Raw genomic sequence first — 114,206 nt, 5'->3', positions numbered from 1 at the left:
TCAATAGTGTCATCCACTATTTTTTGATCGGTGATGAGGGTCAATTGCCGCGGCTCCGGAACACCACCAGTTTTTTCAAGCCAGTGCCAATAAAAAGGGCGGTTCATTATCAATTTATCCATATCGATGGTCAGTTGTACGGTCATATGTCCTGCGCTTTCTTCCAGTATGTCGCATTGATTTGCCTGAAAGAAACGGAGAAGAAAGGTATGTATGTCACGCTGCTTCATTGATCAACTCTCCTTTATGAGCCTTGCTGTCTTTTTTCTAAAAGCGGTGTTTTTGCTTCTGTTAAATAGGAAGCAAACTGGGTTAATTTCTTTTTCATGTCTCCATCTGATTCATGATGAAAAAGAATCTGATGCAGTTCTGTTTCGGCATCTTTGATATCGATTCGCGTTAAGATATCATCTAGATCGCCAATGACGTTTTCAAACAACTGAATTTTTTCATATAAAAGCTTTAAGATGTGTTCCTCGACGGTACCGTTAGTTGCCATATTGTAAATGTGGACATCCCGCTCTTGTCCAAGGCGGTGGATACGTCCAATCCGCTGTTCTAGACGCATCGGATTCCACGGAAGATCGTAGTTGATGATCTGATTACAAAACTGAAGGTTGATTCCTTCACCGCCTGCTTCTGTAGCAATTAACACTTGCGCCCGTTCTCTAAATAAATCTTTCATCCAATCCTTTTTGCCCCGCTTAAAGCCGCCCCGAAAAGGAACGGAGCTGATGCCATTTTGCTGAAGAAACCATTGTAAATAAATTTGTGTCGCGCGGTATTCGGTGAAAATAATGACCTTTTCATTTAACTGCTGAATAAGCTTGACGACTTCAAGCGCCTTTGTGTTTTGCTGCACTTGGTTGATTTTCTCCATAATTTGCGCTATAGCAGAGGATCCAAGGATATGTTTTTCATCTTCCTGCATTTTTTTAATTGTCATATAGACCGCCTCACGGCTTGAACAGCATTCTCGTTCCAAGGTCATGATGGAAAACATGTGTTTCGTATAAGATGGGTTCTCTTTCAGCTTGCAGATTTCATCATATAATGCTTGTTCTGTCGGAGAGAAATCAATGGAAATCGTTTTGACATGCCGTTTTGTCCACTCGATGCCTGTGTCTTGTCTTCGGTTACGAATCATCACTTTATTCACAAGCTGTTTTAAACGGTCATGGTCTTCTAGCTGTAAATCCTTTTTGGCAAAGACATCTTTAAACTGATGTTCATTCCCTAGGTGACCTGGCTTCAGAAGAGAAACGAGATTAAATATTTCTCCGATACGGTTTTGGATAGGCGTCGCTGTCAGCAGCAAGCAGAATTTCTTATTTAGATTTCTCACAAATTCATAGTTTTTCGTTTTATTGTTTTTCAGTTTGTGTGCTTCATCGATAATGACCATATCGTAGGCAATGGATAAAATGGTATCTCGATGCGGCTGCCTTTTAGCTGTATCAATGGAGGAAACCACGACGTCACACTGCTCCCACACGTAGCTCTTTTTTTGTTCGACAGCATCAATATAAAATTTCGTGCGCAGCTCCTGTACCCATTGAGATACAAGAGAGGCGGGAACGAGTATGAGAATTTTTTTGGCAAGTCCACGAATCATGTATTCTTTGATAATAAGTCCTGCTTCTACGGTTTTTCCAAGTCCCACTTCATCTGCTAAAATGGCTTTTCCGTTCATCTCTTCTACGACTCTTCTGGCAACTTCAAGCTGATGTTTTAAAGGGGTGAATGCAGGCAGATGGGCAGGAGCTTGCAGTCCTTCAAATGAATCAATGGCTGTGACTTTTTGGACCTGCGTCGCTAAACGGTACATTTCCCAGTTCGCCCATGGTCCGTCTGCTGAAAGCCGCTGCTGAAATTCACTTGCCCATTCCTGATCAAAAACCGTTTGAATCTTCAATGTGATCGCCTGCCTTTCTAGTAGGTTAAGGATAAAATTGTTCTGTATTTAAACGCTTCATTTTTTAAGAGGTCTTGAAAAGACTAGATATTTGAATAAAAGCGAACGATAATGAGTGATTGTTTAAAAAATGTTAATGATTTTTCTGTTGCTCTTCATCCGTTTCTAATGGTAGGATGTTGGTAAGTGATCTAGAAAATAAGTCACCCATTTTGATAGTATGTCCAATAAATGTGAAGAATATGAGCGGATGATGGTATGAGGAGAGACTTGGCGGTTATTTAGCACTGGCAGGCGCCGAAGGAGCAAGCTGAATTGTTTCAGTGAATCTCTCAGGCAAAAGTACTCTTACCGGACGCAACTCTGGAGAGTGTTTGCTCATCGTTTTTTAGCAAACCACCAAAGGGGAAAACGCACAATGATGTTGTGCTGTAAACTTTCAGGTGCAAGGACAGAGACTTCTTTTTGATAAAAGGGAGCGCTCTGTCCTTTTTTGCTGTGATTTTTTTCTGAAAATTCAGCTTGTGATCTGCACTGAAAGAAAAAAGGGGGAAACGATTGATGTTGAAACGAACACCGCTTTTTCATGCGTATGAAACGTTTGGCGCAAAAACCATTGACTTCGGGGGCTGGGAATTACCTGTCCAATTTTCTTCCATTAAAGAAGAGCACGAAGCTGTTCGAACAAAGGCAGGGCTTTTTGATGTGTCTCACATGGGTGAGGTGGAAATCAAAGGTCAAGACGCCCTTCCTTTTTTACAAAGGTTATTAACCAATGATGTGTCGAAGCTGACAAACGGCAAGGCACTATATACAGCCATGTGCTATGAAGATGGCGGGACAGTGGATGATCTGCTCGTCTATCAAAAAGAAAAGAACGATTATTTGCTTGTCATTAATGCATCGAATATCGAAAAAGATGTGGAATGGCTGCTTCAGCATCAAGAGGCGAACGACGTATTGATCCAAAATGTCTCTGATCAAATCGCCTTGCTAGCACTTCAAGGACCTCTTGCCGCTGACATCATGAAAGCTGTAGCGGGTGAAGAAGTGACATCGCTCAAGCCATTTACATTTTTATCAAAAGCTGAGGTTGCTCAAAAAGAGGTGCTTGTTTCAAGAACGGGCTACACAGGGGAAGACGGCTTTGAAATCTACTGCAAGTCAGAAGATGCGGTCCACATTTGGTCGGTTTTATTGAAAGTAGGCGAGCCAAAAGGGTTAATACCGTGCGGGCTCGGTGCGCGTGACACCTTGAGATTTGAAGCAAGACTTCCGCTTTATGGCCAGGAGCTGACAAAGGAGATCTCTCCATTAGAAGGCGGGATTGGCTTTGCGGTCAAAACAGATAAAGAAGCCAATTTTATTGGCAAAGAAGCGCTCAAGAAGCAAAAAGAAGAAGGGCCGAAGCGAAAGCTTGTCGGCATTGAAATGATAGATAAAGGGATTCCGCGCACAGACTATCCAGTCTTCTCAGGAGAAAAGCAGATTGGAGTTGTCACCACAGGCACACAATCCCCAACATTAAAGAAAAATGTCGGGCTTGCTTTAATCGAATCTTCTCAGGCGCAGCTTGGAACAGAGATAGAAGTACAAGTTCGCAAAAAACGTCTAAAAGCAAAAATCGTCGCAACACCATTTTATAAAAGAGCCAAATAACGAGGGGGAATAGAGGATGAAGCACAGGTATTTGCCGCAAACCGAGCAAGATCAAAAAGAAATGCTGGATGTCATCGGCGTTCAGTCGATCGATGAGCTTTTTTCAGATATCCCAGAAAAAGTGAGATTTAAAGGAGCATACAACATTAAAGCAGCCGCATCTGAAACAGAGCTTGTAAGGGAATTATCCCGATTAGCTGCAAAGAACAAAGATACGATTTCCTATGCATCGTTTCTTGGTGCCGGAGTCTATGATCATTATCAGCCTGTCATTGTGGATCATGTCATCTCACGTTCTGAATTTTATACAGCATACACACCTTATCAGCCGGAGATTTCGCAAGGTGAACTACAAGCCATTTTTGAATTTCAAACAATGATTGCTGAGCTGACGGGTATGGATCTTGCTAACTCCTCGATGTATGACGGCGGGACGGCATTAGCTGAAGCGGCGATGCTAGCTGCTGGACATACAAAAAAGAAAAAAGTGGTTGTTTCTGAAACGGTTCACCCTGAATCAAGAGCCGTGCTAAAAACATACGCCAAAGGACAGCACATCGAAGTTGTTGAAGTGCCTGCGAAAAAAGGACAGACGGACCTAGCAGCATTAGAAAAGGCTGTCTGCGACGAGACAGCAGCAGTTCTTGTGCAATATCCAAACTTTTTTGGTGTCGTCGAACCGTTAAAAGACATCGAACCTATTGCGCATAAAGGAAAAAGTCTGTTCGTTGTTTCTAGTAATCCACTTGCACTCGGGTTACTGACACCGCCAGGAAAACTTGGAGCAGATATTGTCGTTGGTGATGCACAGCCGTTTGGCATTCCAGCAGCGTTTGGCGGGCCACATTGCGGATATTTTGCTGTGACGAAAAAGTTGATGCGAAAAGTGCCAGGCCGTTTAGTCGGACAGACAGAAGACGAAAATGGTGTTCGTGGGTTTGTACTAACCCTTCAAGCGCGTGAGCAGCATATTCGGAGAGATAAAGCGACGTCTAATATTTGTTCGAATCAGGCTTTAAATGCATTAGCTGCTTCCGTTGCCATGACAGCGCTCGGAAAAACAGGCATCAAAGACATCGCCTATCAAAACGTGCAAAAAGCCCACTATGCCAAGACGCAGGCAGAAGCACATGGACTGCTTGCCGATGTAGAAGGAGCCCATTTCAATGAATTTGTCATCAAATTACAAGAACCTGTGAAAGAAGCCAATAAACGATTGCTTGAAAAAGGAATCATCGGCGGCTATGACTTAGGGAGGGACTACCCCGAGCTTCAACATCACATGCTCGTCGCCGTGACAGAGCTAAGAACGAAAGAAGAAATTGATACGTTTATCAAGGAATTGGGGGATCGCCATGAATAAACAAGATCAGCCACTTATTTTTGAATTATCCAAAGAAGGAAGAATTGGTTATAGCCTGCCTGATTTAGATGTACCTGAACAGGAGATCCCGTCCTTATTTGATGAGGCGTACATCCGTCATGAGGATGCGGAGCTTCCTGAAGTATCTGAACTTGATATTATGCGTCATTATACAGCATTATCAAGACGTAATCACGGGGTCGATTCCGGATTTTATCCTCTTGGCTCTTGTACGATGAAATATAATCCAAAGATTAATGAAAAGGTTGCACGCTTTGCAGGCTTCGCGCAAGTCCATCCACTACAGGAGGCGGACACTGTGCAGGGAGCATTAGAATTACTGTATGACCTAGGTGATCATCTTGAAGAAATTACGGGGATGGACGCTGTGACATTACAGCCTGCGGCAGGAGCACACGGGGAATGGACAGGACTCATGATGATCCGTGCGTACCATGAAGCAAGAGGAGACCATAAGCGAACAAAAGTCATTGTACCGGATTCTGCTCATGGAACGAACCCTGCATCTGCGACAGTGGCCGGATTTGAAACCATTACCGTCGCATCTGATGAGAATGGACTTGTTGATTTAGAGGACCTGCGCCGTGTTGTCAATGAAGAAACTGCGGCTTTAATGCTGACGAATCCAAATACACTTGGCCTATTCGAAGAAAATATTTTAGAAATGGCTGAAATCGTTCACGGAGCTGGCGGCAAGCTTTATTATGACGGAGCCAACTTGAATGCCGTTTTGAGCAGAGCAAGACCGGGGGATATGGGCTTTGACGTTGTTCACTTAAATCTTCATAAAACCTTTACAGGTCCACATGGAGGCGGAGGCCCTGGTTCAGGTCCTGTAGGCGTCAAAAAGGATTTGATTCCTTACTTGCCAAAGCCGGTGCTTGTGAAGAAAGAAGGCCGCTTTTACTTCGATGATGATCGACCAGAATCAATTGGTCGCGTGAAGCCGTTCTATGGCAACTTCGGCATTAATGTCAGAGCGTATGCGTATATTCGCTCTATGGGTCCAGACGGCTTAAAGGCTGTAACTGATAATGCTGTGTTAAATGCGAACTATATGATGCGCCGTTTAAGTACTCATTTCGATTTGCCATTTGACCGTCACTGTAAGCATGAATTTGTCCTTTCAGGTAAACGTCAGAAAAAATTAGGTGTGCGTACACTGGATATTGCCAAACGATTACTTGATTTTGGCTATCATCCGCCAACGATCTACTTTCCGCTCAATGTAGAGGAATGTATCATGATTGAACCAACTGAAACAGAATCAAAAGAAACTCTTGATGCCTTTATCGAAGCAATGATTCAGATTGCCAAAGAAGCAGAAGAAAATCCAGAAGTGGTACAGGAAGCGCCGCATACAACGGTCGTCAAACGAATGGACGAAACAAAGGCCGCGCGAAATCCAGTTCTCGTTTTTGAAAGATAAAGAAAAAAGACTCAGGGGGATCATGCTCCCAGAGTCTTTTTTGTTAGTTCTTTGTTTTGATGCGGCCGCCCCATTTTTTAAAGCCGCCTTTTAAATTATAAATCTCACGACAACCGTTTTTACGTAAAGTTTGCGCTGCTTTTCCGCTTCTCAAATTGTTTTGGCAATAGAGATAAACAGGCTTGTCAGGACGAATTTCATTTTTGCGCTGTTTTAGCTGGGAAAGGGGGATGTTTCTTGCCCCTAAAATATGTCCGCCATCAAACTCATTTGGCTCTCTCACATCAATGAGTTGAGCTTTGCGGTAACCTTTAATAAATTCTGCTTCCGTCAGCGTTTTCATAATACGCTGCTGATAAATGTAGCTGCCGACAGAATAAAGAACGAAAAGTCCACAAAGTGAGAGGACGATATAGTTGAACATTGACAATACAACTCGACTCCTTCTTGAGCATCAGCACAGTGGCCTGTCTGATGGTACGTTTTAGACAAATACTATTATAGTAAAGCAAAAGAAACTTGTCATCATAAATGGTTAGAATTATTTTCAATTCGTTCCCTATTTGATAGACTGATGAAGAGAGAATATCGGTGGCTGTGACCATCATCTAACTTTGACTACGTAAAAGAGAAGGGATTTTTATATGCAAAAAGAGAAATGGTGTTTCATTGATACAGGAAATCAAGACCCTGCCTTTAACATGGCAATGGATGAAGCCTTGCTTTATTGGCATAGTGAGAAGCTCATCCCGCCTGTGATCCGTTTTTATGGATGGAATCCGGCGACATTGTCTGTTGGGTATTTTCAGCATGTTGAAAAAGAAATCAACATGGAAGCAGTCGAGCGTTATGGCCTTGGGTTTGTCCGCAGACCAACTGGAGGGCGGGGGGTTCTTCATGATCAGGAGCTGACCTACAGCGTGATTGTGTCAGAGGAACACCCAGAAATGCCGGCGACGGTGACAGAGGCATACCGCGTCATTTCAGAAGGCATTTTAGAGGGCTTTAAAGAACTGGGACTCGATGCGTATTTTGCCATTCCTCGAACAGATAAAGAAAAAGAAAGCTTAAAAAATCCAAGATCGTCTGTATGCTTTGATGCCCCTTCCTGGTACGAGCTTGTCGTAGAAGGCAGAAAGGTAGCAGGCAGTGCTCAAACGAGACAAAAAGGAGTGATCCTCCAGCACGGCTCCATCTTAATTGACCTTGATGAGGACAAATTGTTCGATTTATTTCTTTATCCAAACGACCGGGTGAGAGAGCGGATGCAGAGAAGCTTTAAAAACAAAGCGGTCGCCATCAATGAAATCTCAGACCGAACCTGTACAATAGATGATGCGCGTGTGGCGTTTAAACGAGGATTTGAAAAAGGATTAAATATTGAGCTTGTGCCTTATGAGCTGACAGATGAAGAGTTAGCATTTGTCCACCACCTTGCCAAAACGAAATATGCATCAGACGAGTGGAATTACAAGCGTTAAAGACAGTGGACACTCCTTGTTTTTTAATGGGCGATGGTGTAGAATTGTTATGATTATTAAGTAAAGGTGCATTATGGAGGGGTTTTATGACTACACCTAGTATGGAAGATTACATTGAACAAATATATATGCTGATAGAAGAAAAAGGATATGCCAGAGTCTCTGATATTGCAGAAGCACTCGCTGTCCATCCCTCCTCTGTAACAAAAATGGTTCAGAAGCTAGATAAAGATGAATACCTCATTTATGAGAAGTATCGTGGTCTAATTTTAACCCCGAAAGGCAAAAAAATTGGAAAACGTCTCGTATACAGACATGAACTGCTAGAGCAATTTTTAAGAATCATTGGTGTAGATGAAGAGAAAATTTATGATGATGTAGAAGGCATTGAACATCATCTCAGCTGGAACAGCATTGACCGTATCGGCGATCTCGTTCAATTCTTTGAAGAAAACGACGAGCGATCTGTTCAGCTGAAAGCGATTCAAAAGAAGAACGAACAAACAAATCAAGAATCTTAAGAAAAAGGACACCCTCAGCATGGGTGTCCTTTTTGATTAAAGTTCTAATTGAAAGCATATGCTCTTACACTATTAATAGCGTGATATCAAAGGGGGCTCCTCGATGAAGATAGATGGTGTGTTCTCAGGTGGAGGCATTAAAGGGGCAGCACTTGCGGGTGCCTATGAAGCGCTTGAAGCGAGAGGATATCAATTTGTCCGCCTTGCTGGTACAAGTGCTGGAGCGATCATTGCTTCACTCATCGCGGCAGGCTTTACAAGTCAGGAGATTCGGGGGCTTTTAGATGAAATGGATGAACATCAGTTGCTTGATAGGAGATGTCAATTCATCCCGTTTAAAATGCTTAGATGGGTGTCTATTTATTGGCGTCTTGGTCTTTACAAAGGCGACCGGCTGGAAAAATGGCTGACAGATGTGTTGAAACGAAAGGGGGTCACCGTATTTGGGGATCTTAAAAAAGATTCGCTGAAAATTGTTGCCTCTGATTTAACAAATGGAAAAATTCTCGTGCTGCCAGACGACCTTCCTTCATACGGCTTAAATCCAGAGCGTTTTTCTGTTGCAAGGGCAATCCGGATGAGCTGCAGTCTGCCGTATTTTTTCGAGCCTGTCAAACTAAAGTCATCAAAAGGCATTTGTACCATTGTGGATGGAGGCGTGCTTAGTAATTTTCCAATTTGGTTGTTTGCCGAAGAGAAAAAAAGACCGTTCGTCGGTGTCACATTAACCCCAAACGAAAAAGAACGCCCTCAACACTCCATCCGCAATGCGTTTGAACTGTTTGGCGCTCTTTTTGAAACGATGCGTGGTGCTCATGACGAAAGACACATTGCCACAAAACACGAACGTCATGTGATTTTTATTCCTGTAGAACACGTCATTGCCACTGATTTTCAGCTGATGACAGAAAAGAAAAAGGCGCTCGTCGATCTAGGCAGACAGAAGGCCGAGCAATTTTTAAAAAGCTGGACATTTTAAAACAAAGCGCGATTCTTCTTTTTGTTTTTCTTGCCTTCAATCACAGTTAACTGTGTTTGGCTTTTCTTTTTGAGAAGGACGGGCTTAGACTTGTGGTCAGTCGGCACGCTTCGCAAATGAGTGACCCGATTTTTCATCTGGCTTTTCGTTTTTGGTTTAGGCTGCTGGTAGCGACGTTTAGATTGTTTGACTGCTTTACGATAAAGATTGCCCTCTGTTCCAGTTCTTCGATTCATCAGCCATCTAAATAGGAAAAACATAACCGCTCCAATGATCACAACTGATAGCAGCATTGTAAAAAGTCTGCCTGGATTCGTTGTGAGTAAATACACAAATCCCAAAACACCTAAAGCGAAAATAATGGTAAAAGCAGGATGTACTCGGCGATTCATAACTGTCCACCTCCGAAGGAATTTACCGGATTTATAAGTTAGATCACTTGATGAGCAGAATCTGACGCTTGTTTCAGAGATGCTTCCTCTAAACGAAGAAGTTCATTAAAACTTGCAATGGCTACCTCGACTTGATCGTCAGAAGGTTCTTTTGTTGTCAGCAATTGCAGCCAAAGGCCAGGATAGCCAAGCACTTTCAGCACAGGCACTTCTCGGAGTTTGTTCGTAAGCTGAAGCAATTCAAATGAAATGCCGAGAACAACTGGAATGAGCGCCAAGCGATTCAGAATTCTCACCCATAAAGGATCTGTCGGTACGAGTAAATAGACGAACATTCCGACAATGACAGTGAATAAAATAAAGCTGCTACCGCATCGATAATGAAGACGTGATTGTTTTTGGACATTTTCCACTGTGATGTCAAGATTCTGTTCATAGCAGTTTATGACTTTATGTTCTGCGCCATGATATTGAAATACCCTTTTAATTAAAGGGGTCATGGAAATAAAGTAAATATAGCCTAATAACAGGACCAGTTTAAAGAATGTTTCAACTGCGATTTGTGCGAAATTCCCTGAAAAGACGGGCCGCACAAGTTCAGCTAAAAAGACAGGTACTAGGGTAAAGACAAATTTACTAAAGAGGAGAGAGAGAACTCCGATCACAGCAATGCCGAAAATCATAGATAATTTTGAGCTTTGTTGTTCTTTTTCAAGAGTATGATCTTCTGAAGGATCTAAGTCATAGCGCTCGCTGGAGAAGTTCAAGTGCTTACTGCCATTTGCGCTTGCTTCAACAAGTGCAACAACACCCCTGACAAAGGGGATTTTCTTGAGAAAGGCGGTTCGTTTATTGAAGGTCCGGGGAAGCTTTAAAAACTCAATGGACTGATCCTTACGCCGAATCGCTGTCACATAGTTCTTTTTACCTCCGAACATGACACCTTCGACAACTGCCTGCCCTCCATATGCTGGAGGTTTTGTTTGATTGGACATATTTCATCAACCTGCCTGTTTCCTGTAATTTACATGCATTTCCTTATACCTTTATTGTACAGGAAATGTAGGGAAATCACTAGCGCACAGGTCGATTATCTACTAGAATTCTATCTACCTCTTTTTAGCCAGTATACCCTGTTATAAAAATTTTACACTCACGTATGGAAATCCTTTTTTTTATGACATTTTGGACATACTACTTGCTGGAGGTGTTCACAAATGAAACGTGATGAAAAGAAAAACCAAGAAGAGAACAATCAGTCTGTACAAACGTCATCGCTATTGGCAAGAGCAGCTGCGACAGGCTTTGTTGGCGGTGTTTTTTGGGGCTTTATCGGGTTTCTGACCCATATGTTTCATTTCTCAGAGGTGAGTCCCAATATGCTCCTTCAGCCTTTTGTACTCGGAGAGTGGAAAAAGGGCGGACTTGGTACTTTTATCAGTATTGTGCTTTTAGGGGTTTTATCGATCGGAGCAGCCTTTATTTATTATGGGCTTTTGAAACGGATCAAAGGCTATTGGATGGGGCTGATATATGGCGCGCTTTTATGGCTGATCGTTTTTTACGTATTTAACCCGATTTTCCCAGATGTAAAGCAAGTACAAGATTTGCAGCAAAGCACCATCGTCACGACATTTTGCCTATATATTTTATACGGCATGTTTGTCGGGTACAGTATTTCGTTTGAATATAATGAATTAACGAGTCAAAAGCTTGCGAGGGCACTCGGGAAAAAGACAGAATAAAGTGTAAATCACCTATTCATATGATAAAATATTTTTGGAAACGAAAGGTTTCTAAGGAAAAAGAAACAGATCTCGATATAGATTGAATTAGGGTGAAGGAGTGGTTGTATGCCTCATTTTCTTGTGCTGAATGGGCCGAATTTAAATAGGCTTGGCAAAAGAGAGCCGGCTGTTTACGGAAGTAAGACGCTGACAGATTTAGAGACAGATTTGTTCCAGTTTGCAGAAAGAGCCAATATCCAGTTAACGTTCTTTCAATCAAATCACGAAGGAGATTTGATTGATGCGCTCCACGAGGCAGAAGATCAGTACGATGGAGTCGTATTTAACCCAGGGGCTTTTACACATTACAGCTATGCTCTGAGAGATGCCATTGCAAGTATTTCTTTATCCGTCGTTGAAGTACATATCTCAAACGTTCATAAGAGAGAGGAATTCCGCCATCATTCTGTACTTGCTCCAGTATGCCAAGGGCAAATCGTTGGTCTTGGTTTAGAAGGGTATAAATTGGCGATTCGTTATTTAGTGAGTGAAGGGGGAGCAGTATCATGAAACTTGAAAAGTTAAGAACACTTTTATCTGAATTAGAGATCGATGGTCTAGTCATTACGAGCAGCTTTAATTTACAGTATATGACCAGCTTTACTGGTTCAGCCGGTCTCGCCGTTGTTTCAAAGGATCGGGCAGCTTTTATCACGGATTTCCGTTATACAGAGCAAGCGAAGGACCAAGTAAAAGGCTTCGACATTATTGAACATAAAGGAAACATCGCAGAAACCGCAGCTCAAACGGCAAAGGAATTTGGGATCAAACGCCTTGGATTTGAACAAAACCATATGACATTTGCCACGTACCAGCAGTATGCAGAGAAAACAGGTGATATTGAGCTTGTTCCGGTCTCAGAATCAGTTGAAAAGTTGCGCTTGATTAAGTCTAGTGAAGAGATTAAGATATTAGGGGAAGCTGCGAAGATTGCAGATCACGCCTTTGATCATATTCTCACTTACATCAAGCCGGGCTTGACGGAAATTGCTGTCATGAACGAGCTTGAATTTTTCATGAGAAAAGAAGGCGCTGAAGGATCTTCATTCGATATGATTGTCGCCTCAGGTGTTCGTTCAAGCCTGCCGCACGGAAGAGCGAGTGAAAAGGTGATTGAATCTGGTGATTTAGTTACACTCGATTTCGGTGCTTACTATAAAGGGTATTGTTCTGATATGACAAGAACGATTGCTGTTGGCACACCGAGCGATAAGTTAAAGGAAATTTATCATATCGTATTAGAAGCAGAAAACGCTGGTGTGGATAGAATCAAGCCAGGCTTAACAGGAAAAGAAGCTGATCGCATCACACGTGACATCATTGAAAAGTATGGCTATGGTCAATACTTCGGGCATTCAACTGGCCATGGGCTAGGGATGGAAGTACATGAAGCGCCAGGCCTTTCCTCACGATCAGAGGTCGTTTTAGAAGAGGGAATGGTCGTGACAGTTGAACCGGGAATTTACTTGCCGGATGTCGGCGGCGTGAGAATTGAGGATGATATTGTCCTGACAGCTGACGGCAATAAACGATTGACCCACTCACCGAAAGAACTTATCATATTATGATGGTGAAATGTAGGAGGATGACAAAATGATTTCAGTAAACGATTTTCGTACAGGCCTGACAATTGAAGTGGACGGCGGTATTTGGCGTGTAGTGGATTTCCAACACGTAAAGCCAGGGAAAGGCGCAGCGTTTGTTCGTTCGAAACTGCGTAACCTGCGTACTGGTGCTATTCAAGAAAAAACATTCCGTGCAGGCGAAAAAGTAGCGAAAGCTCAAATCGAAACAAAAACAATGCAATATTTATATGCAAATGGCGACCAACATGTCTTCATGGATACAAGTTCTTATGAGCAGCTTGAACTAAGTGAAACACAAATTAAAGATGAGCTGAAATATTTGCTAGAAAATATGTCGGTTCACATTGTGATGTATGGTGCTGAAACACTTGGAGTAGAACTTCCAAACACGGTAGAACTAGAAGTAGTAGAAACAGAGCCTGGTATTAAAGGTGACACGACATCAGGCGGATCAAAACCTGCAAAAACAGAAACTGGTTTAATCGTCAACGTTCCTTTCTTTGTGAACCAAGGAGATAAACTAGTCATTAATACATCAGACGGTTCATACGTGTCAAGAGCGTAATGAACGAAAAAAGACTGTAAACCTCGTGTTTACAGCCTTTTTTTATTGTAAAGCATGTAAGATTCCCCCAAAAGGTACGCCTTCTCTCAATTCTCTCATTCATCTCTTTTCCTTTCCGAAAAACAAGACTACTTCCAGCTAGACAAGCATATAGTGTAAAAAAAGCTGGAGGTTCTAGTATGAAACAATTTCTCCCGGGCATCCATCCATCAGTCGCTGCGATGGCAGGCATGAGGTTTTTATCAGCAGCGATTGAAATGACAGCCGCCATCCTCATTTTAGTCACAAATGATGTCCGTAAAGCGGTTGTCATTAATAGTATATTGGCGATCATTGGGCCGCTCATTTTTATCATCACGATGACGATTGGAATCTATCAAATCGCAGGGCAGCTATCCTATGCCAAGCTCGTCTTTATTTTCATTGGTGTCGTCTTTATTCTTGTTGGGATTTATAAGTAAAACGGCTTGGCATAATTAACGGCTCCCATCATACATTTTAGAGAAGAAAAAAAGGAGGGGAATTCGTTGCGGAGTTTGTTGGATATTCTCCCGCACTCGATTGGACAAGAACTTAGACTGCTAAAAGAAGCAGAATGGGATCAAATAGAAGAAATCCGCATTCGCACGGATCGTCCTATTGAATTAATGCAAAGAGGAAAACCGCGCTTTCTTTCTTATCACACAACAGGAGAAGATGCGTCTCAGCTATTAGGCAGGCTGAGCAATTACAGCATGTACACACTTGAAGAGGAGCTAAAGCAAGGCTACATCACCATTTCAGGCGGGCACCGGGTGGGACTTGCAGGAAAGGTGATCGTTGAAAACGGCATTGTCAAAGGATTAAGAGATATCTCTTCATTTAATATCCGCATCGCAAAAGAAAAAGTCGGGATTGCGCTTCCCTTTCTTCCTTATTTATATGATGAGCACTGGTGCAATACACTGATCATCGGTCCACCGCAAACAGGGAAAACGACATTATTGCGGGATATAGCAAGACTGGCTAGTACGGGCACAAAAGCAATTCCTCCTAAAAAAACTGGCATTATAGATGAGCGATCAGAAATCGCTGGGTGTATAAGAGGGGTGCCGCAGCACCAGTTTGGACACCGGGTGGATGTGCTCGATGCGTGTCCAAAGGCTGAGGGCTTGATGATGATGATTCGGTCTATGAGTCCAGAGATCATGATTGTCGATGAAATCGGCAAACGCGAGGATGTGCAGGCACTTTTAGAAGCGATTCATGCGGGGGTCACCATTATCGTTTCCGTTCATGGCTATTCACTTGAAGATGTATATAAACGTCCATCATTGAAACCGCTATGGGAGCTTCGTGTGTTTGAGCGTTATATTGAATTAAATCGCAAGGACGGTCCCGGCACGATCGGACGAATATATGACCAAAGCGGACAAGAGATGAAATGGAGGCGGGGAGTGGACGTATGTTAAAGCTCATTGGCGCTATCTTGATTGTCGCGGCTACGACTTGGGGAGGGTTCGAGTTTGCCAAACGATATAGCGACCGGCCGAAACAAATTCGACAGCTCCGGTTTGCGCTCCAGTCTCTTGAAGCTGAAATTATGTATGGTCAAACACCTCTAGCGCGTGCAGCAGAGCAAATTGCGTCACAAGTAGGCACTCCTGTGAATCGGTTATTTGAACAATTTGCAGAAAAGCTGAAAGGTGGAACTTTTTCTGCACGGCATGCATGGAATGAGAGCCTTGAGGATGTTTGGAAAAAAACCGTCTTAAAAAAAGGCGAATATGAGGCACTGAAGCACTTTGGAGAAACACTTGGCCAGCATGATGTCACGTCTCAGCAAAAATATATCAAGCTTGCTTTAGGTCATTTGGAATCGGAGGAGAAGGAAGCTGAAATCGCCCAAGCCAAAAATGAAAAAATGGTCAGAAGCCTCGGATTTTTAAGCGGATTACTACTGATTCTTTTATTGATGTGAGAGGAAGGGAGTCGAGAGCATGGGCGTTGATGTAAACGTCATTTTTCAAATTGCGGGAGTAGGCATCGTTGTGGCATTCCTCCATACGATTTTAGATCAAATGGGGAAAAAGGAGTACGCTCAGTGGGTCACGCTGCTTGGTTTTATCTACATTTTGTTTATGGTAGCAACCATTGTAGATGATTTGTTTAAAAAGATTAAAGCCGTATTTCTATTTCAAGGATAGGGGAGGGCTTACAAATCGAAATCATACAAATTGTTGGACTTGGTTTAATCGCTACTTTTTTAGCATTAATCGTCAAAGAACAAAAGCCAACCTTCGCCTTTTTGCTAGTTGTATTTACAGGGTGTGTGATCTTTCTTTATTTAATAGATCAAATCTATGCCATTATCTCGATGATAGAAAAAATTGCGGCAAGTGCCGGTGTCAATATGAAGTATGTTGAAACCATTTTAAAAATTATTGGCATTGCCTATATTGCGGAATTTGGCGCCCAGCTGACAAAAGATGCTGGACAAGGCGCCATTGCATCAAAAATAGAGCTTGGCGGCAAAATTCTCATCTTGGTCATGGCAGTTCCTATTTTAACAGTCATCATTGAGACGATCTTAGGTATGATCCCGTCCATGACTTAATTGAAAAGAGGTGATGACAATGAAACGGGTGACAGCTGTTATGGGACTGATGCTTTTCTTCTGGCTGATCGCTCCGCACGCAGGTGCAGAAGAAAAAGAGCCTTTATCAAATGAAGCACCAGCAGCAGAAGAAGTGGCGGCTGGACAAGCTGATGCACTTGAGCTTCATTCCATTAGTGACTTTTGGGAAACCATATTGGATGAGTATGGCGGCTTTCTGCCAGAAAGCCAAAAAGGAACAGTGAAAGAAATGATTGATGGCGATAAAGAGCTGTCTCCCAAGACATGGCTGAAAGCCTTTGTTCATTATCTTTTTCACGAGGTCATCGCAAACGGAAAGCTCCTTGGGACACTGATTTTACTCACCATCTTTTGTTCGCTTTTACAGCTTTTGCAGAATGCATTTGAACAAAGCACTGTCAGTAAAGTCGCATACGCACTTGTTTATATGGTGCTGATCATTATTGCACTCAACAGCTTTCATGTGGCGATTTCTTATGCAACGGAAGCCATTCAAACGATGACCAGTTTTATTCTTGCTCTTATTCCTCTGTTATTAGCACTTATTGCTTCCTCAGGCGGGCTTGTCTCAGCCGGATTCTTTCATCCGGTTATCTTATTTTTGATGAATACGAGCGGCGTTTTTATTCAATATGTCGTTCTTCCGCTTATTTTTTTATCAGCGATATTAAGCATTGTCAGTACGCTGACTGAACAATACAAGGTTACCCAGCTTGCCCAGCTGTTAAGAAATGTGGCGATAGGCGGGTTAGCCGTTTTTTTAACTGTCTTTCTTGGTGTCATTTCTGTGCAAGGGGCATCTGCTGCGGTTACAGATGGTATCACACTTCGTACAGCCAAATTTATTACCGGAAATTTCATCCCCGTCCTTGGCAGAATGTTTACAGATGCGACGGATACCGTCATCAGTGCCTCTGTATTACTTAAAAATACGGTCGGACTTGTCGGCGTCGCTATTCTCATTTCAATTGCCGCCTTCCCTGCGATCAAAGTGCTCTCGCTAGCTCTTATATATAAGCTTGCCGCAGCCATTCTTCAGCCATTAGGAGGCGGTCCGATTATCAGCTGCCTTGATGTCATTTCAAAAAGTGTGCTCTATATCTTTGCTGCACTTGCTGTCGTATCGCTCATGTTCTTTTTAAGCATTACCGTCATTATCACTGCTGGCAATTTGACCATGATGATGAAGTAAGGAGGGGACACCTTTTGAGTTTTCTCACGGAATGGATCACAAGTATTATTCTCTTTATCTTATTTGCGATTGTCATTGATCTTCTGCTTCCCAATTCAAGCATGCAAAAATATGCCAAAATGGTCGTCAGCCTCCTGTTGATTGTCGTGATGCTCAATCCGATTTTTGCTTTATTTCGGGCAGACCCTGACCAAATCTTCTCAGAATTGATGAAGGGGAAGGAAGAAGCACAGTCAGAAGAAATAAAAAATCAGATGAATTTAGAAAAAAAAGAAATACAAGCCTCTCAGCGTGCATATATTTTAAAGCAAATGGCTGTCCAACTAGAAAAAAGCGCAAAGGAGCCACTGGAGAAGGAGAGCTATGAAATGAAACACGTAGAAGTGCAGGCAGATGAAGAGCACCTGGATCAGAATATGGAGGCGGATCAATTTCGCATCAAAGCAGTTCTTTCCCCGCTCACAGGTGATGCTGTAGAAACGGTGGCAAAGGTGGACATTGATCTCTCCAGGCAAAAGGAGGACAGCGCTGGATCTTCTAGCAAAGAGATCAAGAGGGTGAAAGAGACGCTTGCTGATGTTTGGAATACGAGTCCTGAGCACATTGCGCTGAACATTGAGGGAGGTGACGCAGCAGATCATGAATAACAAGGACTGGAAACAAAAGCTGAAATCATTCTTGCAGCCGCCTGAAAAAGGTGGAGGGAAACCAAAATTAACGAAGCACCATTACTTGCTGCTTGTATTCATCATCGGCGTATCTTTCATGTTAGTCAGTCAGATCTTGTCACCGCCATCAAGCAAAGAACAAGCTGCTGTTCCTGCTTCTAAAAAAACAACCTCACAAGAGCAGGAGGTATTCAAGCCGGCATCGTCAAGTAAATCAAAGAATTCGATTGAGGATGTGGAGCAAGAATACGAAAATCAGCTGAAAGAAATTTTAGAGACCATTATTGGCGTTGAGGATGTATCGATTGTGGTCAATGTAGACGCAACTTCTTTAAAAGTGTTTGAAAAAAACAAATCCAATAAAAGCACAACGACCGAAGAAACAGATAAAGAAGGCGGCGTGCGAAGTGTCACTGATCAAACAAAAGAAGAAGAAATCGTCATCATCAAAAATGGCAATGAAGAAACGCCAGTCGTGGTGCAAACGAAAAAACCAGATATTCGAGGTGTTCTCGTTGTTGCTCAAGGAGTAGACAACGTTCAAATAAAGAAAACCATCATTGAAGCGGTTACACGAGTGCTTGATGTACCGAGCCATAGAGTGGCTGTTGCCCCTAAAAAAATCAAGGAGGATTCGGAATGATGTTAAAAAAACAAACGGTTTGGCTATTAACGATGCTAAGTTTAGTTGTCGTCTTAAGTGTGTACTATATCATGTCTCCACAAGGTGAAAATGCAGTGACAGTAGAAGAGATGAAATCAAAAGGAACGGAAGAGAAAAAGACTGAACCAGAAAAAGGAATGGATAAAGGAACAGAAAAAGGCGCTGATGAGAAGTCCACTGACAAAGAAACAAATGGTAAACAAGAGGATATCGAAACAAGCGGTGAAGAAGGAAAGGCTGTGTCAGAGCAAACAGACGATGAGCTTTTTACAACATACAGATTAGAGCTTGAAGATAAACGAAGCAAGCAGCGCGAAGAGTTCAACGAAATCGTATCCAGTGATGATGCAACAGCACAAGAAAAAAGCGAAGCTTATGACCAAATGACAGCGCTTAGTGAAGCAGAAGGAACGGAGCGTCAACTTGAAACCTTAATTAAAACAAAAGGTTATAAAGATGCGCTAGTGAGTGCAGAGGGAGATAAAGTGAGCATCACAGTTCGTTCTGACAAAAAATCAAAGTCCCAAGCGGCCGATATTATTGATATGGTCACAAAAGAAATGAGAGGTCTTGATAACGTAGCGGTCACTTTTGAGCCCTCTAACGAATAAAAAATGAACAGACGCCCTTTGCCGAAAAGGGCGTTTTTTGATGCGGTTTTGCGCCCTCTTCAAGATGCTCTCGCAAAGCGCTTCGCCACAATAGTAGTTGAATTCATTGAAATCCTCCTGTAAGATGGTTATAGTATGTACTTTTAGTACTAGCCTATAAAGAAAAAGATAAATCCATACATAGGGGTGCAAATCCATGTTAAAAATTGAAGAAATTCATGAACTGATTAAATTAATTGACGAATCTACTATTGATGAATTTACGTACGAAAACGAAGGTGCAAAAATCAAACTGAAGAAAAATAAAGAAGTCGTTCAGCAAGTTGCGGCACAAGCATCAGTGGCTCCTGTCCAAGCAGCTCCAGCTCAACAAGCTCCTAAAGCACAAGCTCCAGCTCAGACCGAAGCCCCTGCACAAGAGGCAGCTGCGTCTGATAATCTGCATAAAATTACATCCCCAATGGTTGGCACATTTTATGCTTCATCTTCACCAGAAGCAGGTCCTTACGTGACAACAGGTTCTAAGGTGAACGAAAACACAGTTGTGTGCATCGTAGAAGCGATGAAACTGTTTAATGAAATCGAAGCAGAAGTAAAAGGTGAAATCGTCGAAGTATTAGCTGAGAACGGTCAGCTTGTAGAATTCGGACAACCCCTCTTTCTAGTGAAAGCAGAGTAAGGAGTACGATCATGATTAAAAAGCTATTAATTGCAAACAGAGGAGAAATCGCAGTTAGAATTATCCGCGCTTGTAAAGAGCTTGGAATTGAAACAGTTGCGGTATTTTCGGAAGCGGATCGCGATGCGCTTCATGTTCAAATGGCTGATGAAGCATATTGCATCGGACCGACTGCTTCAAAAGATAGTTATTTAAATGTCACGAATATTGTTAGTGTTGCTAAATTAACAGGTACTGATGCCATCCATCCAGGATACGGCTTCCTTGCTGAAAATGCAGACTTCGCTGAGCTTTGCGGGGAATGCAATGTCATCTTTGTTGGGCCAACTCCGTCAGCGATTTCCAAAATGGGAACAAAAGATGTCGCGAGGGAAACAATGAAAGATGCTGGCGTTCCGATTGTTCCTGGTTCTCAAGGAATTGTAAAAGATCTTGATGATGCTGTTTCAACAGCAGCAAGTATTGGGTATCCTGTGATTATAAAAGCAACTGCCGGCGGCGGTGGTAAAGGAATCCGTGTAGCTCGTACCGAAGAAGAGCTCATTAACGGTGTCACCATCACGCAGCAGGAAGCAGCGCAAAACTTTGGTAACCCTGGCGTCTATTTAGAAAAGTTCATTGAAGACTTTAGACACGTGGAAATCCAAGTGCTTGCAGATCAGCATGGCAATACCATTCATTTAGGAGAGCGTGATTGCTCAATCCAAAGAAGAATGCAAAAGCTTCTTGAAGAAACGCCATCACCAGCGCTAAATGCAGACATCCGTGAGCAAATGGGTGAAGCAGCCGTAAAAGCTGCAGAAGCTGTTGAATACACTGGTGCTGGAACAGTCGAATTTATTTATGATTATAATGAAGAGAAGTTCTACTTCATGGAAATGAATACCCGTATTCAAGTAGAGCATCCTGTAACAGAAATGGTCACAGGTGTTGACTTGATCAAAGAACAAATTAAAGTGGCATCAGGTGAGAAGCTTTCTCTTACACAAGAGGATGTCGTATTTGAAGGATGGGCAATCGAATGCCGTATTAATGCAGAAAACCCAGAGAAAAACTTCATGCCATCAGCTGGTGAAATTAAAATGTATCTTCCGCCAGGCGGTTTAGGAGTACGCGTGGATTCTGCCGCTTATCCGGGCTATGTGATTCCGCCATATTACGATAGTATGATTGCAAAGGTGATCACATATGGTAAGACGAGAGAAGAAGCGATTGCGAGAATGAAACGTGCGCTTCAAGAATTCGTCATTGAAGGAGTCTACACAACAATTCCATTCCATCTAAGATTGCTTGAGCATGAAACATTTGTGAGCGGTAATTTTAATACGAAGTTTTTAGAAACATACCAAATCATGAAATAATCACAGCTTTCGGAGGTGAATGATCGTGTCAGAAAACAATTTGCTTGAAATGAACCTTGATGAAGATCAATTGGGAAAAGTGCAAATTGCACCAGAAGTGATTGAGGTCATTGCTGGGATCGCCGCTTCAGAAGTCGAAGGCATTGCCGAAATGCGCGGCAATTTCGCTGCTGATGTAGCAGAACGCTTTGGTAAAAAAAATCACCGTAAAGGTGTGAAAGTAGATGTCTCTGATGAAGGCATCACAATCGATGTATATTGTGTGATTGAATTTGGCCTATCCATTCCAAAGGTATCCACTGCTGTACAAGAAAATATCCGTCAAACTCTTTTGAACATGACTGCCTTAACGATTAATGAAATCAATATCCATGTCGTTGGTATTCAATTTGATACAAAATCAGCTGATGCTGAAGTAGATCAAGAAATGTAAAAAAGAGTTCAAGTGAAACCAAGGAGGCATCGCCTCTTTGGTTTTTTAAAGCCCATTTTTGGGTCATTTCCGAATAATGATGATCTCACACGTGGATTGATTCGTTTTTCGTGACAGCTCACATGGATCTTGGTGCGACCACGGTCAAAATATGTTATGATCTCTGTATGGCTTAACGACAAGCGGATAAAGTGGTTAAAGGAGTAAATAATGAAAAGAAGAACTGCAAGAGAAAAGGCGCTACAAACATTATTTCAAATTGATGTGAGCAATATTGATCCGAAAGAGGCCATTACACATGCGCTGGACGAACAAGAATCAGATCCTTTTTTTGAGGAGCTGGTTTTCGGTGTGCTTGAACAAAAGGACAAGCTCGATGACATGATTTCACAGCATTTAGTGAATTGGAAACTCGATCGTATTGCAAACGTAGACAGAGCCGTTTTAAGGCTGTCTGTGTACGAGATGGTGTATCAAGAAGATATCCCGGTTAGTGTCTCAATGAATGAAGCGATTGAACTGGCCAAATTATTCGGTGATGATAAAGCACCGAAATTTGTAAATGGAGTACTTTCAAACATTAAAAACGACCTAAAGCAGCAATAGGAGGATTCGACATGACAGCAACAATCATCGATGGGAAAGAAACAGCAAAAGAAAAGCGTGAGCAATTAGCAAAAGAAGTAGAAGAGCTAAAACAAAAAGGTGTCACACCTGGTCTTGCCGTTATTCTAATCGGTGATGATCCGGCTTCACTTTCTTACGTACGCGGAAAGAAAAAAGCAGCAGAAGCAATGGGGATGCATTTCCAGCTAGATCATTTAGAGGCTTCTTTAACAGAAGAAGAATTGCTTCAGCTGATTGATCAGTACAATGCGAACGATCAATTTCACGGGATTCTTGTTCAGCTTCCACTGCCAAAACATATTTCTGAAAAAGCCGTGATTGAACGTATTTCACCTGAGAAAGATGTTGATGGTTTCCATCCATTGAATATCGGGAAAATGCTGCTTGGGGAAGACACATTCCTTCCATGTACACCAGCAGGCATTGTTGAACTACTAAACAAGACGGGTGTTAGTCTTTCTGGAAAAGAAGTCGTTGTTGTCGGACGCAGCAATATTGTCGGTAAACCAGTAGGGCAATTGCTGTTAAACGAAAACGCAACGGTTACTTATTGCCATTCAAGAACAGTGAATATTTCAGAACATACGTTGAAAGCGGATATTTTAGTTGTTGCCGTCGGTCGAGCAAACTTTATTAAAGCTGACCAAATTAAAGAAGGCGCTATTGTGATCGATGTAGGAGTCAATCGTTTGGATACCGGGAAGCTTGTTGGTGATGTTGATTTTGAAGAGGCAAAAGAAAAAGCTTCTTATATCACACCAGTCCCTGGCGGAGTCGGTCCAATGACGATTACGATGCTTGCACATAATACGGTTAAATCAGCAAAACGTACATTAGCATAAGCTTTATCCATTCATCCACCTGCATACTGCTGGTGGATGAATGTGCGTTTTTGAGGAGGAGGAATACGTCATGAGTGAAAAAGCCTTTGTGACGGTCACAGCCCTTACAAAATACATAAAAAGAAAATTTGATGTTGATCCGCATTTAGAAGATATTTGGATCAAAGGTGAGCTATCCAATGTCAAGATTCATTCAAGGGGACATGTGTACTTCACCTTAAAAGACGAAAACGCCCGCATGCAAGCTGTCATGTTCCAGCGCTCTGCGGCGAAGCTGCCTTTTTCACCTAAGAGTGGGATGAAGGTGTTTGTACGCGGCGGAATTCAAGTCTATGAACCAAGCGGCAACTATCAATTATATGCAAAAGAAATGCAGCCTGATGGTGTTGGTGCTCTTCATCTTGCTTATGAAGAGCTGAAGAAAAAGCTAGCAAGTGAAGGCTTATTTGATGCGCGCTATAAAAAGCCAATCCCTGAATATCCAGAGGTTGTTGGTGTCATTACGTCTCCAACAGGAGCGGCTGTTCGAGATGTCATTACGACGATCAATAGGCGCTATCAGCAGGCGAAAATCATTGTGCTTCCGGCGCTCGTCCAAGGTGAGCATGCGACCCGTTCCATCGTAGAGCGAATCAAGGAAGCGAATGAAAAACAGCTCTGTGATGTCTTGATTGTCGGAAGAGGAGGCGGTTCGATTGAAGAGCTTTGGGCTTTTAATGAAGAAGCTGTCGCAAGGGCCATCTTCGCATCAGACATTCCAATCATATCTGCAGTTGGGCACGAAACAGACTTTACGATCAGTGATTTCACTGCAGATATGAGAGCACCCACACCAACAGGAGCGGCTGAACTTGCTGTTCCAAGCACGACCGATTTAATAGAGCGAATCAAATCAATCGATATACGGCTAACAAGAGCGGTAAAGAATCGAACCTCACAAGCGAAAGACCGTCTTGTGGCGCTGCAATCCTCTTATGCCTTCCGTTTTCCAAAACGATTACAGGAGCAAAAAGAGCAGCAATTCGATTTGGTATTTGACCGTTTTCAAAAACAGCTGACGAGACAAATTGAGCAAAAACGCAGTCAGCTAGACCGCCAGACATACAGACTGAAGCCGCTTCATCCTAAAGAACAGCTGCTTCAAGCGAAAAAACGACACGCCAATGAAACAGAACAGCTCATTCGCAGTATGAATGTGCAAATGAAAACAATTCATTCGCAGTTCCAATCGGTTCTTGGTAAACTAAATGCATTAAATCCACTTCAAGTGATGGAAAGAGGCTACAGCTTAGCCTATAAAGAAGAAGAACTAGTAAAAAGTGTGAACCAAGTAGAGACGAAGGATCAGCTGACTATCACGATGAAGGATGGACGTCTAATTTGTGAGGTTATTGAGAAGGAGGGGCAATCATCATGACAGAATCCAATAAACAAAAAGAAGAACAAATGACATTTGAAGAGGCGATGAAAGGTCTTGAGGAGATTGTGGGAAAGCTCGAAGAAGGAGATGTACCACTTGAGCAGGCCATTCATTATTTTCAAGAAGGCATGACCCTTTCGAAGCTTTGTCATGAAAAATTACAGCATGTTGAAAAGCAAATGGATTTCATTTTAAAAGAGGACGGTGAGCTGGCTCCCTTCTCAGTGAAGGAGGCAGATGCTGGTGACAAGTAATTTAAATGAATTTTTAACAACACGAAAGCAGGCCATTGAAGATTATTTATTTACATATGTTCAGGAATTGACGATTCCAGAAGACCTGAAATCTTCTATGCTCTATTCACTTAAAGCGGGCGGGAAAAGGCTTCGACCTGTTCTCGTTCTTGCTCTTCTAAATGCTTACGGTAAAAACGAAGAAGACGGTATACCTGTTGGCTGTGCGGTTGAGATGATTCATACGTATTCCTTGATACATGACGACCTTCCTTGCATGGACGACGATGACCTTCGCAGAGGAAAACCGACGAATCATAAAGTGTACGGAGAAGCAACAGCGGTTCTCGCAGGTGATGCCCTTTTAACAGAGAGCTTCCGTTTGATTACATCACAGCTGTCAAGCAGCGTCTCTGCTGACAAAAAGATCAGAATTGTAGATGAGCTTGTAAAGTCAGCAGGTGCACTAGGAATGGTTGGCGGTCAGTTTGATGACATGGAAGCAGAGCAAAAACAAGTATCGCTTGCTGAACTAGAATCCATTCACGCCCGTAAAACAGGAAAGCTCCTCACGTTCAGCGTCGCAGCAGGTGGAATGCTGGCAGGAGCATCAGATGACGATATCGAGAAGCTAAGGGAATTCAGCTATCATATTGGCATTGCGTTTCAAATCCGTGATGATATTTTAGATCTCGAAGGAAGCGAAGAAAAAATCGGAAAACGGGTCGGCTCTGATACAGCAAATGAAAAGTCGACATATCCTTCTTTATTAACGCTTTCAGGAGCAAAAGAAAAACTGCATGAGCACATCACCCGTGCAAAAGAAATTGTCTCCAATCTTCAATTAGAGCAGCAATTACTGCATGATTTATGTGATCTAATTGCCTCAAGAGATCATTAAAAACAGCCTAGATTTGAGGGTCCTCGAGCAATTGTGGTAAACTGTAAACAGTTTATTATGATGAGACAACTCTTATTCCCTACTGGTTTTCAAAGGAATAAGGCATTATAGATGTATATAGAAATTTTGTTGAAAGCGAGTTGATCCTAATTGGATCTTTTATCAATAAAAAATCCAACGTTTCTAAAGGGAATGTCAAATGCAGAATTAGAGGAGCTTAGCGCTGACATTCGCATGTTTTTAATTGAGTCCTTAGCTAACTCTGGCGGGCATATCGGTCCGAACCTGGGAGTCGTTGAACTGACTGTTGCGCTTCATAAAGTATTTGACAGCCCAAAAGACAAATTCCTCTGGGATGTTGGACATCAGTCTTACGTTCATAAGCTGTTAACGGGAAGAGGGGCGGAGTTTGATACACTTCGCCAATATAAAGGGCTTTGCGGTTTTCCTAAACGAAATGAAAGCGAGCATGATGTTTGGGAGACAGGTCACAGTTCAACCTCATTATCTGGTGCGATGGGTATGGCGGCAGCGCGTGATATCAAAGGGACAGATGAATATATCCTGCCGATTATTGGAGACGGTGCACTAACTGGAGGTATGGCGCTGGAAGCTTTGAATCATATCGGTGATGAAAAGAAAGATATGATTGTGATCTTAAATGACAATGAAATGAGTATTGCACCAAACGTCGGTGCGATTCACACAATGCTTGGCAGATTACGTACAGCTGGCAAATACCAATGGGTAAAGGACGAACTTGAATATTTATTCAAGCGCATTCCAGCTGTAGGTGGTAAGCTTGCTGCGACAGCAGAGCGTATCAAAGACAGCCTCAAATATTTACTTGTATCTGGCATGTTCTTTGAGGAAATGGGATTTACCTACTTAGGTCCTGTTGACGGACATTCGTATGAAGATCTTTTTGAGAATCTTGAATATGCAAAGAAAACAAAAGGGCCTGTTCTTCTGCATGTCATCACGAAAAAAGGAAAAGGCTATCAGCCGGCAGAATCCGATAAAATTGGCACTTGGCATGGTACGGGTCCATACAAAATTGATACAGGTGATTTTGTAAAACCGGCAGCAGCAGCTCCGTCTTGGAGTGGTCTCGTCAGTGAAACAGTCAGAAAGCTGGCACGGGAAGATGAGCGGATTGTTGCGATCACGCCTGCGATGCCTGTTGGTTCAAAGCTTGAAGGCTTTGCGAAGGAATTTCCAGAGCGGATGTTTGATGTAGGCATTGCCGAGCAGCATGCAGCCACAATGGCAGCTGGTCTTGCGACGCAGGACATGAAGCCATTTTTAGCGATTTATTCAACGTTCCTGCAAAGAGCCTATGACCAAGTGCTCCACGATATTTGCCGCCAGAATCTAAACGTCTTTATTGGCATTGACCGTGCTGGACTTGTCGGTGCAGATGGAGAAACCCATCAAGGTGTGTTTGATATTGCCTTTATGCGTCATATGCCGAATATGGTGCTCATGATGCCAAAAGATGAAAATGAAGGGCAGCACATGGTCAATACAGCTATTCAGTACGATGACGGTCCTATTGCCATGCGCTTCCCGCGCGGTAATGGGTTAGGTGTCAAAATGGATGAACAGCTGAAAACCATTCCGATTGGGTCCTGGGAGGTTCTTCGTCCAGGGAAGGATGCTGTGATTTTAACATTTGGTACGACGATTAAAATGGCGCTTCAAGCAGCAGAAGAACTTCAAAAAGAAGGGAAATCGGTTCGTGTTGTCAATGCTCGTTTTATTAAGCCTCTTGATGAAGCGATGTTAAATGATATTCTTTCTGAAGGTATTCCGATTTTAACGATTGAAGAAGCTGTGCTCCAAGGCGGATTTGGCAGCAGCGTTTTAGAATATATACACGATAAGAAAGCATCTCATATCAAAGTAGAACGTATGGGCATTCCAGATGAATTTATTGAGCATGGAAGTGTTGATGCCCTGCTTGAAGAAATTGGTTTGACGAAAGCACAGGTTGCTGACACTTTACGTGACTTGCTTCCCGCAGCACCAAGAAAAGGAATTGGATCATGACATCAAAGAAAGAACGACTTGACGTTTTATTAGTCGAACAAGGACTAATAGAAACGAGAGAGAAAGCAAAGCGTGCCATTATGGCAGGGATCGTTTACTCAAATGAAAACCGCTTGGATAAACCAGGAGAGAAAATCGCTCGTGATACACCGCTCACTGTGAAAGGGAACCCTCTGAAATATGTGAGCCGCGGCGGATTAAAGCTGGAAAAAGCGCTAAAAGAATTCGACTTAACTGTTGAAGGGAAATTGCTAATTGATATTGGTTCATCAACAGGTGGATTTACAGATTGCGCTCTTCAAAATGGAGCGGTCAAATCATATGCTGTTGATGTTGGCTACAATCAGCTTGCATGGAAATTAAGGCAGGATGACAGGGTAATCGTCATGGAGCGCACCAATTTCCGTCATTCCGTCCCGGCAGATTTTACCGAAGGATTGCCAGAAGTAGCGTCAATTGATGTCTCTTTTATTTCACTTAAACTCATTCTTCCGGCTTTAAAGCACATTCTTGTTCCGGGCGGAGACTGTATTGCACTCGTCAAGCCCCAATTTGAAGCAGGAAGAGAGCTTGTTGGGAAAAAAGGCATCGTGCGAGATCCGTCTGTCCACCTTGGTGTGCTGGAAGAGATGAATCAATTTGCTGCAAAAGAAGGCTATGATGTGAAGGATGTCTCATTTTCGCCTATTACAGGCGGAGACGGGAATATTGAGTTCCTTCTCCATTTAGTGCTTCACCCTGATCAAGAAGAGAATGCGGCACTTCCAGTTTCAGAACTTGAAAAGATCGTCAAGGAAGCCCATTCTGTATTGAAAGAAAAGAAAAACAGTCCTGAGCCGGCTGATACATGAGGTTGAAACAAAAGGAATAATAGCTCGCTATTATTCCTTTTTACATGGTCAAAAGATGAGAATTGGCCGTTTCTCACGTAACGCTTGTTTTTTGAACTGTGGTTCATATAACATAGAACGTAAAGAAAAACTGAGATCAAACGCCTAGGGGGGTCAATAATGAATAAAGGTCAAAGGCATATTAAGATTAGAGAAATCATCGCGAGCCAAGAGATTGAAACACAAGATGAACTAGTCGATATTTTAAAAGCCGATGGATATAACATTACACAAGCGACCGTTTCAAGAGATATTAAAGAATTGCATTTAGTGAAAGTGCCGACGAACAATGGAACATATAAATACAGCCTTCCTGCGGATCAGCGGTTTAATCCGCTGTCTAAACTAAAGCGATCCTTAATGGATGCATTTATTAAAATGGATGCTGCCAGTCATTTAATCGTCCTCAAAACCATGCCAGGTAATGCTCAGGCGATTGGGGCTTTAATGGATAATTTAGATTGGGAAGAAATCATGGGAACCATTTGCGGAGATGATACCATTTTGATCATTTGCCGCACACCAGATGATACGGAAATAGTTTCAAGCAAAATTTTAGAGCTCCTATAAAGAATCAGGTTTACAAAAAGAGGTGGCAAATGAGTGTTAGCAGAACTAACCATTAAAAACTTTGCAATCATTGAAGAGTTAACGGTTTCATTTGAAAAAGGACTCACAGTCCTAACAGGGGAAACAGGTGCAGGGAAATCCATCATGATTGACGCTGTCTCACTTCTTGTGGGAGGTAGAGGGTCGTCTGAATTTGTTCGTTATGGTGAGAAAAAGGCTGAGCTGGAGGGGCTTTTTCTTGTACCAGCAGCTGACCACCCTGTATTTGCTTTATGCGAAGAGCAGGGAATTGACGCAACTGATGAAATGATGATCCTTCGCCGTGATATTAACAATAACGGGAAAAGCATTTGCCGCATCAATGGCAAGCTCGTCACAATCTCACTTTTACGCGAAGTAGGACGCCTTTTGCTCGATATACATGGACAGCACGATAACCAGTTATTGATGGAGGATGAAAATCATCTGCATTTACTCGATCAATTTGGAGCAGAAGAAATTGCACCTGCTTTGTCACAGTATCAAGAAGCATATGAGCAATATACAAAGACAGCCCAAAAGCTAAAACAGCTCTCTGAGAATGAGCAAGAAATGGTGCACCGATTAGATTTATTGCAATTTCAGCTAGAAGAGATTGAAGCGGCACAATTAGAGCCGGGAGAAGATGAGAAGCTTCAAGAAGAGCGCCATCAGATCAGCAACTACGAAAAGATCTTTTCCTCACTCCAAAACGCCTATAATGCCTTGCGCAATGAGCAGGGGGGACTTGATTGGGTTGGCATGTCATCGAGCGAGCTCGAGCAGGTTTCTGAGATTAACGACGATCTAAAAAAGCTTTCCGAACAAGTGTCGAACTCTTACTATTTATTAGAGGATTCGACGTTTCAAATGCGAAGCATGCTGGATCAATTAGAGTTTGACCCAGCACGCCTTGATTTTATTGAGTCTAGGCTGAATGAAATGAAGCAGTTAAAGCGAAAGTACGGGACGACGGTTGAGGAAATTTTGGAGTATGCGGCGAAGATTGAAGAAGAAATCGATCAAATTCAAAATCGGGACAGTCATCTGCAGACACTTAAAAACAAACTGGATGCAATGAGCCGTGACGCCCTGCTTGAAGCACTTAACGTTTCGGAGCTTCGTAAAAAATGGGCCAAAAAGCTAGCGAAGCAAATTCAAACAGAACTAAAGGATTTGTATATGGAGAAGTCAACATTTGATACATCCTTTTCCATTCGGTATGCGCCTTTTAGCAGCACGGATAATCCGCTGCTAGATGGAAAGCCCGTCCAGCTTGGGAAAAACGGAATTGACCAAGCTCAATTTGTGATTTCTACTAATCCTGGCGAACCGATGAAATCTTTATCAAAAGTTGCTTCTGGTGGAGAAATTTCACGTGTTATGCTCGCCGTGAAAAGTATCTTCTCAGCCAAACAAGAGGTCACTTCCATTATTTTCGATGAGGTGGATACAGGCGTAAGCGGCAGAGTTGCACAGGCAATTGCCGAAAAAATTTATAAAGTGGCGGCTGGCTCACAAGTGCTCTGCATTACGCATCTCCCGCAAGTAGCAGCAATGGCTGACACGCATCTCTTCATTTCGAAACGCTCTAAAGCTGGTAGAACACTGACAAACGTCAAACCATTAAGTCATGAAGAAAAAGTGAGTGAAATTGGCAGGATGATTGCGGGTGTCGAAGTCACTGAGCTGACAAAACAGCATGCAAAAGAATTGCTGCATCAAGCAAATGATGTCAAAACAACAGGGTAGCTGAAAAACCAGCTGCCTTTTTTATATTGTGTCAAAATCGCTGTATATACCCGCGAATTCGTCTTTTTCTTTTATCAATTTATCCAATCATTTTCTATAGCTGCTGGTTATAAATCAAAGCGAAGAAGGCAAAAGTAAAGATGTAGCCAAAACATGAGTGTTCTGGTGTGGGTAAGGAGCGAGGAGAGTGAAAAATGAATGCCCGAAAAGATGAGAAAAGCCATTGGTGTGATTCTCCTTGTTTCTTTAATAAGTACAGGGTTTATGAGCATAGTGAAGGAATACATCAGCATTCCAACAAATGTTGCTGTATTTGAAAAACAGAAGCACGCAATTGACACATCAATAGAAGCGTCAGCCAATGCTTCTTCACAAGCCTTTAGTCTTTCAGAGAAAAAGAATCAGCTTGAAGTAACAGGACAAAAGGCAGGAAAAGCCGAAATTGTTTATGATTTTAAAGGATTTCCTATTAAAAAAACAAAAGTCGACGTTCTCCCTGAATTAAAAGTCGTTCCTGGAGGACAATCCATTGGCGTCAAGCTCCACTCTGTAGGAGTTCTCGTTGTAGGTTTTCATCAAATCACAACAGCAGACGGCAAAAAATCACCAGGCGAAGCCGCAGGCATTCAATCAGGGGATATGATCATTGAAATCAATGGTCAAAAGATGGAGAAAATGAATGACCTCACCCCATTTATCCAGAAAGCAGGGAAAACAGGTGAAACGCTTCGTTTACTCATAAAAAGAGACCATAAAACCTTTCAAACAACATTAACACCCGCAAAAGATGCAAGTGAAGGCACCTATCGAATTGGTCTTTACATTCGAGATTCCGCCGCAGGAATCGGCACGATGACCTTCTTTGAACCATCTTCTAAAAAATATGGTGCCCTTGGGCATGTCATTTCTGACATGGATACAAAAAAACCAATTGTTGTCGACAATGGTGAAATTGTTAGATCAACCGTAACATCGATTGAAAAAGGCACAGGAGGCAATCCTGGAGAAAAATTGGCGAGATTCTCTTCCGAACGAAAAACAATAGGAGATATCTCCCGCAACAGTCCATTTGGTATCTTTGGTACGTTAACCGAAAAGCTTGAAAATCATGTATCAGACAAACCGCTTCCAGTTGCTTTATCAAATGAAGTGAAAGAAGGTCCAGCAGAAATTTTAACCGTTGTGGATCATGATAAAGTGGAGAAGTTTGATATTAAAATCGTCAGCACGACTCCGCAGAAATTCCCGGCAACAAAAGGGATGGTATTAAAGGTAACAGATGAGCGTCTTTTAAGTAAAACGGGCGGTATCGTCCAAGGTATGAGCGGAAGCCCCATCATCCAAAACGGAAAAGTCATTGGGGCGGTCACGCACGTTTTCGTCAATGACCCGACAAGCGGCTACGGCGTACACATTGAATGGATGCTGTCAGAAGCAGGCATCGACCTTTATCAAAAAAACAAAAAAGCAAGCTGATCATCAAACTGCCGCGAATCTTCCGGCAGTTTTTTTCTCCCCTTTCTTTCTCTGCCATCATGTTATAAAATAAGGAAAAAGAGATTTTTCGACAAATTGGAAAGTGGTATGTTGTCAAATTGCAATAATCGTCGATTCGTTAAGAAAAACGTAGAAAAAGCTAGATAATGCTCTATTATTCGGAAAATTAAAGTTTTTTAAAGGGGATAGCATGGTTTTGTCGAATTGAACACTCAGAAGAGAAATACAAAAGACTAAAGGAATCGACATTGGGGAGGAAAGAACGTGGAGAAAATTAAAGTGTGTGTAGCTGATGACAATCGAGAGCTTGTTGGCCTTTTGACAGAGTATATTGAGGGACAGGAAGATATGGAAGTACTTGGCGTGGCGTATAATGGTCAGGAATGTCTGACATTATTTAAAGATAAAGAGCCCGACGTTCTCCTCTTAGATATTATCATGCCTCATTTAGATGGCCTTGCTGTACTGGAACGCCTCCGTGAAAACAATGACATGACCAAACAGCCAAGTGTGATTATGCTAACGGCGTTTGGACAAGAAGATGTCACGAAAAAAGCAGTTGATTTGGGGGCATCCTATTTCATCTTAAAGCCATTTGATATGGAAAACCTAGTCGGTCATATTCGTCAAGTCAGTGGAAACGGCACACAAGTCACCCATCGATCTTCATCTATCCAAAACAGTGTCCTTCGAAACAAACCTGAACCGAAACGCAGAAACTTAGATGCGAGCATTACGACGATTATTCATGAGATTGGTGTACCTGCTCATATTAAAGGTTACTTATACTTAAGAGAAGCCATTTCGATGGTGTACAATGACATCGAGCTTCTCGGAAGCATCACAAAAGTGTTGTATCCAGACATCGCGAAGAAATTTAACACGACCGCGAGCAGGGTCGAACGAGCAATTCGTCATGCGATTGAAGTGGCTTGGAGTAGAGGAAACATCGACTCCATTTCCTCACTCTTTGGTTATACAGTCAGCATGTCTAAAGCAAAACCAACCAATTCTGAATTTATCGCAATGGTGGCTGACCGTCTCCGCTTGGAGCATCGAGCTAGCTAGTTCATTTTTATAGAAAAACGTTTCTTCAAAGAGGCGTTTTTTTATTTTGAAAAATATTGTAAAAAATTGGTTGTATTGATACAATCATCTTATTGTTTCATTTGGACAACTCAGCTTGATTTATTTTCAGAATAAAATGAAAAATAAAGCATGAAAGAAATGGGTATGACATAAATTAGTGGTAATCAGCTACGCCAATCAATTGTTTGGTCTTCAAAATAGTAGAAGGAAACGCTCATTCGTAAGAAAAAGGATGAGAGGAAAAGGTCTGATGAATTTGGTAAATAAAGCAAATGAGATCGAAAGTTCTATTGCTATTGACCTGATTGGTTGGCGTTTTAAAGTCACTGGCTTCTTAGAGATTGTGCCATTTGAACTGAATATTCCCATTGTCGAATTTAATAATTTTCACATTCTTTTACTATGCTATAATAATGAAAAGAAGAGGGTGAGGTTATGGGAAAGCTGAAAATCCACTCTGCTGAGGTAGCGAACGAAATTAGCAAGTGGACGAGGGTCATTTCTCAAAATGACCTAGAAAAATCTGCGATCTATAAAGAGAAAATTCAGAATTTGCTAAAAAATACAGATGAAGACCGCGAAGTTCTCCTGTATTATCAGCTTGTTAATGGCAGACATGAAATGTTACTTGGAAATATTGAAAAAGCCAATCACATTATGAAGAGTGTCGGAACGCTTGATGAGAAAGCAGATGACATTATTAATTTTTATTTTTACTTTTACAAAGGTCAATATGCTGCATATGTGAAAAAATATGATGAAGCCATCAGCTTTTACAAAATTGCAGAACAGCGTCTAAAACGTGTGAATGAGGACCTTGAAGTAGGGACTTTTCATCATAAGGTTGCTTCAATTTATTACGAACTGAAACAAAATTTTATATCCATTAATCATATCAAAAAAGCCATCGATACGTTCAAAGCGCATGAAGAATATACAGCGCAGGCGATTGACAGCTTGATTTTACATGCAAGTAATTGTATCGATTTGATCCAATTTGACGAAGCGGAGGAAAAATACCAAGAAGCACTTGAGAAAAGTAAACGTATTAACAATGAAGTGCTGATTGGGAAATGCTATCACAATTTAGCCGTTCTTTATTATGCGAAACATGATTACGAAAACAGCGCACAATATGCCAAAAAAGGGATGGGCATTCAAATGCACCGTGACAATAGCCATTATTACATCCAATCTTTATATGTTCTGGCAAATGCCTCGGTTCATCTAGGAGATCAAGAGGCGAAGGTATATATTAAAGAGGGTATTCAGTATAGTTGCGATATCCAAAATAATGAATATATAGTAAAATTTGAAATTTTGGATTTGATGTGCGAAAATAGTGGAGCAGCAGACTTATTCTCTGAAAAATTAGACTACATAGAAAAAAATAGATTATATGTGGAGCTTGAGGATTTGTCTGAACAAATATCGAAATACTTCAAGGAACGAAATGACTATCAAAATGCCATTCGTTTTCTTGAAAAGAAATTCGATGCACAAATACTTCAAAAGAAAGTGGAGGTTATCTTATGAAAAAGTTGTTGTTAGGTTTAACCGTTGTTACAGCAGTCGCAGTTGTTTCTTCCCTTTTTGCTCTTGACGCAGAGACGACAGAGCAAGCCATCAGAGCGATTACGTGATCGAATTTATACAGAATCTCTTCGTACGAATCAGAAGAGGTTTTTTTATGTGCTCAAACTGGAAAAACGAAAAGAGAGACGTCATAATGAAAGGAAGCATCATACTTAGAGGTGACATATGACGAAAATTTTTGCACACAGAGGTTTTAAAGGCATCTATCCTGAAAATACCATGATAGCCTTTGAGCATGCACTTCATTCTGGGGCTGACGGAATTGAGCTGGATGTTCAGTTGACGAAAGATGGCAGGCTTGCTGTCATTCACGATGAGAAGCTGAATAGAACAACGAATATGAAGGGTTTAGTGAAAGACTATACATATGAAGAGTTAAAAGCAGGAGATGCGAGTCATTCTTTTTATGAAGAAACCGGTGCTGTATCCATTCCCCTTTTAGAGGAAGTATTGGAGCTAGTGACGCAGCAATCATCACTCATCATCAATATTGAACTGAAAAACTCCATTTATCGATATCCTGGTATTGAAGAGAAAGTAAAAGAGCAAATTGAACACTTTCAAATAGAAGATCGTGTACTAGTCTCATCGTTTCATCACGGCAGTTTAGCTCTTTTTCACAAGCTGATGCCGCATGTTGAGCTTGCTGTTCTCACAATGGATGTCATTCATCGGCCAGAGATGTACATAAAAACAGTACCTGCAAGAGGTTATCACCCCAATATAAAGGGTGCAGGGGTAACAAAAGAAGTCGTATCAGCTCTCCATGCTGCCCAGCAAGTGATCAGGCCATTTACAGTAAACAGTGAAAAGCAAATGAAAAACATGTTTTCCTTAGGTGTCGATGGAATTTTCACAGATTTTCCTGATAGAGCCGTCGAAATAAGAGAAGAAATGAAATAAAGACCTGCGATCAACAGCGGGTCTTTTTTCATGTTTATCTCTGTTTAAAGCGGGTGGTCACTTTATTTCGTTTGCGGTCTCTATATAAAATAAAGCCAGCGACTACGTAAAGACCTCCCCCTAAAAAAACCAACCCTGCAATTCCTTGCAGCCATAAAAATGGAAATGGTGAGATGATGATACCGAAAACAGTGTCACGCAGCAGCTTAATTCCAAGTGCAGCAAGCGCGCCAGGTATTAAAATAATCACTAATGCAAGTATTCTCCCCATCAAATGTCCCCTTAAACGTCATTTACTTCCATTGTCTAATTCAAAAAATATTTTGTCAAGAAAGGAAAACGTGGTAATATAAGAGTTGTGCAATTTTTTGCAACGGAAAAATATGGTGTGCAAAATTTTTCATATAAAGGGGTAACGGGATGCAGAGAGTCTTGATTGTCGGTGCAGGACAGGGTGGATCAGCATTGCTTGAAACATTGCTGAAAACAAATATGATTCAAATCGTTGCAATCGCCGACCTTGATCTTGGGGCACCGGGGATGGTAGAAGCGAAAAAAAGTGGAATTGATACGACAACGGATTGGAAAGAATACATAAAAGATGACATTGATATCATCATTGAAACAACGGGCAGTTCAGCTGTCCTTAAAGAACTGATGGAAGAAAAAGCAGAGCAGTCTGTCATTGTTCCAAGTTCGATGGCATACGTCATTTCAGAATTAATGTCAGAAAAGCATCAGCTCATTCAAATATTAAAAGAACAAACCTATAAACATGACCGCATTTTTAATGCAACGAACGATGGCATGATTTTTATTAATATGGATGAAGAAGTTGTTCTGTTTAATCGATCGGCTGCCAAAATGGTTGGACGTTCGCAAAAAGATGCGATTGGGCGGCACATACGTGAAGTGATCCCAAATACAAAACTCCCCGATATTTTAAGGTCGAGGGAGCCAGAATTTCATCAAAAACAATTTCTGAATCAGCAAATACAAATTGTCACAACGCGTTTGCCGATTATTGATGACGCAGGAAGAATGCTAGGCGCTCTATCCATTTTTAAAGATATTACAGATGCAGTGGAACTTGCAGAAGAAGTCACAAATCTCAAAGAAGTGCGCACGATGCTTGAGGCAATCATTCAATCATCAGATGAAGCGATATCCGTCGTAGATGAGCAGGGGAAAGGAATTTTAATTAACCGAGCTTATACGAAAATGACGGGATTAACAGACAAAGAGGTTGTGGGCAAACCTGCGGGTGCGGATATTTCTGAAGGGGAAAGCATGCATTTAAAGGTGCTTGAAACAAGAAGGCCAGTTCGAGGCGTCAGAATGAAAGTCGGACCTAATAAGAAGGATGTAATTGTCAACGTAGCACCAGTGATCGTTGATGGCATTTTAAAAGGCAGTGTCGGCGTCATTCATGACGTATCAGAAATTCAATCACTCACGAATGAATTAAATAAAGCAAGACAGCTCATCCGAACACTTGAGGCAAAGTACACTTTTGAAGACATTATTGGAGAAAGTGAGCAAATGCTTGTGGCGCTTGAGCAGGCAAAGCTAGGTGCTAAAACACCAGCCACCATTTTACTCAGGGGAGAGTCAGGTACTGGAAAAGAGCTATTTGCGCACGCTATACACAATGAAAGTGACCGGAAATATAATCGCTTTGTGAGAGTCAACTGTGCTGCCTTATCAGAAACACTTTTAGAGTCAGAGCTTTTTGGCTACGAGGAAGGTGCATTTTCTGGTGCGAGGCGCGGCGGGAAGAAAGGGCTGTTTGAAGAAGCGAATCACGGCAGTATCTTTTTAGATGAAATTGGTGAAATGACGCCAAGTACACAAGCAAAATTATTACGCGTCATGCAGGAGAAAGAAATTGTGAGAGTAGGCGGAACAAAAGCGATACCAGTTGATGTGCGTGTGATTACCGCAACAAATGTCAACATTGAAAAAGCGATGGCGGAAGGAAAGTTCAGAGAGGACTTATATTATCGGATGAACAGATATCCGATCTCCATTCCCCCTCTAAGGCAGCGCCTTGAAGATATTGACTCATTAAGCAAACGTCTTATTCAGAAAATCAATTTAGACTATGGTCGAAATGTGAGCGGCTTAACAGAAGGTGCGCTCGATAGACTTCGGTCTTACAGCTGGCCTGGAAACGTGAGAGAACTGGAAAATGTCCTTGGACGAGCCATGATTTTTTTGAATCCGCAAGAAGAGTGGATCGATGAAGATCATATTTCCTTCATGGAGTCAGAAGAGCAGGAAGAAAAAGAGCAGCAGGAACTAGCTGTCAGTCAATTTGAGGGAGAGACTCTTTCAGATGCTGTTGAAGCGTTTGAAGCGCAGTTGATTAAACAAACCCTTGAAAAGCATCAATTCAACCGTACGAAAACAGCGAAAACGTTAGGGATTAGCATTCGTAACCTTTACTATAAAATGGATAAATATCAACTTGCAAAAGATAGCATGCAATAAAATGCACGTTACCTGCAAAAAATTGCACGTATCTCATGCAAAATGCCTCATTTCACTGCATTTCAAGCTGGCATAGAACTTGCATATGAAAAACCATGAACCCGAGCATAAGGAAAGGTGGGCATATATGAAGCTTGACGATCTGATTATGAAAGCCGCCCAGTTGCAGAATAAAACTGCTGCTGTGGCTCATGCAGAAGACGAAGAAGTGCTTCATGCCATTAAAATGGCAATTGAACGCAAGGTCGCTCGCTTCCTGCTCGTTGGGAACAAGCGCAACCTGAAGGAGCTGGTGAAACAGCATGAGATCAATGAAGACTGGATAGATATTATTCATTCAGATTCTCCTGAAGAATCAGCCAAGATTGCCGTGCAGGCAGTGAGCGAGAAGCATGCAGATATATTGATGAAGGGGCATGTCACGACAGCCGTTCTTTTAAAAGCGGTGCTGAATAAAGAGTACGGGCTGCGGACGGCGAGTGTTCTATCACATGTCGCGGCATTCGAAGTGCCGGGCTTTGATCGTTTTATTTATGTCACAGATTCTGCGATGAACATAGCGCCGGATTTAAACATGTTCAAAGAGATCACGATCAATGCTGTTCAAGTAGCACAAGCTGTCGGAAACGACATGCCAAAGGTGGCTGTGTTATCTGCGGTAGAGGTCGTGAACCCGGCAATGGATTCCACTTTGACAGCGGCAAGCCTGGCGCAAATGAATAGGCGAGGGCAAATTTCTGGCTGCCTCATTGACGGGCCACTTGCTTTAGACAATGCCATTTCTCAAACAGCAGCTTCTCATAAAAATATTACGAGTGATGTCGCCGGTCATGCAGATATTTTGCTTGTGCCAACGATTGAAGCAGGGAACATTCTTTATAAATCTCTCATCTACTTTGCGCATGCAAAGGTGGGAGCTGTGGTGGCAGGAGCGAAGGCGCCGATTGCTTTAACAAGCCGGTCGGATACAGCTGAAAGTAAGCTTTATTCAATTGCACTTGCCATCTGTACATCAAATTAAGCGAAAGTCATAGGAGGAATAAACAATGGAACTTTTTAAATATATGGAACGATACGATTATGAACAGCTTGTATTTTGTCAGGATGAACAATCTGGCTTAAAAGCGATTATTGCCATTCATGATACAACACTTGGGCCAGCACTAGGCGGGACAAGAATGTGGACGTATGAAAACGAAGAAGCAGCGATTGAAGATGCGCTTCGTCTAGCAAGAGGGATGACTTATAAAAACGCAGCAGCAGGTCTGAATCTTGGCGGCGGTAAAACAGTCATCATCGGTGATCCGAGAAAAGATAAAAATGAAGAAATGTTCCGTGCATTTGGACGCTACATCCAAGGATTAAATGGCCGCTATATCACAGCGGAGGATGTCGGTACAACGGTAGAAGACATGGATCTGATTCATGAAGAAACAGACTTTGTGACAGGTATTTCTCCTGCATTTGGTTCATCCGGAAACCCGTCTCCTGTTACAGCTTACGGTGTATACAAAGGGATGAAAGCTGCTGCCAAAGCGGCATTTGGAACCGATTCATTAGAAGGAAAAACGATTGCAGTCCAAGGTGTTGGGAATGTGGCCTACAATTTGTGTAAACATCTGCACGAGGAAGGCGCACAGCTGATTGTCACAGATATCAACAAAGACTCTGTAAAACGAGCTGTAGAAGACTTTGGCGCAAAAGCAGTAGACCCTGACGATATTTATGATCAAGCATGTGATATTTATGCACCATGTGCACTTGGTGCAACGATCAATGATGTAACGATTCCTAAGCTGAAAGCAAAGGTCATCGCAGGTGCAGCGAATAACCAGCTGAGAGAAACGCATCACGGCGACCTGATTCATGAAATGGGCATTGTGTATGCACCTGATTATGTGATCAATGCAGGCGGTGTGATTAACGTAGCTGATGAGCTTTATGGCTATAATGCAGATCGTGCGATGAAAAAGGTAGAAGGTATTTACCAAAACATTGAACGCGTGATTGAAATTTCAAACCGTGATGCCATTCCAACTTATAAAGCGGCAGACCGATTGGCGGAGGAGCGAATTGAAAGAATGCGTAAATCAAGAAGTCAATTCCTGCAAAATGGTCAACATATTTTAAGTCGTCGCTAATTTGAAGAATGAGTTGAAACGGAGGTTTTGTTTTTGCTGACAAAAGAATGGCGTATTCTCACAATTAATCCTGGCTCTACTTCAACAAAAATCGGTGTGTTTCACAATGAACGATCTATTTTTGAAACGACACTGAGACATACAGATGAGGAATTAAAGACATTCCCTCATATCATTGATCAGTTTTCATTTCGTAAAGAAACAATCCTGAAGACGCTGCATGAACAAGGGATGAACATCTCAAAGTTTGATGCAGTTTGTGCGCGCGGCGGTCTACTTCGTCCGATTGAAGGTGGCACATATGAAGTCAATGAGCAAATGGTGCAAGACCTGAAAGAAGGATATGCCGGCCAGCATGCATCAAATTTGGGGGGTATCATTGCACGAGAAATTGCACTAGGTTTGAACATCCCAGCTTTTATTGTCGATCCAGTTGTGGTGGATGAGCTAAAACCAATTGCTCGTATTTCAGGGCTGCCAACGATTGAAAGAAAAAGCATCTTCCATGCATTAAACCAAAAAGCAGTCGCAAGAAAAACAGCTGCATCCTTTGGGAAGCGCTACGAAGATTTGAATATGATTATTACCCATATGGGCGGCGGCATCACCATTGGTGTCCATGAAAAAGGAAAAGTCATTGATGTCAATAACGGACTCCATGGTGAAGGACCTTTCAGCCCGGAGCGCGCGGGGACACTGCCAACAGGTGACCTCGTCAATCTTTGCTTTTCTGGTGAGTACAGCCAAGAGGAAATGCTGAAACGCATTATTGGTGAAGGTGGTCTTGCGGGCTACCTTGGTACGACAGATGCTGTGAAAGTTGAGCGCATGATTGAAGCAGGCGATGAACGGGCGGCGCTGATTTATGAAGCGATGTGCTATCAAATTGCCAAGGAAATCGGTGCGGCTAGTGCTGTCCTAAAAGGTGCAGTTGACGTTATTGTGTTAACAGGCGGACTTGCGTACAGCAAACAAATTACATCAAGTATTAGAGGTCACATTGACTGGATTTCAGATGTTGTCGTCTATCCAGGCGAAAATGAACTGCAATCCTTAGCAGAAGGTGCACTTCGTATTTTAAAAGAAGAAGAATCTCCGAAAGAATACCCAAATGATCAAGAGATGAAGAAAGGAGTGACAAGTCATGGCAACTGAATATGACCTCGTCATTCTTGGTGGAGGCACAGGCGGCTATGTAGCGGCCATTCGTGCCTCACAGCTTGGATTGAAAACAGCAGTTGTAGAAAAAGAAAAGCTTGGCGGAACATGTCTCCATAAAGGATGCATTCCGTCTAAAGCGCTGCTTAGAAGTGCTGAAGTCTATCAAACCGTCAAACGTGCTGCTGATTTTGGCGTTGAAGCAAACGGCATCGCCTTGCAGTTTGCAAGTGTGCAGAAAAGAAAAGCAGAGATTGTAGAGAAACTAGCAGGCGGCGTCAAACATTTAATGAAACAAGGGAAAATTGATGTCTATGAAGGGATCGGCCGTATCCTTGGTCCATCTATCTTTTCGCCAATGCCAGGAACCATCTCCGTAGAAATGGCAAATGGAGATGAAAATGAAATGCTTATTCCAAAGCAGGTCATCATTGCGACAGGTTCAAGACCGCGTGTGCTGCCTGGACTTGAAGCAGATGGGACGCACATTCTTACATCAGATGATGCACTAGAACTGCCAGAGCTTCCGCAGTCGATGCTCATTGTTGGAGGCGGGGTAATCGGAATCGAGTGGGCTTCTATGCTCAATGATTTTGGTGTGAAGGTGACGGTGATTGAATTTGCAGACCGCATATTGCCAACAGAGGATCATGACATTTCTAAAGAAATGGAAAAGCTTTTATCAAAAAAAGGCATCACCTTTGTGACAAATGCGAAAGTACTGCCAGATACCGTCAAAAAGCAAGAGAATCTCGTGATGATTCAAGCAGAAAAGGATGGAAACATTCAGACGTTTGAAGCGGAAAAACTTCTTCTATCAGTCGGTAGAGTACCAAATATTGAAGGCATTGGTCTTGAAAACACGGACATCCAAACAGAAAAACAAGGCATTGTCGTGAATGAACATTATCAAACGAAAGAATCACATATTTATGCAATAGGAGATGTCATTGGCGGGCTTCAGCTGGCACATGTGGCATCACACGAAGGCATGATTGCTGTGGAGCATATGGCTGGGCAAGATCCAAAGCCGCTCGATGAAACGCTCGTTTCTAAATGTGTTTACTCTCACCCGGAAACTGCTAGTGTTGGACTCACTGAACAAGCGGCAAAAGAGCAAGGCTTCGAAGTCAAAATGGGGAAATTTCCATTCATGGCGATCGGAAAAGCACTTGTATACGGGGAGTCTGATGGATTCGTCAAAATCATTGCTGATCAAAAGACAGATGATATTTTAGGGATTCATATGATTGGTCCTCATGTCACAGATATGATATCTGAAGCTGGATTAGCAAAAGTACTTGATGCAACGCCGTGGGAAGTCGGGCAGACAATTCATCCGCACCCAACCTTATCAGAGGCGATTGGCGAGGCTGCCCTTGCTGTTGACGGGAAAGCGATCCATTTTTAATCAAGGAGGGAAATAAGATGAGTAACATGCGTCATCATGAATTAGGATTATCTGATGAACAAGCAATTGATATATATAGAACAATGCTACTAGCAAGAAAAATTGATGAACGGATGTGGCTTTTAAACCGTTCTGGTAAAATTCCATTCGTCATTTCTTGTCAAGGGCAGGAAGCGCAGCAAGTCGGTGCTGCTTTCGCTCTTAATAGAGAAGAGGATTACGTCTTACCTTACTACCGTGATATGGGGGTTGTCCTCGCATTTGGAATGACAGCAAAAGATTTAATGATGTCAGGTTTCGCAAAACAAGACGATCCAAACTCAGGCGGAAGACAGATGCCAGGGCATTTTGGACAGAAATCAAATCGAATTGTGACGGGATCTTCACCTGTTACAACGCAGGTTCCTCATGCAGTGGGGATCGCACTTGCTGGACGACTAGATCAAAAAAACTTTGTCAGCTTTGTTACGTTTGGAGAGGGCTCTTCAAACCAAGGTGATTTCCACGAAGGTGCTAACTTCGCTGCTGTGCATAAGCTACCTGTTATTTTCATGTGTGAAAACAATAAGTACGCGATTTCCGTACCTTATGACAAACAAGTAGCATGTGAACGCATTTCAGACCGTGCGATTGGGTACGGAATGCCTGGCGTAACCGTTGATGGCAATGATCCGCTTGAAGTATATGCCGCTGTCAAAGAAGCGAGAGACCGTGCGGCAAGAGGCGAAGGACCAACGTTGATTGAAACGATCTCTTACCGTTTAACTGCGCATTCAAGTGATGACGATGATTCAAGCTATCGAGAAAAAGAAGAAGTGCTTGAAGCGAGAAAGAAAGATCCGCTCATCCAATATGAAACGTATTTAACCGAAGGAAACGTCATGACTTCAGAAATGAAAGAAGAGATGACAAAAGAAATCATGCAAATCGTAAACGAAGCTACTGATGAAGCGGAAAACGCTGCTTATGCTGATGCTGAAAGCGCACTTCGTTACGTGTATGCGGAGTAAGGGGGAAGAAAAATGCCTGTTATGTCATATATAGACGCCATTACACTGGCGATGAAAGAAGAAATGGAGCGAGATCCGAAAGTGTTTGTGCTCGGAGAGGATGTCGGGAAAAAGGGCGGCGTATTTAAGGCGACAGCGGGTCTCTATGAGCAATTCGGAGAAGCGCGCGTCATGGATACACCTCTTGCAGAATCAGCTATTGCTGGTGTAGGGATTGGAGCCGCGATGTATGGAATGCGCCCAATTGCTGAGATGCAATTTGCGGATTTTATCATGCCTGCCATTAACCAAATCATTTCAGAGGCTGCGAAAATTAGATACCGCTCAAATAACGATTGGAGCTGTCCGATGGTCATCCGTGCACCTTATGGGGGCGGAGTTCACGGGGCGCTTTATCATTCACAATCAGTTGAAGCGATTTTTGCCAACCAGCCTGGTTTGAAGATTGTCATGCCTTCTACACCTTATGATGTAAAAGGTCTTTTAAAAGCTGCGGTGCGAGATCCAGATCCTGTATTGTTCTTTGAACACAAACGTGCCTACCGTCTCATTAAAGGAGAAGTGCCTGAAGAGGATTACACACTCCCTATTGGAAAAGCAGATGTGAAACGTGAAGGCGATGATATCACGGTCATTACATATGGCCTCTGCGTCCATTTTGCGCTGCAAGCAGCAGACCGCCTTGCAAAAGATGGCATTTCTGCGCATATTCTCGATTTGAGAACAGTGTACCCGCTTGATCAGGAAGCCATTATTGAAGCGGCATCAAAAACAGGCAAAGTGCTTCTTCTAACGGAAGATACAAAAGAGGGCAGCATCATGAGTGAGGTAGCGGCGATCATATCAGAGCATTGCTTATTTGATTTAGACGCACCAATCAAACGTCTAGCTGGACCAGAAATCCCGGCAATGCCTTATGCACCGACGATGGAAAAATTCTTTATGGTCAACCCTGATAAGGTAGAAGCTGAAATGAGAGAGCTAGCGGCGTTTTAAGAAAGAGGAGGGTTTCAAGTGGCAATTGAACAAATGAAAATGCCTCAGTTAGGTGAAAGTGTAACAGAAGGAACCATCAGCAAATGGCTCGTTTCACCTGGCGATCATGTGAATAAATACGATCCTATTGCGGAAGTCATGACGGATAAAGTGAACGCAGAAGTCCCGTCATCTTTTACAGGAACGATAACAAAGCTATCAGCTGAAGAAGGCGATACACTGCAAGTAGGAGAAGTGTTCTGTGAAATTGAAGTAGAAGGTAGCTCGCAGCAAAGTGCGAAAGAAGAAGCCGCACCTGAGCAAAGTGAAGCTCCCGAAGCAGATCAAGAAAAAGAGAATCAAAGTCAAAAGAAACGCTACTCTCCAGCAGTCCTTCGTTTAGCTGATGAGCACAGCATTGATTTAGCGGCAGTGCAAGGAACGGGAGCAGGCGGACGAATCACAAGAAAAGATTTACTACAGCTTATTGAAAGCGGCGGCGTACAAGAGAAGGCAGCACCTGTCACTGAACAGGCGGTCAAGCCAGAGCCTGTGCAGTTATCAAAACCAAAAGCGGCGCCTTCCATCTCTACAATGCCTGGTGATGTTGAACTGCCAGTCACGCCAATCAGGCAGGCGATTGCGGCAAATATGCTGAGAAGCAAACATGAAATTCCGCATGCATGGACGATGATGGAAGTTGATGTAACAAACCTTGTGACTAGAAGAAATCAGCTCAAGGACCAATTTAAAGCAAAAGAAGGCTTTAATTTGACGTTCTTTGCGTTCTTTGTCAAAGCAGTGGCTCAGGGCTTGAAGGAATTCCCAGAAATGAACAGCATGTGGGCTGGAGATAAAATTGTGCAAAAGAAAGCAATCAATGTCTCGATTGCTGTTGCCACTGATGACGCTCTATTTGTTCCAGTTATTAAGGATGCAGATGAAAAAACGATTAAAGGCATCGCCAAGGAAATTCATGAGCTTGCTTCCAAGGTGAGACAAGGTACGCTGAAGCAAAGCGACATGGAAGGCGGCACCTTTACTGTAAACAACACGGGATCATTTGGTTCTGTACAATCTATGGGAATCATCAATTATCCGCAAGCGGCGATTTTACAAGTAGAATCGATCGTGAAGCGTCCGTTGATTGTAAATGGTATGATTGCAGCAAGAGACATGGTTAACCTTTGTCTTTCATTAGATCACAGAGTACTTGATGGTCTTGTATGCGGCAGATTCCTTCAACGGATTAAACAAATCCTTGAAGGCATTGACGAGCAGACATCTGTTTACTAAAACAAGAATGTCCCCCTCCCGCTATGGAGAGGGGGATTTCCCCATGATGAGAAAGGAGCGATGATATGTCTGGACTAGACTTTTTTGCATTTTTAACGATTGGACTCATGTTTATCACAGCAATTGCGTTCACTTTTCTTCGATATATTTCTAAATCACGCAATCATCCTGAAAGATTACTACTGATCATATCAATCGTTTCTATTATTCAAGTTTTGTATTGCTTGCTGCTTGTCGGTGGATTTAAAGGAGCAGCGAATAGCCTTTTAGGAATTTCTCTTCTTACAGGAACGCTGCTCGGATATGCACTTGAATATTTATACAGACGCTATATCAAAAAAACGCCCGAAAAAGAATGATCTCGGGCGTTTTCTTTATTCTGTTGGAACAATAAAGGTCAAATGCTGTTTTAACACTTCTAAAGAAGCTGGTGCTGTCATATACACTTCGCCATCTGTATCAGCATCCATTTCCTCTTTTGTGTGGATCTGAATACTGGATGCTTGAATGAGAGAGAGGTCGCCGGTGAAATCCTCCAGTTCTTCCCGGTTCATAGAAAAGATCTCTTTTAGAGCAGAGAAGCTCGTATTTCTGCAAATTAAGATTTCTGCTTTTCCATCATCAATCGCTGCTCTCGGCAAATCAATTTTATTTGTCCCGATGAAATGTCCATTCATAACAAGAACGATGACGGCTTCTTCTTCCCAGCTTTCCTCCTCTGTTTCAACTCGTACGTGAAAAGGATCTGTTTGTTGCAAGGTGCGCAGGGCACTTGTGAAGTAGCTGATTTTTCCGAGTACAGCTTTTTCCTTATCATTAATATTGTTGGACGTGTCTGCAATGAGGCCGATGCCCCAAAAGTTTAACAAGTATCGATCTTCTGCCTTGATTAAGTCGACCCTTTTTTCTACGCCGTCTACAATCATTTGAGCGGCTTTCTGCATTTGTTGCGGAATACCAAGCGTTCTAGAAAAGTCATTACATGTCCCGCCTGGTAAAATCGCTAAAGTTGGCCTTTTTTCTAACCCACCGATGCCATTCATACATTCATGCACGGTTCCATCTCCGCCTAATATGATAAGTAACTCTATCGTCTCATCAATTGTACGACAGAATTCATAAGCATCATTTGGCTGCTTTGTTGGTTTAAGAATGAGTTCATCAATATTTAGAGAAAGAAGAGGTACTGTTTGACCGAGAACTTTTTCCATGTTTTTTTGTCCAGCATTTCCATTATAAATGAGCATCGCTTTTTTGAATTGTGCCATCACGCAGTTCTCCCTTTCATCTCTTTATCATCACTTTTCCCCAATTTCACGGCGTATAAACGATGTTCAGAAAAAGTGTGGAATGAAAAGACAACACATTTGCCCGCAGGCGTTTTCCTTGATATGATGTTGTTAAAATGGTTTTGGCATGCTAAAGGAGTGGACGGACAATGAATATTGATTTTAATTTATTTATGAATGATATTGTGAAACAAGCGAGAGAAGAGATCAAACAGGCTGGCTATACTGAGCTTACATCAGCTGAGGAAGTGGATGAAGCCTTGTCTAAAGAAGGCACGGCACTTGTCATGGTGAATTCAGTATGCGGATGCGCTGGCGGTATTGCAAGACCAGCTGCAGGCTATTCTGTTCATTACGATAAGCGCCCGGATCAATTGCTGACAGTATTTGCTGGACAAGACAAAGAGGCAACAGCAAGAGCCCGTGAATACTTTGAAGGCTTTCCGCCATCTTCACCATCCTTTGCATTATTAAAAGATGGAAAGATCATCAAAATGGTCGAGCGTCATGAAATTGAAGGGCACGAGCCAATGGAAGTCGTGTCAAAGCTTCAAGCTGCATTCGATGAGCATTGCAAAGAAATTTAACATGTGACGTTTGAATGATGACATATAAAGCAGTCCGGTCTTTAGATCGGTCTGCTTTTTGTTTTATAAGACCATTGAATCAAAATAATTTTAGCAAAATACTATTGCATCTTAAAAAGAAAGTGTTTAAAATACATTATAGTGAATAAATATTCAAAACAATACATGATTTTAAATACTGGGAGGCATTATCTTATGAAAAAGTGGTTATTATTACTTATGACAGCTGGTCTTGCAGCTGCACTCGCAGCTTGCGGAACTTCTTCTAATAATTCAAACGCATCAGGAGATGACAAAACACTCGTTATGGCGACATCAGCAGATTATCCGCCATTTGAATCAAAAGACGGAGATAAAATTGTCGGCTTTGATGTTGATCTTGCTACAGCACTAGCGAAAAAGAACGGCTACAAGCTAGAAATTCAAGATATGGATTTTGCAAGCCTTGTATCAGCTCTTAAAACAAATAAAGCTGATATCGTCCTTGCAGGCATGACCCCTACAGAAAAACGTAAAAAACAATTAGATTTCTCTGATGTTTATTACAATGCTAAAAACTTAGTTGTCTCAAAGAAATCTAGCGGAATGAAAACAGAGAAAGACTTAAAAGATAAAACAGTCGGCGTTCAATTAGGTTCAATTCAGCAGGATGAAGCAAACGGTTTGCAAAAGAAATATAACTTAAAAGTGGAAGACCGTAATAAAATCTCTGATATCATTCAAGAAATCAAAGCAGGTCGTTTTGATGCAGCCATTATTGAAGATAAAGTAGCTGCTGGATATTTGAAAAAAGAAAAAGACTTCCAAGCATTTGGATTGAATAGTTCAAACGAAGGTTCAGCCATTGCATTCAAGAAAAATAGCGACTTAACAGCTAAATTTAATAAATCATTAAAAGAAATGCAAGACAATGGCGAACTTGATAAATTAATTAAAAAATGGTTTGCTGATGAAAAATAAGTCAGGAAAAGGATCAGCGTCATTCACGAAAATCCAGTAGAAAGCGCTGAAAAGTTCAACTCATGTTGAACTTTTTTCCTGTTTTATTTTTTGATTTCGTATGAAGGCATAAAAAAGGAGACTGTCATGTTAGATTTTAAAGATGTAATACCTCAGATGCCCTTTATTTTAGAAGGGCTTAAGGTCACACTTTCTATTGTAGTGGTATCACTTTTTCTTGGATTTATCTTAGGGATTTTATTAACGCTTTGCAAAATTAGTGTATTTAAGCCGCTCATTTGGCTTGCGGATTTTTATACATCCATCTTCCGAGGCACACCGCTTGTGCTTCAATTGCTCATTATTTATTTCGGTCTGCCTCAGCTTCTCGGGTTTCAAATCGATCAATACTGGGCTGCTGTAGCGGCATTTTCACTAAACTCTGCTGCATACGTATCTGAAATTATTCGTGCTGGTATTAATGCCATTGATAAAGGTCAAAAAGAAGCAGCCGTTGCTTTAGGCATCCCTTATGCTAAAATGATGAAGGACTTATTGCTTCCGCAGGCATTTAAAAATATTTCACCTGCACTTGTGAACGAAACGATTACACTGACAAAAGAATCAGCAATTGTAACAGTCATTGGACTGGGAGATGTCATGAGACGAGCCTATCAAGCAGGTGCCGTCACGTATAATTATCTTGAACCGCTTATTTTTGCGGGTCTCATCTATTATGTCATCGTGCTTGTTCTCACCTTTGTCGGCAAATCGGTGGAAAGGAAGTTAAAATCAAATGATTAACATAGAGAAACTCACAAAATCTTTTGGTAAAAATGAAGTATTAAAAGGGATTGACACCACCATTAAAGAAGGGGAAGTTGTCGCAGTCATTGGACCATCTGGTTCAGGAAAATCGACGTTTCTTCGCTGCATCAACTTGCTTGAAAAGCCGACTTCTGGTGTCATTACGATTCAGGATACCGAAATCACAAACCCAAAAACCAATGCACTCAAAGTGCGTGAGAACATCGGAATGGTGTTTCAGCATTTTCACCTGTTCCCGCATAAAACGGTGCTGGAAAATATCACATATGCGCCAATGAATGTGAAGAATCAATCGAAGGAAGACAGCATCAAACAAGCTGAAGATCTGCTGAAAAAGGTAGGGCTTTTAGAGAAAAAAGATGATTTTCCGAACCGCTTGTCAGGTGGTCAAAAGCAGCGTGTCGCAATTGCACGTGCGCTTGCGATGACACCAGACATCATGCTGTTTGACGAGCCAACGTCTGCACTAGATCCAGAAATGGTCAAGGAAGTGCTAGAGGTCATGAAAGAGCTGGCTCAATCTGGAATGACGCTTGTGATCGTCACACATGAAATGGGCTTTGCAAAAGAAGTGGCTGACCGCGTGATCTTTATGGACGATGGGAAAATTGTAGAGGATGCAAACCCTGTGCAATTCTTTGAATCACCGTCGTCACAGCGCGCGAAAGATTTCTTACAAAAAATATTATAAAGAAAAAAGAGAGGGAGACTTAACATCTCCTTCTTTTTTTGATTATAATGGGGAAAGTAAAAAAGTTCATCATTTCACAATAAGTGAATAGAAACAAGACAGAAAAGAGTGACTCACATCATGTTTAAAATCGGTTACCGAACGCTGAAAACAGCATTAGGAACAGCGATCGCCATTTATATTGCGCAACTGCTTGGCCTTCAAAATTATTCCGCTGCCGGGATTATTACGATTCTGTGTATTCAGGTGACAAAGAAACGGTCGCTTCTTGCATCGGGCGCCCGCTTTGCCGCATGCAGTCTTGCCATTTTATTTTCTTATCTATTTTTCGATCTGATTGGGTATCATCCTTTTGTAATTGGTCTGATGCTGCTTGTCTTTATTCCGACAACCGTATTGCTTCGCATTAAAGAAGGGATTGTCACAAGTTCAGTCATCATCCTCCATTTATACATGTCCGGCGGGATTACCCTTCACCTCATTTGGAATGAACTGCTGCTGATTACGATTGGTGTTGGCGTGGCACTGATCATGAACCTGTATATGCCAAGTGTTGATAAAAAGCTTAAACGCTACAGCGAACAGATTGAAGCCAACTTTGCAAAAATTTTTGAGGAAATCGAACAATACTTAATGACAGGGAAACAAGACTGGACAGGCAAAGAAATACCAGAGACACATCAATTGATTAAAGAAGCAAAAGCTCTTGCATATCGTGATGTTGAAAACCATGTGTTAAGACATGAAAACCTGTATTATCATTATTTCAATATGAGGCAAAAGCAATTCGAAATCATCGAGCGTGTGCTTCCGAAGATCACGTCCATTTCCATTACAACAGAGCATGGACAAATCATTGCGGAATACATTAGAGACTTACGTGAACATATTCACCCAGGGAACACGGCACATAAGTTCTTAAGGCGCCTCATTGATATGAAAGAAGAGTTCGATAAGCTACCGCTGCCGCAAACAAGAGAAGAGTTTGAGGCAAGAGCTGCACTGTTTCATTTCCTCGGAGAAATGGAACAATATTTAGTACTGAAAAGCTATTTTAAAGGGATGAAAGAATAGAGACGCATGAGTTCCTCCTTCATTGGTCAATCTAATGAAAAAAGGAGGAGCCTATGCGTCTTTTAATTTATACCGTATTGACCATGTCCCTTTCACCAATCTGGCCGCTCGGACAAAACCCGCTTCCAGGAGACCCGTATGTCATTATTAATAAACAAACAAATGAACTTGCCTATATTGATCAAGGGAAAATCCAAAAAATATATCCTGCTTCAACAGGGAAAACGTCAGATTTAACGCCAGAAGGGGAATTTACCATTATGATCAAAGCGAAAGATCCCTATTACAGAAAAAAGAATATCGAAGGCGGTGCGAAGAATAACCCTCTCGGCAGAAGATGGATTGGATTTGATGCACGAGGAACAGATGGCAGAACATACGGAATTCATGGGACGAGTGACGAAACAACGATTGGGAAATTTATCACGGCAGGATGTGTGAGACTTCATAATCACGATGTAGAGCTTCTATTTGACCAGCTTCCGGTTGGGACAAAAGTATGGATTACAACATCAAGCGATTCATTTGAAAAGCTTGCCAAAGACAAACAGGCCATTCGTTGATTGAACGAATCACCTGCTTGTCTGCTTTTATTGAAATCTTATAAAAAGGTTGCCGCTCCTGCTAAAAGTGAAGATATTAGCAGCAGGCTAATCATGAGCAATACCATGAATTTCATCATTTTCTGAGACATATCGCACCCCTATAACCGAAGATTTTTTGCGACGAACGCACCTTTCTTTATTCTAGCTCGTTTTTTCAAATGCGACAAGTGATCAACAAAGGAAGTGAACGGATGAATCAAATCGACCATATTGCCATTGCGGTCTTTTCTATAAAAAATACATCTCGCATTCTTCAACAGCTGTTTAACTGGCATTTTTCAGACATACAAGAGATTCCTGAACAGGAGGTTAAAGCGTCTTTCGCTTCACTTGATCATGTGCACATTGAATTAATTGAACCGATGTCCGGCAGCAGCAAACTACATACCTTTTTAACCAAAAGGGGAGAAGGACTTCATCATATTGCGTTAAAGACAGGTGACATACAGGCGGACCTTAACCGTCTTGATCATCTTGGGGTGGAGCTTCTCCAACAATCAGCACAGATAGGCGCGAGCGGGAAGCGGATTGCATTTATTTCACCGAAAGAAACGTCCAGTGTGTTATTTGAATTGTGCGAGCCCTTGAAAGGAGAGGAACATGGCAATGAATGAATCGTTCAATGACTTGGCGAAATGGCGCGAAAAAGCATTCATGGGCGGTGGCGTGAAACGTGCAGCTGCGCACCGGAACAAAGGAAAACTATCGGTTCGTCAGCGGCTGCATGAACTTCTTGACGGGGGCAGTTTCATGGAAATTCAAGCATTTGCAACAGGCCGCATGTCAGAGCATGTCGGTGATGGCGTCGTCACTGGAACTGGACTCATTCATGGAAGGCCAGTATGTGTTTATGCACAAGATGCAACAGTGCATGGAGGGTCTTTAGGCGAAATACATGCTAAAAAAATTGCTTCTCTCATGGATCTCGCAGCTAAGAATCAGATGCCGGTCATCGGTCTAAAAGACTCAGGTGGTGCGAGAATTCAAGAGGGTGTGGTATCATTAGAAGGATACGGACAGATCTTTAAACGGAATGTGCTGTACTCCGGTCAAATCCCGCAAATATCCGTTATTTTAGGTTCTTGTGCTGGAGGAGCAGTCTATTCTCCTGCCTTGACCGATTTTGTGTTCATGACAGAACAGACAGCTCATATGTTTTTAACAGGTCCGAAAGTCATAGAGAAGGCAACAGGAGAAACGGTCTGTCCTGACCGTCTTGGCGGTGCAAGTGTTCAGCATCAGACAAGCGGGAATGTGCATTATACTGGGAAAGATGAGAAAGACGTGTTAAAAGCGGTTCGAACACTTTTAACGTACATACCAACGAAACAACAGACTGTCATGGATGCGAAAACGAGTGAGCAAGACGCAGCTGATCCAGGCAGCATCTTGCCAAAGGATCCATCACGCACCTATGATGTCAAACAAGTGGTGACAGCCATCATCGATTCAGGCTCATTCTTTGAGACGCAGCCTTGTTTCTCAAAAAATATCGTCACAGGGTTTGCGAGATTACAAGGGGCTTCAATTGGTGTAGTTGCCAATCAACCAAAGGTGCTGGCAGGAAGCCTTGACCTTGATGCGGCTGATAAAGCGGCTAGGTTTATTCGATTTTGCGATGCGTTTCATATTCCGATCTTAACGCTTGTAGACGTCCCTGGTTTTTTACCAGGTGAGAAAGCCGAGCATGCGGGAATTATCCGTCACGGTGCAAAGCTTTTATATGCATACGCTGAAGCGACCGTTCCAAAAATCACAGTGATTTTAAGAAAGGCGTTTGGCGGAGCATATGTCGCAATGAATAGCAAGGGCTTAGGCGCTGATTTTGTTTATGCATGGCCAGCGGCAGAAATTGATGTGATGGGGAAAATGTTCGCAGACGAAATCGTTCATCCTGATTCGCGCGAGGTTGAAACGAAGCCAAGTGTATTAAAAGCGGCTCAGGCAGGGCTGATAGACGATATTTTTATGCCGTCTGAAACGAGAGAACGATTGATTCGCTCATTTGATTTGCTTCGCAGGAAGGAAGAAGAAAGACCGTTAAAAAAGCATGGCAACATGCCGCTATAAGAGGAGGAGCAGTATCATGATCAATGAAAAACGTTTATTAGACGAATTTTTAGAACTTGTTCAGATTGATTCCGAAACAAAACACGAAGAGAAAATTGTGGAAGTCTTAAAAGAAAAATTTTCACTGCTTGGACTAAAAGTGGTGGAAGACGACTCAAAAGCGAAAACAGGCCACGGTGCAGGCAACCTCATCTGTACACTGGAAGGTACTCAAGAGGCTGATACCATCTATTTCACTTCTCATATGGACACAGTTGTTCCGGGCAATGGTGTAAAGCCAGTCATTGAAGACGGCTATGTGAAAACAGATGGAACAACTATTCTAGGTGCTGACGATAAAACAGGACTTGCGGCAATGTTTGAAGCAATCCGTGTGCTGAAAGAGAAGAATTTACCGCATGGAACGATTGAATTTGTCATCACAGCAGGTGAGGAATCAGGACTTGTCGGAGCAAAAGCGTTAGATCCAAAGTTGATGACAGCGGCATACGGCTATGCCCTTGATTCAGATGGCAAGGTCGGAACCATTATTGTTGCAGCGCCAACACAGGCGAAAGTACGCGCAACCATTTATGGAAAAACAGCTCACGCAGGTGTCGCGCCTGAAAAAGGTGTGTCAGCGATTACCATTGCATCAAAAGCCATTGCTAGTATGCCGCTTGGCCGAATTGATGAAGAAACAACGGCGAATATCGGCCGTTTTGAAGGCGGAACGCAAACGAATATTGTGTGCGATCAAGTCGATATCCTTGCTGAAGCACGCTCTTTAGAACCTGCAAAAATGGAAGCGCAAGTAGCGAAGATGAAAGAAGCCTTTGAAAAAACCGCTAAAGAAATGGGCGGAAGTGCCGATGTACACATTGACATCATGTATCCAGGCTTCAAATTCTCTCACGGCGATCAAGTCGTAGAAGTGGCGAAAAAAGCGGCTGCGAAAATTGGCCGTCCATCAGAACTACAGACGAGCGGCGGAGGCAGTGATGCAAACGTCATTGCAGGAAACGGCGTCCCAACTGTCAACCTAGCTGTTGGATATGAAGATATTCATACGAAAAATGAGAAAATGCCGATTGAAGAATTAGTCAAAACAGCTGAAATGGTTCTCGCCATTATCGAAGAAACGACAAATCCATCGTAAAGGCAGGAGACTCTGTGAGCACGCAAAAGATCATTATTTTCCAAGTGGGGCAAGAGGATTTTGGCATCAGTGTAGAACATATTCGTTCAATTGAGAAGGTCCCTTATTTACAAGAAGTATCGAACCTTCCAAAAGAAATAAAAGGACTCATGTCTTTAAGGGGAGAGGTCATTCCTGTCAGTGACACAGGCGTGATGCTTCACGGAAAGCCTCTTGATGTGAACGAGCAGTCCAAGGTATTGCTATTTGAATTAAACGAACAAATGGTAGGCTGTCTTGTCTCGGATGCAAAAGATATTATCGATATCGAGCAAAGTGAGATCAAGCCATTTCATATGAACACGAAAGCCTCTGAATACTTCTTCGGCGTTGTGGAGAGAGAGAACAAGATGATTTTACAAGTGGACCCAAATAAGTTCCTTGGGAGAATTGAGGATCTCGATCAATTGCCAGCGCGGTTAAAAGAAGAATTGGCATAAAGAAGATCCCCTTATCTGATGATAAGGGGATTATTTTTATTCAGCAGCTGGGCTAGCTTGGTCGTTTGCCTCAGCTTTTGATTTTGATTTTTGGTACATGACATTCAAAATAATGGTTTGGACTGTGAGTAATAATCCGCTTGTCATCCAGTATAAAGGAAGGGCAGCGGGTGCATTAATTGAAATAAACAGCATCATGATTGGGAAAATCATGCCCATCACTTTGGCTTGCTTTAGCGCAGCCTCTGTCTGGGTGCCTGATTGTTTCGCAAACCTTTGCGTAACATAAAATTGCAAGAAATACATAGCGCCTGCAAAGATCGCGACCAATAGATCAGTTTGTCCTAAGTTAAACCATAGGAACGAATGTGTTGCGATCTCAGGTGTTGAACGGATCGCTGAGTAAAAGCCAAGAACAATTGGAATTTGAATCAGCATAGGCAGACAGCCCATTGCCAGCGGGTTCACATTGTTCTCTTTGTATACTTTCATCATTTCCATTTGTAATTCTTTTTGTTTTTCAGGTTCTTTCGTTTTCTTTAATTTGCTTTGAATGTCGTCAATTTGAGGCTTCACCAGTGCCATTTTCTCCTGCATGACTCTTTGCTTCTTAAATTGGTTCGCAAAAAGAGGGAAAATCAGCAGGCGGACAATCAAGGTTACGAACATAATCGATAAACCATAATCATCATGGAAGAAGTTCGCAAGCCAAATGATCAGCTCAGAAAAAGGCTGGACAAAATAATGATGGAAAAACCCATCAGAGCTCGCATTTGTCTGCCCACTCGCTGCAAAAGCAGGTGAGGCAATCATCATTAAACATAAAGTCGTACAAATCGTTAATAAACGTTTCAATTCGTTTCCTCCTCATTTTTTAAAAAATTAATTAGAGAGAGGAAGCGAATGGTCTTCATCATCGTTTGATGATCGTTTCATTCGAATGACTTTACTAATCCAAGTTGTAATGCGATCATATATGATAAACAGAAAGTCTGTTCGATTCAATAAAGATGCGTCCAACTCTTCCAAACGATGTCCACCGAGGTGTTCGTTCATACGGCAGTCTTTTAATAAAAACGCAATGCCGATGGCCGTCAGGGCTGGAAGAATAATCGTAAAGAATTCAACAAGGAAAAAGACTTCATTGAATGTATCAATAATCATGATTATCACATCCATTTCATTACTCACAGTGTACTATACACATTGTGAAATGTCTAACAGGACCAAGTGTTTTCTTTATTACGTACAAATCCTTATTTTGTATAAAGTGGTATTTGTCATCCAAACTTCACCATTCCTATCTTATAATGAGGGGGAATAGAAGAAATGGAGGTTTTGAATATGACAAGTATTTACCCGAAGTTTCGAGCAGCTGCGGTACAAGCAGCCCCTATCTACTTAAATTTGGAGGCAACCGTTCAGAAATCATGTGAACTGATCGACGAAGCAGCTTCAAATGGTGCTAAACTTGTGGCATTCCCAGAAGCATTTTTACCTGGTTATCCTTGGTTTGCTTTTATTGGTCATCCAGAATATACAAGAAAGTTCTATCACAAATTATATAAAAATGCAGTCGAAATCCCTAGCTTAGCTATCCAAAAAATAAGCGAGGCAGCAAAAAGAAATGAAACGTACGTTTGTATATCATGCAGTGAAAAAGATGGCGGTTCCCTCTATTTAGCTCAACTTTGGTTTAACCCAAATGGGGATTTAATAGGAAAACATCGGAAAATGAGAGCTTCTGTAGCAGAAAGACTGATTTGGGGAGATGGAAGTGGAAGCATGATGCCCGTTTTTCAAACTGACATTGGCAATCTTGGCGGATTGATGTGCTGGGAGCATCAAGTACCACTAGATCTGATGGCGATGAATGCTCAAAATGAACAGGTGCATGTAGCATCTTGGCCAGGTTATTTTGATGATGAAATTTCAAGCAGATATTATGCTATTGCGACACAAACTTTTGTGCTGATGACTTCTTCAATCTATACGGAAGAAATGAAAGAGATGATTTGTTTAACGCAGGAGCAAAGAGATTACTTTGACACATTTAAGAGTGGGCATACGTGCATTTACGGTCCAGATGGAGAACCGATCAGTGATATGGTTCCAGCTGAAACAGAGGGAATTGCATACGCAGACATTGATGTGGAAAGAGTCATTGATTACAAGTATTATATTGATCCAGCTGGCCACTACTCCAATCAAAGCTTGAGTATGAATTTTAATCAGCAGCCGACTCCGGTTGTGAAACATTTGAATGACAATAAAAATGAAGTGTTAACATACGAGGCTATTCAATATCAAAATGGTATGCTTGAAGAAAAAGTATAATTCGTGAAACCTTCTCTTTTTTAGAGAAGGTTTTTTTGAGGAAAGATGAAATAAATCAATGTATAATTGAGCATAAAAGAGATTCATCATATTTGATCGATTCGGAACTTCTGATTAAAATATAGGAACTGAAGAAAATGGGGTTATGCCAATGTCAAATATTATTTTTCATATAGACATGAATGCGTTTTATGCCAATGTAGAAATGGCGTATGATCCTTCTTTGAGAGGGAAACCTTTAGCCATTAGCGGAAATGCGAAAGAGCGTAAAGGGATTGTGGTGACGTGCAGCTATGAGGCAAGAGCGCTAGGTGTAAAGCCCCCAATGCCGTTATGGGAAGCGAAGCGGCTTTGTCCGGGGCTGATTGTCCGTACACCAAACTTTGACCGGTACCGAAGCTCCTCACAAGAGATGTTTACGATACTAAGAGAATACAGCGATTTAGTCGAGCCAGTATCCATCGACGAGGGCTATATTGATTTAACGCATACGCCATATGCCGAGCACGCGTTGAAAACGGCTCATGATATTCAAACGAGGCTTGTAGAGGAGCTCATGCTTCCTTCAAGTATTGGCATTGCACCGAATAAATTTTTAGCGAAAATGGCGTCTAATTGGAAAAAACCAATGGGCATCACCATTTTGCGTAAACGAGATGTACCCCAAATGCTATGGCCGCTCCCAGCGGGTGACATGCACGGAGTTGGACAAAAAACGGCAGATAAATTGAAAACGATTGGCATTCATACCATTGAAGACTTAGCGAAAGCAAATGAGTATACACTAAAGGAATTACTGGGCATCAATGGACCGAGATTAAAGCAAAAGGCGAATGGTGAACATGACGGCATCGTAGACCCAGAAAGAATATACGATTTTAAATCCGTCGGTAATTCGTCAACCCTTCCTCATGATTCTGACGATCCAGATGAACTTGTCGCGTTAATTGATAAGCTGTCACAATCCGTGAGTGCAAGGTTAAGGAGAAAAGAAGTGATGGCAAATCGGCTGCTCATCATGATTCGGTACGCAAGCTGGAAAAATATTACGCGAAGTGTCACCCTCACGAATCCGACGGATCGGAAGGAAGATTTATTTGATGCAGCAAGGCAGTTATTCCTTAAACATTGGAATGACCAGCCTGTGAGACTCTTAGGTGTGACGGGGACAGATCTTGTAGAACGAAAAGCAGCCGTTAAACAGCTTGATTTATTTTCCTATACAGAAGATGCCAAAGAAGAGCCTCTTCAAACCATTTTAGAAGGACTGAAAGAAAAGTATGGAAAATCACTCGTTCAAAGAGGGATAACTATCAAGGAAAAAGAGAGCAAAACAAGTGGAACAAGTTTTAATAAAGACTTTTTTCAGGACAAAAGAGGAAATGAATAGCCTGAAAACTTGATAAAAGAGGTGGTGTTGTGGTAATTTCAAAGGGTACATCATTTCAGCAGTAATCAATATAGTGTGTTAGAAGGGACGTCAGAATTATGTCAAAACAACAAATCGGTGTGGTTGGACTAGCCGTTATGGGGAAAAACCTTGCCCTTAATATTGAAAGCCGCGGGTTCTCCGTGTCCGTTTATAACAGATCTAGCAGCAAAACGGAAGAATTTCTTCAAGAATCAAAAGGGAAAAACGTTGTAGGCACATACAGCATCGAAGAATTTGTTCAGTCGCTTGAAACACCGCGTAAAATTCTTTTAATGGTAAAAGCTGGTGCGGCAACGGATGCAACCATTCAATCATTACTTCCTCACCTAGAGAAAGGTGACATCTTAATTGATGGTGGAAATACATATTACAAGGATACGCAAAGACGTAATCAAGAGCTTGCGGAAAGTGGTATCCACTTCATTGGTACAGGTGTTTCTGGCGGTGAAGAAGGGGCACTAAAAGGTCCATCGATCATGCCTGGCGGTCAAAAAGAAGCGCATGAGCTAGTGAAACCAATTTTAGAAGCGATCTCTGCGAAAGTAGATGGCGAGCCATGTACAACATATATCGGCCCAGATGGTGCAGGACATTATGTCAAAATGGTCCATAACGGCATCGAGTACGGAGACATGCAATTGATTTCTGAATCATACTTTATCTTGAAGCATGTGGCTGGATTGTCAGCAGAGGAGCTTCATGAAGTATTCTCAGAATGGAATAAAGGTGAGCTTGACAGCTATTTAATCGAAATTACAGCTGATATTTTCACAAAAGTGGATGAAGAAACAAACCAGCCGCTTGTGGATGTGATCTTAGATAAAGCTGGACAAAAAGGAACTGGAAAATGGACGAGCCAAAGTTCTCTTGATCTAGGTGTTCCGCTTCCAATCATTACTGAGTCTGTTTTCGCGCGCTACATTTCAGCGATGAAAGATGAGCGTGTTGAAGCAAGTCAATTAATCGAAGGTCCTAAGCCAGCACAATCAGCAGAGAATAAACAAGAGCTGATCGAAGCGGTTAGAAAAGCCTTATTCATGAGTAAAATCTGCTCATATGCACAAGGTTTTGCGCAAATGAAAGCAGCATCTGATGAGTATAACTGGGATTTGAAATACGGTGAAATTGCAATGATCTTCCGTGGTGGCTGTATCATTCGTGCAGCCTTCTTACAACAAATTAAAGAAGCATATGACCGTAATCCAGAACTGAAAAACCTATTGCTTGATCCTTACTTTAAGGATATTGCTCAAAGCTATCAATCATCTCTTCGTAAAGTCATTTCACTTGCAGTGGAGCAAGGAGTTCCTGTTCCTTCATTCTCAAGTGCACTTGCTTACTTTGATAGCTATCGCACAGCTGTCCTGCCAGCGAACTTAATTCAAGCGCAGCGTGACTATTTCGGTGCACATACGTATGAGCGCACAGATAAAGAAGGCATCTTCCATACAGAATGGATGAAATAAACATAGAATGACTGAAAAACCTTACCTTTGGTAAGGTTTTTTTGTGTTTGCATCTTTTCGGCTAAAAATGCGAAAAAGAGGGATGCTATGTAAAAAAGAAAAGAAAGTAGGGATCGAAGTGGGCATCTTATATGCACTTCTCCCAGCGATATTTTGGGGAAGTATTGTTCTCATCAGTGTCAAACTTGGCGGGAATGCTTACCAGCAAACCCTCGGTATTACGCTTGGCGCATTTATATTTTCAATTGCAGCCTTCTTCATCAAAATGCCAGAGCTGACACCGTTTATTTTTGCGGTTTCTGTCATTTCAGGCATCTTTTGGAGCATTGGACAAATGAATCAGCTTTCAAGTGTTGCGTTTCTCGGAGTCTCGAAGGCGGTTCCTTTGTCAACCGGCATGCAGCTTGTGAGTACTACGTTATTTGGCGTCATGGTCTTCAAAGAATGGCAAACGATGACGGTCATACTCATTGGTTCTTGTGCCATTTTACTGATTATTGCAGGTGTTGTGCTGACATCGCTCGGTCAAAAAAAGAATGGCGGTGGGAACGGTGGAGGCAATTTCAAAAAAGGGATCATGATTCTGCTTATCTCAACGGTTGGTTATGTCGGATATGTTGTTATTTTGCGATGGTTTCATATTGATGGCTGGTCTGCCCTCGTTCCGCAATCGGTCGGCATGCTGCTTTCATCCTTGGCGATTAGTCTTAAGCAGAACCCGTTTAGTAAATATACGTTCAAAAATATCATTGCCGGGCTTGTTTGGTCGACAGGAAATCTCGGACTTCTTTTGGCCATTCCGCTCATTGGTGTCGCCGTAAGTTTTTCGATGTCACAGACAGGGATCGTTATCTCGACATTAGGCGGCATTTACTTATTAAAAGAGAAAGCATCCAGAACAAGCTTTGTCATTGCAGGCTGCTTGATGATCATTGCAGGCGGCGTGCTATTAGGATTTACAAAATAGGAGGGTAAACGAATGTATCCAGATTTAGAAGGAAAAACAGTCGTGATTACAGGAGCTGGTACAGGAATAGGTCAAGCGATGGCGCGCCGGTTTGGACAAGAAAAAGCCAATGTGGTAATTAATTATTTCTCCGACAAAGAAAACCCAGACGACACGATTGCTGAGATTCAGAAAAGTGGCGGACAGGCTGTCAAAATTAAAGGAGATGTATCAAAGGAAGAGGATATGAAGGCAATGATTGATCAAGCTGTCGATACATATGGCAGTCTTGATGTCATGATTAATAATGCAGGAATTGAAAATGAAGTCCCTTCAACGGAGATGACGCTAGATAATTGGAACAAAGTGATGTCCACCAATTTAACAGGTATGTTTTTAGGCTGTCGTGATGCATTGAAGTATATGACAGAACATGGAATTGAAGGATCGATCATTAATATGTCATCGGTCCATCAACAAATTCCATGGCCGCATTTCGTCCATTATGCAGCAAGTAAAGGAGGCGCTAAGCTTTTAACAGAAACGCTGGCACTAGAATATGCCCCTAAAAAAATCCGCGTAAACAGCATTGCACCAGGCGCAATTGATACCCCGATCAATGCCGAAAAATTTGATGATCCAGCATTGAAAAAAGGCGTGATAGAACTGATCCCAATTGGTTATATTGGAAAACCGGAAGAAGTAGCAGCATGTGCTGTCTGGCTGGCGTCAAAAGAGGCGAGCTATGTGACAGGGTTGACGCTCTATGTGGACGGCGGCATGACAAAGTATCCTGGCTTCCAAGCAGGAAAAGGATAAGAAGAAACAAAAAGAGCGTACACACACATACGCTCTTTTTTATTTGAAATACAGACAAATGATTCTAAATGTCTAGACATTTAGAAATAAAAATATATAATATTAACTGGAAGCGCTTTTATTACAACAATGGGGTGAGAGAAATGAAACGTATTTTATTAGCATGCAGTTCAGGAATGTCTACGAGTTTACTAGTTACAAAGATGAAGGCTCATGCCGACTCAATAGGGGACGAGGCAGAAATTTGGGCAGTTGGACAAGATCAAGCGAGGAAAGAAATGGCGAATGCGGATGTTGTGTTAATTGGACCGCAAATGAGCTTTTTAAAAGGGGATCTTCAAAAAGAAGCAACAAAATACGGGATTGCAGTAGAGGTCATCGATATGCAGGCGTATGGGCTTGCCGATGGACAAAAAGCGTATGAACAAGCCGTTTCATTGATGGAGGAAGCGTAAAGAATGGAAAAGAAAACACTCGAAGGGCTTACGGAGGAACAAATCAGTTTTCAATTGATCTTACACAGCGGTAATGCACGCAGCAAATTGCTTCAATCTCTGAAACAATTTCGAGAAGGTCAAGAAGATGAGGCATTTGGTCTCATGAAAGAAGCCGAAGAAGATTTACGTCATGCACATGGCATCCATTTTCAACTCGTACAGCAAGAGGCAGGCGGGGAGAAAACGCCTTTCTCCTTATTGCTCATGCACGCAGAAGACCACTTAATGTCGACTATTACGATGAAGGAGCTTGTGGGAGAGCTCCTGCCGATTTTCCAATCGCTTAAACAATAAAGGGTGTAAACAAGGGGGGAAACCAATGTTTGATAAAATAAGTGCCATTTTGGTTCCGATTGCTGGGAGACTGAACAATAACCGCTATTTAGGTGTATTACGGGATGCCTTTATGCTTGCGTTCCCGCTTACTATTTTTGGTTCCATAATGGTTGTGCTAATGAATTTGCCATTTTTAGATAAAATCATGAGTCAAACCGCACTGGAAGGTGTCCAGTCTGCACTGAATATCGCGCCAAGTGCGACCATCAGCATTATGAGTGTGTTTGTTGTATTCGGGATTGGCTACTATTTATCGAAAAGCTATGATGTGGAAGCTGTCTTTGGCGGCGTGATTGCTTTAGCCTCTTTCCTACTTCTAACGCCATTTTTACTAGAACAAGAAGGCGGTGCATCTATTGCAGGCGTGATCCCAGTCGATCGTTTAGGAGCAAAGGGGATGTTCCTTGGGATGATCACAGGCTTTTTGTCTGCTGAAATTTATCGTTATTTTGTCCAAAAGAAATTTGTCATTAATATGCCGCAAGGGGTTCCGCCAGCTGTTTCAAAGTCTTTTGCTGCACTGATCCCGGCTACTTTGACACTCACAACCTTTTTACTGATCAATATCATCATTACACAAGGCTTCAAAACAAACATGCATGACTTGATTTATCATGCGATTCAGGCACCGCTTGTCGGACTTGGAAGCGGTATCATTCCTACCTTGATCGCTGTTTTCTTTATACAAATTCTTTGGTTCTTTGGGCTTCACGGCCAAATTATTATCAACTCTGTCATGGACCCCATTTGGAATACGTTGTCCATTCAAAACCTAGAGAGCTATACAAAAACTGGTGAGGTTCCAAATATCATCAGCAAGCAGTTTATCGAAATTTATACAGTTGGCATGGGCGGAACCGGTATGACGCTAGCTGTCGTGTTTACGATTTTAATTTTCCTGAAAAGTAAGCAATTAAAACAGGTAGCAAAGCTAGGCTTAGGACCAGGATTATTTAACGTCAATGAACCGATTATTTTCGGCTTACCGATTGTCATGAACCCGCTTATTCTTATTCCATGGATTTTGGCGCCAATGGTTATTACATGTATTTCGTATTTTGCGATGGCATCAGGCATTGTACCACCACCGACTGGCGTGAATATTCCCTGGACGGTGCCGATCTTTATAAGCGGAATCATGGCAACCAATTCACTAGCGGGCGGTCTTCTTCAGCTGTTTAACCTGATGATCGTGTTTGTCATTTGGTTCCCGTTCCTGAAGTTTATTGACCGTATGAATGTGAAAAATGAAAAAATAACCACAACGGAAAAAACAAAAACAACTAACATCAAAGGTGAGGGAGACTCAATACATGTCGATAGAAAATAACAAGCAAATATATACATTTCCAGAAGGTTTCTGGTGGGGATCTTCTGCCTCTGCCACGCAAACAGAAGGAAGCGTCCCTGGTGATGGAAAAGGACCGAATATTTGGGATCATTGGTTTGAGCAAGAGCCGACTCGTTTTTTTGATGGCGTTGGACCGAATGTGACATCTCAATTTTACCGAAAATATAAAGAGGATATTCGTCTGATGAAAGAAATTGGGCACAATTCATTCAGATTGTCCATTTCATGGTCACGTCTCTTGCCTGAAGGGACAGGTGCGGTCAATGAAGAAGCAGTATCTTTTTACAATGATGTGATCAACGAATTGATTGCACATGATATTGAGCCGTTTGTGAACCTGTACCATTTCGATATGCCAATGGCACTTCAGGAAAAAGGCGGCTGGGTCAACAGACAGGTAGTAGATGATTATGTGAGCTATGCAGAATTGTGCTTTCAATTATTTGGCGACCGGGTGAAAAAATGGTTTACCCATAATGAACCGATCGTTCCTGTAGAGGGCGGATATATGTATAGCTTTCATTATCCAAACGAAGTTGATTTCCAAAAGGCTGTACAGGTCGGTTATCATGAACTTTTATCAAATGCGAAGGCGATTGCGGCTTATAAAAAGCTGAAGCAAGGCGGTAAGATTGGCATCATCCTTAATCTTACCCCATCTTATCCGAGAAGCCAGAATCCGCGCGATGTAGAAGCAGCTGAGATGGCGGATGCTTTCTTTAACCGTTCCTTCCTAGATCCTGCGGTGAAGGGACATTTCCCAGAGAAACTAGTAGAGGTCTTAAAGAAAGAAGGCTTTATGCCGAGTATGGAAGAAGGAGACCTTGAGCTCATTCGAGAGAATACCGTCGACCTCCTTGGAATCAACTATTATCAGCCAAGAAGAGTGAAGGCGAAAGAGCATATGCCGCATCCAAATGCCCCATTTATGCCAAATCATTATTTCGATGCATTTGACATGCCGGGAAGAAAAATGAATGTGTATCGAGGCTGGGAAATCTATGAAAAAGGCATTTATGATATATTGAAAAAAGTCCAAACAGACTATGATAATATTGAATGTTTTATTTCTGAAAATGGAATGGGTGTTGAAGGAGAAGAGCGGTTTAAGGATGAAGAAGGAATGATTCATGACGATTACCGCATTGACTTTATTTCAGAGCATCTGAAATGGGTGCATCAAGCCATTCAAGAAGGAAGTAATGTAAAAGGCTATCATCTGTGGACCTTTATGGATAACTGGTCATGGTCGAATGCCTATAAGAATCGCTATGGATTTGTCTCAGTTGATCTTCAAGAAGACGGAAAACGTACGATTAAGAAAAGTGGATACTGGTTTCAATCGGTATCAGAAAATAACGGTTTTTAATCAAGATACTTGCTCTTTCCTTGAAAAGGGCAAGTATTTTTCTTATGTGACGGTAAATGGATGAAACAAAAATGGCTGGTACCTTTTAAGCTCACTAGGCTTAGTGTAGAATGAGAGGAAGCTATGAAAAAACAAGTCAGTTGGTGGTGTGAGATGAAAAAGTACGAACTCATTTCAGAAGAAATCAGAAAACGAATAGGAACAGCATATTATCCAGAAGATCAACCCATTCCAGATGAAAACTCGCTTGCCGCTGAATTTCAATGCAGCCGAATGACGATGAAGCGTGCGCTCGATCTTCTCGTAGCAGAAGGTCTCCTCTTTAGAAAAAGAGGTCACGGTACATTTATTGTGAAGGCAGCGCTCAATCAAGGGGCAATCAATGTGTCAGGACATGAAAATAAAGGGTTCACAAAAGTCATGGCGGATAAAAACGTCACGACTCAAATCATTCACTTTGATGTCCATTTTCCAAGCAAAGAGGTGGCAGCCCACCTATCCATAGACTCCACCACACCCATTTATGACATCATCCGTCTCCGTCTTGTGGACGAGGAGCCATACGTATTAGAAAAAACGTTTATGCCCGTCAATCTTATTAAGGGAATAGATGAAGAGGTTTTATTGGGATCCATCTATGGCTACATATCAAATGATTTGAATTTAAAGGTGGCAGGCGCGCATAAGAAAATTAGAGCGGCTAAATCAGACGAGCTAGACCAGCAATATTTAGGCTGTGACCCAACGGATCCTGTGCTAGAGGTCGAACAGGTTGCTTATTTAAACACAGGCCGGCCGTTTGAGTACTCCTTTAGTCATCATCGATATGATAAGTTCGACTTTTCAACGGTTGAAATTACGAAAACAGGACGTTAAAAAAAGAGCAGAACCCCCGAGGGAGACTGCTCTTTTTTATATCATTTTATATATTCCACCAATGATACCCATCTTTTTCTAGAAGCTGATCGGCTTCTTTCGGTCCCATAGAACCAGCAGGATAATTTGGTTTTAATGTTTTGTTTTCTGCCCATTTTTCAGAAATCGGATCAACAAAGTTCCAAGAAAGCGCCACTTCATCCCAGTGAGCAAAGTTCGTAGCATCACCCAGCAAGCAGTCATGAATCAGCTTTTCATATGCTTCTGGTGTATTCATGATGTCATTATGGTTTGTTTGGTAGTCGAGCTTAATCGGCTTTGCAAATGTACCGCCATCAAGCTTGCGAGCGTTCAGGTGAAGGGTAATGCCTTCATCTGGCTGAATATGAATGACGAGTAAGTTCGGATGCATGGAATTTCCGTTACCATAGTACAGGTTCATTGGAATGTCTTTAAATTGAACAACGATTTGAGTAGATTTCTTTTCTAAACGTTTTCCAGTACGAATGTAAAATGGCACGCCGGCCCATCTAAAGTTATCGATGAGCAGCTTCCCTGCAACGAATGTTTCCGTGTTTGAGTTCGGGTCAACATTTTGCTCTTCAAGATATGAAGGAACCATGCCGCCATCAACCGTACCAGCATCATACTGTCCGCGGACAAAGAATTGATCGACCTCATCTTTAGAGAAAGGACGAAGAGCGCGTAATGCTTTCCGTTTTTCGCTGCGGATTTCCTCGGTATTCAGCTTAATTGGCGGCTCCATTGCTAAAAGTGCAACCATTTGAAGCATATGGTTTTGGACCATATCTCTTAGAGCACCTGAACTTTCGTAATAGCGGGCCCGGTCTTCAACCCCTAATGACTCACTAGATGTAATTTGAATGTTTGAGATATATCGGTTTGTCCAAAGTGGTTCAAAGATGGCATTTGCAAAACGGATGACCTCAATGTTTTGAACCATTTGTTTACCGAGATAGTGGTCAATACGATAAATCTGATCTTCAGAGAATGCATCTCGAATTTCTTCATTTAACTTTTTCGCACTTGGCAAGTCATGGCCAAATGGTTTTTCGATGACAAGTCTTGACCAGCCAGTTGTTTTTGATACACCTTCACTTTTTAGGAACTTTGCAATCGTTCCGAAGAATTCCGGTGCCATCGCTAAATAGAACATCCGGTTGTTTGGGATACTGTACGTATCTTCAAGGCCTGTTAGAAGTGTGTTAAGCGATTGATAGGAAGCAGGGCTTGATACGTCAAAGTCGTGATAATAAAAATGTGAACTGAATTCCTCTATTTTCGCTTCTGCATCATCAGAAGAAACAGATTCTTTTACCACAGCTCTTAGATCCTCATGAGACCACGGACGGCGTCCAACACCGACTACGGCGAATTGATCGCCAAGTTTTCCGCTATGATAAAGTCTATGTATAGAAGGGTAGAGCTTGCGTTTGGCAAGATCTCCTGTTGCGCCAAAAATGACAATGACTGCTTTTGGATTGTTAGTTTCTGTATTCACGAAAAGTACCTCACTTTATTCGTAGCATTGTTGTAAAAACCGAGAATGTATGTACATTTTCTTTATTTTAAAGCTTCATTGTTCGTAAAGCAAACATTTGATTCGACTTTTTCTGCTCTCGTTTGACTTTTTTCGAAAATTCCGCTGAATTCACATTTACCTTGTCTTCATGTATTCTATATGAATAAAGATATTGTATACCGGCTTTAGGAGGAAAAGTAATGGAACTGCTCTTTTTAGGAACGGGTGCAGGCATTCCTGCGAAAACTAGAAACGTCACTTGCACTGCGCTAAAGCTTTTAGAAGAAAGAAAAGCAGTGTGGCTTTTTGATTGCGGAGAAGCGACGCAGCATCAAATATTACATACAACGATTAAACCGAGAAAGATTGAGAAAATATTTATCACTCATATGCATGGTGATCATGTATACGGTCTCCCAGGACTGCTTGGGAGCAGATCCTTCCAAGGCGGAGAAGATGAACTAACGATCTATGGACCTAAGGGCATCAAAGCGTTTGTGAACGCAGCACTTTCAGCTACACAAACGCATTTGACATATCCGCTGCATATCATAGAGATAGATGAAGGGATCGTATTTGAAGATGATACCTTTCAAGTAGAAGCAAGAAGAGTATCTCACGGGATTCCAGCTTACGGCTATCGGGTAGTAGAAAAAGATGTACCAGGTGCATTAAAAGCCGAAGATCTAAAAGAAATCGGTGTAAAACCTGGACCTTTGTATCAGAAGTTAAAAAATGGGGAAACCGTGACACTCGAAGATGGAAGAATCATTGATGGAAGCGATTATTTGGAACCCCCTAAAAAAGGGAGAATCGTTGCATTTTCAGGAGATACCCGTTTATGCGAGAATATAACAAGGCTTGCCAAGGATGCGGATGTGTTAGTCCATGAAGCAACATTTGGTAAAGAAGATGCTGAGCTAGCCTACAATTATTATCACAGCACGACAGAACAAGCAGCGAAAACAGCGCAGGAAGCAGGCGCAAAAAGATTAATTTTGACCCATATTAGTGCACGTTACCAAGGAGAAGAGGTACTAAAACAACTATTGAAAGAGGCACGCGATATATTCCCGCTGACAGAAGCTGCACAGGATTTCTCTTCTTTTTCCATTGACCGCACCCTGTAAAAATTGGATGAATCGTCAAAAAAAGTTGTGTGATTTTTTTGATATTTATAATGACTCTCTTTTTCAGGTAGTGGTAAAATGGTGAAGAAAAAACAAATGACGAATGAAACTATGAAGAATACGGGAGGCACAATCAAAGATGAGCGGTTTTACAGCGTTAAGTGAAGCAGAATTAAATGACCTATATGCAGCACTACAAAATGAGTACGAAACGTATAAAAGTAAAAACTTACACTTAGACATGTCTAGAGGAAAACCTTCACCAAAACAGCTCGATTTGTCTATGGGTATGCTCGATGTTGTGACATCAAAGGATGCGATGACGGCTGAAGATGGCACAGATGTGCGTAACTATGGCGGTTTGACAGGGCTTCCTGAAACGAAGACATTTTTTGCAGATGTGCTCAATCTGAAGCCAGAACAAATCATCATCGGCGGTAATTCCAGCCTGAATATGATGCACGATACCATTGACCGTGCCATGACCCACGGCGTATATGACAGCAAAACACCTTGGGGAAAGCTACCAAAGGTAAAATTCCTTGCACCAAGCCCAGGATATGACCGTCACTTTTCCATTTGTGAGCTATTTAACATAGAGATGATCACGGTAGATATGAAAGCTGATGGACCTGATATGGATCAGGTCGAAAAATTGGTCGCAGAGGATGAAGCGATTAAAGGCATTTGGTGTGTACCAAAATATAGCAACCCAGATGGCATTACGTATTCAGATGAGGTGGTTGACCGCCTTGCTTCGATGAAAACAAAAGCAGACGACTTCCGCATTTTTTGGGATGATGCATACGCAGTCCATCACCTAACTGATACGCCTGATACGTTAAAAGATATTTTTCAAGCAGTAGAGGAAGCAGGGCACCCTAATCGTGTATTTATGTTTGCATCTACTTCTAAAATTACATTCCCAGGCTCAGGTATTGCACTCATGGCATCTAGCCCGGATAATGTGAGCTTCACTCAAAAACAATTATCGATTCAAACGATCGGACCAGACAAAATCAATCAATTAAGACACCTTCGTTTCTTCAAGAATCCAGAAGGCTTGAAGGAACATATGAGAAAACATGCAGCGATCATTAAGCCAAAGTTTGACCTCGTTCTTTCCATTCTTGATGAAACACTTGGCGGGAAGGACATTGCAGAATGGCACAAGCCAAATGGCGGATATTTTATTAGTTTAAATACACTTGATCATTGTGCAAAAGCTGTTGTGCAAAAGGCAAAAGAAGCTGGTGTGACCATGACAGGTGCAGGCGCGACTTATCCTTATGGAAAAGACCCGCTTGATCGTAACATTCGCATTGCGCCAACCTTCCCATCACTTGAAGAACTAGAGCAAGCGATTGACATCTTTACATTATGTGTTCAGCTTGTCAGCATTGAAAAGTTGCTGTCTAAAAAAAGTCAGTCAGCTCCAACGGCATAAAGAAAAAAACTCCTTGACGCAAAACTAGTCAAGGAGTTTTTGTTTTTAATTGGCTGTTTGATAATAGGAAACAGGTTGTTTGGCTGCGCACCATACATCATAGATCGCAAGCTGCACAATATGCGGTTCATCATGATGAATATAGTGCGAGCTGTTCTGCGCTTGAATCCATCCGCTTTGGGATGACAAAGACAGCATCCGTTTATGAAGTCTGAGCCATGCCTCGTGTGCTGGATGAAACAATCGGCTCTTACCTGATGAAATGACAAGGAGCGGCATCATCCCATAATGGGTTTGCTCCTCTTTCATTGTGCTGAGCATTTGCTGAAAATCCTCATGCGTACATTCTGCTGTAAACTGCGCCATATATGAGGTGCGTTCTTCCTTTGATAAAAGCGGCAGGATCACCTGCTCTTGCTCCTCACTTGCTGGGTCTAACAGCACCATGCCAATGACGTCATCCCCTCTGCGGCTTGCCCATAACCGGCTGACAAGAGAGCCAAATGAGTGAGCCACAATGAGAAAAGGCGGCTGGATATTGGCTTCTTTTAGCAGCGCATCTAAATCATCTGCAAGATCATGCAATGTTCTTCCTTCACTGCTCTCACTGCTTTTTCCATTTCCTAATCGATCGTATAAGAAAACCCCAAGCTCAGGATCGATATCGCGGGCCATATTCGACCACGTATCACCCGAAATGCCGTAGCCTGCTTCAAAGATAATGGTGGCTTGCCTTTTGCCCTGACGATGTTTTGTATAAAAATGATGTCCATCTATATGATACATTCTTTCAATCATTGCCGAGTTCATTCTTCCATCTCCTCTAAGTGGTTCTTTAGCTAAAAGACGGCACAAAAGGCAGATATGTTTCTCTTAAAAACAAAAAAGATGCCTATTTCAAAAAATAGACACCTTTTTCCTATGCATTTTTACCAAGCGCGGTCATATTGACGCGGGCTTTCGATGGATGTACGAAGCTCTTCAGCAGCTGTTTTTGGGAAGTATGGATCCCGTAAAAATTCTCTGCCTATAAAAATTAAGTCTGCACGCTGATTTCGTAAAATCTCCTCTGCCTGTACACCAGATGTGATCAGACCGACAGCACCTGTTTGAATACCGGCACCTGCTTTGATTTTTTCTGCGAAGGTCACTTGGTAGCCAGGGAATGTGCTGATTTTCGCCTGTACGACAGCGCCTGAGCTGACATCGATTAAGTCGACACCTTGTTCCTTCAGCCATGTAGCAATGCCAATGTAATCAGCAATATCAAGTCCTTTTGTCGTGTAATCAGAAGCCGACACACGGACAAATAATGGGCCGTCCCATACTTCATTGACTGCATCGACGACTTCTCTTAAGAAACGATAACGGTTCTCTGGTGAACCGCCATAATCATCTGTTCGATGATTTGCCAGCGGTGAAAGGAATTCATTAATCAAATAGCCATGCGCCCCATGAATTTCAATGATGTCAAAGCCGGCCTTTTTTGCCCGGACTGCTGCATCCTGAAACGCCTGAACAGTATCTTTGATTTGATCGACGGACATCTGGACAGGGGTTTTAGACTGTTCATCAAATGGAATGCTAGATGGTGCCAGGATGTCACCATCTAGTTCAGCTTTACGTCCTGCATGAGCCAGCTGGATGGCTGTCTTGGTTCCGTATGCTTTGATTTGTTCATTTAATGAAGCGAAGCCTTCAATGTGCTCATCACTCCAAATTCCGAGGTCTTGATCACTAATTCTTCCCTCGGGGGAAACGGCACTTGCCTCCACCATGATCAGGCCAGCTTGACCTTGGGCACGGGAAATATAATGTGTAAAGTGGAAAGGCTGTAATTTCCCATCCCGATCATAGGATGAATACATACACATCGGGGACATTACGATGCGGTTTTTGAGCGTAACACCTTTTAATGTCCAAGGTGAAAAGAGTTTTGTTTCCAAATACCTTCGCCTCCTCATAGAATTGTATAGCCGATTATAACAGCCATTCAAACTTTCGTCATAAAAGGTGCTCAAAGAATATAGCTTTTATACACGTTTTTGTATAATGGAGAAATAGAGAAAGCAAAGGGGGAGAACGAATGAAATGGCAAACAGAGAGTGAACGAAAGGAACTGCTCACAGCTCTTATGCAGTATGAAAGCATATCGGGTACAACTGGAGAAGTTGAGTTAGCTGAATATTTATATTATTTACTGAGGGAGCGGCCTTATTACAAGCAGAATCCTGATCATTTGGCTTTGCATCCGATGAAAGATGGCCGGTATTATTTAACGGCGCTTGTAAAGCGCCGTTCTCTTTCTCGTACCGTTTTGCTGCTTAGTCATTTCGATGTTGTCGATACAGAAGATTACGGTGAATTTCAAAACATGGCATGCAAGCCAGAGGAGTTAATGGCCTCATTTTCTCAAAAAAGTGCGCTTCTCCCAAAAAGAGCAAGAGAAGATCTAGCTTCAGGTGACTGGTTGTTTGGAAGAGGTGCCATGGATATGAAGGCAGGTCTTACTGTACAGCTGTCTATGCTGGAAAGAGCGATGGCAGAGACATTTGATGGAAATGTCCTACTCGTCACAGTCCCAGATGAAGAAGTGAATTCTCAAGGAATGCTTGAAGCTGTTCCAAAACTAAAGGAGCTTAAGGAAAAGCATGACCTTGACTATACCGCGTGCTTAAACAGTGAGCCTATGTTTGAAAAGTATCCAGGTGATGAACATTATTATATGTATACAGGGAGTATAGGGAAGGTGCTGGCCGGATTTTTCTGCAAAGGAATTGAAACACATGTAGGAGAGCCGTTCTCAGGCTTAAATGCGAATTTTATGGTATCTGCATTAAACCGGCTGTTAGAGCTGAATAGTGATTATTGTGAGGAAGTAGATGGAGAAGTTACGCCGCCTCCAACTAACTTAATGCAAAAGGATTTAAAAGAAGCCTATTCCGTTCAAACACCTCACACAGCTGTTTCTTTATTTAATGTGCTGATGATGAATCGTTCAAGTGAAGAACTGCATGGGCTTCTTTATGACACGGCGAAACAAGCAGCAGACCAAATCGAAGCTGATCTCAAACAAAAAACAGCAGATTTTCAGCGCTTTAAACCATTTACACCAATTGATACGAGAATCACCGTTCTCACGTATCATGAGCTGTATCAAAAAGCTGCTGAACGCTCAGGTAAACAGGAGGTTGAACGCATTGTAAACTATGCGTTCGCCAATCGAGGTGAGCTTGGAGATCGTGATTTTTCAACCAAAATCGTCTCTGAGCTGACGACGCTTTGTAAGGAAGATGGGCCGCTCATTGTTCTATTTTATAGTCCGCCATTTTATCCAGCGGTTTCCTCAACGGAAGATCCGCATATCCAAGCAACCTTAAAGAGGATTCAAATCGAGGCGAAGAAGAGTTATGGTCTTCAAATAGAAGAAGTGAAATATTTTCCGGGATTGTCTGATTTAAGTTACTTACAGCTCGAAAAACAGGACGTAGGGCATTACACGACCAATATGCCGCTTTACCAGAAAGGCTATTCTTTACCGAAAGGAGAAAAGGGAGCACTTTACGTTCCAGTCATCAACGTGGGTCCATTAGGAAAGGACCCACACAAATGGACAGAGCGCCTGCACATCCCGTTCTCATTTGGCATTTTGCCAGAATTATTAGACTCAGCGATTCATGCTTTGTTAGAGAAAAAGTAAGTATATGATGAAGAGCCCTATCGTGATGATAGGGCTTTTTATTTTTAAATAAACGATCCGACGACTTAGATAAATAGAGTATGATAAAGAATATGACTTACATTTATTTGAAGAGGATGGTGAGAATGAAATGGAAACTGGAAAATTAACAAAAACAGAAATTACTACATCGCTTCAGGAAAGTATCCGTGAACTAGAACAGCTAGTGGGGACATGTGATGAGCACACACTAGATCAATCTTTGGGAGAGGGCAAGTGGTCGATCAAGCAAATTGCAGGGCATTTGTATGATACAGAAGAAGTCTGGTCAGAGCGAATAAAGCAAGCAATATCAAATGACCATACGCCTTTTCAATCGTATGATCCTGAAATGTATGTGAAGGAAAGAGCTTACGAAAGATTTAACGTACAGGAAATCAAAGCATTGATTAAAAGACTGAAAGAGAGAAGAAGCAAGACACTTCATCTATTAGAAAACGATACATGGGAGCAATCAGGTCTGCATCCTGAAGAAGGGGTGATGACAGTGCAAATATTAGCTGAAACGATCGCCTTACATGAACTACATCATCTCGATCAAATCAAAGCCATCATGTCAATGAGTGAATCATCTGCATGAGGAGGTGCTAATTAGTGAAGCATCAAGAATGGTTAATCGATATGAATTTTTATCAGGCACGTAATTCTTTATTAGAACAAGCCATTTCTAAAAAAGAACCGAAGTGTGAAACAGGTAGTTTGCATCAAGTTGCTAGTGAGAAAAAATAGATGTGTATGTCAAAAAGCACCTGTCATCAACACAGGTGCTTTTCTCTATCATTTATACGTGCTTGCTGAAAACATTTCGTTTAATTCTGCTGCTCGTTTTGTTGCGGTTTTGACACAATCGACAACGGCTTCTTCAAATTGATAGGCAGCAAGTGTGTTCAGGCCGGCTTCTGTCGTTCCGCCTTCACTTGTGATCTCTTTGCGCAGTTCAGCAGGTTCTTTACCGCTGCTTTGAAGCATGTTGGCGGCACCCGCAATCATTTGGCAGATGAGCAGCTTCGCTGTTGCTTGGTCCATCCCAAGTTCCGAAGCGCCTCGCTCCATTCCTTCAATCAAATGATAAATGAAGGCAGGACCGCTTCCTGCAATAGCTGTAACAGCATTAAGCTGTGATTCATCTAATACCGTCACATGACCGATCGTTTCAAACAGCTCGATTGCTTTATTCTTTTGATCCTCTGTCACTTCTTGACTGACAGAAATGCCTGTTGCTGATTGCTGAATGGCGGCTGATGTATTTGGCATCGCGCGAACCACTGCAGTCTTCTCGCCAGCATAGTGTTGGATCGTTTCAATTGAGATGCCTGCTAAAATCGAAATGATCAGCTGCCCTTGTAAATGAGGCCGAACTTCAGATATCCCGCTTTCAGCATCTTTCGGTTTTAAAGCAAATACGAGAATATCCGCTTCTTCATAAATAAAAGAACGAGAGAAATCCGTTTTGACCCCATAACGCACCTTTAATTCTTCTAGACGTTTTTCATTCGTTTTGTTTGTGACAATAATATCTTCGTTTGACATGATGCCGCTTTTTAATAAACCTTTCATCATCGACTCTGCCATTGAGCCTGCACCAATAAATCCAATTTTACTCATAAGCCGCTCCTCCTTGTAGAAAATAAAAAAACCTCTCGCCTGAAAAGGACGAAAGGTTTTTCGCGGTACCACCCTCAATTAGCATGCAAATATGCATACTCAGCTCTAGTCCCTTAACGCGGGAAACGTTTAGGTTTGCCTAACAGCTCAAAGGGCAGGTTCAGCAAATAAGAGGATGGTGAGGTCTTACAGCCGGCGGACCTCACTCTCTTGCATCATTATTTTGCTTACTAATCCTTGTCATCACGCATTTTATATTTGTTGTTCATTATGCAACGATGGACAAGTTTGTGTCAATAGGGACAGATAAAAAAATTGACCGCCTAAACCGCATGACAGTCTGCCCTTTGCAGGATACAATGAATAAAGAAGACGAAGTGACAATGAATCATGAGTCAAAAAGCAGGAGATGACATAAAAAAGTGAAAGAAGACATCATTCAATTATCTATCCCGACCCCTTTTGCTGTTGGGGATGTACATGCATATATTTTAAAAGGAGAAGCTGTGACTTTAGTGGACTGCGGGCCGATGACAGAAGAGGCGGAGCACGCCTTTGTCACGCAATTACATGAGCATCGTTTATCAATTGACGATATTGATCAAGTGGTGTTGACCCATCATCATGCAGATCATGTCGGTCTTTTAAATCTGATGAAACCTCATGTTCGTGTGATCGGACATGAGGTAAATGAGCCGTATATTAGCCAGGACCCTGTGTTTAAAGAGCATCAAATTGCTTTTACGAAACACTTTTTTCAGCAGTTAGGTGTGCCGCTTCGCCCTGATGAGTGTGAAAGAATCGTGAAGCAATCTTATACATATTCCTGTACTGCACATGTAGATGACGTCATCAAAGAAGGCGATCGGTTGAAAGGGCATGAACATTTTTTCGTCATGGAAACACCGGGACATGCACAATCTCATCTTTCCTTTCTAGATGAAACAACGGGCCACTTCATTGGTGGAGACCTTCTTTTGACGACTATTTCCTCAAACCCGTTAATGGAAGCGCCGTATGAAGGGGAGGAACGCCAAAAATCGCTGCTTCAATATAAAGCATCACTCAATCGATTACTTCATCTGCCGATCAAGACGATTTATCCAGGACACGGGCAGCTCATCACGTCTCATCATGAATTGATCGAAGAAAGATTTAAGAAACAAGAAAAACGGGCAAATGCGATGTATCAGCTGCTTAAACGAAAAGAAATGACTGCCTTTCATCTTTGCCGCAAGCTATTTCCAGTGCTGTATGAAGAGGCCTTGTTTTTAACGATGTCAGAGACAGTTGGGCAGCTGGATGTCCTCTTAGAAGCTGGACAAATTGAAGAAGTGCAAAAAGATGGAATTCTCTATTACAGGGCAAACTAAGGAGTGAAACGCATGGGGCGATTAACAGGAAAGAGAATATGGATTACAGGCGCATCTGGCGGCATTGGTGAAAAAATGGCGTACTTGGCAGCAGCAGAAGGCGCAGAGATCATTATTTCAGCAAGACGAATTGAAAAGCTGGTGGGTGTAAAAGAAAAGATTATGAGTGCTGGCGGGGTGTGTCACATCGTGGAGCTAGATGTCAGTCATCTTGAGGACATTGATCGCGCATATAAAGAAGTGGGGGCTGTTGACATTTTGGTGAACAATGCCGGTTTTGGTGCGTTTGATCTCGTTGAAGATGCGTCCATTGAGGAAATGGTGTCGATGTTTGAAGTAAACGTGTTTGGTTTAATCGCCTGCACGAAAAAGGTCATTCCAGAGATGAAACAAAGGGGACATGGACATATTATCAATATTGCCTCTCAGGCAGGAAAGATTGCCACCCCGAAATCAGCCATTTATTCTGCATCCAAGCATGCCGTCCTTGGCTTTTCAAACAGCCTCAGAATGGAGCTGTCAGACATCGGCATTCACGTCACCACAGTGAATCCAGGCCCGATTGCCACTGACTTCTTTACCATCGCCGATCGCAGCGGTGAATATGTGAAGAATGTTGAATTCATGATGCTTAGTGCGGACAAGGTGGCGGGGAAGGTCGTATCCGCTATGATGACGAAAAAAAGAGAGATTAATCTGCCTGGATGGATGAACACTGGCAGTAAATTGTATCAATTATTCCCATTTTTATTTGAAAAAGCAGCACGCAAAGCGATGATGAAAAAATAACAAAAAAGAAACCGGTCGTGAACTGGTTTCTTTTTTTTGAAGTAAGCCCGCCATTGTGACCGTCTTTTTATCTCCGCCTTGCTGCTTGCTGAAGCGGGTCCCACACACTGTTAAAAGGCGGTGCATAGCTAATATCTAAATCTTCAAGATCTGTTATGGTTAGCTGTTGGTAAAGAGCAGTTGCCATCACATCGATCCGTTTATCTACACCGTTTCTTCCGATGATTTGGGCACCGAGCAAGGTGTAGTCATCACTTCTGTAAAGCAGTTTGATTTTCATTTTTTGCGCATCTGGATAATATCCAGCGTGATCTGTACTGTCAATGGTGATGGTGGAAAAAGGAATATCAGCTGCTTGTGCTTCCTTTTCAGATAAACCCGTTCGTCCTGCTGTCATGCTCATAAATTTCATGACGGCAGTTCCAGTCACGCCTTGAAACGCCCGGTTTGTTCCCGTCATATGAAAACCAGCGATTCTTCCTTGTTTATTCGCCGTTGTGCCGAGCGGAATATAATCGAGTGATTGTTTGATGCGGTGATAAGTGGCTGCGCAATCCCCGGCAGCATAGATATCTTTTACATTGGTTTGCATGTATTCGTTTACAACAATGGCACCATTTGAAAGTCGTTTGATTCCTGTTTTGTCTAAAAAAGAGGTTTGCGGGGTGACGCCGATGGCCATGATGACCATATCTGTTCTTATGGTTTGTTTGTCTGTTTGAACAGCTGTGACACGTGACTCGCCCTCTAATGTCTGCACGGTTTCCCCGAGAGTCACGTGAATGCCTTGGGCATCCGCCTCTTCTTTCAGGTGCTTTGCCATATCGGGGTCAAAGCCCGGACCAAGTGTTGAACCCCGCTGAATGATATGTACATTTTTTCCCAGTGCTTTTAAATTTTCAGCCAGCTCTAAGCCGATATATCCACCGCCGATAATGGTGACATGTGTGATATTTTGTTTTAAGTGGTCTAAAATGGACAGCGCATGCGGAATGGTTTTTAATACGTGTACGCCTTCTAGCGGCTGATTATTTAAATTCAGTGTGACGGGGCTTGCTCCTGTCGCAATTAAGAGGCGGTCATAGCTTTCGGTAAAGGATTCTTTTGTTTTCGTATGAGCCCCTGACACCATTTTTTGCTTTGGGTCAATGGAGGTCACTTCGTGTAAGCATCTAGCATCAATTCCGTATTTGTCGCGAAATGTTTCAGCACTGCGTGCAATCAGCTTGCTGTGGTGATCAATGAGACCGCCGATCAAGTAGGGGAGGCCGCACTGTCCATATGAGAAAATCTCTCCTTTTTCAAAAGCGACAATATGTGCATCCGGGTCCTCTCGATATATTTGCATAGCACAGCTCATTCCTGCTGCATCTCCGCCAATGATCACATATTTCATTTGGTGTGCTCCCTTCTATCTATCGAACTGAATACTCTTATTTACCCTCATTTTCCTTTTTTTAATGCTTTTTTTTCGCAAAAGAAGCAAACTTTAGTGGAAAAATAAAGACAGCGCCTTCATTTTAAGCTACAATCGGATTATCGTCTTTTTGGTTACGAGTTTAGTGAAGATTGGTGGGAAAGACTTTGAGTGACACACGACTAGATTTTAATACTTTATATACACGTCATACAAGAGAGGCTTGGTCTGCTCTTGGAGAATATATGCCGGTATCTGTTTCAGAAGAGGAAGCAAGAGCACTTCAAGGATTAAATGACTATTTATCGCTTGAAGAAGTTCAAGATATTTACATACCACTTATTCGTTTTTTGACATTGCATGTTTTTGCAGAAAAACAAAAAAATCAGCATGTGAATGCCTTTTTAAACTACCCGCATCATGCGAAAATTCCTTTTCTAATTGGGATTGCTGGAAGTGTGGCTGTCGGGAAAAGCACAACGGCCCGTATCATCGAAACACTTTTATCGAGGCTTGGAGATGGACTGAAAGTGAGTCTTGTGACAACAGATGGCTTTTTGTATCCTCAAAAAGAATTAAAGGATCGAGGACTCATGGAAAAGAAAGGCTTCCCGGAAAGCTATGATGTCAAAGCCTTGTTGTCTTTTTTAAACGAATTAAAATCAGGGAAACAAACCGTGCATGCCCCGGTATATTCGCATCTGACTTATGACCGGCTTGAAGGTGTGTATGAAACGGTGGAAGATGCCGATATTGTCATCATTGAAGGAATCAATGTGCTGCAATCCCCAGCGCTGGATGATCTGAAGGATGAACCGCGTGTGTTTGTATCAGATTTCTTTGATTTTTCGATTTATGTAGATGCTGCTGAAGCGCAAATTCAATCATGGTATAAAGAACGGTTCCGTTTGCTGAGGGAAACAGCTTTCCAAGACCCTGAATCCTTCTTTCATCAATACAAAGATTTGACGGATGAAGAGGCAGATCACATGGCAAGCACAATTTGGAATACTGTCAATCGCCCTAATTTATATCAAAATATTTTACCGACAAAATATCGAGCTGATCTCATTTTAAAAAAAGGCGATCAGCATAAGGTGGAAGAGATCGCCATCCGCCGAGTATAAAGAAAAACCGCTCAAACGAGAGCGGTTTTTTTTAGTGACCTCCACTTACTTTTACAGCGACGGCAGCCGCCGTTCGTTTTTTTAGGCGGTAGTATCCGATGAGTAAGAACGGAACGCCTGCAGCAGTGACAATCGCCAAGACTGAAAAAATGGAAAGGGGATGGGATGCACCAAATAAATCAATACACAATCCTCCGACAAACGGTCCGACGACGCTGCCTAGCTGAGAAAACCCCATTGCGCCGAAGTATGATCCTTTCATTTCAGGTTTTGCAATATTGTCCACAAACAGATCCATCATTGCAAAGAGCAGTACTTCACCAATCGTAAACACGACAATGATAAAAGCAAGCGCACCGAGACTTTGTGAAAAAGCAATGGCAAACAAACTGCCTGCTAGAAGCAAGTTCCCAGTCGTTAACGACAAAATCGTTGAATAGCGCTTGGCGATCATAATCAGCGGGTACTGAATGACAATGACAACAACAGCGTTTAAGGATAAAAGATAACCAAATAGCTTAGGGCCATCCTCAATCATAGGCGATGCTGATAAATATTGAGGCAGTGTTGAACTTAGATGCGAATAGCCAAACGAACATAAAGTAACGCCAATGAGGATGATGCTAAAGACCGTATCTTTCTGAATAATGGAAAGAGCTTTTTTGACACCGATTTGTTTGGTGCTTTCTGGAGCAGCCACTGGATGCTTTTGAAATTGCCATGCCAGCGTTAATCCGTATAACAAGTAAATGAGGGCAGCGACGAGAAATGGAAAAGTCGTTTTTGATGACCCAAGATATAAGCCAAGCAGCGGGCCGAAAATGACACCAATGTTAATGGCTGTATACCGTAAATTAAACACAAACAACCGAATACTTGATGGGGTGACATCAGATAAGAGCGCCTTAGATGTTGGTTCAAACAGTGCCCGGCACAGTCCGTTTAAAGCGTTCATGATAAAGAAGACCCAAATGGCATCTGCAAATGCAAAGCCAACAAAGACAAGTGTCCAACCGAAGATTGATAGAAGCATGACCTTTTTTCTTCCGATACGATCAGAAATATATCCACCGTAAAAACTCGCAACGATCCCAATCAGAGAGCTAACGGCAATGATTAATCCAGCAGAAGAAGCTGAGGCGCCTTTGACTTGTGTTAAATAAACGGCCAAAAAAGGAATGCTCATGGACGTCGCCATTCGGCCAAATATGGTGCCGATGATGATCGTCCAACTAAGCGGATGTAGTGTACGTAAGTTATTTTTCATGCTGTTTCTCCCCTGAGTTTGTAAGATGTTCCAATCATACATGAAAAATTGTGCAAATTAAATACACAATTTGATGGAGGGGACATCCGCCATATGGCAGAGAAGCTTGATTAGCTCGTATTTGAAGACGCGTGCTTTTTTATTCCGGTGCTTTTATGACACTGATTCGTGCGGTCATTTGACCCCATTTAATCAAGGTCGATCGCGACGATTTGCTGCAAGGACAGGTTGAGAACATCTTCATCATTGATGATTTTTATGCGCTGCGTTTCATAATGAATGGCTTTTACCCAGCCCCAAAACTGCTCTTTCCTACCTTCTACGGCATATGTCACGCAAATCGCTTGATCCTCGGTAATCGACTGTGTGATCAAAAAATTCATTTCCTCCAGTTGATCGGTGCTCAGCGGGAGAGGGATGTATTCTTTTTTCTTCCGTTTTTGAGCAAGCAGCTGCTCCCGGTGCTCTGGAAGCATCATTCGGCTTGATTCCCACATGAGGTTGTATCCAGGTGTTAATTTATTGGGATTCATGGCTGTTCGCCTCCGTTATTTGTAATGTCCGCCAATTTTTTCGGCGCGGTGATACGCCTGCCCTGCGCTTGTCAGTGACGAAGCGTGCAGCAAGGCAGCAGGCCCATACTTTATGTGGATCGCATCAAATACTTTGCTGAGTTTGTCTTTTTGAACATGATGATCAAATAAATTTAGCTGATACTGACTGTCAGACTGCAGCTGTGAGAGAGTAATACCGACACTTCGAATGGGCTGACCATCCCAGTGCTGCTGGCATAACTGAATGGCTGCGTCTGCAATATCTCTCCCGTACTGTGTAGGCGAATGAAGCTTAGTTTGTCTATGAAATCCGGTCGGGTGAGAAAAATCAGCGCCTCTCACGCCAACAGACACTGTTTGACCAAGATAATGCTTAAAGCGTGCACGTCTTGCCACTTCTTCGCTCAATTCAAGAAGAGAGACTTTGATATCCTCAAAAGACGCATAATCATGGGGGAGAGTCATATGATGTCCCACCGCTTTTTGTTCATTATGTGTGTGAATGGTAACCGGAGAGGGATCATGCCCTAATGCTGTTCGCTGCAAAAGCTCTCCGTTGATTCCCCAGCGTTTTTTAAGCCGGTCTAACGGATAAGCAGCAAGCGTCCCAATGGTACTGATGCCCATTCGTTTTAAATGGTGCTCCATTCGTTTACCAACGCCAAATAATTTTCCAATCGGAAGCGGCCATAAATCAGCCGCAACACTGTCTGCGCGAAGTTCATAAATGCCAGATGTGTTTTTTTTAGCAAAATGGTCACAGGCCATTTTGGCGAGCACTTTATTAGGACCGATGCCAACACGTGCGTAAATACCCGTCTGGTTCATAATGGTTGTTTGTATATTTTGAGCGATCTCACGGGGAGAACCGAGTAGTGTCAGACTACCTGTAATATCGAGAAATTGTTCATCAATTGAATACGGTTCGACAAGATCTGTGTATTGTTCAAGCAGCTCTGTGATCATGACAGAGATATCAAGATAACGCTGCATACGGGGGCGTACGACGACAGCTTCGGGGCATTTCTCCTGTGCTTCCCATAATCTTGATGCATTTTGTACGCCCCGTTTTTTAGCAAGCGGGCAGGCAGCAAGTACGACCCCGCTCCGCCGCTCAGGATCTCCAGAAACGATGAGCGGTACATCCTTCAAGTGGGGAGCCTCCACTTTTTCGACTGACGCATAAAACGATTGCATATCCACAAGCAGAATGGCTCGTTCATTCATTATTTTCACCTCTTAGAACGTATGTTCTGTATTTATTGTAACCGTCAAGAGGCGAAATTGATACTGGTAAATCATTCAAAGAAAAGAGTGTAAAACCATATAAAAAAGACGAAGTGTCTTCCACTTCGTCTCATTTGATCAAACATATTTTTAAGCATGTGCTAAATTGTAAGATGTTTGGAGCGGCTCAGAACGCAAACGATAGGCCGTCAGTTTTTTCTTAGGCTTATGAGTAAATTGCCGCACCACATCCACGTGGTCATCGTAATGATACAGATAAAGGGTCACATCATGCTTGCCAAGCTTTGTTTGCATAGTAAGCGGCGCAGGCCCTTCCTGCGGACGAAGAAAGCGTTCTTCATCACCAGGATAAATATAATAGCGTTCAATAAAGATCGCATCATTAAAATGTTGAATAATTTCAGATGCTTGCTGATCATCGAGCGGACGATCTTCAAACATGATCGTTGTTTGATCACTTGTTACTTTTGCATGCACTGCATAACGGCTAAAAAGGCGTTCCACAACACCAGAAGGCAGCGAAGTGACAAGAAGCTTTAAAAGACTAAACACAACAAGTGAAGTAACAATCCAAACCAATATCATCATCTCCAATAAACATTTGTTACATTTCCTATATGAACCATCTTAACATACCAAAAGAATGAAACTTTCGCACAAAAAGTGAACTTTTTGAAATAAGTGTGAAGATTTAAAAGGAGATGACCGCGAAAGAACGAAGAATCAACAAAGCTGAAAGGAAAAAGGTTGACACGTGATCTTTACAAACAATAAATCGGACAGGTAGACTATTGAAACAACAGTTTTTTGTGAAAAAAGAGAGTGGTGGGGAGGTAGAGATTTGCGCGCAAAATTGCCGAAGCTATTTTTTGAACATTTTCAGCAAACAAGTTTTGTCGTCGTTGAAAAAGGTGAACTGATAGGCTTTTTAGTCGGTTTTTTATCGCAATCTCATTCAGATGAAGCCTACATTCATTTTGTAGGTGTACATCCAGACCATCGGAAATTAAAGATAGGAAAAATCCTATATCAAGCCTTTTATGATGTGGCAAAACAGGAAGGAAGAACAACCATTAAAGCGGTAACAGCCCCTGTAAATAAAGTATCGATTGCCTATCATGCAAAATTGGGCTTTCAAATTGAAAAAGGGGACAAAACTGTAGAAGGAATCTCCGTGTTTTCAGACTATGATGGAATAAATGAAGATCGTGTTTTATTTGTGAAAAAATTAGAGGCAATGCAATGATTGTCAATTTAGATCAAACAATAAGTGATGTAGCAAAGCAGATCTTACATATTCAACTAGCTGCATACCAACAAGAAGCTGAGCAAATTGGCTATGCCGATCTCCCACCATTAAAAGAGACCATTCAAGATGTAATGAAAGCAAAAGAGCAATTTATTGGTTTTGAGCAAAAGGGAATCTTACTAGGTGTTGCCTCTTATGAAGAGCAGAAAGATTATTTGATCATTAGTCGATTGGCTGTACATCCAAAAGCGCTAAAGCAGGGTATTGGAACAAGACTTATGTCCACAATTATGGAGAAAAATGTCCCTATAGAACTGACCACAGGGCAAAAAAACACCCCTGCAAAAAAGCTGTATGAAAAGTTAGGGTTTCTTGAAACAGGTGTGATTCATGTTGCAAAAGAGCTCACCTTATCAAAAATGACATGGACCCCGAGGCGAAAGGTTGAGGTTGTCGAATTCAAAAAAGAGTGGCATGAAGAATTCCATCAAGAAAAGCAGCAACTCAAGCAAATCATTCAAAAGAGCTGGATAGAAGGACATCATATTGGTAGTACGTCAGTTGAAGGACTTGTTGCCAAACCAATTATTGATATCTTAATAGAAGTAAGTCATATAAAAGAGATCGATAGAAAAAGAGAGAGCTTTGAACATCTTGGATATCAAGCGCTAGGTGAAAATGGCATAAAAGGGAGACGTTTTTTTCAAAAGGGTGGCTTGAATCGTACGCATCATGTCCATGTTTATGAGAGAAATCACCCTGATGTGAAAAGGCATTTATTGTTTCGAGATTACTTAAGGGCCCATCCAGAACGAGCTGTAGCGTATGCGTCTGTCAAGGAACAATTAGCAAATCAGTATCCGGAAGATATACAAAGCTATATGGCAGGAAAGAATGAAATCATAAAAGAAATAGAAAATGAGGCATATCACTGGGATAGAGAAGGAAGAGAGGGAGCTCTTTAAATAAGCTACCTCTTTTCCTCGTTAATTAGGAAGCTGAACATTGCCTTTTACAATATAGGCCTGTGAAGCAGCAGTAGATGGAAGAGCGGGTAATTTATCCTTTACAATGACCCCGCGGATATCTGTGATTCGAACAGGAAGAGATTTAGACCCCATATTAAATCCAAGGAAATGGTTGTAGTCTGTCTTTTCCATGTTCACCCATTGTCCATCTTTGTAATATTCCATTTTCATAATCGGATATTTATGATTGCGCACTTGAATCGCAGCCCACCACTCACTGCTGCCTTCTTTTATTCTGTAAGCTACATTTCCGCTAATCGGTGCTTTTACAATTTTCCAACTAATTGGGATTTTCCCATCTGCCATATTACCGATTTTGGCAAAGGCATTAGGAGAAAGATCAAGAGCTCCTTTTGCTCCTTCTGGATATTTATCGGTTACATACACAACGGTTTTTCCTTTTGGACCCTTTACTTCAAGGTAAGCGCCTGCAAGTGCCGCATTTACCCCTTTATAGTTATAGTCATGAGGATTTAAAGCCGTAATTTCCATGTCAGATGGAATAGGATCTAATAATGCAGCGCCCCCTGAGTAACCAGATCCCGTATAAGTCGCATAGCTTTCTCGTACTTCATCAAGGACAGATGACGCTTTCATGTTTGGCACAGCGAAACTCAACATAAATATCAGTGCCCCGATGAAGCAGAGAGATAATCTTTTTTTCACGATCTAAAACCTCCTGTTTATTCTTTTGAAATTGGTAGCGTCATCAGTATAATTCTAAAAAACAAGAAGCGAAAAGAGTCAATAGATAGATATAATCCTAGTGAGAAGAGCGTGTATTTCAAAGAATATGATTTTCGGATTTAGTCGTGTAGTCGTGTGTCATGTTTTATGGTGTTTTATGTGTTACAATGTAAGCATCAATTTAAAAAGGATGTTCTCCATGTATATTCACATCACAGAACTGGCTAAAACATATATAAAAAAACAGCAAATAGAAAACGAAACTAAGGAATTACTGCTTCGCTACGATTCAGAAGGTTGTGGCTGTGCAGTGAGTGGCGTACCAATGCTTTGGTTAACAAGTGAAAGAACAGGTGAATGGGAACAACTTAAAAATAGCCAACATTTAAAACTATATATACACATTGCACAGAAGGTATTTTTTGATGAGGAAATGACCATCGATTTTAATAAAAAAGCCAATACATTGATGCTGAAAAGTCCTCAGCAAATACTCAGTCCAAGAATGGGCATACTTGTAAAGTAAGGTGGAAACGTAGTGGATCAGAAGCTTAGAGTGATACAAAACACGGCACAAAATAAAACATGGGTGTCGTTTTTAAATAACAATCATCCCTATACCCTTTTGCACTGGTCAATAGGTGGAATGGATTCGGTGAAAAAGGATGTTTGGCTTCTTCAGGATGAAGTCACATTTGAAACGGAAGAGTTTCCAACACTCGAATTAGCTGTCAATTGGATCAAAGAGAATATGGAACAGGTAACAGATGTATTATAAAAGCCCTTTTTGACAAAAGGGCTTTTTTCGTGTCTTCATCACCTCACCAAGCAGCTGAGAATGTCTAATCTGTAAAATGATCTTTTGAAACGAAAAACCCCCATTTTATAACAAGCAATTCGACAAAATGAGAAAAATAGACATGAAAAAATCGTGAATATACATGCCGAAAAATAGGCAATGGAAGCGGTTATTGCGGGATACCGAAAACTTTGCGAAAAATGACATTTCATATTTCTTCCATTCGAGGAAATGTGATAGAATACAACATGTATCGTATATGAGAAGGGAGGTGCTAAAGTGAATTGAAGCTCAAGCTGTCATCGCCTCAGGTTGGAATCAAAATAAACGAATGGTATAGGCAGATTTGCGGATTTCATGTCATGAAAGCAGAGAAGCTGAAGGCCGAGATCGAGCAGGAAATTCTGGAGATGGAGCAAGATCAAAACTTGTTGCTGTTTTACCAGCTGATGGATTTTCGCCATAAGGTGATGCTTGAATATTTTGAACCGGCAAAGAAAGCCTCAAATGATGAAGAAATTAAAAACCTGCTAGAAACGATCGAACATTCGCAAACGAAATTAACGGACATGCTTGAATACTATGTTCATTTTTTCACAGGAATGTTTGAGTTTGAACAGCAAAACTATTTAAGTGCCATTGCCTATTACCGTTCAGCAGAAAAAAAGCTCAATCTCATATCAGATGATATAGAAAGAGCAGAATTTTACTTTAAATTAGCTGAAATATACTACCACATGAAACAAACCCACTTTTCGATGCACTATGCCTTGCAAGCGTTAAATACGTACTCTGCCTACAGAACGTACACGCTGAGAATCATCCACTGTGAATTTGTCATCGGTGCAAACTATGATGATTTGAAATGCTATGAACATGCATTGCCCTACTTTAAAAATGCTCTAAATCGAGCACGCTCAATTGGAAACCCTCGAGTCATAGGTTCGGCCCTTTTCAACTTAGGTAACTGTTATTACCAAATGAACAACCTTGCGGAAGCAAGCCGTTATCTGAAAGACTCTCTTGAAGTGTTTGAAAAGGAGAATTTAACCCATCTTAATCGCTCTCTAGACCCACTATTTATGCTCACCCAAATCCTGTTTAAACAAAAACAAATAGAAGAGTCGTTAACCCTCTATCAAAAAGGTATTATGAAAGCCTGTGAATTAGAAGATGAAATTTACATCTGCAAATTTCAGTTCTTAAAAGCATTATACGTTGATGCAGAAATAACGATCATAGACGATACATTAGACCTGCTTGAGGACAAGCGCTTATACCCAGACATTGAGGAATTGGCACTTGATGCGGCTCATTATTACAATGAGCTTGGGCTGTATGAAGCATCGACACGGTTTTACGAACGGAAGATTCAAGCCATATCAAAAATTCAAAATGGGGGTCATTTATATGAAAACGAGTTTGATAGTTCTTTTATTGGCAGCAACTGCAGGATTATCGGTCATGAGTCAGCAGCAATCGGAAGAGAGTCATATGGAACTGGCGGGCAGACACCATACAACAGTGGTGACTATCGCATAAGTTAGCTCAAAAAGAGGAGACGAACCGCTGTTCAATCTCCTCTTTTATCTTCATTTGATGCAAATTGTTGAAGGAATGCTTGAACTTCTTGTTCGTAAGCTTCTTTATTTTCACTAAAAGACATCGCATGCGCCCCGTGCGGCGCTATAAATAGCTGTTTATCACCTTTTTTTCGAGCATATAGCTGCTGACTCTGCTCGCATGGAATATAGTCATCATGAAGACTATGGATAAAAAGCACAGGTTCTCTCACCTGATCGATCACATCAAGCGGTGACACTTGCCGAATGCTGTATCCATCCCGCCATTTTAACACTCGATCACTTAGTGGAAGAATCCATTGCCCTGAAAGACGAAAATCTGTTTTTAATCGATAGAGAAGCTGATCCTCAAAAGAAGCAAAAGGACAGTCAGCTATGTAAAAATTGGCGCTTGCTTCCGGCTTTGCAGCATATAACAAAGTCGTGACTGCCCCCATTGATTCTCCATGTATGCCGATCAAGGCATTTTCTCCAAGTCTTTGTCTGAGCCACTTTACGACCTTCGCTAAATCTTCTTTTTCGTAGTATCCATAACTCGTGGTTTTTCCGCCGCTCATTCCATGTCTTCTATGATCATAAAGCATCACATTCCATCCAAGGTTTTGGAATAATTTCATATACTTAACGGAATTGATTAAACTAACCGTAACGCCATGACAAAGTACAATGGTGCGTGTTATATGTGGATGTGAGTGCGGCACAAAATAGCCATGAAGATCATAACCAAATGCTGAAGGAATACACACTTTCTCTTTGTTAAGCTGTTGAAACGCTTCATGATGATAATGCCCTTCATCTGATTCCCGTTTGATGAGCTCTTCATCTGTTAGTTTTCGAATATACATCATTTTATTGGTGAAAAAAATGCCGATTGCAATGAGCGGACATAATATGAAGGCAAGTATAGCGATCCATTTTTTCATCTAGCTGATTCTTCCTTTCCGAGGTTTTTTCTATGACGATCATACCACATGTTGGGAGAATGGCGTGACTCTTGCTCAGGAAATAAAACGGATGATACACTTAGAGGCAAAAGGAGAGAGGCACAATGAAAAAGAACAATGATCAAGCGAAATTAAAGGACGGCATAAACGAGGATCTCAAACAGCAGCTCCTTCAAATGAAGCAGAATCTGGCCGCCGAAACAGAAAAAAGAGAAGAACAAAAACGACAAGACCTCCTTCGGCAGCAGAAAGAAAAAGAAAAAAACAAAAGCTTCTCCGAGCTGCTAGATGAAAGTCATTTGGACTGGAGAAAATATAAAAGCTAAAAAAGGGAGCACTGATGCTTCTTTTTTTTATGTCATCAGCTTAGTGAGATAGATCATAATCAAGATTTAAAATGATTTAACACTAACCTTTAGGTAAGTACCTGTACTGAAAGTGCATACTTACATCTTTTCTTTATTCAATTTACTATTAAGATATAAATAAGATTTAAGGAGGACACATTGATGAAAACTCTTGTAATTATTGCACATCCGAATATAACAACTTCCGTTATGAATAAACGGTGGTTAGAAGAGCTTAAAAAATATCCGGAAAAATATACTATTCATGAATTGTATAAAGTCTATCCTAATGGAGCTATTGACGTGGAAAAAGAACAAAAAATGGTTGAATCACACGGTCAACTTATTTTTCAATTTCCTATACATTGGTTTAATTGTCCGCCGCTACTAAAAAAATGGCTTGACGATGTATTAACTTATGGATGGGCTTATGGCTCAAATGGAGGGGATAAATTAAAGAATCGTAAAATTGCTTTAGGTGTAACGGCAGGAATCAAAAAAGAAGATTATACAATAAATGGGAGATATACATATACCCTTGAACAAATATTAGTTCCATTTAAAACAACATTCCTGTATTGTAGTGCAGATTATCGTTCGCACTTTGCGTGTTATGGTAAAGAAAATGCGCCAGGGGGAAATGAAGAAGAAGAAAATGATTTTAGTACAAGCGAAATGGAAAAAAGCACTCAGGATTATTTGAATTTTATTGAAAGCATGTAATAGGTAGATTTATAAAAACTAAAAAAAGAAGTATTTCTCCATATAGGGGGATACTTCTTTTTATTCAATCAAATGAACTAGCTGCTCAGCACGTCCTATGAAGCAGGAGAACGATTCTTTTCCCCCCATTCGCACATCATATTTAGTAACGGAACAAGAGAAAGACCACGTTCAGACAAAGAATATTCAACTTTTGGAGGTATTTGAGGAAATTCTGTCCTTATAATAAGATCTTCTGCCTCCAACTCTTTTAGCATGATGCTTAGTGTTTTGAATGAAATGGAACCTATGCTTCGCTTTAGCTCATTATGACGCATCACTTTATTTTCAGACAGCCAATATATAATAATTATTTTATATTTACCTGCTATTAGGGACAAGGTATATCCAAATCCAGTGTCTTTTAATTCAACACCAGTCGGAACGCAGGTTTTGTTAACACTGTTATTTTCTAGTTCATTCATGATATTCTCCTTTCATACTTATTTTCGTTTTCTATTTATATACCAATTGAAAACACCTTTTGTTCAGCGATTCTTTTATATTTGAAGACGAACGCCTCTGATAAGCAACAATGGGTTCAATTTCTTAGCAATCGCTTGATCAATATTTCACATCGGATGATTTTTAGGAGCTCATTCATCTAATGTGACTATTTCGTCTTTCTTCTTTACCTTATTAAACAAAAAAGCTGGTAAACGGAGTCTATACGCTGAAAAGAAGACAAAGGGCTAAAAAAGATTATTTTAGCCTTTTGTCAACATTTTCTAATAGATCACATCAGGTGACCTCTTCTTTTATCTCATTTCAACCGGTGCGCCTCATACACAGATGGTTTTGTATAGTAAGTCAATGCTTTTACTTCTTGGTCACTTAAAGAACGTGCATTGGCCGCTGCCGCATTTTCTTTTAATTGTTCCACCGAGCTTGCGCCAAATACAACGGAACTGACCGCAGAATTATTAAGCAAATATTGAATGGACAGCTCTGTGAGTGATAGGTCATAAGCGACTTTCTTTAAAGAAGGAATAACCTGCTGTAGCTCGTCAAATGAATATTGAAGATAGCCGTTTTTTTGAATTGATGGACTTGCTTGTGAAAGTGGTTTTTCGGTTAAAAGCCCTTTTGCTAAAGGTCCTCTTGCCACGACACTAATGCCTTGTTCCTCAAGAAGAGAGAACCATTCCTCTGGACGGCGGTCGAGTAAACTATATTGCATCATTACACTGACGATGTTCGATTTTTTGGCGTATTCTTTAATGACGTTCGGACGGATAGAAGAGATGCCATAATAGCGAATAACGCCTTCTTCCACTAATTCTTCAAAAGCCTCAATCGTCTCATCAATAGGATCGTTGATCGTGCCTCCGTGCAATTGGTATAAATCAATATAATCTGTTTGCAGCCGCTTGAGGCTTTGCTTTACGGCTTCTTTTATGTACGCCTTTGAAGGGTCCCAGTTCCAGCCGGATTTGCCTTTTTCAAAGCGGTTCCCGCCTTTTGTGGCCAAAATTAAATCTTGCCGCCTGTTTTTAATCGCTTCCCCGACAATTTCCTCATTTGTTCCAAAATCATATAAATCGGCTGTATCCAAATAGTTAATTCCAAGATCAATCGCTTCATCTAGTAAAGAGAACGCTTTTCCTTTTTCTGTTCCTAGGGACATACATCCTAGAGCCGCTTCGCTCACCAAAAGATCCGATGTACCAATTCGTCTTTTTTTCAATTCCATCACACTCCTATTCCTTCACATTAAGTGAAAAAAATCTGGAATTCAAGCTAGGTGACTTCAAGTGGCGCATTGAAGCAAGCGTCCGCACTTCGCTTCTCTTAAATCATCTATGTTAAAATGAATGAAGTAAAAAGTGAAAGTAGAACGAGGAGCTGACAAAATTGAAGGACTTTGAAGAAAAAACATTATCGACTAAAGAATTATACAACGGAAAAATCATTGATTTGGTTCTTGAAGATGTACAATTGCCAAACGGAAAACAAGGCAAACGCGAAATCATCAAACATCCTGGTGCAGTAGCCGTCATTGCTCGGACAGACGAAAATAAAATCATCTTGGTCAAGCAATACCGTAAAGCACTAGAGAGAGCCATCGTTGAAATTCCGGCTGGTAAATTAGAGCCAGGGGAAGAGCCGGCACATACAGCACTGCGAGAATTAGAAGAAGAAACAGGATACACCACTCAGAAGCTTCAAAAGCTGACGGCCTTTTATACATCACCAGGTTTTGCAGATGAAATTGTCCACATGTATCTTGCAGATCAGCTAGTTCCGCTTGAAGAAAAAAGAGAGCTGGACGAAGATGAATTTGTTGAAGTGATGGAAGTTTCATTAGAAGAAGCCTTGCACCTCGTTGAAAAGCAGCATATTTATGATGCAAAAACAGCCTATGCCATTCAGTACTTACAACTGCAAGAGGTACTTAAGTCAACAAAATGAGGGAGTTTTTTGCAGACATCCATATTCATATTGGCAGAACAAGAACAGGCAGAGCTGTTAAAATTACAGGTGCAAGGTCACTGACTATTGACCAAATTCTCATTGAAGCAACGCAAAGTAAAGGGATGGGGATGATTGGTGTGATTGATGCACAATCTCCAGAAGTTCTAGAAGAATTAATAGAAGGTGTAGAGGAAGGCAAGTACACTGAACTAAGTGATGGCGGTCTCTCATTTGGACAGACCGTCCTGCTTTTAGGCAGCGAATTAGAAATTAACGATAACCATTCAAAAGGTCCGATTCACGTGCTTGCATTTATGCCCACACTGCGCAAAATGACTGAGTTCTCCGTATGGCTCGCGCTTCATATGAAAAATGTGCATTTAAGTTCACAGCGCCTCTATGTGGATGGGAAAACACTGCAGCATAAGGTCAAGGAGCTAGGAGGCTTATTTATTCCTGCTCATATTTTCACCCCGCATAAAAGCTTATTTGGCAAAGGAGTCAGCACGTCTTTAACGGAAGTATTCGATCCGGACCTCATTGATGCTGTTGAACTAGGACTTAGCTGTGATACGTCAATGGCGTCCCAGTTAAGCGAACTGAACCGTTATCCCTTTTTAACGAATTCAGACGCTCATTCTTTAGGGAAAATCGCGCGAGAATATACAAAAATCCGCATGGACCATGCCTCTTTTGCCGAATTTAAACTAGCCCTTGAAGGGAAAGAGGGGAGAGCCATCACAGGAAATTATGGGCTCGCCCCGCGGCTTGGGAAATACTATCATACAACCTGCGAGAAGTGCGGAGTAAGACCTCACGCGCTAGATCAAGAAAAGTGCCACGCATGCGGACATACACGGATGACAAAAGGAGTGAGTGAGCGTTTAAAGGAGCTTGCCGACCAAGAAAGTGACAATGGAACAAGACCTCCTTATGTTCACCAGCTTCCGCTTCAATTTATTCCGGGTGTTGGAGCCAAAACGCTGGAGAAGCTAAAAGCCGTGTTTCACACAGAGATGAATATCCTTCATCAAGCTACAGAACAAGAACTAAAAGCTGTCCTGCCAGAAAAAACAGCCAATTACATCATCAAAGCAAGAAAAGGTGAAGTCGAACTGATCGCTGGCGGGGGCGGCGTGTACGGTAAGGTGGATATCAATCATGAATCAAGTTAACTGGACATGTGAAACGTTTGAAGAATTGACAAAAGAGGATCTTTACCTAATCTTAATGGAAAGAGTCAATGTATTTGTTGTTGAACAAACATGCCCTTACCCTGAAATTGATCAACGGGACCAAGAAGCGCTTCATCTGATGGCAAAAGAGGACGGCATGATTGTGGCTTATTGCCGAATTTTCCAAAGTGGAATCATATACGAAGAGGCATCCATTGGCCGCGTTCTTGTGACGCAAGCAGGCCGAAAAAAGGGCTATGGAAAAATGCTGCTCAGCAAGGCTTTGGAAAAGCTGAGTGAATTAGGTGAAACAAGTGTCAAAATTCAGGCGCAGGCCTACTTGAAGTCGTTTTACGAATCCTTTGGATTTAAGGCCGTTTCTGATTGTTATGAGGAAGATGGAATTCCGCATCTTGATATGGTGAAAACAGAAAGATAGGCGTGTATACGTCTATCTTTTTTATGTCACATCGTGTATCATAACGTCAAAGAAAGGGGTTTTGCCAAATGAGAAAAAGCAATGCAAAGAAAAAACGAGAACATATTGAAAGGCAGCACAGCCGAAACCCGGAACTGTCGAGAGGAAACATTCCGCACTTTAGTACACATGAAAGAAAGACAAAAACAAAACAAGAAGCCTTTCAACACATGATGAATAAACATAAAAGAAGGAATGCTTATGATCACTATCAAGAGGATCATAAGCATTTTTATTTTGCTTTTTTGTGACAACCAGTTCAAATGGAAAAATTTTTAAAAATAGGACAAACGATCGTTTCTTTTTGTCTGAAAATGTAGTTAAATGACAAAAAGATGAAAGGGAGAGTGAGTATTGTGAACATCAAGTCAATTGGAGCAGGGCTTTGTATGGCAAGTATGATGCTGGCATCGGTCACGTTCGGCGCCTCACATATTTCTGCAAAGGAGCAAGCGAAAAAAGAGTACATGATCGGCTTTTCTTCTTCCGTTCAAGATCATACACAAAAACAGCTTGTTGAAAAAGCTGGTGGACATGTAAAAGAATCCATAGAGCAAATAGATATGATGAAAGTTTCTTTGAATGAGGCATCGAAAGAGAAACTAAATCGGGCAAAAGAAGTGACCTTCATTGAGGAGGACCAAAAGGCAAAAACAAACGGTCAAACGATTCCATATGGCATCAAAAGCATCAAAGCACAAAAGGTACATAAACGGGGATACGCTGGACAAAATGTCAAAGTAGCTGTTCTTGACAGCGGCATTGATGGCAAACATGAAGATCTACATGTCACTGGGGGAGTCAGCTTTGTTCCAACAGAGTCAGATCCGCTTGTTGACCCGCATGAACATGGGACGCATGTGGCGGGCACAATTGCAGCGTTAGATAATAAGGTAGGTGTCGTTGGTGTTGCGCCAAAAGCTTCTATCTATGCGGTCAAGGTGGCAGATGAAAATGGTGACGGCTACTATAGCTGGATCATTAAAGGAATTGAATGGGCCATTGAGAATGACATGGATATCATCAATATTAGTATGGGTGGAGCAAGTGAATCTGAAGCGCTGAAAGAAGCGGTAGATCGAGCATATGACAAGGGTATTCTCATTGTGGCTTCTGCTGGGAATGCAGGAAGTTATGGCTCTCTCAACACGGTTGATTATCCAGCCAAATACAGCTCAGTAATAGCGGTTGCTTCTGTTGACCAAAGAAAACAAAGAGCCTTTGATTCATCTGTCGGCGAAGAAGTGGAAGTTTCAGCACCGGGCGTTTCAACGCTCAGCACTATTCCCCATAATGAATATGGCTACAAGAGCGGAACATCCATGGCATCACCGCATGTAGCAGGTGCTGCGGCTGTCATTCTATCAAAACATCCGAATCTGACAAACGATGAAGTGCGCGAGAGACTTTCAAAAACGGCTGCACAGCTTGGAGACCCTTTTTACTATGGTGCTGGGCTTGTGAACGTACAAAAAGCGGCACGATAAATGAGAAGAGAGAGCAGTGTTAGGCTGCTCTCTCTTTTTTCTTTCAATAAAACTGTCATGTTTCGTAATCTCTCTCATAGAATCTAGTAACCTTTACTATTTGGGAGGAAGACGCATGCGGAAAAAGTCTTGGAAGGAACATCTTCTTCAGCACGTAAAAGACCATCTATCAATTTATTTGTTTGTCTCTGTACTCTTTTTAATGGGCGTGATCTTTGGGGCCATCATCGTCAATAGTATGACAATTAGTCAGAAAGAGGATTTATTCTATTATTTAAATCAATTTTTTGGTCAGCTGACAAATGAGAAAGCTGCAGAATCAAAAGAAATGTTTTTGCAAAGCTTCTTGCATCACATGAAATATTTAGGTCTTATGTGGATACTAGGAATATCTATCATTGGCCTGCCGCTCATCTTTCTCATGATCTTTTTAAAAGGAATTGTTGTTGGGTTTACAGTTGGTTTTCTAGTAAATCAAATGGGGCTGAGTGGCTTTTTCCTTTCGTTCGTATCGGTTCTTCCGCAAAACATATTACTTATTCCAGCCTATTTAGTGATTGGGACATGTGCGATTGCGTTTTCCATCCGTCTCATTGGGCAGCTGTTTATGAAAAAAACCATCAGTCAAGCACCTGTGCAGTGGTTCGCCCGGTATGCATCTGTTCTACTGATGATTTTAGCACTTGCTGCACTTTCGTCCTTTTTTGAATCGTACGTTTCCTTCATGCTCATGAAAAAGCTGGCAGGTGTTCTTTTCTCATGATTTTATAATTGTTATTAAGTAATAATCAATTTATTTATCAATTTAAAATGATTATAGTTGGCTCCCAGCACATCATTTGATATAATGGTCAAGTAATGTGGCGTAGGAGGGAAAGTCAATGGAAAATCGGATTGATCGAATTAAGAAACAGCTTCATTCTTCCAGCTATAAGCTCACGCCACAGCGTGAAGCAACAGTAAGAGTACTGCTTGAGAATGAAGAAGACCATTTAAGTGCAGAAGATGTATACCTCCTCGTAAAAGAGAAGTCTCCTGAAATTGGTCTTGCTACTGTTTATCGAACGTTAGAATTGCTAACTGAACTGAAAGTTGTTGATAAAATTAACTTTGGAGACGGCGTTTCGCGATATGATCTTCGCAAAGAAGGAGCCGCTCACTTCCATCATCATCTTGTCTGCATGGAATGCGGGACAGTCGATGAGATAGAAGATGATTTATTAGAAGATGTTGAAGAGATTATTGAACGTGACTGGAAATTTAAAATTAAGGATCATAGATTGACATTCCATGGTATTTGCCACCGGTGTCATGATGATGAATCCGGCAATTAATCCGAATTGGAACCTTTTCATTTAAGATGAAGAGGTTTTTTGCATTTTCGCTGTATATTCCTTGTCCCACCGGGCATATGCTGAAGTAATGAGAAGCTGAGAAAGGACATGAGAATCATGCGGAAATGGCTCAAAACAACAGGTGAAGTGATGAAGGTATTTATCTTGTTCACTGGTTTTACCGTCCTGTTCTATTATGCTATGATATGGATAAATTCAGAATATGAAAGCTACCATCGTTATGATAAACCAGAGGGTGCAGCAATTAAAGTGATGGAAATGGATCAGCCGAATCAAGACAACTGGCAAGACCGATTGATTTATTTTTATCAAAACGGGGAGTAGAAATCATTGAACGATCAATTATCCGACTTTATTCATTTTATGACAGTAGAGAGAGGACTCTCTGAAAATACCATTGTTTCTTATAAACGAGATTTACAGAACTACTTGTCTTTTTTAATGACACATGAGCAGCTGACGGATATAAAAGATGTCACGCGCCTGCATATCATTCATTATTTAAAAAAGCTAAAAGAGGAAGGGAAATCGAGCAAAACGTCAGTGCGGCATCTCTCCTCGATCCGGTCCTTCCACCAATTTCTGCTCCGGGAAAAAGTGACCACAGATGATCCGTCATGGAACATTGAAACGCAAAAAACAGAGCGGAAATTACCGAAAGTTCTATCACTAGGGGAAGTCGAAAAATTGCTTGATACACCAAATCAGCACACTCCATTTGACTACCGTGACAAAGCGATGCTCGAACTCTTATATGCAACTGGCATTCGCGTCAGTGAAATGCTGGATTTGACCCTTGCCGATGTACACCTCACAATGGGCTTTATCCGTTGTTTCGGTAAAGGAAGAAAAGAGCGGATTGTGCCAATTGGTGAAGCAGCTGCAAGTGCGATTGAAGAATATCTCGAAAAGGGAAGAAGCAAGCTGTTAAAAAAACAGCCGGCAGATGCCTTATTCCTCAATCATCACGGGAAAAAAATGTCGCGGCAAGGTTTCTGGAAGAATTTGAAAAAAAGAGCTCTCGAAGCAGGGATTCAAAAGGAACTCACACCCCATACACTCAGGCATTCATTTGCAACACATCTGCTTGAAAACGGTGCCGACCTAAGAGCTGTGCAGGAGATGCTCGGGCATGCTGATATCTCGACAACACAAATTTATACACATGTGACGAAAACAAGATTGAAAGATGTGTATCACAAATTCCATCCAAGGGCATAAGTAAAGCATGGCACGGTGAACGTGTGTCATGCTTTTTCATGTTTGCACCGTTTATGGTTGTCAATCGGCTTGTAAACGGTTTATACTTGAGATGTCAGACCTCTCTTTTTGAAAGGTTAAAAGACAAGAATATTGAAGGAGGCGCTTTTTAATGCCTGATTATCAGTATAAACGCATTTTCCTCGTCGTAATGGATTCAGTAGGAATTGGGGAAGCACCTGATGCTGCTGAATTTAATGATGTAGGTGCAGATACACTAGGACATATTGCTGAAAAAATGAACGGGCTTCATATGCCAAATATGGCGAAGCTTGGGCTGAGTCATATTAAAGAAATCAAAGGAATTCCAGCGGATGAGAAACCACTTGCGTATTATGGAAAAATGCAAGAGGCATCAAATGGGAAAGATACAATGACTGGACACTGGGAAATAATGGGTCTTTACATAGACACACCGTTCAGAGTTTTTCCAGACGGATTCCCAGATGAACTACTAAATGAACTAAAAGAAAAAACAGGCAGAGGCATTATTGGAAATAAACCTGCGTCTGGTACTGAAATTTTAGACGAGCTTGGCGAAGAGCACATGAAAACAGGCGATCTAATCGTTTATACATCTGCGGATTCTGTGCTGCAAATTGCTGCGCACGAAGAAGTGGTGCCATTAGATGAACTTTATCGTATTTGTGAAATTGCACGTGAGCTCACATTAGATGAAAAATATATGGTTGGCCGCATTATCGCTCGTCCATTTGTCGGGGAACCTGGTGCGTTTGTCAGAACACCAAACCGTCATGACTATGCTTTAAAACCATTTGACCGAACAGTGATGAATGAGATGAAAGATGATGGGCTCGATGTGATTGCGATCGGCAAAATCTCTGATATTTATGATGGCGAAGGAATCACCTCTTCTCTCAGAACAAAGTCGAACATGGACGGAATGGACAAGCTGGTCGATACACTTAAAACAGACTTTACAGGACTCAGCTTTTTAAACCTTGTTGATTTTGATGCCCTTTACGGACATAGAAGAGATCCAGAGGGTTACGGAAAAGCACTAGAGGAATTTGACGCCCGTCTTCCTGAAGTGTTTGACCTGTTAAAAGAGGATGATCTTTTAGTGATTACAGCAGATCATGGAAATGACCCAGTTCATCACGGAACAGATCATACAAGAGAATACGTTCCGCTCATTGCTTACAGCAAAAAGCATCAAGGAGCAAATGAACTGCCAACTTCAAAAACCTTTGCTGATCTTGGAGCAACGGTCGCAGACAATTTCAAAACAACGATGCCAAAATACGGCACAAGCTTTTTATCTAAACTCAAATAGGGGGAAATCTCGTGGGAGCACAGTTTTCAGAAGCGGCGGCATACATTAAACAAGCATCGACATACGTACCAACAGTTGGATTAATCTTAGGTTCAGGGCTTGGCATTTTAGCAGATGAGATTGAAAATCCAATCAAATTGAAATATGAAGATATTCCTGGATTCCCTGTTTCAACAGTAGAGGGTCATGCAGGACAGCTCGTCATCGGGACGCTGAAAGGCACTGTCGTATGTGCGATGCAAGGACGTTTTCACTTCTATGAAGGATATGATATGAAGCAAGTAACGTTTCCAGTTCGTGTGATGAAAGAAATTGGCATTGAGACTTGCATTGTGACAAATGCAGCCGGCGGTGTGAATACTTCATTTCATCCAGGCGATCTCATGCTGATTACAGATCATATCAATATGATGGGGACCAATCCATTAATTGGACCAAATGACAGTCAAGGCGTTCGTTTCCCTGATATGTCTGCCCCATACGATAAAGATTTGCTCGCACTTGCAGAAGAAACAGCTCAGCGCTTAGGCATATCTGTACAGCAAGGTGTTTATGCAGGGATGACAGGTCCTTCATATGAAACACCGGCTGAAGTTCGTTTCCTTAGAACACTTGGCGCAGATGCTGTAGGCATGTCGACGGTCCCAGAGGTGATTGTTGCGCGTCATGCAGGAATTAAAGTGCTAGGTATTTCATGCATTTCTAATGCGGCATCGGGTATTTTAGATCAGCCGCTGTCTCATGATGAAGTCATTGAAGTAACGGAAAAAGTGAAAACGAGTTTCCTTGAATTAGTAAAAGACATTGTCAAACAACTCTCATAGTATGTTTTAAGAAGCCTTCTGTTTACCAACAGAAGGCTTTTTTTATGGCAATCATACGATCTCTGAATAAAACTGCCTCGATGAGGAAAAAATAGAAAGGATTACGATAATGGAGGTCTGCCACTTGAAACGTCATATATGTGCATTGTTTATTTTAATGATCCTTATCTCAATGGTTTCACCATCAGCGATAGCAAAAGAAAAGATTGAAAAACCAGAAGAAAAACAAACATCAGAATTGGTGCACGAAGCCAAATCAGCCATCTTAATAGAACGTGACACGGGAAAAATGCTTTACAACAAAAACAGCGAGGAAAAGCTGGCACCCGCAAGTATGACCAAAATCATGACGATGCTTCTCATCATGGAAGCCATTGATCAAGGAAAACTGAAAATGACTGACAAGGTAAGAACAAGTGACTATGCAGCTTCAATGGGAGGGTCACAAATCTTCCTTGAACCTGGAGAAGAAATGACTGTGAAAGAAATGCTGAAAGGCATTGCGATTGCGTCTGGAAATGATGCTTCAGTTGCCATGGCAGAGCATATTGCAGGATCTGAAGAACAGTTTGTGGAGCAAATGAACAAAAAGGCAAAAGAACTCGGCCTCACCTCTACGGTCTTTCAAAACCCAACAGGACTTCCTGAAAAAGACCATTACAGTACAGCTCATGATATGGCAAAAATGGCAAAAGAGCTGTTGAAATATGATCAAATCACAAAATTCACAGGTGTTTACGAAGACTATCTCCGTCAAAACACGGATAAAAAATTCTGGCTTGTGAATACGAACCGTTTGATTAAATTTTATCCAGGTGTCGATGGGTTGAAAACAGGTTTTACAGGTGAAGCCAAATATTGTTTGACCGCAACCGCTAAAAAAGGAAACATGCGCGTCATTGCTGTTGTCTTCGGCGCAAGTACACCGAAAGACAGAAACGCTCAAGTGGTCAAAATGTTAGATTATGCATTTAGTCAATACACCACACACCCGCTTTACAAACGAGGACAAGATGTAGCCGAAATCAAGGTAAGCAAAGGGACAAAGAAAAAAATTCAGCTTGTCACCTCTGAACCAATCTCCCTTTTAACGAAAAAAGGCGAAAATGTGGATCAGATTAAAAAAGAAATCAAACTGTCTCAGGATGTTACGGCCCCATTCTCAAAAGGAACGGAACTTGGAACCATTGTCTTGAAAAAAGACGGAAAAGTGCTGCATGAAAGCCCTGTACAAGCCAAAGAAGGAATGGAAAAAGCGGGCGTTTGGACGTTCTTCAAACGAGCGATGGCTGAATTTGTGAAATGGAAATAAAATGTGAAAGGCTGCTGAAACAGGCAGTCTTTTTGCTATGAGGAAGAAGAAAAGAACATCTAAATGTGACGAATGGTCACTAGTTTTGTCATGGTGAAGGATTTAATTGATAAAAAAGAGAAACAATCTTTATCCGAAATTAGAGCAAGGAGGAATAAAAAGATGAGCCTTGATATTCATTTTCAAGTAAAAGAGAGCGTACTTTGCATTCGATTAACAGGAGAGCTCGATCATCACTCCGCAGAAACATTGAGACAAAAGGTGACGAATTATTTGGAAACAGAGGACATTCGCCACATTGTGCTGAATTTGGCTGATTTAACGTTTATGGACAGCTCAGGTCTCGGAGTGATTTTAGGAAGATATAAAGAAATTAAGCAGCTTGGCGGAGAAATGGTCGTCTGTGCTATTTCGCCGGCAGTGAACCGGTTATTTGATATGTCTGGCTTATTTAAAATCATCCGTATGGAGCCTTCAGAGCAAACGGCATTGCAAACATTGGGGGTGGCATCATGAGGAATGAAATGAACCTGACCTTCTCTGCTTTAAGTCAAAATGAATCCTTTGCGAGGGTGACAGTCGCGGCGTTTATCGCCCAGCTTGATCCGACATTAGATGAATTAACAGAAATCAAAACCGTTGTGTCAGAGGCGGTGACAAACTCCATTATCCATGGCTATGATGGGAATCCAGATGGCAAGGTGCATATTGAAGTCACACTTGATGACCATGTTGTGTACCTCACCATCCGTGACGAAGGTATGGGCATTACAGATCTTGAGGAAGCAAGACAGCCGCTTTTCACGACAAAACCAGACTTAGAACGCTCTGGAATGGGCTTTACCATTATGGAGAATTTTATGGATGATGTCATGATCGACTCATCTCCAGAAATGGGCACAACCATCCGATTAACAAAGCATCTATCAAAAAGCAAAGCGCTTTGTAATTAAAGGAGCTGCTCATATGGATGTGGAGGTAAAAAAGCAAGCAAAAAAAGCCCAGCTGTCAAATGATGAAGTTAAAGAGCTCATCAAAAAAAGCCAAGACGGTGATCAGCAAGCAAGAGACCTCCTCGTAGAAAAAAACATGCGTCTTGTTTGGTCCGTTGTTCAGCGCTTTTTAAATAGAGGATATGAACCAGATGATTTGTTTCAAATTGGCTGCATTGGACTGCTAAAATCTGTTGATAAATTTGATTTGTCATATGATGTGAAGTTTTCGACCTACGCTGTCCCAATGATCATTGGTGAAATCCAGCGATTCATTCGGGATGATGGAACAGTCAAAGTCAGCCGGTCACTAAAGGAACTCGGAAATAAAATCCGGCGGGCAAGAGATGAATTGTCCAAGTCTCACGGGAGAATGCCGACTGTCCAGGAAATAGCCGAATATCTTGATATCACACCAGAGGATGTTGTCCTCGCCCAAGAAGCGGTCCGAACGCCGTCGTCGATTCATGAAACGGTGTATGAAAATGACGGGGACCCGATTACATTACTTGATCAAATTGCCGATCATTCAGAAGAAAGATGGTTTGATAAGATCGCGCTGAAAGAAGCGATCAAGGAATTAGAAGAACGAGAAAAACTCATAGTGTACTTAAGATATTATAAAGATCAAACACAATCTGAGGTAGCGGAGAGACTCGGCATTTCACAAGTACAAGTCTCGCGGCTCGAAAAGAAAATTTTAAAGCAAATTCAAATGCAAATGGATCAAAAAGAGAGCTAGCCGATTTGGCTGGCTTTTTTCGTGTGGTAATTACCGGTAAATCAAGTTCTCTCGGTATGAGAACCATTTTTCACCACATACTATTTTTAACCCATCGTATAGGAAGTGACTTGGATGGACGGACAAATCTTTCTTCGGCTGCGCCATCGCATTAAGACCGGTAATGATCAGCTCATTTATTTAGAAGATATCGCCCAAATCACTGGTGATGAGTTTGCTGTGCAAAAACTTAGCAAGATGCCGATATATCATGTCAGTAAAAAAGATCGTCACATCGCCGTTCTTGATATCATGCATGTGGTCAAAACGATCAAAAAATCATGGCCAGATATCGACATTCAAACCGTCGGAGGCGCTGAAGCCATTGTTGAAATTGATACAGGCAAACGCCAGCTTTCTCCCGTTTTATTTGTGTTTGTGTGGCTCTTATTATTTGTTGGAGCGGCGCTTGCCATTATGAATTTCCACGAGGATGTCAGTATGCGGCTTGTTCATATCCGTCTATATGAAATGATCACAGGTCAAACGGTTGAGCATCCTTATTTACTGCAAATTCCATATAGCTTCGGACTAGGCTTTGGCATGATTTTATTTTTCAATCATGTATTTAAAAAGCGTTTAAATGAAGAACCAAGTCCGCTCGAAGTGGAGATGTTTAAATATCAGCTCGATCTCGATCATTATGTCGCCCTTAAAGAAAATAAAGAGACAATGAAAGATATCCATGATCGGTAAGTGGCTTTTTGTCGTGTTAGTTGGACTTGGCGGCGGTTTAACGGTAGGAGCAGGATTTGTGGCATTTCTCACAGTACTTGGCATCATCCCTCGTTTAATGCAATTAACGAAAACGCAGCGCTTCATACAAGGATACGAGGCAGCTGTCATCACCGGGGCGGTCGTTGGCGGCTGGGCAACCTTGAGCGAACTGCATTTGCATTTATCTAAATGGCTGGCGCTCCCAATCGGTCTATTGGCTGGCATTTTCATCGGCATGCTTGCAGCTGCGCTGACTGAAGTATTAAATGTGCTTCCTATATTAACGAAAAGAATTGGAATGGACGGGAAAATTGTTTTGCTTCTCATGGCCATTGTCTTAGGTAAAGTATTTGGTTCACTATTCCATTGGCTGATTTATATTTAAAAATTTGGAGGGAACAACCGTGTCGAGTTTAAAAGAGAACTATCCATCTAAGGTGAAAACGTATCAGCCTAAACCTCCTTATGTCCTCAACTGCATCAAGGCTTTTCTTGTTGGTGGATTGATCTGTGCCATAGGTGAGGGGCTGCAAAATTTCTATATTCACTTTTTTGATTTTAATGAAAAAACAGCAGGGAACCCAACAGTGGCGACTCTCATTTTAATTTCTTCTATATTAACTGGTATCGGTATTTACGATAGAATCGGCCAGTTTGCTGGAGCGGGATCGGCTGTTCCGGTGACAGGATTTGCAAACAGTATGACAAGCGCTGCCCTTGAGCATAAAAGTGAAGGGCTTGTTTTAGGGGTTGCCACCAATATGTTTAAGCTCGCTGGGAACGTCATTGTATTTGGTGTCGTCTCGGCATATGTCGTAGGGATCATTCGATACGTCTTGGAAAAGATGTTTTCGTAGGAGGAATGAAACATGAAACTAACAGGTAAACAATCTTGGGTTTTTGAGCACAAGCTTTACGTCAATGCAGAGGGAACAGCTGCAGGGCCGAAAGAAAAAGAAGGGCCAATTGGTCATTTAATTGATAAAACGTATGACGAAATGCATTGTGATCAAAAGAACTGGGAAATGGCTGAAAGAAAACTGATGGAAGATGCGATATCCAGTGCTTTATCAAAAGCAAATTTGCAAAAAAGCGATATTGATCTATTGCTGGCAGGAGATTTACTCAATCAAAACGTCACAGCAAACTATGTGGCAAGAGAACTGAAAATCCCGTTTCTGTGTTTGTTTGGGGCATGCTCAACCTCAATGGAATCGGTCGCCATTGCGTCAGCACTCATTGATGGCGGTTTTGCCAATAGAGCCATTGCAGCGACAAGCAGTCATAATGCAACGGCAGAACGCCAATTTCGTAATCCAACAGAATACGGCGGACAAAAACCAGATACAGCCACAAGTACCGTCACTGGGAGCGGGGCCGTTATTATTAGCCAGGAGACCTCTCCAATTCAAATTACAAGCGCTACAGTAGGCAGGGTGATGGATCTTGGAATTACAGATCCATTTGACATGGGATCGGCCATGGCTCCGGCAGCGGCAGATACCATCAAGCAGCATTTAGAAGACCTTGGAAGAACGGTGGACGATTACGATCTGATTTTAACAGGGGATTTATCTGGTATTGGTTCACCCATTTTAAAGGATCTTCTGAAGGAAGAAGGCATTCAGCTTGGGAGGAAGCATGATGATTGCGGTTTAATCATCTATACACCCGATCAAAATGTATTCGCTGGTGGGAGCGGCTGTGCTTGTTCAGCTGTTGTGACATTTAGTCACATTTTTCAAGAAATGAAAGCAGGAAATCTGCAAAGAGTACTCGTTGTGGCAACCGGAGCGCTTCTTAGTCCAATGATGGTTCAGCAAAAAGAGACCATTCCAACCATTGCGCACGGTGTCGTATTTGAGCGTGCAGGAGGAGAGAGCTAATGGATTATCTTATCGCTTTTGTTGCAGGCGGACTTATTTGCGTCATTGGCCAGCTTTTACTAGACATACTCAAACTTACGCCTGCACATGTCATGACCACTTTTGTTGTGGCGGGTACCATCTTAGACGGATTCGGTATTTATGATAAATTTATTGAATTTGCGGGTGCGGGCGCAACCGTACCAATCGTCAGCTTTGGGCATAGCTTGCTTCATGGGGCGATGCATCAGGCAGATGTACACGGGTTCATCGGAATCGGGATCGGTATTTTTGAATTAACTTCTGCTGGAATTTCAGCTGCGATTTTATTCTCATTTATTATCGCTCTTATCTTTAAACCGAAAGGATAACCTAATATGGCGCAAAGACGGAAAGTCATTTTAGTGACAGACGGAGATATATATGCTGCCAAAACCATTGAGCTTGCTGCTAAAAATGTCGGTGGGCGATGTATTTCCAGCTCAAAAGGAAATCCAAGCAAACGAACAGGACCTGAACTTGTGCAGATGATTTTAAAAACGCCGAATGATCCAGTGTTTGTCATGTTTGATGATTCTGGCCTGACAGGTGAAGGAACAGGGGAGATAGCGATGAAGCATGTGGCGCGTCATCCTGAAATTGAAGTCATTGGGGCGATCGCCGTTGCATCCAAAACGCATCAAGCTGAATGGACAAAGGTTCATGTTTCCATTGACCGGGAGGGTGAACTGACAGAATACGGTGTCGACAAGCATGGTCTTCCTGAGATGGAACCTCATAAAATGAGCGGAGATACCGTGTATTGTCTTGATTCGCTCGATCTTCCGTTTGTTGTTGGAATTGGAGATATTGGCAAAATGGGACGGAAAGATGATCTGAGCAAAGGATCTCCAATTACAATGAAAGCGGTTGAATTAATTTTAGAAAGGAGTGGTTTCCATGAATAAAGACAAGGTGAACGTGTACCGAGATCCGAAGAAAAATGAAGATTACTTTAAAGAAAATGTCGGAATGGGTCTCAGCTTTGACCTTGGCGTGCGAAAAATTTATATACACGATCAGGAAATCCAACTTTACTATGTAAATGGACTATGTGACACACAGTATGTCATCTACTTATTAAAAGAGCTAGTTGAAATCAATGACAACGAACCTGAATCTGATGACATGGCCCGTGTGATTGAGAATCGTCTTGTCAATCAGCAGGTCTCAAAGGTTGAAACACTTGATGAAGCGGTAGACCAAGTGCTGTCGGGCCTTGTGGCAGTTGTAGTTGAAGGTGAAAACTACGCATTTATCATTGATGTCAGAAGCTATCCTGGCAGAATGCCAGAGGAGCCGGATACAGAAAAGGTTGTCCGGGGCGCAAGAGACGGTTTTGTTGAAAACATTATTGTCAATACAGCACTCATACGAAGACGGGTGCGAGATGAAAAACTGAGATACAAAATGCTCAAAGTAGGCGAACGCTCGAAAGCGGATGTATGTGTTTGCTACATTGAAGATATTGCAGACCCAGATCTTGTCGATATCATAGAGAAAGAAGTGTCAGGAATCAAAGTCGACGGGCTGACGATGTCTGATAAAACAATTGAAGAATTCATTATTAAACAAGGATACAATCCCTTTCCCCTTGTACGTTACACCGAGCGTCCAGATGTCGCCGCTAACCATATACTAGAAGGGCATGTCATCATCATCACGGATACATCTCCTAGTGTCATCATTACGCCAACCACCATTTTTCACCACGTTCAACATGCAGAAGAATACCGCCAAGCACCTGCAGTTGGTACGTTCCTAAGATGGGTACGCTTTTTAGGCATTTTATGTTCAACGTTTCTTTTACCGATTTGGTTTCTGTTTATCCTTGAACCAAGTCTTCTGCCAGATAATTTAAGCTATATTGGCTTTAACAAACCGTCCCATATTCCCGTGATTTTACAAGTGTTTCTAGCTGATTTTGGAGTGGAATTTTTAAGGATGGCTGCGATTCATACGCCAACTGCCTTGTCGACCGCCATGGGGCTGATTGCGGCTGTTTTAATTGGACAAATTGCCATTGATGTCGGTTTATTTACACCAGAGGTCATCTTATACGTCTCACTAGCGGCAATCGGTACATTTACTACCCCAAGCTATGAGCTGAGTGTCGCCAATAAGATTGTACGACTCATCATATTAGCGCTCGTGGCGATCTTTAAGCTGAATGGACTCATCATTGGTTTTACGTTGTTACTCATCTACTTAACATCCATTCGTTCATTGCAGACGCCTTATATGTGGCCATTTCTTCCTTTTAACGGGAAGGCTTTGTGGCAAGTGCTGATTCGGACGTCTGTTCCTGGCTCAAAAGTAAGGCCAAGCATTGTTCACCCTCAAAACAGATCAAAAATTCCGCCAAATTCTTAACGCTCATTGAAAGTGGCTGAAGATTGTGATATTGTATTTTTAACTTTGAGAAACGGCAAAAAGGCAGCTCACGCAGCTGTCTTTTTTCAGCCGAGGCGGAGAAAGAGGGAATGACATTGTATTTACACGGCACTTGCAGACAAAATGAACTCGGTCATTTAGAAATTGGTGGTGTTGATGCCGTTTCTTTAGCTGAAACGTATGGGACACCACTTTATGTATATGATGTGGCTTTAATACGGGAGCGTGCAAAAAGCTTTCAAAAAGCATTTATAGAAGAAGAGTTAAAAGCGCAGGTAGCATATGCGAGTAAAGCATTTTCCTCCATCGCAATGTTTCAGCTTGCTAAGGAAGAAGGATTATCTCTTGATGTCGTATCAGGCGGGGAGCTTCACACAGCCATTTGCGCCGGGTTTCCGGTAGAAAAAATTCATTTCCATGGCAACAATAAAAGCAGAGATGAATTAAAAATGGCGTTAGAGCAAGAGATCGGCTGTATCGTCGTAGATAATTTTTACGAAATGAAACTCATTGAAGAGCTTGGTCAAGAGCTCTCAAAAAAGGTGAAAGTACTGCTGCGTATCACACCAGGTGTCGAAGCGCATACGCATGATTACATTACAACTGGCCAAGAGGATTCCAAATTCGGTTTTGACCTTCACAATGGACAAGCAGATGAAGCGGTGAAACAAGTGCTTGGATCAGAAGTGATCGAACTTTTAGGCGTACATTGCCATATTGGTTCACAAATATTTGATACAGCTGGTTTTGTCCTTGCAGCAGACAAGATCTTTTTGAAGCTGGATGAATGGAGAGAATCATTTGGTTTTATTTCGACTGTATTAAACTTAGGCGGCGGCTTTGGTATCCGTTATACAGAAGAAGATGAACCACTTCCTGCGACAGAATACGTCGAGAAAATTATCCAAGCTGTAAAAGAGAACGTGACACGCTATGAGTTTGATATGCCGGAGATTTGGATTGAGCCAGGCCGCTCTCTTGTTGGAGATGCAGGGACAACGCTTTATACGATCGGTTCATCAAAACACGTACCTGGTATTCGCGATTATGTTGCGGTAGATGGGGGAATGAGTGACAACATTCGTCCAGCTTTATATCAAGCGAAATATGAAGCGGCAAGTGCCAACAAAATGAGCCAATCGCATGATCAAACGGTTTCTATTGCAGGGAAATGCTGTGAAAGTGGAGATATGCTTATTTGGGATATCGATCTGCCAGAGTTATCACAAGGAGACTTATTAGCGGTCTTTTGTACCGGAGCTTACGGCTACAGTATGTCAAATAATTATAACCGTATCCCGCGCCCGGCTGTTGTATTTGTAGAAGACGGGGAAGCGCAGCTTGTGGTTGAACGCGAAACATATGCGGATATTGTCAAACTTGATTTACCTTATCAATCAAAAGTAAAATCATCTACGTAAAAAAAGCTGCCTGATGTACAGGCAGCTTTTTATGATGACTTATTTTCCTCCAGTAAATACAGAGACGATCGCGTTCCAAATGGAGACAAAGAAATCCCAAATCTTTTGAAGTAGGTTTTTCCCTTCATCTGATTCTATGAATTTCGTAATCTTGTCTTTTGCTTTATCGATTTGAGACCCTACTTGGTTCCAATCGATATTGATGTTCTTCATTTTATCGAATAGTGAAACAAGTTGATCCTTTTGCTCTTGCGTTAGATTTAAGTTTAAATCAGAAGCAGCCTGATCCACTTTTTCTTCGACTTCTTTTGTTGTTTTAGGGACACCATTTTTCGCAATGTCATCCTTAATTTTTGCGATAAGGGCAGAAGCATTGTCTTTCCCGATGGAGTCACCCAATTTAGACGTTGTCACAAGCTCTTCGTTTGCTACCTGCTTCACATCTTCTGGAATGGCTTTGTCGCTAGACACTTCATAGGCCTTTAATAAACCCGTCAGTGCGGCTGTACCAGAGACTTCAAACGGTGCAGTCACAACAACTTTGGCATCCTTGACACCGGCTGTCATTAAAGCATTTAAATACATCTCATCTGTAATGGTCTTGATGTTATGAGTATCCACAGTCAGACCAGTACCTGATTTTTCTATGGTGATCGATGAAGATGATAATGCTCTCGTTCCGATAGAAGAACGGGGGATATACTTTCCTAAATATTCATGCTCTTCTTTATTGGTTACTTCAATTTTTGTCGCATTTTCAGGTGGATTCAACTCGTCAAGCACCTTCTGGCGATCAGCCGGAGTTAAGTCTTGCCCAAGTGTGACGATGACATCGCCGACAGCTGCATCCGCTAAGCTGACTTTTGGCGCACCAATGAGGAAAAGGAGCGCTGCCATCATACTAAGCATTGATTTTTTAAACATGTTGACCTCCTTCAAGTCGAAAGGGTTCCTCTTTCAAGAGAAACTCATCTTTTGAGTACACGTAAAGAAATGTACTCCATCATATAGACGTAACAAATCGATTCGACGTTTCAATTTTCTTTTTAAGATGTTTTCCTTTTCCAAAAAATAAAGACATGTTGCTCATTCTGTCACCAATTTAATAGGAAAAAAGGATCAAGCTCTTCTATTGTATCAATCCTAAGAAAAGAGGTAAATCACAATCAAAGAGCAGAGGATGTTTAACATGGCCAAAAATGTGCTATAATGAGCGTTGTTTAACCTGAAAGGAGAATGTGAAAAATGGCGAAAAAAGGATACATACAACTAACGAATGGTAAGAAACTTGAGTTTGAACTATACCCAGAGGCTGCTCCTGGTACAGTAGCAAACTTTGAAAAATTAGCGAATGAAGGCTTCTACGATGGACTGAAATTCCACCGCGTCATCCCTGGTTTCGTAAGCCAAGGCGGCGATCCAAACGGTAATGGAACTGGTGGTCCTGGTTACACAATTAAATGTGAAACAGAAGGAAATCCACATCAACACGAAAGAGGTTCATTATCAATGGCGCATGCTGGTAAAGACACGGGCGGCAGCCAATTCTTTATCGTCCATGACCCGCAGCCGCACTTAAACGGTGTTCACACTGTTTTTGGCAAAGTAACATCTGGTATCGAGGCTGTTCTAGATATGGAACAAGGCCAAGGAATGGAAAAAGTCGAAGTTTTCGATGCTTAATCCTTAATCCAAAACACCGCTTAAACGCGGTGTTTTTTATTATCAATCTGATTTTACGGTTAATTGTTCCGTGAGGCGGTAGGTGATGAACCAATATAAAAGGGTAATGGCGCTGACAGAGGCGCCAAATAAACATACTCCGCCCCA

Annotated in this window: 128 protein-coding genes, 1 riboswitch and 1 other annotated feature (2 of these 130 only partly in view); of the genes, 103 read left to right on the top strand and 25 right to left on the bottom strand. The window is 41.8% G+C overall.

Annotation, left to right across the window (positions count from 1 at the left end):
* Positions 1-230 carry the 5' portion of a YqhG family protein gene (locus tag MHI16_RS11380; protein WP_144462732.1) on the bottom strand. The gene continues 568 nt to the left of window position 1, outside the view, so 230 of the gene's 798 nt are visible here — the first part of the coding sequence; its start codon is at positions 228-230; its stop codon lies beyond the left edge, outside the window.
* A 14-nt stretch (positions 231-244) separates the two neighbouring features.
* Complete coding sequence (locus MHI16_RS11375; RefSeq protein ID WP_061408550.1) at positions 245-1,915, bottom strand: SNF2-related protein; 1,671 nt, start codon at positions 1,913-1,915, stop codon at positions 245-247.
* Between the two features lie 250 nt (positions 1,916-2,165).
* A riboswitch (glycine riboswitch) is annotated at positions 2,166-2,273 on the top strand.
* Positions 2,274-2,476: 203 nt separating this feature from the next.
* On the opposite strand from MHI16_RS11375, the gene gcvT reads away from it, so the two are divergent.
* From gcvT to gcvPB, 3 genes are read left to right on the top strand one after another with little or no spacing between them, the layout of a single operon-like run.
* The gene (gene gcvT / locus MHI16_RS11370; protein ID WP_144462734.1) at positions 2,477-3,574 is read left to right on the top strand and encodes a glycine cleavage system aminomethyltransferase GcvT; all 1,098 of its coding nucleotides are present in this window, start codon (positions 2,477-2,479) and stop codon (positions 3,572-3,574) included.
* Between the two features lie 16 nt (positions 3,575-3,590).
* Positions 3,591-4,937 carry an aminomethyl-transferring glycine dehydrogenase subunit GcvPA gene (gcvPA, locus tag MHI16_RS11365; RefSeq protein WP_061408544.1) on the top strand — a complete coding sequence of 449 codons (1,347 nt, stop codon included), beginning with the start codon at positions 3,591-3,593 and terminating at the stop codon, positions 4,935-4,937.
* Entirely contained in the window at positions 4,930-6,387 is a 1,458-nt protein-coding gene (gcvPB, locus tag MHI16_RS11360) for an aminomethyl-transferring glycine dehydrogenase subunit GcvPB (protein ID WP_058014693.1), read from the top strand. The genes gcvPA and gcvPB overlap by 8 nt, the downstream gene beginning before the upstream one ends.
* A 43-nt stretch (positions 6,388-6,430) precedes the next feature.
* Here the strand turns inward: gcvPB and MHI16_RS11355 are convergent, their stop codons facing one another.
* Complete coding sequence (locus tag MHI16_RS11355) at positions 6,431-6,811, bottom strand: rhodanese-like domain-containing protein (protein ID WP_041816283.1); 381 nt, start codon at positions 6,809-6,811, stop codon at positions 6,431-6,433.
* A 220-nt stretch (positions 6,812-7,031) separates the two neighbouring features.
* Between MHI16_RS11355 and MHI16_RS11350 the strand changes: the two genes are divergently transcribed.
* From MHI16_RS11350 to MHI16_RS11340, 3 genes are all read left to right on the top strand, one after another.
* A complete protein-coding gene (locus MHI16_RS11350) occupies positions 7,032-7,868 on the top strand; it encodes a biotin/lipoate A/B protein ligase family protein (protein ID WP_003216009.1) in 837 nt (278 codons plus the stop codon).
* 86 nt (positions 7,869-7,954) lie between these two features.
* Positions 7,955-8,389 (top strand): transcriptional regulator MntR, encoded by a 435-nt coding sequence (mntR, locus tag MHI16_RS11345; protein ID WP_003215946.1) that lies wholly within the window; start codon positions 7,955-7,957, stop codon positions 8,387-8,389.
* Between the two features lie 103 nt (positions 8,390-8,492).
* A complete protein-coding gene (locus MHI16_RS11340) occupies positions 8,493-9,368 on the top strand; it encodes a patatin-like phospholipase family protein (RefSeq protein ID WP_058014695.1) in 876 nt (291 codons plus the stop codon).
* Here MHI16_RS11340 and MHI16_RS11335 read toward each other — a convergent pair.
* The gene (locus MHI16_RS11335) at positions 9,365-9,760 is read right to left on the bottom strand and encodes an SA1362 family protein (protein WP_003215754.1); all 396 of its coding nucleotides are present in this window, start codon (positions 9,758-9,760) and stop codon (positions 9,365-9,367) included. The genes MHI16_RS11340 and MHI16_RS11335 overlap by 4 nt on opposite strands.
* A gap of 38 nt (positions 9,761-9,798) precedes the next feature.
* Entirely contained in the window at positions 9,799-10,755 is a 957-nt protein-coding gene (locus MHI16_RS11330) for a DUF1385 domain-containing protein (protein ID WP_144462736.1), read from the bottom strand.
* A 222-nt stretch (positions 10,756-10,977) separates the two neighbouring features.
* Between MHI16_RS11330 and MHI16_RS11325 the strand changes: the two genes are divergently transcribed.
* The 29 genes from MHI16_RS11325 (at position 10,978) to MHI16_RS11185 (ending at position 36,313) form a co-directional block, all read left to right on the top strand.
* On the top strand, positions 10,978-11,505 hold the full coding sequence (locus tag MHI16_RS11325) for a YqhR family membrane protein (protein ID WP_058014697.1): 528 nt from the start codon (positions 10,978-10,980) through the stop codon (positions 11,503-11,505).
* A gap of 108 nt (positions 11,506-11,613) precedes the next feature.
* A complete protein-coding gene (gene aroQ / locus MHI16_RS11320) occupies positions 11,614-12,057 on the top strand; it encodes a type II 3-dehydroquinate dehydratase (protein WP_003215787.1) in 444 nt (147 codons plus the stop codon).
* A complete protein-coding gene (locus MHI16_RS11315; RefSeq protein ID WP_058014698.1) occupies positions 12,054-13,115 on the top strand; it encodes a Xaa-Pro peptidase family protein in 1,062 nt (353 codons plus the stop codon). The genes aroQ and MHI16_RS11315 overlap by 4 nt, the downstream gene beginning before the upstream one ends.
* 25 nt (positions 13,116-13,140) lie before the next feature.
* Positions 13,141-13,698, top strand: coding sequence for an elongation factor P (gene efp / locus MHI16_RS11310; RefSeq protein ID WP_003215497.1), 558 nt, complete (start codon positions 13,141-13,143; stop codon positions 13,696-13,698).
* A gap of 179 nt (positions 13,699-13,877) precedes the next feature.
* On the top strand, positions 13,878-14,159 hold the full coding sequence (locus tag MHI16_RS11305) for a YqhV family protein (RefSeq protein ID WP_058014699.1): 282 nt from the start codon (positions 13,878-13,880) through the stop codon (positions 14,157-14,159).
* A gap of 66 nt (positions 14,160-14,225) precedes the next feature.
* The gene (gene spoIIIAA, locus MHI16_RS11300; protein WP_268466068.1) at positions 14,226-15,149 is read left to right on the top strand and encodes a stage III sporulation protein AA; all 924 of its coding nucleotides are present in this window, start codon (positions 14,226-14,228) and stop codon (positions 15,147-15,149) included.
* Positions 15,143-15,658, top strand: a complete 516-nt coding sequence (gene spoIIIAB, locus MHI16_RS11295) for a stage III sporulation protein SpoIIIAB (protein WP_058014701.1) — start codon at positions 15,143-15,145, stop codon at positions 15,656-15,658. The genes spoIIIAA and spoIIIAB overlap by 7 nt, the downstream gene beginning before the upstream one ends.
* 19 nt (positions 15,659-15,677) lie before the next feature.
* Positions 15,678-15,884, top strand: coding sequence for a stage III sporulation protein AC (spoIIIAC, locus tag MHI16_RS11290; RefSeq protein WP_003153142.1), 207 nt, complete (start codon positions 15,678-15,680; stop codon positions 15,882-15,884).
* Complete coding sequence (gene spoIIIAD, locus MHI16_RS11285; RefSeq protein ID WP_144462743.1) at positions 15,881-16,294, top strand: stage III sporulation protein AD; 414 nt, start codon at positions 15,881-15,883, stop codon at positions 16,292-16,294. The genes spoIIIAC and spoIIIAD overlap by 4 nt, the downstream gene beginning before the upstream one ends.
* Positions 16,295-16,313: 19 nt before the next feature.
* Positions 16,314-17,507 (top strand): stage III sporulation protein AE, encoded by a 1,194-nt coding sequence (gene spoIIIAE / locus MHI16_RS11280; RefSeq protein ID WP_144462745.1) that lies wholly within the window; start codon positions 16,314-16,316, stop codon positions 17,505-17,507.
* A gap of 14 nt (positions 17,508-17,521) precedes the next feature.
* Positions 17,522-18,154: a stage III sporulation protein AF gene (gene spoIIIAF / locus MHI16_RS11275; RefSeq protein WP_268466065.1), complete on the top strand. Its 633-nt coding sequence runs from the start codon at positions 17,522-17,524 to the stop codon at positions 18,152-18,154.
* Positions 18,147-18,818, top strand: coding sequence for a stage III sporulation protein AG (gene spoIIIAG, locus MHI16_RS11270; protein WP_058014704.1), 672 nt, complete (start codon positions 18,147-18,149; stop codon positions 18,816-18,818). The genes spoIIIAF and spoIIIAG overlap by 8 nt, the downstream gene beginning before the upstream one ends.
* Positions 18,818-19,450, top strand: a complete 633-nt coding sequence (locus tag MHI16_RS11265; protein WP_003216063.1) for a SpoIIIAH-like family protein — start codon at positions 18,818-18,820, stop codon at positions 19,448-19,450. The genes spoIIIAG and MHI16_RS11265 overlap by 1 nt, the downstream gene beginning before the upstream one ends.
* Positions 19,451-19,646: 196 nt before the next feature.
* Positions 19,647-20,129 (top strand): acetyl-CoA carboxylase biotin carboxyl carrier protein, encoded by a 483-nt coding sequence (accB, locus tag MHI16_RS11260; protein WP_012010533.1) that lies wholly within the window; start codon positions 19,647-19,649, stop codon positions 20,127-20,129.
* 11 nt (positions 20,130-20,140) lie between these two features.
* A complete protein-coding gene (accC, locus tag MHI16_RS11255) occupies positions 20,141-21,490 on the top strand; it encodes an acetyl-CoA carboxylase biotin carboxylase subunit (protein ID WP_058014705.1) in 1,350 nt (449 codons plus the stop codon).
* Positions 21,491-21,515: 25 nt separating this feature from the next.
* Positions 21,516-21,923 carry an Asp23/Gls24 family envelope stress response protein gene (locus MHI16_RS11250; protein ID WP_058014706.1) on the top strand — a complete coding sequence of 136 codons (408 nt, stop codon included), beginning with the start codon at positions 21,516-21,518 and terminating at the stop codon, positions 21,921-21,923.
* A 210-nt stretch (positions 21,924-22,133) separates the two neighbouring features.
* Entirely contained in the window at positions 22,134-22,529 is a 396-nt protein-coding gene (gene nusB, locus MHI16_RS11245) for a transcription antitermination factor NusB (RefSeq protein WP_058014707.1), read from the top strand.
* An 11-nt stretch (positions 22,530-22,540) separates the two neighbouring features.
* Complete coding sequence (gene folD / locus MHI16_RS11240; protein ID WP_061408523.1) at positions 22,541-23,392, top strand: bifunctional methylenetetrahydrofolate dehydrogenase/methenyltetrahydrofolate cyclohydrolase FolD; 852 nt, start codon at positions 22,541-22,543, stop codon at positions 23,390-23,392.
* A gap of 70 nt (positions 23,393-23,462) precedes the next feature.
* The gene (gene xseA, locus MHI16_RS11235; protein WP_268466060.1) at positions 23,463-24,809 is read left to right on the top strand and encodes an exodeoxyribonuclease VII large subunit; all 1,347 of its coding nucleotides are present in this window, start codon (positions 23,463-23,465) and stop codon (positions 24,807-24,809) included.
* Entirely contained in the window at positions 24,806-25,066 is a 261-nt protein-coding gene (locus MHI16_RS11230) for an exodeoxyribonuclease VII small subunit (RefSeq protein ID WP_003215880.1), read from the top strand. The genes xseA and MHI16_RS11230 overlap by 4 nt, the downstream gene beginning before the upstream one ends.
* Entirely contained in the window at positions 25,056-25,946 is an 891-nt protein-coding gene (locus tag MHI16_RS11225; protein WP_169057015.1) for a polyprenyl synthetase family protein, read from the top strand. Before MHI16_RS11230 ends, MHI16_RS11225 begins: the two co-directional genes overlap by 11 nt.
* 150 nt (positions 25,947-26,096) lie before the next feature.
* Entirely contained in the window at positions 26,097-27,998 is a 1,902-nt protein-coding gene (gene dxs / locus MHI16_RS11220) for a 1-deoxy-D-xylulose-5-phosphate synthase (RefSeq protein ID WP_061408514.1), read from the top strand.
* A complete protein-coding gene (locus MHI16_RS11215) occupies positions 27,995-28,849 on the top strand; it encodes a TlyA family RNA methyltransferase (RefSeq protein ID WP_061408512.1) in 855 nt (284 codons plus the stop codon). The genes dxs and MHI16_RS11215 overlap by 4 nt, the downstream gene beginning before the upstream one ends.
* Before the next feature lie 159 nt (positions 28,850-29,008).
* A complete protein-coding gene (gene argR, locus MHI16_RS11210) occupies positions 29,009-29,458 on the top strand; it encodes a transcriptional regulator ArgR (RefSeq protein ID WP_058014712.1) in 450 nt (149 codons plus the stop codon).
* A gap of 33 nt (positions 29,459-29,491) precedes the next feature.
* Positions 29,492-31,228, top strand: coding sequence for a DNA repair protein RecN (recN, locus tag MHI16_RS11205; RefSeq protein ID WP_061408509.1), 1,737 nt, complete (start codon positions 29,492-29,494; stop codon positions 31,226-31,228).
* A gap of 198 nt (positions 31,229-31,426) precedes the next feature.
* A complete protein-coding gene (spoIVB, locus tag MHI16_RS11200) occupies positions 31,427-32,704 on the top strand; it encodes a SpoIVB peptidase (protein WP_058014714.1) in 1,278 nt (425 codons plus the stop codon).
* Between the two features lie 285 nt (positions 32,705-32,989).
* Positions 32,990-33,793 (top strand): sporulation transcription factor Spo0A, encoded by an 804-nt coding sequence (spo0A, locus tag MHI16_RS11195; protein ID WP_003215740.1) that lies wholly within the window; start codon positions 32,990-32,992, stop codon positions 33,791-33,793.
* Positions 33,794-34,249: 456 nt separating this feature from the next.
* Entirely contained in the window at positions 34,250-35,350 is a 1,101-nt protein-coding gene (locus MHI16_RS11190) for a Rap family tetratricopeptide repeat protein (RefSeq protein WP_268466054.1), read from the top strand.
* A gap of 225 nt (positions 35,351-35,575) precedes the next feature.
* The gene (locus tag MHI16_RS11185) at positions 35,576-36,313 is read left to right on the top strand and encodes a glycerophosphodiester phosphodiesterase (protein WP_268466051.1); all 738 of its coding nucleotides are present in this window, start codon (positions 35,576-35,578) and stop codon (positions 36,311-36,313) included.
* Positions 36,314-36,347: 34 nt separating this feature from the next.
* On the opposite strand, the gene MHI16_RS11180 is transcribed toward MHI16_RS11185, so the two are convergent.
* Positions 36,348-36,584 carry a DUF2627 domain-containing protein gene (locus MHI16_RS11180; protein WP_144462757.1) on the bottom strand — a complete coding sequence of 79 codons (237 nt, stop codon included), beginning with the start codon at positions 36,582-36,584 and terminating at the stop codon, positions 36,348-36,350.
* A gap of 149 nt (positions 36,585-36,733) precedes the next feature.
* Between MHI16_RS11180 and MHI16_RS11175 the strand changes: the two genes are divergently transcribed.
* The 9 genes from MHI16_RS11175 (at position 36,734) to MHI16_RS11135 (ending at position 47,156) form a co-directional block, all read left to right on the top strand.
* Positions 36,734-38,806 carry a sigma-54-dependent Fis family transcriptional regulator gene (locus MHI16_RS11175; RefSeq protein WP_058014718.1) on the top strand — a complete coding sequence of 691 codons (2,073 nt, stop codon included), beginning with the start codon at positions 36,734-36,736 and terminating at the stop codon, positions 38,804-38,806.
* An 85-nt stretch (positions 38,807-38,891) separates the two neighbouring features.
* The gene (gene yqiS, locus MHI16_RS11170) at positions 38,892-39,827 is read left to right on the top strand and encodes a phosphate butyryltransferase (RefSeq protein ID WP_081042322.1); all 936 of its coding nucleotides are present in this window, start codon (positions 38,892-38,894) and stop codon (positions 39,825-39,827) included.
* A gap of 25 nt (positions 39,828-39,852) precedes the next feature.
* The gene (gene bcd, locus MHI16_RS11165) at positions 39,853-40,947 is read left to right on the top strand and encodes a branched-chain amino acid dehydrogenase (RefSeq protein ID WP_003215658.1); all 1,095 of its coding nucleotides are present in this window, start codon (positions 39,853-39,855) and stop codon (positions 40,945-40,947) included.
* Between the two features lie 27 nt (positions 40,948-40,974).
* Complete coding sequence (buk, locus tag MHI16_RS11160) at positions 40,975-42,102, top strand: butyrate kinase (protein WP_144462761.1); 1,128 nt, start codon at positions 40,975-40,977, stop codon at positions 42,100-42,102.
* Positions 42,092-43,516, top strand: a complete 1,425-nt coding sequence (gene lpdA, locus MHI16_RS11155; RefSeq protein ID WP_268466047.1) for a dihydrolipoyl dehydrogenase — start codon at positions 42,092-42,094, stop codon at positions 43,514-43,516. Before buk ends, lpdA begins: the two co-directional genes overlap by 11 nt.
* 17 nt (positions 43,517-43,533) lie before the next feature.
* Positions 43,534-44,526, top strand: a complete 993-nt coding sequence (locus MHI16_RS11150) for a thiamine pyrophosphate-dependent dehydrogenase E1 component subunit alpha (RefSeq protein WP_050943786.1) — start codon at positions 43,534-43,536, stop codon at positions 44,524-44,526.
* A gap of 12 nt (positions 44,527-44,538) precedes the next feature.
* Positions 44,539-45,522, top strand: a complete 984-nt coding sequence (locus MHI16_RS11145; protein ID WP_003215848.1) for an alpha-ketoacid dehydrogenase subunit beta — start codon at positions 44,539-44,541, stop codon at positions 45,520-45,522.
* A gap of 18 nt (positions 45,523-45,540) precedes the next feature.
* Positions 45,541-46,797 (top strand): dihydrolipoamide acetyltransferase family protein, encoded by a 1,257-nt coding sequence (locus MHI16_RS11140; RefSeq protein ID WP_268466045.1) that lies wholly within the window; start codon positions 45,541-45,543, stop codon positions 46,795-46,797.
* 65 nt (positions 46,798-46,862) lie between these two features.
* Complete coding sequence (locus tag MHI16_RS11135; protein WP_268466043.1) at positions 46,863-47,156, top strand: YesK-like family protein; 294 nt, start codon at positions 46,863-46,865, stop codon at positions 47,154-47,156.
* A 15-nt stretch (positions 47,157-47,171) separates the two neighbouring features.
* On the opposite strand, the gene MHI16_RS11130 is transcribed toward MHI16_RS11135, so the two are convergent.
* Positions 47,172-48,065, bottom strand: coding sequence for a YegS/Rv2252/BmrU family lipid kinase (locus tag MHI16_RS11130; protein WP_268466041.1), 894 nt, complete (start codon positions 48,063-48,065; stop codon positions 47,172-47,174).
* A gap of 170 nt (positions 48,066-48,235) precedes the next feature.
* Here MHI16_RS11130 and MHI16_RS11125 point away from each other — a divergent pair, with 170 nt between their 5' ends.
* From MHI16_RS11125 to MHI16_RS11100, 6 genes are all read left to right on the top strand, one after another.
* Positions 48,236-48,673 carry a BrxA/BrxB family bacilliredoxin gene (locus tag MHI16_RS11125; protein ID WP_268466039.1) on the top strand — a complete coding sequence of 146 codons (438 nt, stop codon included), beginning with the start codon at positions 48,236-48,238 and terminating at the stop codon, positions 48,671-48,673.
* Between the two features lie 195 nt (positions 48,674-48,868).
* Positions 48,869-49,633, top strand: a complete 765-nt coding sequence (locus MHI16_RS11120; RefSeq protein ID WP_012010505.1) for a transporter substrate-binding domain-containing protein — start codon at positions 48,869-48,871, stop codon at positions 49,631-49,633.
* A 126-nt stretch (positions 49,634-49,759) separates the two neighbouring features.
* The gene (locus tag MHI16_RS11115; RefSeq protein ID WP_003215691.1) at positions 49,760-50,416 is read left to right on the top strand and encodes an amino acid ABC transporter permease; all 657 of its coding nucleotides are present in this window, start codon (positions 49,760-49,762) and stop codon (positions 50,414-50,416) included.
* A complete protein-coding gene (locus tag MHI16_RS11110; RefSeq protein WP_003215712.1) occupies positions 50,409-51,131 on the top strand; it encodes an amino acid ABC transporter ATP-binding protein in 723 nt (240 codons plus the stop codon). The genes MHI16_RS11115 and MHI16_RS11110 overlap by 8 nt, the downstream gene beginning before the upstream one ends.
* A gap of 120 nt (positions 51,132-51,251) precedes the next feature.
* On the top strand, positions 51,252-52,205 hold the full coding sequence (locus tag MHI16_RS11105; protein ID WP_061408485.1) for an aromatic acid exporter family protein: 954 nt from the start codon (positions 51,252-51,254) through the stop codon (positions 52,203-52,205).
* Positions 52,206-52,258: 53 nt separating this feature from the next.
* Positions 52,259-52,768: a L,D-transpeptidase gene (locus MHI16_RS11100; RefSeq protein ID WP_058014727.1), complete on the top strand. Its 510-nt coding sequence runs from the start codon at positions 52,259-52,261 to the stop codon at positions 52,766-52,768.
* Positions 52,769-52,806: 38 nt separating this feature from the next.
* Here MHI16_RS11100 and MHI16_RS11095 read toward each other — a convergent pair whose 3' ends face one another.
* Positions 52,807-52,887, bottom strand: a complete 81-nt coding sequence (locus MHI16_RS11095) for a hypothetical protein (RefSeq protein ID WP_257736823.1) — start codon at positions 52,885-52,887, stop codon at positions 52,807-52,809.
* Between the two features lie 114 nt (positions 52,888-53,001).
* On the opposite strand from MHI16_RS11095, the gene mce reads away from it, so the two are divergent.
* Genes mce through MHI16_RS11075 form a run of 4 tightly spaced genes read left to right on the top strand, consistent with a single transcriptional unit; the run spans position 53,002 to position 56,497 of the window.
* On the top strand, positions 53,002-53,424 hold the full coding sequence (mce, locus tag MHI16_RS11090; protein ID WP_268466037.1) for a methylmalonyl-CoA epimerase: 423 nt from the start codon (positions 53,002-53,004) through the stop codon (positions 53,422-53,424).
* Positions 53,411-54,880: an acyl-CoA carboxylase subunit beta gene (locus MHI16_RS11085; protein WP_268466036.1), complete on the top strand. Its 1,470-nt coding sequence runs from the start codon at positions 53,411-53,413 to the stop codon at positions 54,878-54,880. Before mce ends, MHI16_RS11085 begins: the two co-directional genes overlap by 14 nt.
* Positions 54,881-54,896: 16 nt before the next feature.
* Positions 54,897-56,018 (top strand): M20/M25/M40 family metallo-hydrolase, encoded by a 1,122-nt coding sequence (locus MHI16_RS11080; protein WP_058014730.1) that lies wholly within the window; start codon positions 54,897-54,899, stop codon positions 56,016-56,018.
* Positions 56,019-56,032: 14 nt separating this feature from the next.
* Complete coding sequence (locus MHI16_RS11075; protein ID WP_058014731.1) at positions 56,033-56,497, top strand: chemotaxis protein CheW; 465 nt, start codon at positions 56,033-56,035, stop codon at positions 56,495-56,497.
* A gap of 36 nt (positions 56,498-56,533) precedes the next feature.
* Here MHI16_RS11075 and MHI16_RS11070 read toward each other — a convergent pair whose 3' ends face one another.
* Complete coding sequence (locus MHI16_RS11070) at positions 56,534-57,313, bottom strand: membrane protein insertase YidC (RefSeq protein WP_234034923.1); 780 nt, start codon at positions 57,311-57,313, stop codon at positions 56,534-56,536.
* 66 nt (positions 57,314-57,379) lie between these two features.
* Positions 57,380-57,661 (bottom strand): hypothetical protein, encoded by a 282-nt coding sequence (locus MHI16_RS11065; protein WP_003215677.1) that lies wholly within the window; start codon positions 57,659-57,661, stop codon positions 57,380-57,382.
* A gap of 180 nt (positions 57,662-57,841) precedes the next feature.
* On the opposite strand from MHI16_RS11065, the gene MHI16_RS11060 reads away from it, so the two are divergent.
* The 10 genes from MHI16_RS11060 (at position 57,842) to MHI16_RS11015 (ending at position 67,926) form a co-directional block, all read left to right on the top strand.
* Positions 57,842-58,834: a carbon-nitrogen hydrolase family protein gene (locus tag MHI16_RS11060; RefSeq protein ID WP_058014957.1), complete on the top strand. Its 993-nt coding sequence runs from the start codon at positions 57,842-57,844 to the stop codon at positions 58,832-58,834.
* 145 nt (positions 58,835-58,979) lie between these two features.
* The gene (locus MHI16_RS11055) at positions 58,980-60,224 is read left to right on the top strand and encodes a DNA polymerase IV (RefSeq protein WP_268466033.1); all 1,245 of its coding nucleotides are present in this window, start codon (positions 58,980-58,982) and stop codon (positions 60,222-60,224) included.
* Positions 60,225-60,322: 98 nt separating this feature from the next.
* Complete coding sequence (gene gndA / locus MHI16_RS11050) at positions 60,323-61,732, top strand: NADP-dependent phosphogluconate dehydrogenase (protein ID WP_058014734.1); 1,410 nt, start codon at positions 60,323-60,325, stop codon at positions 61,730-61,732.
* Positions 61,733-61,850: 118 nt separating this feature from the next.
* Entirely contained in the window at positions 61,851-62,699 is an 849-nt protein-coding gene (locus tag MHI16_RS11045) for a GRP family sugar transporter (protein WP_180310791.1), read from the top strand.
* Between the two features lie 12 nt (positions 62,700-62,711).
* Positions 62,712-63,497 carry an SDR family oxidoreductase gene (locus MHI16_RS11040; protein ID WP_058014736.1) on the top strand — a complete coding sequence of 262 codons (786 nt, stop codon included), beginning with the start codon at positions 62,712-62,714 and terminating at the stop codon, positions 63,495-63,497.
* Between the two features lie 143 nt (positions 63,498-63,640).
* Complete coding sequence (locus tag MHI16_RS11035; protein WP_061408468.1) at positions 63,641-63,952, top strand: PTS sugar transporter subunit IIB; 312 nt, start codon at positions 63,641-63,643, stop codon at positions 63,950-63,952.
* 3 nt (positions 63,953-63,955) lie between these two features.
* Positions 63,956-64,288, top strand: coding sequence for a PTS lactose/cellobiose transporter subunit IIA (locus MHI16_RS11030; RefSeq protein WP_268466029.1), 333 nt, complete (start codon positions 63,956-63,958; stop codon positions 64,286-64,288).
* Positions 64,289-64,313: 25 nt separating this feature from the next.
* A complete protein-coding gene (celB, locus tag MHI16_RS11025; RefSeq protein WP_342497956.1) occupies positions 64,314-65,660 on the top strand; it encodes a PTS cellobiose transporter subunit IIC in 1,347 nt (448 codons plus the stop codon).
* On the top strand, positions 65,644-67,050 hold the full coding sequence (locus tag MHI16_RS11020) for a glycoside hydrolase family 1 protein (RefSeq protein WP_342497955.1): 1,407 nt from the start codon (positions 65,644-65,646) through the stop codon (positions 67,048-67,050). The genes celB and MHI16_RS11020 overlap by 17 nt, the downstream gene beginning before the upstream one ends.
* Positions 67,051-67,203: 153 nt before the next feature.
* Entirely contained in the window at positions 67,204-67,926 is a 723-nt protein-coding gene (locus MHI16_RS11015) for a GntR family transcriptional regulator (protein WP_003215808.1), read from the top strand.
* Between the two features lie 46 nt (positions 67,927-67,972).
* Here the strand turns inward: MHI16_RS11015 and zwf are convergent, their stop codons facing one another.
* Complete coding sequence (gene zwf / locus MHI16_RS11010; RefSeq protein ID WP_058014740.1) at positions 67,973-69,448, bottom strand: glucose-6-phosphate dehydrogenase; 1,476 nt, start codon at positions 69,446-69,448, stop codon at positions 67,973-67,975.
* Positions 69,449-69,669: 221 nt separating this feature from the next.
* Here zwf and rnz point away from each other — a divergent pair, with 221 nt between their 5' ends.
* Complete coding sequence (rnz, locus tag MHI16_RS11005; protein ID WP_268466026.1) at positions 69,670-70,599, top strand: ribonuclease Z; 930 nt, start codon at positions 69,670-69,672, stop codon at positions 70,597-70,599.
* A gap of 139 nt (positions 70,600-70,738) precedes the next feature.
* Positions 70,739-72,046 carry an aminotransferase class I/II-fold pyridoxal phosphate-dependent enzyme gene (locus MHI16_RS11000; RefSeq protein ID WP_268466025.1) on the top strand — a complete coding sequence of 436 codons (1,308 nt, stop codon included), beginning with the start codon at positions 70,739-70,741 and terminating at the stop codon, positions 72,044-72,046.
* A 45-nt stretch (positions 72,047-72,091) separates the two neighbouring features.
* On the opposite strand, the gene MHI16_RS10995 is transcribed toward MHI16_RS11000, so the two are convergent.
* Entirely contained in the window at positions 72,092-72,856 is a 765-nt protein-coding gene (locus tag MHI16_RS10995) for an alpha/beta hydrolase (RefSeq protein ID WP_058014742.1), read from the bottom strand.
* A 119-nt stretch (positions 72,857-72,975) separates the two neighbouring features.
* The gene (gene namA / locus MHI16_RS10990; RefSeq protein ID WP_081042311.1) at positions 72,976-73,992 is read right to left on the bottom strand and encodes an NADPH dehydrogenase NamA; all 1,017 of its coding nucleotides are present in this window, start codon (positions 73,990-73,992) and stop codon (positions 72,976-72,978) included.
* Positions 73,993-74,132: 140 nt separating this feature from the next.
* Here namA and MHI16_RS10985 point away from each other — a divergent pair, with 140 nt between their 5' ends.
* The 3 genes from MHI16_RS10985 (at position 74,133) to MHI16_RS10975 (ending at position 76,514) form a co-directional block, all read left to right on the top strand.
* Entirely contained in the window at positions 74,133-75,746 is a 1,614-nt protein-coding gene (locus MHI16_RS10985; protein ID WP_268466022.1) for a M20/M25/M40 family metallo-hydrolase, read from the top strand.
* A gap of 130 nt (positions 75,747-75,876) precedes the next feature.
* Positions 75,877-76,365, top strand: a complete 489-nt coding sequence (locus tag MHI16_RS10980) for a DinB family protein (protein ID WP_058014744.1) — start codon at positions 75,877-75,879, stop codon at positions 76,363-76,365.
* Between the two features lie 14 nt (positions 76,366-76,379).
* Entirely contained in the window at positions 76,380-76,514 is a 135-nt protein-coding gene (locus tag MHI16_RS10975) for a hypothetical protein (RefSeq protein WP_267903500.1), read from the top strand.
* A 48-nt stretch (positions 76,515-76,562) separates the two neighbouring features.
* Here the strand turns inward: MHI16_RS10975 and proC are convergent, their stop codons facing one another.
* Entirely contained in the window at positions 76,563-77,390 is an 828-nt protein-coding gene (proC, locus tag MHI16_RS10970; protein WP_058014745.1) for a pyrroline-5-carboxylate reductase, read from the bottom strand.
* 41 nt (positions 77,391-77,431) lie between these two features.
* Positions 77,432-77,643, bottom strand: a binding site (T-box leader).
* A 169-nt stretch (positions 77,644-77,812) separates the two neighbouring features.
* Between proC and MHI16_RS10965 the strand changes: the two genes are divergently transcribed.
* A complete protein-coding gene (locus MHI16_RS10965) occupies positions 77,813-78,763 on the top strand; it encodes an MBL fold metallo-hydrolase (RefSeq protein ID WP_268466017.1) in 951 nt (316 codons plus the stop codon).
* Positions 78,764-78,775: 12 nt separating this feature from the next.
* Complete coding sequence (locus tag MHI16_RS10960; protein ID WP_180310553.1) at positions 78,776-79,552, top strand: SDR family oxidoreductase; 777 nt, start codon at positions 78,776-78,778, stop codon at positions 79,550-79,552.
* Positions 79,553-79,619: 67 nt separating this feature from the next.
* Here MHI16_RS10960 and MHI16_RS10955 read toward each other — a convergent pair whose 3' ends face one another.
* Entirely contained in the window at positions 79,620-80,948 is a 1,329-nt protein-coding gene (locus MHI16_RS10955; RefSeq protein WP_268466014.1) for a CoA-disulfide reductase, read from the bottom strand.
* 188 nt (positions 80,949-81,136) lie between these two features.
* On the opposite strand from MHI16_RS10955, the gene coaA reads away from it, so the two are divergent.
* Positions 81,137-82,096 (top strand): type I pantothenate kinase, encoded by a 960-nt coding sequence (gene coaA, locus MHI16_RS10950; protein WP_058014749.1) that lies wholly within the window; start codon positions 81,137-81,139, stop codon positions 82,094-82,096.
* 31 nt (positions 82,097-82,127) lie between these two features.
* Here the strand turns inward: coaA and MHI16_RS10945 are convergent, their stop codons facing one another.
* The 4 genes from MHI16_RS10945 to MHI16_RS10930 form a co-directional block, all read right to left on the bottom strand.
* The gene (locus MHI16_RS10945; protein WP_058014750.1) at positions 82,128-83,363 is read right to left on the bottom strand and encodes an MFS transporter; all 1,236 of its coding nucleotides are present in this window, start codon (positions 83,361-83,363) and stop codon (positions 82,128-82,130) included.
* Positions 83,364-83,551: 188 nt separating this feature from the next.
* The gene (locus MHI16_RS10940; RefSeq protein ID WP_058014751.1) at positions 83,552-83,896 is read right to left on the bottom strand and encodes a YolD-like family protein; all 345 of its coding nucleotides are present in this window, start codon (positions 83,894-83,896) and stop codon (positions 83,552-83,554) included.
* Between the two features lie 15 nt (positions 83,897-83,911).
* Entirely contained in the window at positions 83,912-85,144 is a 1,233-nt protein-coding gene (locus tag MHI16_RS10935; protein ID WP_058014752.1) for a DNA polymerase IV, read from the bottom strand.
* Positions 85,145-85,294: 150 nt separating this feature from the next.
* Complete coding sequence (locus MHI16_RS10930) at positions 85,295-85,744, bottom strand: YfmQ family protein (protein ID WP_061408447.1); 450 nt, start codon at positions 85,742-85,744, stop codon at positions 85,295-85,297.
* Between the two features lie 211 nt (positions 85,745-85,955).
* On the opposite strand from MHI16_RS10930, the gene MHI16_RS10925 reads away from it, so the two are divergent.
* Both MHI16_RS10925 and MHI16_RS10920 read left to right on the top strand, forming a co-directional pair.
* Positions 85,956-86,411, top strand: a complete 456-nt coding sequence (locus MHI16_RS10925) for a GNAT family N-acetyltransferase (protein ID WP_268466470.1) — start codon at positions 85,956-85,958, stop codon at positions 86,409-86,411.
* Positions 86,408-87,379 (top strand): GNAT family N-acetyltransferase, encoded by a 972-nt coding sequence (locus MHI16_RS10920; RefSeq protein WP_144462790.1) that lies wholly within the window; start codon positions 86,408-86,410, stop codon positions 87,377-87,379. The genes MHI16_RS10925 and MHI16_RS10920 overlap by 4 nt, the downstream gene beginning before the upstream one ends.
* Positions 87,380-87,400: 21 nt before the next feature.
* Here the strand turns inward: MHI16_RS10920 and MHI16_RS10915 are convergent, their stop codons facing one another.
* Positions 87,401-88,108 carry an expansin EXLX1 family cellulose-binding protein gene (locus MHI16_RS10915; RefSeq protein ID WP_058014755.1) on the bottom strand — a complete coding sequence of 236 codons (708 nt, stop codon included), beginning with the start codon at positions 88,106-88,108 and terminating at the stop codon, positions 87,401-87,403.
* A gap of 220 nt (positions 88,109-88,328) precedes the next feature.
* Between MHI16_RS10915 and MHI16_RS10910 the strand changes: the two genes are divergently transcribed.
* The 3 genes from MHI16_RS10910 to MHI16_RS10900 all read left to right on the top strand — a co-directional run bounded on the left by MHI16_RS10910 (position 88,329) and on the right by MHI16_RS10900 (position 90,475).
* A complete protein-coding gene (locus MHI16_RS10910; RefSeq protein ID WP_058014756.1) occupies positions 88,329-88,655 on the top strand; it encodes an iron-sulfur cluster biosynthesis family protein in 327 nt (108 codons plus the stop codon).
* 12 nt (positions 88,656-88,667) lie between these two features.
* Positions 88,668-88,907, top strand: coding sequence for a YqkC family protein (locus MHI16_RS10905; RefSeq protein ID WP_003215790.1), 240 nt, complete (start codon positions 88,668-88,670; stop codon positions 88,905-88,907).
* Positions 88,908-89,212: 305 nt separating this feature from the next.
* The gene (locus MHI16_RS10900) at positions 89,213-90,475 is read left to right on the top strand and encodes a Rap family tetratricopeptide repeat protein (RefSeq protein ID WP_058014757.1); all 1,263 of its coding nucleotides are present in this window, start codon (positions 89,213-89,215) and stop codon (positions 90,473-90,475) included.
* Between the two features lie 26 nt (positions 90,476-90,501).
* On the opposite strand, the gene MHI16_RS10895 is transcribed toward MHI16_RS10900, so the two are convergent.
* On the bottom strand, positions 90,502-91,434 hold the full coding sequence (locus MHI16_RS10895; RefSeq protein WP_268466005.1) for an alpha/beta hydrolase: 933 nt from the start codon (positions 91,432-91,434) through the stop codon (positions 90,502-90,504).
* A gap of 125 nt (positions 91,435-91,559) precedes the next feature.
* Here MHI16_RS10895 and MHI16_RS10890 point away from each other — a divergent pair, with 125 nt between their 5' ends.
* Both MHI16_RS10890 and MHI16_RS10885 read left to right on the top strand, forming a co-directional pair.
* On the top strand, positions 91,560-91,781 hold the full coding sequence (locus MHI16_RS10890) for a YqkE family protein (RefSeq protein ID WP_044141056.1): 222 nt from the start codon (positions 91,560-91,562) through the stop codon (positions 91,779-91,781).
* Between the two features lie 183 nt (positions 91,782-91,964).
* Positions 91,965-92,525 carry an NAD(P)H-dependent oxidoreductase gene (locus tag MHI16_RS10885; RefSeq protein WP_058014759.1) on the top strand — a complete coding sequence of 187 codons (561 nt, stop codon included), beginning with the start codon at positions 91,965-91,967 and terminating at the stop codon, positions 92,523-92,525.
* A gap of 95 nt (positions 92,526-92,620) precedes the next feature.
* On the opposite strand, the gene MHI16_RS10880 is transcribed toward MHI16_RS10885, so the two are convergent.
* Positions 92,621-92,989, bottom strand: a complete 369-nt coding sequence (locus MHI16_RS10880; RefSeq protein WP_169057048.1) for a helix-turn-helix domain-containing protein — start codon at positions 92,987-92,989, stop codon at positions 92,621-92,623.
* A 338-nt stretch (positions 92,990-93,327) separates the two neighbouring features.
* Complete coding sequence (locus MHI16_RS10875) at positions 93,328-94,251, bottom strand: aldo/keto reductase (protein ID WP_268466002.1); 924 nt, start codon at positions 94,249-94,251, stop codon at positions 93,328-93,330.
* A gap of 167 nt (positions 94,252-94,418) precedes the next feature.
* Here MHI16_RS10875 and MHI16_RS10870 point away from each other — a divergent pair, with 167 nt between their 5' ends.
* The 23 genes from MHI16_RS10870 to lysA all read left to right on the top strand — a co-directional run bounded on the left by MHI16_RS10870 (position 94,419) and on the right by lysA (position 112,376).
* Positions 94,419-94,976, top strand: a complete 558-nt coding sequence (locus MHI16_RS10870) for an NUDIX hydrolase (protein ID WP_342497954.1) — start codon at positions 94,419-94,421, stop codon at positions 94,974-94,976.
* Positions 94,973-96,154: a TIGR00375 family protein gene (locus MHI16_RS10865; RefSeq protein ID WP_268466000.1), complete on the top strand. Its 1,182-nt coding sequence runs from the start codon at positions 94,973-94,975 to the stop codon at positions 96,152-96,154. Before MHI16_RS10870 ends, MHI16_RS10865 begins: the two co-directional genes overlap by 4 nt.
* Positions 96,141-96,593, top strand: a complete 453-nt coding sequence (locus MHI16_RS10860) for a GNAT family N-acetyltransferase (protein WP_268465998.1) — start codon at positions 96,141-96,143, stop codon at positions 96,591-96,593. Before MHI16_RS10865 ends, MHI16_RS10860 begins: the two co-directional genes overlap by 14 nt.
* Positions 96,594-96,661: 68 nt before the next feature.
* Positions 96,662-96,883, top strand: a complete 222-nt coding sequence (locus tag MHI16_RS10855; protein WP_268465996.1) for a hypothetical protein — start codon at positions 96,662-96,664, stop codon at positions 96,881-96,883.
* 105 nt (positions 96,884-96,988) lie between these two features.
* Positions 96,989-98,119 (top strand): S8 family peptidase, encoded by a 1,131-nt coding sequence (locus tag MHI16_RS10850; RefSeq protein ID WP_081042312.1) that lies wholly within the window; start codon positions 96,989-96,991, stop codon positions 98,117-98,119.
* Positions 98,120-98,234: 115 nt separating this feature from the next.
* Positions 98,235-98,882 (top strand): stage II sporulation protein M, encoded by a 648-nt coding sequence (spoIIM, locus tag MHI16_RS10845; RefSeq protein WP_034661156.1) that lies wholly within the window; start codon positions 98,235-98,237, stop codon positions 98,880-98,882.
* 118 nt (positions 98,883-99,000) lie between these two features.
* Positions 99,001-99,453, top strand: coding sequence for a ferric iron uptake transcriptional regulator (fur, locus tag MHI16_RS10840; RefSeq protein ID WP_058014766.1), 453 nt, complete (start codon positions 99,001-99,003; stop codon positions 99,451-99,453).
* Positions 99,454-99,570: 117 nt separating this feature from the next.
* Positions 99,571-99,798 (top strand): YqzK family protein, encoded by a 228-nt coding sequence (locus MHI16_RS10835; RefSeq protein ID WP_003215798.1) that lies wholly within the window; start codon positions 99,571-99,573, stop codon positions 99,796-99,798.
* A 6-nt stretch (positions 99,799-99,804) separates the two neighbouring features.
* Positions 99,805-100,695, top strand: a complete 891-nt coding sequence (gene xerD, locus MHI16_RS10830) for a site-specific tyrosine recombinase XerD (protein ID WP_003215982.1) — start codon at positions 99,805-99,807, stop codon at positions 100,693-100,695.
* Between the two features lie 151 nt (positions 100,696-100,846).
* A complete protein-coding gene (gene deoB / locus MHI16_RS10825; RefSeq protein WP_268465992.1) occupies positions 100,847-102,031 on the top strand; it encodes a phosphopentomutase in 1,185 nt (394 codons plus the stop codon).
* Between the two features lie 11 nt (positions 102,032-102,042).
* Positions 102,043-102,855, top strand: coding sequence for a purine-nucleoside phosphorylase (locus MHI16_RS10820; protein ID WP_058014768.1), 813 nt, complete (start codon positions 102,043-102,045; stop codon positions 102,853-102,855).
* A gap of 124 nt (positions 102,856-102,979) precedes the next feature.
* Positions 102,980-104,167: a D-alanyl-D-alanine carboxypeptidase family protein gene (locus MHI16_RS10815; protein ID WP_268465990.1), complete on the top strand. Its 1,188-nt coding sequence runs from the start codon at positions 102,980-102,982 to the stop codon at positions 104,165-104,167.
* Between the two features lie 162 nt (positions 104,168-104,329).
* Entirely contained in the window at positions 104,330-104,683 is a 354-nt protein-coding gene (spoIIAA, locus tag MHI16_RS10810) for an anti-sigma F factor antagonist (RefSeq protein ID WP_044141066.1), read from the top strand.
* Entirely contained in the window at positions 104,680-105,120 is a 441-nt protein-coding gene (spoIIAB, locus tag MHI16_RS10805) for an anti-sigma F factor (protein WP_012010447.1), read from the top strand. Before spoIIAA ends, spoIIAB begins: the two co-directional genes overlap by 4 nt.
* 13 nt (positions 105,121-105,133) lie before the next feature.
* Positions 105,134-105,901, top strand: coding sequence for an RNA polymerase sporulation sigma factor SigF (sigF, locus tag MHI16_RS10800; protein WP_003215778.1), 768 nt, complete (start codon positions 105,134-105,136; stop codon positions 105,899-105,901).
* A gap of 114 nt (positions 105,902-106,015) precedes the next feature.
* Positions 106,016-106,636: a stage V sporulation protein AA gene (locus MHI16_RS10795; RefSeq protein WP_058014771.1), complete on the top strand. Its 621-nt coding sequence runs from the start codon at positions 106,016-106,018 to the stop codon at positions 106,634-106,636.
* The gene (locus MHI16_RS10790; protein ID WP_058014772.1) at positions 106,626-107,042 is read left to right on the top strand and encodes a stage V sporulation protein AB; all 417 of its coding nucleotides are present in this window, start codon (positions 106,626-106,628) and stop codon (positions 107,040-107,042) included. The genes MHI16_RS10795 and MHI16_RS10790 overlap by 11 nt, the downstream gene beginning before the upstream one ends.
* Before the next feature lie 19 nt (positions 107,043-107,061).
* Positions 107,062-107,514 (top strand): stage V sporulation protein AC, encoded by a 453-nt coding sequence (gene spoVAC / locus MHI16_RS10785; RefSeq protein ID WP_058014773.1) that lies wholly within the window; start codon positions 107,062-107,064, stop codon positions 107,512-107,514.
* Between the two features lie 12 nt (positions 107,515-107,526).
* Positions 107,527-108,543, top strand: coding sequence for a stage V sporulation protein AD (spoVAD, locus tag MHI16_RS10780; RefSeq protein WP_003215736.1), 1,017 nt, complete (start codon positions 107,527-107,529; stop codon positions 108,541-108,543).
* Positions 108,543-108,893, top strand: coding sequence for a stage V sporulation protein AE (gene spoVAE, locus MHI16_RS10775; RefSeq protein ID WP_003215479.1), 351 nt, complete (start codon positions 108,543-108,545; stop codon positions 108,891-108,893). The genes spoVAD and spoVAE overlap by 1 nt, the downstream gene beginning before the upstream one ends.
* Before the next feature lie 6 nt (positions 108,894-108,899).
* On the top strand, positions 108,900-109,469 hold the full coding sequence (locus tag MHI16_RS10770) for a stage V sporulation protein AE (RefSeq protein WP_268465986.1): 570 nt from the start codon (positions 108,900-108,902) through the stop codon (positions 109,467-109,469).
* Positions 109,462-110,934, top strand: coding sequence for a spore germination protein (locus MHI16_RS10765; RefSeq protein WP_268465984.1), 1,473 nt, complete (start codon positions 109,462-109,464; stop codon positions 110,932-110,934). Before MHI16_RS10770 ends, MHI16_RS10765 begins: the two co-directional genes overlap by 8 nt.
* Before the next feature lie 116 nt (positions 110,935-111,050).
* Entirely contained in the window at positions 111,051-112,376 is a 1,326-nt protein-coding gene (gene lysA / locus MHI16_RS10760) for a diaminopimelate decarboxylase (RefSeq protein ID WP_180310792.1), read from the top strand.
* 39 nt (positions 112,377-112,415) lie between these two features.
* Here lysA and MHI16_RS10755 read toward each other — a convergent pair whose 3' ends face one another.
* Entirely contained in the window at positions 112,416-113,300 is an 885-nt protein-coding gene (locus tag MHI16_RS10755) for a DUF1002 domain-containing protein (protein ID WP_061408419.1), read from the bottom strand.
* Between the two features lie 321 nt (positions 113,301-113,621).
* On the opposite strand from MHI16_RS10755, the gene MHI16_RS10750 reads away from it, so the two are divergent.
* Positions 113,622-114,059, top strand: a complete 438-nt coding sequence (locus MHI16_RS10750) for a peptidylprolyl isomerase (RefSeq protein ID WP_003215505.1) — start codon at positions 113,622-113,624, stop codon at positions 114,057-114,059.
* Between the two features lie 42 nt (positions 114,060-114,101).
* Here MHI16_RS10750 and MHI16_RS10745 read toward each other — a convergent pair whose 3' ends face one another.
* Positions 114,102-114,206, bottom strand: the final stretch of a protein-coding gene (locus tag MHI16_RS10745; RefSeq protein WP_061408416.1) for an MFS transporter. Its footprint extends 1,155 nt past the window's final position; only the last 105 of its 1,260 coding nucleotides appear in the window; its start codon lies beyond the right edge, outside the window — the gene reads right to left on this strand; the stop codon is at positions 114,102-114,104.

Origin of the sequence: Bacillus sp. FSL K6-0923 (genome assembly GCF_038630825.1) — a bacterium.
GTDB classification, from domain to species: domain Bacteria; phylum Bacillota; class Bacilli; order Bacillales; family Bacillaceae; genus Bacillus; species Bacillus pumilus.
This window is presented reverse-complemented; position numbering and strand designations above follow the sequence as displayed.

What these genes read in the sequence shown, in the direction of transcription:
- gcvT (WP_144462734.1), top strand. Translation starts at nt 2,477, where the DNA reads ATGTTGAAACGAACACCGCTTTTTCATGCGTATGAAACGTTTGGCGCA.
- gcvPA (WP_061408544.1), top strand. Translation starts at nt 3,591, where the DNA reads ATGAAGCACAGGTATTTGCCGCAAACCGAGCAAGATCAAAAAGAAATG.
- gcvPB (WP_058014693.1), top strand. Translation starts at nt 4,930, where the DNA reads ATGAATAAACAAGATCAGCCACTTATTTTTGAATTATCCAAAGAAGGA.
- MHI16_RS11355 (WP_041816283.1), bottom strand. Translation starts at nt 6,811, where the DNA reads ATGTTCAACTATATCGTCCTCTCACTTTGTGGACTTTTCGTTCTTTAT.
- MHI16_RS11350 (WP_003216009.1), top strand. Translation starts at nt 7,032, where the DNA reads ATGCAAAAAGAGAAATGGTGTTTCATTGATACAGGAAATCAAGACCCT.
- mntR (WP_003215946.1), top strand. Translation starts at nt 7,955, where the DNA reads ATGACTACACCTAGTATGGAAGATTACATTGAACAAATATATATGCTG.
- MHI16_RS11340 (WP_058014695.1), top strand. Translation starts at nt 8,493, where the DNA reads ATGAAGATAGATGGTGTGTTCTCAGGTGGAGGCATTAAAGGGGCAGCA.
- MHI16_RS11335 (WP_003215754.1), bottom strand. Translation starts at nt 9,760, where the DNA reads ATGAATCGCCGAGTACATCCTGCTTTTACCATTATTTTCGCTTTAGGT.
- MHI16_RS11330 (WP_144462736.1), bottom strand. Translation starts at nt 10,755, where the DNA reads ATGTCCAATCAAACAAAACCTCCAGCATATGGAGGGCAGGCAGTTGTC.
- MHI16_RS11325 (WP_058014697.1), top strand. Translation starts at nt 10,978, where the DNA reads ATGAAACGTGATGAAAAGAAAAACCAAGAAGAGAACAATCAGTCTGTA.
- aroQ (WP_003215787.1), top strand. Translation starts at nt 11,614, where the DNA reads ATGCCTCATTTTCTTGTGCTGAATGGGCCGAATTTAAATAGGCTTGGC.
- MHI16_RS11315 (WP_058014698.1), top strand. Translation starts at nt 12,054, where the DNA reads ATGAAACTTGAAAAGTTAAGAACACTTTTATCTGAATTAGAGATCGAT.
- efp (WP_003215497.1), top strand. Translation starts at nt 13,141, where the DNA reads ATGATTTCAGTAAACGATTTTCGTACAGGCCTGACAATTGAAGTGGAC.
- MHI16_RS11305 (WP_058014699.1), top strand. Translation starts at nt 13,878, where the DNA reads ATGAAACAATTTCTCCCGGGCATCCATCCATCAGTCGCTGCGATGGCA.
- spoIIIAB (WP_058014701.1), top strand. Translation starts at nt 15,143, where the DNA reads ATGTTAAAGCTCATTGGCGCTATCTTGATTGTCGCGGCTACGACTTGG.
- spoIIIAC (WP_003153142.1), top strand. Translation starts at nt 15,678, where the DNA reads ATGGGCGTTGATGTAAACGTCATTTTTCAAATTGCGGGAGTAGGCATC.
- spoIIIAE (WP_144462745.1), top strand. Translation starts at nt 16,314, where the DNA reads ATGAAACGGGTGACAGCTGTTATGGGACTGATGCTTTTCTTCTGGCTG.
- spoIIIAG (WP_058014704.1), top strand. Translation starts at nt 18,147, where the DNA reads ATGAATAACAAGGACTGGAAACAAAAGCTGAAATCATTCTTGCAGCCG.
- MHI16_RS11265 (WP_003216063.1), top strand. Translation starts at nt 18,818, where the DNA reads ATGTTAAAAAAACAAACGGTTTGGCTATTAACGATGCTAAGTTTAGTT.
- accB (WP_012010533.1), top strand. Translation starts at nt 19,647, where the DNA reads ATGTTAAAAATTGAAGAAATTCATGAACTGATTAAATTAATTGACGAA.
- accC (WP_058014705.1), top strand. Translation starts at nt 20,141, where the DNA reads ATGATTAAAAAGCTATTAATTGCAAACAGAGGAGAAATCGCAGTTAGA.
- nusB (WP_058014707.1), top strand. Translation starts at nt 22,134, where the DNA reads ATGAAAAGAAGAACTGCAAGAGAAAAGGCGCTACAAACATTATTTCAA.
- folD (WP_061408523.1), top strand. Translation starts at nt 22,541, where the DNA reads ATGACAGCAACAATCATCGATGGGAAAGAAACAGCAAAAGAAAAGCGT.
- xseA (WP_268466060.1), top strand. Translation starts at nt 23,463, where the DNA reads ATGAGTGAAAAAGCCTTTGTGACGGTCACAGCCCTTACAAAATACATA.
- MHI16_RS11230 (WP_003215880.1), top strand. Translation starts at nt 24,806, where the DNA reads ATGACAGAATCCAATAAACAAAAAGAAGAACAAATGACATTTGAAGAG.
- MHI16_RS11215 (WP_061408512.1), top strand. Translation starts at nt 27,995, where the DNA reads ATGACATCAAAGAAAGAACGACTTGACGTTTTATTAGTCGAACAAGGA.
- argR (WP_058014712.1), top strand. Translation starts at nt 29,009, where the DNA reads ATGAATAAAGGTCAAAGGCATATTAAGATTAGAGAAATCATCGCGAGC.
- spoIVB (WP_058014714.1), top strand. Translation starts at nt 31,427, where the DNA reads ATGCCCGAAAAGATGAGAAAAGCCATTGGTGTGATTCTCCTTGTTTCT.
- MHI16_RS11190 (WP_268466054.1), top strand. Translation starts at nt 34,250, where the DNA reads ATGGGAAAGCTGAAAATCCACTCTGCTGAGGTAGCGAACGAAATTAGC.
- MHI16_RS11185 (WP_268466051.1), top strand. Translation starts at nt 35,576, where the DNA reads ATGACGAAAATTTTTGCACACAGAGGTTTTAAAGGCATCTATCCTGAA.
- MHI16_RS11180 (WP_144462757.1), bottom strand. Translation starts at nt 36,584, where the DNA reads ATGGGGAGAATACTTGCATTAGTGATTATTTTAATACCTGGCGCGCTT.
- MHI16_RS11175 (WP_058014718.1), top strand. Translation starts at nt 36,734, where the DNA reads ATGCAGAGAGTCTTGATTGTCGGTGCAGGACAGGGTGGATCAGCATTG.
- yqiS (WP_081042322.1), top strand. Translation starts at nt 38,892, where the DNA reads ATGAAAAACCATGAACCCGAGCATAAGGAAAGGTGGGCATATATGAAG.
- bcd (WP_003215658.1), top strand. Translation starts at nt 39,853, where the DNA reads ATGGAACTTTTTAAATATATGGAACGATACGATTATGAACAGCTTGTA.
- lpdA (WP_268466047.1), top strand. Translation starts at nt 42,092, where the DNA reads ATGGCAACTGAATATGACCTCGTCATTCTTGGTGGAGGCACAGGCGGC.
- MHI16_RS11150 (WP_050943786.1), top strand. Translation starts at nt 43,534, where the DNA reads ATGAGTAACATGCGTCATCATGAATTAGGATTATCTGATGAACAAGCA.
- MHI16_RS11145 (WP_003215848.1), top strand. Translation starts at nt 44,539, where the DNA reads ATGCCTGTTATGTCATATATAGACGCCATTACACTGGCGATGAAAGAA.
- MHI16_RS11135 (WP_268466043.1), top strand. Translation starts at nt 46,863, where the DNA reads ATGTCTGGACTAGACTTTTTTGCATTTTTAACGATTGGACTCATGTTT.
- MHI16_RS11130 (WP_268466041.1), bottom strand. Translation starts at nt 48,065, where the DNA reads ATGGCACAATTCAAAAAAGCGATGCTCATTTATAATGGAAATGCTGGA.
- MHI16_RS11125 (WP_268466039.1), top strand. Translation starts at nt 48,236, where the DNA reads ATGAATATTGATTTTAATTTATTTATGAATGATATTGTGAAACAAGCG.
- MHI16_RS11120 (WP_012010505.1), top strand. Translation starts at nt 48,869, where the DNA reads ATGAAAAAGTGGTTATTATTACTTATGACAGCTGGTCTTGCAGCTGCA.
- MHI16_RS11115 (WP_003215691.1), top strand. Translation starts at nt 49,760, where the DNA reads ATGTTAGATTTTAAAGATGTAATACCTCAGATGCCCTTTATTTTAGAA.
- MHI16_RS11110 (WP_003215712.1), top strand. Translation starts at nt 50,409, where the DNA reads ATGATTAACATAGAGAAACTCACAAAATCTTTTGGTAAAAATGAAGTA.
- MHI16_RS11105 (WP_061408485.1), top strand. Translation starts at nt 51,252, where the DNA reads ATGTTTAAAATCGGTTACCGAACGCTGAAAACAGCATTAGGAACAGCG.
- MHI16_RS11100 (WP_058014727.1), top strand. Translation starts at nt 52,259, where the DNA reads ATGCGTCTTTTAATTTATACCGTATTGACCATGTCCCTTTCACCAATC.
- MHI16_RS11095 (WP_257736823.1), bottom strand. Translation starts at nt 52,887, where the DNA reads ATGATGAAATTCATGGTATTGCTCATGATTAGCCTGCTGCTAATATCT.
- mce (WP_268466037.1), top strand. Translation starts at nt 53,002, where the DNA reads ATGAATCAAATCGACCATATTGCCATTGCGGTCTTTTCTATAAAAAAT.
- MHI16_RS11085 (WP_268466036.1), top strand. Translation starts at nt 53,411, where the DNA reads ATGGCAATGAATGAATCGTTCAATGACTTGGCGAAATGGCGCGAAAAA.
- MHI16_RS11080 (WP_058014730.1), top strand. Translation starts at nt 54,897, where the DNA reads ATGATCAATGAAAAACGTTTATTAGACGAATTTTTAGAACTTGTTCAG.
- MHI16_RS11070 (WP_234034923.1), bottom strand. Translation starts at nt 57,313, where the DNA reads ATGATGATTGCCTCACCTGCTTTTGCAGCGAGTGGGCAGACAAATGCG.
- MHI16_RS11065 (WP_003215677.1), bottom strand. Translation starts at nt 57,661, where the DNA reads ATGATTATTGATACATTCAATGAAGTCTTTTTCCTTGTTGAATTCTTT.
- MHI16_RS11060 (WP_058014957.1), top strand. Translation starts at nt 57,842, where the DNA reads ATGACAAGTATTTACCCGAAGTTTCGAGCAGCTGCGGTACAAGCAGCC.
- MHI16_RS11055 (WP_268466033.1), top strand. Translation starts at nt 58,980, where the DNA reads ATGCCAATGTCAAATATTATTTTTCATATAGACATGAATGCGTTTTAT.
- gndA (WP_058014734.1), top strand. Translation starts at nt 60,323, where the DNA reads ATGTCAAAACAACAAATCGGTGTGGTTGGACTAGCCGTTATGGGGAAA.
- MHI16_RS11040 (WP_058014736.1), top strand. Translation starts at nt 62,712, where the DNA reads ATGTATCCAGATTTAGAAGGAAAAACAGTCGTGATTACAGGAGCTGGT.
- MHI16_RS11035 (WP_061408468.1), top strand. Translation starts at nt 63,641, where the DNA reads ATGAAACGTATTTTATTAGCATGCAGTTCAGGAATGTCTACGAGTTTA.
- MHI16_RS11030 (WP_268466029.1), top strand. Translation starts at nt 63,956, where the DNA reads ATGGAAAAGAAAACACTCGAAGGGCTTACGGAGGAACAAATCAGTTTT.
- celB (WP_342497956.1), top strand. Translation starts at nt 64,314, where the DNA reads ATGTTTGATAAAATAAGTGCCATTTTGGTTCCGATTGCTGGGAGACTG.
- MHI16_RS11020 (WP_342497955.1), top strand. Translation starts at nt 65,644, where the DNA reads ATGTCGATAGAAAATAACAAGCAAATATATACATTTCCAGAAGGTTTC.
- MHI16_RS11015 (WP_003215808.1), top strand. Translation starts at nt 67,204, where the DNA reads ATGAAAAAGTACGAACTCATTTCAGAAGAAATCAGAAAACGAATAGGA.
- rnz (WP_268466026.1), top strand. Translation starts at nt 69,670, where the DNA reads ATGGAACTGCTCTTTTTAGGAACGGGTGCAGGCATTCCTGCGAAAACT.
- MHI16_RS11000 (WP_268466025.1), top strand. Translation starts at nt 70,739, where the DNA reads ATGAGCGGTTTTACAGCGTTAAGTGAAGCAGAATTAAATGACCTATAT.
- MHI16_RS10995 (WP_058014742.1), bottom strand. Translation starts at nt 72,856, where the DNA reads ATGAACTCGGCAATGATTGAAAGAATGTATCATATAGATGGACATCAT.
- MHI16_RS10985 (WP_268466022.1), top strand. Translation starts at nt 74,133, where the DNA reads ATGAAATGGCAAACAGAGAGTGAACGAAAGGAACTGCTCACAGCTCTT.
- MHI16_RS10980 (WP_058014744.1), top strand. Translation starts at nt 75,877, where the DNA reads ATGGAAACTGGAAAATTAACAAAAACAGAAATTACTACATCGCTTCAG.
- proC (WP_058014745.1), bottom strand. Translation starts at nt 77,390, where the DNA reads ATGAGTAAAATTGGATTTATTGGTGCAGGCTCAATGGCAGAGTCGATG.
- MHI16_RS10960 (WP_180310553.1), top strand. Translation starts at nt 78,776, where the DNA reads ATGGGGCGATTAACAGGAAAGAGAATATGGATTACAGGCGCATCTGGC.
- MHI16_RS10955 (WP_268466014.1), bottom strand. Translation starts at nt 80,948, where the DNA reads ATGAAATATGTGATCATTGGCGGAGATGCAGCAGGAATGAGCTGTGCT.
- MHI16_RS10945 (WP_058014750.1), bottom strand. Translation starts at nt 83,363, where the DNA reads ATGAAAAATAACTTACGTACACTACATCCGCTTAGTTGGACGATCATC.
- MHI16_RS10940 (WP_058014751.1), bottom strand. Translation starts at nt 83,896, where the DNA reads ATGAATCCCAATAAATTAACACCTGGATACAACCTCATGTGGGAATCA.
- MHI16_RS10935 (WP_058014752.1), bottom strand. Translation starts at nt 85,144, where the DNA reads ATGAATGAACGAGCCATTCTGCTTGTGGATATGCAATCGTTTTATGCG.
- MHI16_RS10920 (WP_144462790.1), top strand. Translation starts at nt 86,408, where the DNA reads ATGATTGTCAATTTAGATCAAACAATAAGTGATGTAGCAAAGCAGATC.
- MHI16_RS10910 (WP_058014756.1), top strand. Translation starts at nt 88,329, where the DNA reads ATGTATATTCACATCACAGAACTGGCTAAAACATATATAAAAAAACAG.
- MHI16_RS10895 (WP_268466005.1), bottom strand. Translation starts at nt 91,434, where the DNA reads ATGAAAAAATGGATCGCTATACTTGCCTTCATATTATGTCCGCTCATT.
- MHI16_RS10890 (WP_044141056.1), top strand. Translation starts at nt 91,560, where the DNA reads ATGAAAAAGAACAATGATCAAGCGAAATTAAAGGACGGCATAAACGAG.
- MHI16_RS10885 (WP_058014759.1), top strand. Translation starts at nt 91,965, where the DNA reads ATGAAAACTCTTGTAATTATTGCACATCCGAATATAACAACTTCCGTT.
- MHI16_RS10880 (WP_169057048.1), bottom strand. Translation starts at nt 92,989, where the DNA reads ATGAATGAACTAGAAAATAACAGTGTTAACAAAACCTGCGTTCCGACT.
- MHI16_RS10865 (WP_268466000.1), top strand. Translation starts at nt 94,973, where the DNA reads ATGAGGGAGTTTTTTGCAGACATCCATATTCATATTGGCAGAACAAGA.
- MHI16_RS10860 (WP_268465998.1), top strand. Translation starts at nt 96,141, where the DNA reads ATGAATCAAGTTAACTGGACATGTGAAACGTTTGAAGAATTGACAAAA.
- MHI16_RS10855 (WP_268465996.1), top strand. Translation starts at nt 96,662, where the DNA reads ATGAGAAAAAGCAATGCAAAGAAAAAACGAGAACATATTGAAAGGCAG.
- spoIIM (WP_034661156.1), top strand. Translation starts at nt 98,235, where the DNA reads ATGCGGAAAAAGTCTTGGAAGGAACATCTTCTTCAGCACGTAAAAGAC.
- fur (WP_058014766.1), top strand. Translation starts at nt 99,001, where the DNA reads ATGGAAAATCGGATTGATCGAATTAAGAAACAGCTTCATTCTTCCAGC.
- MHI16_RS10835 (WP_003215798.1), top strand. Translation starts at nt 99,571, where the DNA reads ATGCGGAAATGGCTCAAAACAACAGGTGAAGTGATGAAGGTATTTATC.
- deoB (WP_268465992.1), top strand. Translation starts at nt 100,847, where the DNA reads ATGCCTGATTATCAGTATAAACGCATTTTCCTCGTCGTAATGGATTCA.
- spoIIAA (WP_044141066.1), top strand. Translation starts at nt 104,330, where the DNA reads ATGAGCCTTGATATTCATTTTCAAGTAAAAGAGAGCGTACTTTGCATT.
- spoIIAB (WP_012010447.1), top strand. Translation starts at nt 104,680, where the DNA reads ATGAGGAATGAAATGAACCTGACCTTCTCTGCTTTAAGTCAAAATGAA.
- sigF (WP_003215778.1), top strand. Translation starts at nt 105,134, where the DNA reads ATGGATGTGGAGGTAAAAAAGCAAGCAAAAAAAGCCCAGCTGTCAAAT.
- MHI16_RS10795 (WP_058014771.1), top strand. Translation starts at nt 106,016, where the DNA reads ATGGACGGACAAATCTTTCTTCGGCTGCGCCATCGCATTAAGACCGGT.
- MHI16_RS10790 (WP_058014772.1), top strand. Translation starts at nt 106,626, where the DNA reads ATGATCGGTAAGTGGCTTTTTGTCGTGTTAGTTGGACTTGGCGGCGGT.
- spoVAD (WP_003215736.1), top strand. Translation starts at nt 107,527, where the DNA reads ATGAAACTAACAGGTAAACAATCTTGGGTTTTTGAGCACAAGCTTTAC.
- spoVAE (WP_003215479.1), top strand. Translation starts at nt 108,543, where the DNA reads ATGGATTATCTTATCGCTTTTGTTGCAGGCGGACTTATTTGCGTCATT.
- MHI16_RS10770 (WP_268465986.1), top strand. Translation starts at nt 108,900, where the DNA reads ATGGCGCAAAGACGGAAAGTCATTTTAGTGACAGACGGAGATATATAT.
- MHI16_RS10765 (WP_268465984.1), top strand. Translation starts at nt 109,462, where the DNA reads ATGAATAAAGACAAGGTGAACGTGTACCGAGATCCGAAGAAAAATGAA.
- MHI16_RS10755 (WP_061408419.1), bottom strand. Translation starts at nt 113,300, where the DNA reads ATGTTTAAAAAATCAATGCTTAGTATGATGGCAGCGCTCCTTTTCCTC.
- MHI16_RS10750 (WP_003215505.1), top strand. Translation starts at nt 113,622, where the DNA reads ATGGCGAAAAAAGGATACATACAACTAACGAATGGTAAGAAACTTGAG.